The organism is Bradyrhizobium sp. AZCC 1578 (assembly GCF_036924675.1).
In the GTDB taxonomy this organism is placed as follows: domain Bacteria; phylum Pseudomonadota; class Alphaproteobacteria; order Rhizobiales; family Xanthobacteraceae; genus Bradyrhizobium.
Genome location: NZ_JAZHRZ010000001.1, coordinates 4,656,562 through 4,768,751 on the forward strand (window position 1 = coordinate 4,656,562; position 112,190 = coordinate 4,768,751).

The following is a 112,190-nucleotide window of genomic DNA, read 5'->3' on the forward strand; positions in this document are numbered from 1 at the left end:
ATCCTCCGCCGTGTCCGCCGTCGGCTTCGGTATGGGCGCCGGTGCCCTTGGCCGGGGTACCAGGACTTTTTTCAGCCACGGGGGTCTCCTGTTGCTGTCAGCGCGCCGCCCGGAGGCGGCGCGAGTGGGTGCAGCTCAGAGCGGAACGAACAGCAAGAGCAGCGCGATCAGCAGCGAGAAAATGCCGAGCGCTTCGGTCACGGCGAAGCCGAAAATCAGGTTGCCGAACTGGCCCTGGGCCGCCGAAGGATTGCGCACGGCAGCAGCGAGGTAGTTGCCGAAGATGATGCCCACGCCGACGCCCGCGCCGCCCATGCCGATGCATGCGATGCCCGCGCCGATAAGTTTAGCTGCTGCCGGTTCCATTTCTATAGCTCCTTGAGGGGTAAGACAAAGGTGTGGGTGGAAATTCCCCGGACCGCTTAGTGTCCCGGATGAATGGCGTCGTTGAGATAGATGCAGGTCAGGATCGCGAACACGTAGGCCTGGAGGAACGCGACCAGGAGTTCGAGCGCGGTCAGCGCTACCGTGAGCGCCAACGGCAGCATGCCGCCGACCCAGCCGAGCGCGCCGAGCGACACGCCGAGCATCGCGACGAAGCCCGCGAACACCTTCAGCGCGATGTGCCCCGCCAGCATGTTGGCGAACAGACGTACGCTGTGGGAGACCGGCCGCAGGAAGAACGACAGGATTTCGATGAACATGACCAGCGGCAGGATGTAGATCGGCACGCCGGAGGGCACGAAAATCTTGAAGAACTTGAAGCCGTTCTTGTAGAGCCCGTAGATCAGGACGGTGAAGAAAACCAGGAGGGCCAGCGCCGCGGTGACGATGATGTGGCTCGAAACCGTGAACGTATAGGGGATGATGCCGATCAGGTTCGAGATGCAGATGAACATGAACAGCGAGAAGATCAGCGGGAAGAACTTCATGCCTTCCGCGCCGGCTGTGGAGCGGATCGTCGAGGCGACGAACTCGTAGGAGATTTCCGCGATCGACTGCAGCCGCCCGGGAACCAGTTGGCGTCCCGCCATGCCGCCGATCATCAGTAGCGAGATCACCGCTACCGAGAGGAACATGTAGAGCGAGGAGTTGGTAAAGGCGATCGTTTGGTTGCCGATATGGCCGATCGTGAAGAGGGGTTCGATATTGAACTGGTGGATCGGGTCGATTTTCATCCGCGCGGCTCTTTATCCACCGGCCTGGCCGGCAATCGAATTTCAAATGTCGTGACTTCCCGTCGATGCTCAGCGTCTGCGGGAAGCTACGCCTGCAGATCTCACCACGTTGACCACACCGGCGACGAAGCCGAGCAGCAAAAACACGATGAAACCGAACGGCGACGTCGACAACAAACGGTCGAACCCCCAGCCAATCGCCGCCCCGACGACAACGCCCGCAACCAACTCCGAGGAAAGCCGGAAACCCAGCGCCATCGCAGATGCTCTGGCAGCCCTGTCTCCGCTTTCAGTTCCGGGTTGATCAGTCCTGAGTTTCCGGCTGTCACGAATTTCGGACAACCGTTGATCCAGACTTCCGAGCCTTGCGGAAAGCGCAGCTTCGTCGGAAGACGGCTGATCGCGATTCCCACTTGCGTTGTCGTTCTTGTCTTCGGCCATGCCCAAGACTCTAAACGATGCCAACGGTTGATGGAAATTACGCCCGTCACCCTTGAAAGCCGCGCGGACCATACTTACCGCGTCTAATCAAGTCAAGATTACGCCGTAGCCAGCTAGTGCCTTGATTTTTCTGGAATTATTCGAATGTCGCCTGCTGCCCTGTGGACCTGCGATCGCAGTGCAGCAGTATTGCCACAGGGATCGATCTTGCGCGGATTTGGGCGGTCTGCTGGGATGTCTCGAGCGAAGCGAAAATCCCCGTCCCTGGAACCCGCATGCCGCGTCAGGTCGATTACTATTTCTCGATCCAATCGCCGTGGGCCTATATCGGCCATCAGCCCTTTCGTGACCTGGTAAGTACTTACGATCTCAAGGTTAATCACAAGCCGGTGGTGCTGGTCGATCTGTTCTCGGAGACCGGCGGCTTGCCCTTGATGAAGCGCCATCCGGTGCGACAGCGCTATCGGATGGTCGAACTGCAGCGCTGGCGCGACAAGCGCGGACTGAAATTCCACCTGCAGCCGGCGAGCTGGCCATTCAATGCGCGTCTGGCCGATGGCGTCGTGATTGCGGCGCTGGAGGCCGGCCTTGATCCTGACCGATATCTGCGACGGGCCTTTGCCGGCGTCTGGGAAGAGCAGCTCAACCTTGCCGATCCCGCAACGATTGCGAAACTTGCCGATGAATCGGGGCTGCCCGGCAAGCAATTGGTGGAGCGCTCGAGCTCGGAAGAAATTAGCGCAGCCTATGAGCAGAACCGGCAGGACGCGCTCTCGGCCGACGTGTTCGGCTCGCCAGTCTACGTGCTGGATGGCGAGGTGTTTTGGGGGCAGGACCGCATCGAATTGCTCGGAGACGCGTTGAAGTCCGGCCGCGCGCCCTATACCTCAAGGGTATAGGGGCGCGCCTTGAAAGCGCCCGGACGGTCGCGGAAACCGGTGCTGTCCTGAGGCGGGAGCAAGCCCATGAGCAGAGCGAAATCGTCCTCGAAATTGGCCGGCGTCACTGTGCTGGCCGTTTGTCTTGCCGGCGCCGGTCAGGCGCTTGCAGGCCCGATGCCGGAAACCGAGAACGGCCGCTACACGCTGTCGCCGACGGGCGACGGCGTGCTTCGCCTGGATACCCGAACCGGCGCAGTCTCGACCTGCAACAATTCGGGTGCGGGCTGGGCCTGCTATGCCGTACCTGACGAGCGCGCGGCGATGGACGCGGAAATCGGCCGTCAGCAAGCCGACATTGTCCGGCTGCAGGCCGAGAATGAGCGGCTCAAGGCGGACCTCGCCTCGCGCGAACCGACCGTACCGGGCAAGATCGAGGAGCCGTTGCCGAAATCTGACTCGCTGAGGAAGAGCGAGCCGAAGGTTGCCGAGGGCGAGCGCAAGATCGAAATCCCGCTGCCGAGCGACCGCGACATGGATCGCATGATGTCGTTCCTAGAGCGGGCCTGGCAGCGATTGATCGAGATCGCCAACTGGCTGCAGCGGGATTTCAGCGGCAAGATTTGACAGGCTCTCGTCGTCCCTTGCGAGCGCAGGGACCCATACGCCGCAGCCTCTGGAATCGGCACAGACCGAGGTCGATCGCTCGCAACTACGAACGCCTGTGGCTATGGGTCCCTGCGTGCCGCCTTCGCTAAAGCTTCGGCGAGCCCAACGCCAAACCCCGGCGAAGCCTTGGCGAAGACGGGTCGCAGGGACGACATGTTGAGAGAGCGAATTCATGACCGCATCCAAATCCCTTTCCCGCACTGCTCCGTCCACGGTCAGCGCCAACACCATCGTGTCCTCGCAATTGACCGTGCAGACGCGCGGCGCGGGCTTTACCGACCTCACGGCTGAAGTCGCAAAATTCGTCCGTGACGCACATGCGCGCGAAGGCGCGGTGACGCTGTTCATCCGTCACACTTCGGCGTCGCTGACCATCCAGGAAAATGCCGATCCCGCCGTACTGGTCGACCTGGCCACCGCGCTGAACCGGCTTGCGCCCGAAAACGCCGGCTGGCGTCATGACACCGAGGGGCCGGACGACATGCCGGCACACATCAAGACTATGCTGACGGCGACCTCGCTGCACGTGCCGGTTTTGCAGGGCGCACTCGCGCTGGGCACCTGGCAGGCGATCTATCTGGTCGAGCATCGCGCCCGGCCGCACCGGCGCGAGGTCGTGCTGCAGTTTACCGGTGCGACGAGCTAGGAACCGAAGCACCGCAAAGAGACCGCAGCCGGATTGAGATCAGCGATTGGATTGCATATAGGCAAGCCCAGCAGCGCATGCACCGAAGGTAAGCGCCCAGATCAGGCTTGAATCAAGTGACGCGTTCAATCCATACCGCTGCAGCAGGAAAATGAAGGCAGCAGCAGCCGCGGTGTGCATAGCGATATAGCGCCAATGTTTCATTATCCTGCTCTGCCTTTTCGAGAGGCCATATCATCAACATCTAGCCTGATCACGGGTACCAAACAACGGCACTGAACCCAGTGGGTGGTCTCGCTGAGATGTCGTTGGCTTAAAACGTGAAACCGGATCGCGAGCGTCGATCATTTCGATTGGGCATCGCGGCTGCCGCGCCTGCGTGAGATCGGCCCGCAGTTGGTTGTGATCCCAGCTCAAAACTAACCGGCCGCGGAGCGATCCGCGGCCGGCTTGGTTGGGAGTGTCGTATCGCCGCGGCTGTTGCCGTCGGCGAAACCGTTACTTCGTGATGTCGACGTCCTTGGTTTCCGGCAGGAAGAACAGGCCGACAACCGCGGTGATCGAAGCGAAGATGATCGGATACCAGAGACCTGCGTAGATGTCGCCGGTCGAGGCCACGATCGCGAACGAGGTCGCCGGCAGCAAGCCGCCGAACCAGCCGTTGCCGATGTGATAGGGCAGCGACATCGAGGTGTAGCGGATCTTGGTCGGGAACAGTTCGACCAGCATCGCCGCGATCGGCCCGTACACCATGGTGACGAAGAGCACCAGCACGAACAGCAGTCCGATGATGGCGGCGACGTTCGGTTTGAAGATATCGAACGGGTGAGCCATCTTCACGATCTGGGCGTCGCCGGCCTTGGGATAACCTGCGGCCTGCACCGCTGCCAGGACCGCCGGATTGGACGTCTTGGCGTCGGTGTAAGCTACGTCCTTGCCATTGACGACGACCTTCACGCCGGAGCCTGCAGCGCCATAGCTGGTCGAGTATTTGACCGACTGCTGTGCCAGGTAGGCGCGAGCGGTATCGCATGGTGCCGAGAAGACGCGGGTGCCGACCGGGTTAAACAGGTCGCCGCAGCCCTTGGCATCGGCCACCACCTCGACCTTGACCGACTCGATCGCCTTTTCCAGCGCCGGGTTGGCGTTGGTGGTGATCATCCGGAAGATCGGGAAGAAGGTCAGCGCCGCGATCAGGCAACCTGCCAGAATGATCGGCTTACGGCCGATTTTGTCGGACAGCGCTCCGAACACGATGAAGAAGCCGGTGCCGAGCAGCAGAGACCAGGCGATCAGCAGGTTGGCGGTGTAGCCGTCAACCTTGAGGATCGATTGCATGAAGAACAGCGCGTAGAACTGGCCGGTGTACCAGACCACGCCCTGACCCATCACGCCGCCGATCAGGGCGATGAGAACGAGTTTTGCATTGCTCCAGTTGGCGAAGGCCTCGGTCAACGGCGCCTTGGAGCCCTTGCCCTCGTCCTTCATCTTTTGGAACACGGGCGACTCGTTCAAGCGCAGCCGGATCCAGACTGAGATGCCGAGCAGCACCACCGAGACGAGGAACGGAATGCGCCAGCCCCATTTGGCGAACTCGGCTTCGCCGAGCGCGGTGCGGGTGAACAGGATCACCAGCAGTGACAGGAACAGGCCGAGCGTTGCCGTGGTCTGGATGAACGAGGTGTAGTAGCCGCGTTTGCCCATCGGTGAATGTTCGGCCACGTAGGTCGCCGCTCCGCCGTATTCGCCGCCGAGCGCGAGGCCCTGCAGCAGGCGCAAACCGATCAGGATGATCGGTGCCGCAATGCCGATGGTGGCCGCGTTTGGCAGCACGCCGACGATGAAGGTCGACAGGCCCATGATCAGAATGGTGACGAGGAAGGTGTATTTGCGGCCGACGATGTCGCCGACACGGCCGAACACGATGGCGCCGAACGGACGAACGATAAAGCCAGCGGCGAACGCCAGCAGCGCAAAGATGTCGCGCGTGGCCTGGTTGAACATCGGCTGATTTGTCGCGGGATCAATGACGCCGAAGAACTGCGCGCCGATGATGCTGGCAAGCGAACCGAACAGATAAAAGTCGTACCATTCGAAGACGGTGCCGAGCGAAGAGGCTAGAATGACGAAACGTTCGTCTTTCGTCATTCCGGCGGCCTTGCCGGACGTGGCAGTTATTGTAGACATTTCCGATTCGCTCCCCTTTTATGATCGCAAAGATGTGCGTTGCGCTAATCGGCGCGTTATGAATTGGGCTCACTACATGCTTGGAAGGTATGGCCCAATAGTACTTTCGGTGGGACCGGCACCGTTTTCGCGTCGTTTTGGCCGCCGCGATTGCTGATCTGCCGTTTATCTGTGCAGCTTCGGACTAAAGTCCAATGACCGAGAAGACGAGCGCGATGCTCCACATCACGATCGAGATCATTGCGGTCCAGAGCGCGAACAGCAGATACGTCTCGCGCATGACCGTCGAAACTGTCCGCTGCGCGGAGGCTTGCGGCGGACGGCTCTCTTTGGGGAGATAGAGCCACAACTCGGTCCGGCGGTGATCCTTGGTCCGTGCCTCCCAGGCTTTCAAAATCAGAACCAGCGTCATCACGATGCTGAGAAAACCTCCCGCTTGAAAGGCAGAGCGCGGCAGGAAGGACAATCCGATCATGATGCAGAAGATGGCAAGCGAAGCGAAGCCGCAGGCGCGAAGCACTGTTTCGTAGGCGATACGGCGCATCTCTTCCATGATCCGCCACCCCGTCAATCAAGGACATGTGCCGGTTCAAAAGCCGGCCGCAGGGTAGCGGCGGCACGGCCCGTGCTCAACTCTGCGAATGGGCTGTTACAGGCCGATCTTGAGAAAGTTACCGGCCGCGGGCAGCGCCAAAAGGGCGGTTCCCGCAAGCCATATCCAGAGCGATGCGTCGCTTGATTCCGAGCCCCCGGTGATCCGCTCGTAGATCGCCGCCGGAATCCCGCCCAGGATGACGGTGGCGGTCGAAACCATCAGGGATGCGAACATCAGCGTCAGGGACAGGCTGCCAAACAGCAGCGGGCCGGCGAGCAATTGAACGTACAGCAGCGTGAAAATCAGCGCGAGCTGATTGAAGATGCCGTTGATCATGCCGAAGAACGCGATTCCGATGAAATAGAAGTTGCGGTTCATGATGCGGCTCCGCCAAGTCGGGGCGCCAGATTGAACAGCAGCAGGGTGTAGTGAAGGGCGACGCGCAGCCAGAACAGCCAGACGAAGCCGAACAGCCAAATAACAACCGGCGGGGTAACTTTAGGCGTTAAGATCGAGACGGCGGCGACGACGGGATCGGTGATCCGGCAGAAAAATCGCCAGATGTAGTTCGGCGAATCCGCATCCACCATCAGGCCGAGCAGGACGCGGCCGAGCAATGTGTACATCAACACCGCAAGAACAAAGTTAGGCAGATGAAAGTACCAATACGCCGCGAGCGAGCTTGCGATATCCAAGGATGTTTCTCCTCGCAGCCTGATTAGTTGAGACAACCGGCCGAGCATCGCAACCGGCCGCTCTCCGCCAACAATGGCAAGAGTGCGATGTCCGGGCAAGACGGATAAGGTGCCGCCAACAAAGACGGGGCCCCTGAGGGGCCCCGTCCATCGATCTCCAGTCAAAGCACCTAGGTGGTCTTCTCTTCGAGCACCGTCCTGCCGCGCGGCTTGCGGATTTCGTCGACGTAGGCCTGCATTTCGGCCGATGGCTCTCTGCCGAGCTTGCTGACGATGTAGATGACAGCGAAGCCGAGCGGCGTTCCCAACAATCCGCAGGCGATGTTGTTGAGGTCGAACCAGCCGACCTTGTTGGCCATCGGGTGGGCCAGTGTCGGGAAGCTCTCCATAGCATTGGGCAGTGCCATGGCTTTCGCGATGTCGACCAGCGGTGCCCCCGTCAGCGGGTTGGTCAGCGAGGTCATGCCGAAGTACTTCACGCCTGCGCCCGGGAAGTACCGTGTTGTCACGAGGTAGAACAGGCAGAGTCCGAAGCCGGCAATGATGCCGCAGATTGCTCCCGTTGCCGTGGTTCGCTTCCACCAGACGCCCATCACGAGCGCCGGGAAGTTGCCGGCCATTGCAAGCGAGAACGCCCAGCCGACCATGGCCAGGATGTCGCCTGGCTTGGTTGCCGCCGTCGCAGCCGCGACCACGGCGACGCCCACAAGGAGAGCGCGCGCCACCGTGAGACGGCGAATGGTCGGAGCGTTCGGATCGATCATCTTGTAGTAGATGTCGTGCGACAGCGCGTTGGCGATGGCGAGCAGCAGGCCGTCGGCGGTGGAGAGCGCGGCGGCGAGACCGCCCGCTGCCACCAGACCCGAGATCACATAGGGAAGGCCTGCGATCTCTGGTGTGGAAAGCACGATCACGTCCGTATTGATGACGAAGTCCTGCAGCCGGACCACGCCGGGATGATCGGCAATCGCCTTGCACGCGGCAACGATCGCGTCAATGTTGCTTGCATTCTTGCCGCAGATCTGGATCAGCCCGAGTTCACCCCAGCTGAACAACCAGGGGCGAATGGCGGACAGGTCTCGCCCGATGATGTTGGTGTAGACCTCCAGCTTGGAGAACGCCGCGTAGGCCGGCGCCGAGAAGTACAGCAGGAAGATGAACAGCAACGACCAGGCGACCGACTGGCGTGCCTCACGCACCGACGGGGTGGTGAAGTAACGCATCAAGATGTGCGGCAACGACGCCGTGCCGACCATCATGCACATGATGATCGCAAAGAAATTGAGCGGGCTATAGTTGATGAAGGGCTGGATGTGCGGCTTCAGCGCCGCGGCTGTCGTCAGACCCGTCGCCAGCATTTGCTGCTCGCGCGCGGTGATATCCGTGATCGCCTGCCCGTAGGTGAGTTCCGGAATCGGGATCCCGTAATTCTTGGTGGACAGGATAACGATGGGGGTCAGGTAGGCGATGATCAGCACGATGTATTGTGCGATCTGCGTCCAGGTCACCGCCCGCATGCCGCCCAGCATCGCGCAGAGCAGAATGCCGACAAGTCCGGCAAAGACCGCAAGCTCGAACTGCATCCCGAGGAATCGCGAGGCGATAATCCCGGTGCCGTAGATTTGCGCCGTCACGTAGGTAAACGAGCAGGCAACCAGCACGATCACGCCGAGGAAGCGGGCGAAGTTGCCGCCGTACCGGAACGACAGGAAGTCGGGCACGGTATAGGCACCGAATTTGCGCAGATACGGCCCGATCAGGATCGACACCAGCACAAATCCGCCTGTCCAGCCCAGCACCCAAGCGAGGCCGTCGTAACCCAGCAGGAACAGGGTGCCGGCCATGCCGACGAAAGATGCCGCCGACATCCAGTCGGCGCCGGTCGCCATGCCGTTATAGAAAGCCGGAACACGCCGTCCGGCGACGTAATATTCGGAGACTTCGGCGGTTCGCGTCATCACGCCGATGATGGCGTAGACTGCGAGCGTGAAGAAGACAAACAGGTAGCCAAGGATCTTGTTCGGAACGCCAACCTGCTCGAGAATCGCGAGGAAGATGATGAATCCTATGAAGCCGCCGGTATAAGTACCGTACATCCTCCCCAAATTCTTGATGAAGTCCGAGGTGCCGGCAGAAGCTTGTGTAGCCATGATCTCATCCCCTCAATCTTCCTCGGCAAAGCCGAATTCGCGATCGATCTTGTCCTGCTGTTTCGCGAACATGAACAGCATGACAACGAAGGCGATGAGTGACCCCTGCGCCGCCATGTAGAAGCCGAGCGGGAAGCCGAGAATCGGAATGACGATAGTGTTGAGCGGCTTCACGAACATGTGGATCACGAAGCCGAAGAAGAACCAGATGCCGAGATGCGTGAACATCAGGCGCGAGGTCTTCGCCCAGTGTGCTTCTTCTTTTGCTTTCAGATCTGTGGGGTTAGCCATGGGTTGCAAATCCTCCCTCAAGACACCGGTCAGCAAGTGCGCCGGGATTGAATGATCGAGGGGATTGCAATCCCGTCAGCGCGGCACCCCCCTGCGCCGCAGTCCCAACCGCTCTTGTGCCGGTTTGGAACTAACGAAGGCTACATCACGAACAGTCAGTTCTTAATAATACTTTCGGGGGGTAGAATATGTTGCGACTGCTAACAGCGATGCCGCATTGGAATCATTGCGCTTTGCAGGTACCGGAAAGTTGGACAAGCTGATCCAGGCCGCCGCACGGGAAAGGACTGCGATGAAGCTGTTCGAAAAACTGTTTCGACCCCGTCCGCCGATTCGGGACCGCGAGGCGCTCGCGGACTTCATCGACGCCCAATCGGCATACATCGTACAGAAGGGCATCTACGAGTATTCGCGCGCCCGCGCAGGCCATTACGCCAAGGTGCTGTTTGCCGAGGAGGGCTTTGCCAGATCGGTCGAACGGGCACGCTGGGAGGCTTTTCCGCTCGGGCTGGCGATGGTCGGCGAGACCGTAGATGTCGTACTGCGTCCGCACGCCGGGGAACAGCGCCGGGCGGTGCTCGACCAGATCATCGAGGTCGTCCTTTCGGTGTTCGACCGTTATCCGGTGCCGCCCTCGATCGGCGAGGCCGCCTGGCAGGAGGCGCGGCGCGAACTGGCGCATCGGCTCGACCTGGTCGGCGGGCACGCGCCCAAGCGGGTGATGGACATTCCCGAACCGCTGGCCGAGAGCTACTTTGCCATGATGCCGATCCACGAAAAGCTGCGCGGGCGCGATTTCCAGACCACGCGCAACTACCTGCGTGTCAGCCTGTGCAACATCCATGACGAGTTGGTCGATCGGATCGATGCGCCTGCCGTGACCAGCGCACTGCTTGAATAGGGCGTCAGGCACATTGCCAACGCCAGCTTGTCGACCGGCACCAGGGTGCGGCGGTGAGGGGAGGAGGCTGATGGACAGGACGGCTGGCAGTGTCCCGCTGTTGTCACTCGACGCCGTTGTCATCGATGTCGAAACCACCGGGCTCGATCCACGCAAGGCGCGGGTGATCGAGCTTGCTGGCGTGCGGCTCACCGCCGGAAAACTGGTTGCCGACGGTTCGTTCCGTCAACTGGTTCGGCCGGCCGGCGAGACAATCCCAGCCGAGACGACACGCATCCATGGCATCGACGATGCCATGGTGGCCGGCTCGCCGCGTTTTTCGGAGGTTTGGCCGCGCTTCGACGCGTCTATCGGTCGGGCCGTCGTCGTCGGGCACATGATCGGTTTCGATCTCGCGATGCTGAAGCGCGAATGCGAACTGGCGGGGTTGCCATGGTCGCGGCCCCGGACGCTCGATACCAGGTTACTTGCGGAGATCGCCGCGCCGGAACTAGCCGGCTATGAGCTGGAGAAGCTCGCGGCCTGGCTCGGCATCGACATGGTCGACCGGCATTCTGCACTGGGCGATGCGATCACAACGGCGCGGATATTCCTGGCGCTGGTGCCGAAGCTGCGCGAACACGGCATCCGGACCGTTGCCGAAGCCGAACGCGCCTGTCGCGCGCTCACCGCCGTGCTCGACGATCAGGTGCGCAGCGGCTGGATCGAGGCAGTCGACGCAGCGGCCCGCCTCGATTCCGAGCAGACCCTGAAGCGCTTCGATAGCTATGCGTTCCGCCACCGCGTCGGCGGCATCATGCGGACGCCGGCGATCTTCGTCCCTCCGGATGCCACGGTCGGCGAAGCGCTGGCGCAAATGGCGGACGAGAAGATATCGGCCATTTACGTGCGCGGACCGCAGCCGGGCCCGGAAATCAGGGCGGCTGAGGCGGGTATCGTGACGGAGCGCGACGTGCTGCGCGCCGTCTCCCGGCTCGGTGCCCGGGCGCTGCAGCGACCAGTCGCCGAGATCATGAGCACGCCGCTGGCGGCGGTCTCGGCGGATGCGCTTGTCTATCGCGCGATCGCCCGGATGAATCGTCTCAAGACCCGCCATCTCGGTGTTGTCGACGACGCCGGCCACGTGGCCGGTGCATTGTCGACGCGCGATCTGCTGCGCCTGCGCGCGGGCGATGCCATATCGCTCGGCGAGGAGATCGACGATGCTGGCGACGCGCATGCGCTGTCGGCGGCCTGGGCGCAGTTGCCGCGCGTCGCGCGAATGCTTCTGGCGGAAGGATTGTCCGGTCGCGATATCGCCGAAGTGATTTCCCTGGAACTGGGCGCTCTTTCCCGCCAGGCCGCGGTGATCGCCGAGCGGATGATGCGGGAGAGCGGCCGGGGCGGGCCGCCGTGCGAGTATGCGCTGCTGGTGCTCGGATCGGCCGGACGCGGCGAGAGCCTGTTGGCGATGGATCAGGACAACGCCGTGATCTTCGCGCAGGGCGAGCCCGACGGCGAGGAGGATCGCTGGTTTGCCGAACTCGGGACGCATGTCGCCGATATCCTGCACGAGGTCGGCGTGCCCTATTGCAAGGGCGGTGTCATGGCGAAGAACGCGCTTTGGCGCGGCTCGGTGGCAACATGGCGGGATCGCGTCGACAAGTGGATCACACGTTCCGGTCCCGCCGATCTGTTGTCCGTCGATATCTTCTTCGACCTGCGGGCGGTTCACGGCGACGGCAGCCTTGCCGTCTCGGTGCGTCAGGCGGCCTTCGCGGCGGCCGAAGGCCAGGTCGCGTTCATCAAGCTGTTGGTCGAGAACGTCAGCGTTCCGGCGAGCCTGAAATTTTTCGGCGGGATCCGCACGGTCGCCGGCCGTATCGACCTCAAGGCGGCCGGATTGTTTGGTCTCGTTGCATGGGTGCGCGCGATGGCAATCCGCTATCACGTCATGGAACGGTCGACGTCGGCGCGACTGGCCGGCGTGAAGGCGGGGGTTCAGGCGAGCGAGAGCGATCTCGATGCGCTTGGCGAAGCCCAGGGCACCTTTCTCGATCTCATCCTGTCGCAGCAGGTTGAGGACATCGCCCACGGCATCCCGCCTTCCAACGCGGTTGCCGTGAAGCGATTGTCGGGCCGTGACCTCGATCGGTTGCGGGCGGCACTCGATGCTGTCTCCACCATCGATGAGCTCGGCCGCGACCTCCTGTTCAAGGATTGACGCAACACGTCTTTTCGAAAGCGAAGCATTTTTCTCCGAGTTCCCTGTGGGCTCGGCCGGGTTGGCCCCAAATCCCCAATTGTTCATTTTTTTTGCGTTGCACCATTCAAAGGAAACTGGTGCCGATTAACTGCTTTTGCGCGACGCGGGCAAGGTTGCCTTGCAAGTCGCTTCCTGACAGTGGACAATCAAATTGCTGTCAATCAGCAACGACTTGCATGCTTTCCCGACCTCTTGTCGGCGCCCGGAACAGATGATCGCTGCTGCCAATACCCACCTCGTCATCGCCGATGACCATCCGCTCTTTCGCGACGCTCTGCGGCAGGCGGTTGCCAGTGTCGTGGCTTCGGCCGTCGTCAGCGAAGCCGGCACGTTCGACGAACTCACGGCGCTGCTCGAGCGGGATTCCGACGTCGACCTGATTCTGCTCGATCTCACGATGCCGGGGATTTCGGGCTTCTCGGGCCTGATCTACCTGCGGGCGCAATATCCGGCGATCCCGGTGGTGATCGTGTCGGCGAGCGACGATGCGGGCACGATCCGGCGGTCGCTCGATTTCGGTGCCTCCGGCTTCATCCCCAAGCGCTTCGGCGTCGAGACGCTGCGCGACGCCATCATGAAGGTGATGGAGGGCGACGTCTGGGTGCCCCCGGACACCGATCTCTCCTCGGCCACCGACCCCGACATGACGCGGCTGCGCGACCGCCTGGTGACGCTGACCCCGCAGCAGGTGCGGGTGCTGATGATGCTGTCGGAGGGACTGCTCAACAAGCAGATCGCCTATGAGCTCGGCGTCTCCGAAGCGACCATCAAGGCGCATGTCTCGGCGATCCTGCAAAAGCTCGGCGTCGAAAGCCGCACGCAGGCCGTGATCGCGGCGGCGAAAATCTCTGGCGGCCAATGGCGCCAGGGCACGCCGACGGGGTGATTGGGGGGACGTCGTTCCGGGGCGCGAAGCGAGCTATGGGGCGCCCTTGCGCCCCTGAGAATCTCGAGATTGAAACGCGCTGGAGCTCCAAAGTCCACCGTCGTCTCCGCAAGCTCCACCGTCGTCCCCGCGAACGCGGGGACCCATAACCACAAATCTCGATTGTTGAAATGCGCTGGAGCTCCAGCGAGGCATAACCACAGACAATTGTGGTTATGGGTCCCTGCGTTCGCAGGGACGACGTCGTTGAGAAATTCCCGCGCTTATTCCGCCTGTCCGCGGCGCAGGGGATGCGCTGGATGACCGGTTTGCGAAGATGGAGCCATACGCTCCGCAAGCTTCACCGTCGTCTCCGCGAACGCGGGGACCATAACCACAAATCTCGATTGTTCTCAGGTGCGCATTGCGCACCATAGTTGGATGCTGACGCATCGCCTCGGAATGACGGTGTGCACTACTCCGCCGCCACCATCTGCTGCGCGCGCCACTGGCCGAGCAGGGCGCGGAGCGAGGCTGGCTTGACCGGCTTGTTGAGGATCGCGACGTTTTCCTCGCGCGCGGCGGCGCGGACGTTGGGGCTGCGATCGGCCGTGATCAGGATGGCGGGAATGTTGTCGCCGAAGCGGCGACGGATCTCGCGGATCGCGGCAACGCCGTTGCCGCGGTCGAGATGATAGTCGACCAGAAGGCCGGTCACGCTGTGGCCGGACGATTCGATCGCAGCGATCGCGGCTTCCGGGTCAGCTACCGCGATCACCTCGGCGTTCCAGGCCGTCAGCAGCGTCTTCATGCCGTCGAGGATTGCCGGATCGTTCTCGATGCAGACGATCAAGGCGCCACCCATCGGCATCTTGGAAAGCGGCGTCGCGCTGGTGACGGCGTGGGTGTAGTTGACCGCCTTGGCGACCGGCACGGTCACCGAAAACACCGAGCCGCCGCTGACGTTGGCGTCGATCGCGATGCCGTGGTTGAGCACGCGCGCCAGCCGCTCGACGATCGATAGACCAAGGCCGAGGCCGCGGGCGATCCGCGCGCCCTGCTCGAGGCGGTGGAACTCCTTGAAAATCTCGCCGCGCTTCATCACGGGAATGCCGACGCCGGTATCGTAGACGGCGATCTGCAGGGATTGTCCGTGGCGGCGGCAGCCGACCAGCACGCGCCCGCGCGGAGTGTATTTGATCGCGTTGGAGATGAAGTTCTGCAGCAGCCGCCGCAGCAGCGAGCGGTCGGACTGCACCGGCAGCGAGCAGGGGACGAAGGTCAGCTCCAGCCCCTTGGCGCGGGCGATCGGCGCAAACTCGATCTCCAGCGAGCGCATCAGGTCGGCCATCTTGAAGCTTGAGATCGAGGTCGTCATTGCCCCCGCATCGAGCCGCGAGATGTCCAGCAGCGCGCCGAGGATCTCCTCGATCGCCTCCAGCGAGTCGTCGATGTTCTCGACCAGGCGGGAGTCCTCACCGCCGTTCTGCCGCTCGACGAGGCTTGTCACATAGAGCCGCGCCGCGTTGAGCGGCTGCAGGATGTCGTGGCTGGCGGCGGCGAGGAATCGGGTCTTCGAGATGTTGGCATCCTCGGCGGTGCTCTTGGCCTGCGCCAGTTCGGAGTTCAGGCGGGTGAGCTCCTCGGTGCGGTCGCGCACGCGCTTTTCCAGCGTCGCATTGGCGCGCTCCAGCGCCTCGGCGGCCTCGAAGCTCGGGGTCACGTCGGAGAAGGTGATGACGAGGCCGCCGCCCGGCATCCGGTTGGAGCGGACCTCGATCACCATATGGCGATCGGCCAGGCGCTCCAGATAAGGTTTGCCCTCGGTGGTGTAGGCCTCCAGCCGCCGCGTCAATAGCGTATCGGGATCGCCGGCGCCGGACGCGCTGACCGCGCCCATGAATTCGAGGATTTCCTGCAAGGGAATGCCGAGTTGCACGAGGTGCGGCGGCAGCGCGAGAATTTCGCCAAACTGGCGGTTCGAGCAGATCAGTTGCAGATCGGCGTCGAACACCGCGATGCCCTGGCGCACATGGTTGAGCGCGGTCTGCAGGATCTCGCGGTTGAAATGCAGCGCGGCGTGCGAATCGTCGAGCAGCTTCAGCGCGGCCTTGGCGGAGACGGTGCGCTTGCGCAAGAGAAGCGACATCACGAGGCGCGAGGAGGCCGCGCCGATCGAGGAGGCGATCAGGCGCTCGGCGTATTGCAGCAACTCGAAATCGGCAGGTGCCGCCGGATCGAGGTTGCCGGGATGACTGGCCGCAAAGGTCTCGAAGGCCTGGGCCGCGCGCTCGGGGCCGAGATATTGCGCCACCGTGCTCTGGATGTCCTGCACGGTCACGGTGGTGCGCCAGCGCCGGAACGTCGGGGCGATCGGCGCCAGCGTGTTCGGCACGAACAGGTCCGCCTGCAGCCGTTCGATCGAGGACGGCTGGCGCGCGAGCGACATCACAACATAGGTCAGGATGTTGAGCGCGAGCGACCAGAACACGCCATGCATCAGCGGTGGCAGGTCGGTGCCGAGCAGCGCCTGGGGACGCAACGCCACGATGCCGAACGGCCCCTGCTGCAGCAACAGAAGGCCGGCCGTACTGCCCTCCAGGAAACTCGGCAGGAACAGCGTGTAGAGCCACACGGCGATGCCGACCAGCATGCCGCCCATCGCCCCGCGTGCGGTTCCGTGGCGCCACACCAGGCCGCCGAAGAACGCCGGCGCGAGTTGCGCCAGCGCCGCGAACGACAGCAGGCCGATCGCCGCCAGTTGGGTGTTGCCGAGCGCGCGGTAGTAGAAATACGCCATCACCATGATGGCGAAGATCGCGATGCGTCTAATCTTGAGCAGAAAGTCGCCGAAATCCTTGCTGCCGTAGCGCGCCCCGGGACTTCCCTTCAGCACCATCGGCAGCACGATGTCGTTGGAGACCATGATGGAGAGCGCGACGCATTCGACGATCACCATCGCGGTCGCGGCCGACAGGCCGCCGACGAACACGGCGATGCTGAGCAGCGCGGAATTGGCCTCGATCGGCAGCGCCAGCACATACATGTCGCTGTCGACGGCGCCGAACGGGAAGGTGACGAGACCGGCGATCGCGATCGGAATCACGAACAGGTTGATGGCGATCAGATAGAGCGGAAACAGCCAGCGGGCCCGATTGACCTCCTCGAGACTGGAATTCTCGACCACGCTGACGTGGAACTGCCGCGGCAGCAGCATGATCGCGCAAAACGACAACAGCGTCATGGTCAGGAAATTGCCGATCGACGGCACGTAGCTGATGGCGCGCACTGCCTCCGGTGTCTTCATCGCCCGCTCGATCAGTTCGACGGGCGTGAACATCCAGAAGGTGACGAAAGCGCCGGCGGCGATAAAGGCCACCAGCTTGACGATGGACTCGGTGGCGATCGCCAGCATCAGGCCGTGCTGATGCTCGGTGGCGTCGGTCTGGCGGGTGCCGAACAGCACCGCGAATGCCGCCATCGCCAAGGTGACGACCAGTGCGATGTCGCCGATCAGCGGAATAGAGGAGAACAGCTTGTCCTCGCTCAGGATCGTCTCCAGCGATGAGGCCACCGCCTTGAGCTGCAGCGCGATGTAGGGCACCGAGCCCACGATCGCGATGACCGCCACGGTGGCGGCGACCGCCTGGCTCTTGCCGTAGCGCGCCGCGATGAAGTCGGCGATCGAGGTGATGTTCTGCGACTTGGCGAGCTGGATCACGCGACGCAACAGCGGCGTGCAAAGCCCGATCATCAGGATCGGCCCGACATAGATCGCGAGGAAGTCGACGCTGGTGCGGGTGGCGAACCCGACGGAGCCGAAGAAGGTCCAGGAGGTGCAATAGATCGCCATCGATAGCGGATAGATCAGCATGCTGGCGCGGCCGCGCTGGCTCGGCGACAGGCGGTCGCCGTAGCTGGCAACGACGAACAGCAGTCCGATATAGGCGAACGCAGTGGCGATTACGCCCCAGTCGTGCAGCATCGGTCTCGGGTCCTCCCTCTCCCGGCGCTTGGATTGCGGACGTGTACCTTTCACGCCAAACCGGACGCTCGTAAACGCCATGGCCGGAAGAGGTGAATATAGACGCTTTGGGCCGGCAGCGCACGGCGCCACCGGCCCAATTCGAAGGGATTAGGACGGGTAGGGTTACTCGGCCGCCAGCGATTTCTGCCTCACGGGCAGCCCGAGGCGTTCCCAGACCTGCAGCAGCGCTTCCGCGAGCCGATCGATCAGCCCGTCATCGTGGTAGGGCGAGGGCGTGATCCGCAGCCGCTCGGTGCCCTTGGCGACCGTCGGATAGTTGATCGGCTGGATGTAGATGCCGTGCTCTTCCAGGAGGATGTCGGAGGCCTGCTTGCACTTCTCGGGATCGCCGACGAACAGCGGCACGATGTGGGTGTCGCTCGACATCACGGGCAGCCCGGCTGCATTGAGGATCGCCTTGACCCGGGCGGCGCGGTCCTGGTGGCGCTCGCGTTCCCAGTTCGAGGTCTTCAAATGCCGGATCGCAGCTGTTGCGGCCGAGCAGATCGCCGGCGGCAGCGCGGTGGTGAAGATGAAGCCCGGCGCGTAGGAGCGGACCGCGTCGATGATCTCGGCATTGCCGGCAATATAGCCGCCGAGGCAGCCGAACGCCTTGGCGAGCGTGCCTTCGAGCACGTCGATGCGGTGCATGACGCCGTCGCGCTCGGCGATGCCGCCGCCGCGCGGGCCGTACATGCCGACCGCATGAACCTCGTCGACATAGGTCATGGCGCCGTATTTCTCGGCGAGATCGCAGATTTTCGAAAGCGGCGCGACGTCGCCGTCCATCGAATAAAGGCTCTCGCAGGCGATCAGCTTGGGCCGGTCGGGGCCTGCAGCGATCAAAAGTTCCTCGAGATGGGCGAGGTCGTTGTGGCGGAAGATCTGGCGCTCGCAGCCGGCCTGGCGGACGCCCTCGATCATCGAATTGTGGTTCAGCGCGTCAGATAGAATGAGGCAGTTCGGAATGAGCTTTGCGATCGTCGAAATGCCGGTCTGGTTCGACACATAGCCCGAGGTGAACAGCAGCGAGGCCTGCTTGCCATGCAGGTCGGCCAGCTCCTGCTCGAGCTGCACCAGCGGATGATGGGTGCCGGCGATGTTGCGGGTGCCGCCGGCGCCGGTACCGACGCGGGTCGCAGTTTCGACCATGGCGCCGACCACTTTCGGGTGCTGGCCCATACCGAGATAGTCGTTGGAGCACCAGATCACGACATCGCGCTTGCCCTTCGGCGAGTGCCAGACCGCATGCGGGAAACGGCCCGCGATCCGCTCGAGGTCGGCGAAAACGCGGTAGCGCCGCTCGTCATGCAGGCGGTTGAGGGCGGCGTGGAAGAATTTGCTGTAATCCATCACAAGACCTGGAACGGAACCGGCCGTATTGGCGTCGGGCCTTTTTAGAGCCTTTCCAGCTTTGATGTCTATGCGAATTCCCACATTTCGGCGCGCCTCCGGGATGCTACTTAGCCGGAGCAAGTGTTGATCCGGATCAACGCGCTAGGTGGGTAGCGGTCCCGCGTGACTGGACCATTCGGCGTGGCTCAGGTCGCTGCGTCTCAGGTCGTGCGGAACCGCAGCACGCCATCGCTGACTTCGCAGGTCAGGCGGCCCTCGACCAGCATGTAATTGACGTGGGCGACCAGTTCGCCGGCGGCAAAGCCCATCTGGTGCTCGTCCAGCACGTGCTTGTGGAATACGATCGGCACCAGCTCCTTCGAGGTCTGCGGCACTTCGCGGCAGGCTTCCGCGATCAGGCGGCAGCGATCCTCGTGATGATCGGCGAGCTGCTTGATGCGGGTCTTCAGCCCGTAAAACGGCACGCCGTGGCCGGGCAGCACCATCACGTCGTAAGGCAGCGTCGTGGTGAGGCTCGCCAGCGAAGCCAGATATTCCCCGAGCGAATTCTGGTCGGGCTCGACGGCCCAGACGCTGACATTGGGCGAAATCTTGCTCAGCACCTGGTCGGCGGATAGGAATAATTTGTCGGCGGTGCAGTACAGCATCACCTGGTCGAGCGCGTGTCCGCCGCCGGTGATCACCTTGAAGCGGCGGGTGCCGATCACGACCTCGTCGCCACGCGAGATGCGCCGATAGGACGGCGGCAGCACCGAAACCCGCTTCAAATAGTCCTGGCCGCGGCCGAGCAATTTGTCGGTCAGACTCTCGTCCATGCCGTGGCGGCGGAAGAACAACCGCTGCGCGTTGCGCCGCTCCTCGGTGCCGCGATTCTGGTGATAGACCGATTGCAGGTATTCGACCTGCGACATCTGCAGCGGACAGTCGAAGCGCTCGACGATCCACCCGGCAAGACCGACGTGATCGGGATGCGAATGGGTCACGATCAGCCGGGTGATCTTCACATGCCGCAGCGGGCCCTCGAACAGGATGGTCCAGGCCGCGATGGATTCCTCGTTGCCGAAGCCGGAATCGACCATCGCCCAGCCATCGCCATCGGCGAGCAGATAGATGTTCACGTGGTTGAGCCGGAACGGCAGCTTGAGCCGGACCCAGAGCACGCCAGGCACCACCTCGACGACCTGATCGTGGCCCGGGTGGCTTTCGAAGGGGTACCGCAGTGCCTCGGCCGAGGACTGCACCGTGTCGGTTTTCGAATGCATGCTACCGGCTTAGCGGTAGAGGCGGCGCCGCGCTAGCCGAAAAAAGTGCTGGCGGTCATTCCGGGATGGTGCGCAAGCACCAGACCCGGAATCTCGAGATTCCCTGTTCGTCCTTTCGAACGCCCCGGAATGACAGCGTTTGTGGCTACGCCGCCCTGATATTCGACAGGAACGCGTCGATCTCCTCGCGCAGCACGTCGGCCTCGCGGCGCAGCGCGTCGGAGGCGGTCAGCACCTGGCCGGCGGCGGTTCCGGCCTGCGCCGAGGCGCTGGAGACGCCGACGATGTTGCTGGAGACTTCGCTGGTGCCGCCCGCGGCATGCTGGATGTTACGCGCGATCTCGCGCGTCGCCGCACCTTGCTCCTCGACCGCGGCCGCGATCGCGGTGGTCACCTCGTTGATCTCGCTGATCGTGTTGCTGATGTTGCGGATCGCGGAGACCGCGGTCTCCGTCACCGTCTGCATGCTGACGATCTGCTGGCGGATCTCGTCGGTGGCCTTTGCGGTCTGGTTGGCGAGGCTCTTCACCTCGGAGGCGACCACGGCAAAGCCGCGGCCGGCATCGCCGGCGCGTGCCGCTTCGATGGTAGCGTTCAGCGCCAAAAGGTTGGTCTGCGAGGCGATGGTCTGGATCAGGTCGACGACCACGCTGATCCGCGCTGCGTTATCTGCGAGCCCCTGCATGGTGGCGTCGGTCGCACCGGCGTCGTCGACCGCCTTGCGGGCGATCTCCGCCGAGGTGATGACCTGGCGGCCGATCTCCTCGATCGAGGAGGACAATTCCTCGGTGCCCGACGATACGGTCTGCACATTGGCCGAGGTCTGTTCGGCGGCGGTCGCAACCGCGGTCACCAGAGCGCTGGACTGATCGGCGGTCGCCGACATGCTTTGCGCGGTCGATTGCATCGAGCCTGCCGCGGTCTGCAGGCTGTCGAGCGCAGTGCGGACGGTGCTTTCGAACTCGACGATGCGGGCTTCCATGCGGGAGGCGCGCTCCGACTTGGCGATGCGGTCCTTGTCCTGCTCGGCGGAGAGCGTGCGGCTCTGGATCATGCTCTCGCGGAACACGTGCAGCGAGTCGGCCATGGCGCCGATCTCGTCCTGGTGATGGCTCTGAAAGACCTCCGAGTCGAGGTCGCCGCTGGACAGCAATTGCATCGAGCGCTGCAGATTACTGATGCGGCGCAGGATGTTGCGGCCGACATAGAGCCAGACGAACAGGATCGAGCCGACCAGCGTGCCGATGCCGAGGGCGAGCATGACCATGGTCCCGAACGAGATCTCCTGACGCGCCTGCCACGCCGCAGCGTTGGTTTCCTTCTGCACGCCATCGACCAATTGCTGCACGCTGATGCCGAGGCCGACATTGAGCTTGCGGGTTTCCTCCAGAATGGTCTGGCCGAAATCGTCTGCGTCAAGCTCCTGCTGGCGGACCTTGAAGACGCCGGTCTTGCCGTCGGCAAGCGCCAGCAAGTCCAGGGTCGCTTTGCGGACGACATTCATCGCCGTGGTCGTGGGCAACTTCTCGACATTCGACTTCACGCGCGCCTGGGCGGTGCGGAATTCCTTCCCAATGGCCTCCAACGTATCGCCGCTGGTGGCCGACAACGCGGCGATCATGTCGAACGCCATCAGATTGCCGCTCGCGGCGATGTCGGCGAGCTGGTCGGCCGTCCTGTGGGCCTTGATGGCATCGGCCTGCGAGAAGTTGGGAGCGGCGTAGATGCTGTAGAGTTCGGTCTGCGCGTCGATCGCCGCTGGGCCGGCGGCGGCAATGAAGCGCCGTTGAGCCTTGCGCACCGCTTCGTACAGTCTTTCGTGCTGGGCGGCCAGTTCGAGCCGCTCGTGTGCAGCCGCGCCGAGGCTCTTGATCACCTCATCGATGTTCTTCATGTTCTCGTTGAGTGCGGCAACGACCGCCTTGTCGGCGCCGAGTTCGACGATCTCGCCGAGCTTCTGCAGCGCGACCGCCTGGGTTTCCTTCATTTTCCTGGTGCGATCGTTCAGCGCCTGCTCGCTGCGCGCAGCCAGCAGCGCCGGCCCCTGGCTGGCGAGGCTCGCGCTCTGCGCCGAGAGTTGCAGGCTGGCGGCGAGGCGGGGAATATCCCGTCCGCTTAAGTCCACCATGGTCCCGCCAAGCCGCCCGAGCATCAGACCGGCGCCGGCAGAGATGATGATCGCCATGCCGGCGATGACGGCGAAGGCGGCAAACAGACTGCCCCTGACGCCGAAGCGAAAACCCTTGAGCCCTGAATTGAATGACGCCATCTGCCCGCTGCCCGTCCACGCTACCTTGGGATGTTTCGGGCGGCAGTATCGCGATACCCGGTTAACAAGTTTGGAAAAACGGAACCTTTTTCGCCATAATTTTAGCAGTAGGCCTTTGCCCCATTGGATTTTTCCGTGAACCGGAAAACGCAGGCGAATGAACAAAACAAACAAAAAGGCCGGCGTGAAAGCCGGCCTTCTGCAATTCTCAATTGAAATCGCTTAGTAGCGCGCCACCACCGGGCTGGCGAAGTTGAAGCGATAATTGACGCCGAGCTTCAGCGTGTGGTCGTCATTGTGGAAGCTTCCGAACGGCACCAGCGCCGCAGGGGAAACAAACCGGCTGCTGCCGAAGTCGTAATACATGTATTCGCCTTTGACTGCCCAGTTCGGGGCGAACATGTATTCGACGCCGGCGCCGACAGTGTAGCCGTGGCTGTGGTTGCCATCGAGCAGGAAGGGGATCGGCGCGCCGGCGAGCGTCAGCCTCTCGCGGTTGTCGGAATAGGCGTAGCCGCCTTTGACGTAGAGCAGGCCTGCACCCCAGGTGTAGCCGATGCGGGCAGTGACCGAGCCGAGGCCGCGCTGATCATTGGTGTAGACGTAGGCGCCGGGGAAGGTGGCGGTGAGGTTATTCTTGCCGAGCCAGGAATACTGGCCCTCGGTGCCGAGCACCCAGTTCTGCGCGAATTGCCAGTCGAGGCCGGCCTGAACGCCGCCGAGCAGCCGGGCGCTGGAGTCGCTCAGCACCGCGCCGTTGAAGTCGTGGCTGCCGCTGAAGGCGCCGCCGAGATGGCCGCCGATATAGAAGCCGGTCCAGTAGGGAGGCGCCGCATAGACGGGCGGCTGTTTGTAGTAGGGGCGCGCACCGAGATCGGCGCCAAGGGCGGGTGCGGCGGCGGTGAGAGCAGCGAGGGCCACGAGGGCGGCGAGGATCTTCTTCATTGTGTTGGTCTCCGAAAACCGTTCGGCGACACCCTCGTGCGGGGCGTCATCCATCGCCACGCACATAGACAGCTTTTATCTAAAATGCTGTCACTCCCAGGTGACAGCGGGTGGTAACCCAACCCATTGGCAGGCAAACGTTTTTTGTACTTAATGAAGGCCTAATCAAAGGTAAGGAAAGGCTTAATTTTCGCTAGCTCCGCAAGTCTCAGGCAAGCTTTGCTTAACCAATGCGGCGGCGGACGTCGCTGCGCATCTGTTCGCGGAAGGCTTGCCGCCGCGCCGGGCGATCTTTCACCGGCACGTCGTGGCGGTCGAACACGTTGAACATTTCGAGGATCGGGTAGTGGTCGCTGGCCATCGCCAGGATGCGCAACAGCTCCGCCACCGGCCCGGTCGGACCGGTGACCTCCCATTTACGGATGGTGTCGGCGCCGTCCGCGGCCGGCAACCCGCAGAGCTTGGCCATGTCGGCCACCGACAGCGGCTGGCCGATGGCCTCACCGAGATGCTCGCGAAGTTTCTTCAGTTCGGCTCCGGTCACGGGTTCTCCATTACAAATCGACATCTGTGAAGTGCGTCACACACCGCATCGGGCGTGAGGACTATACGCAGCCTATTAGGTTTCCTGATGAGGAGGTAACCATGCGCCGATTACTTGAAAGCCTTACCCCCAAGGCCCGCCGGATTTATTGGAACTGGGTCGGCGGCATGTTCGCCCTCTATGTCGTGCTGATGCTCACGGCTGCAGGCGTCTTCGTCAGTCACGATTCATCGCGCAAGCTGGCGCATGAACCCGCAACGACTGTGGCAACTGACAGCAAGCAGCGGCCCATCACCGAGGTCCCGGCGTCAATCCGGCAAGCCGCGAGGTATTAAAGGCCGGCGCCGGCGTTCAGACGCCGATCGCGTTCCGCGCTACCACGTCGCGATAGAAGGCAACGCTCAGTTTCGGCGTCCGGCGCTGCGTCTCGAAGTCGACGTGGTAGAGCCCGAAGCGCTTCTCGTAGCCATAGATCCATTCGAAATTGTCCATCAGGCTCCAGAGGAAGTAGCCGCGGACCGGCACGCCCTCCGACGTCGCGCGCTGCAATTGCCGCAAGTAATTGCGCAGATACATGACGCGATCGAGGTCGTAGACCTGGCCGTCGGCGCGAAGCTTGTCTTCCGACGAGGTGCCGTTCTCGCTGATATAGATCGTCTCGATGTTCCAGACCTTTGCCGCCAGCCGCGGCGCCCAGTAGATCGTCTCCGGCCCCACGCGCAGCCATTCCGAATTCATGTGCGGGAACGAGGCCGGAAACGGCAGCACGCTCCAGCCCGGCGGCTTGTCGGAAGCGGCGATATAGAACTGCGGCGCGTAGATGTTGAGGCCGACGAAATCGTTCGGCTGCGAAATGATCTTCAACTCTTCAGCGGTGAATTTCGGTGCGTTCTTGCCGGCGAACTGCAGAAAGCCGTCGGTGTATTTGCCTTCCAGGATGACGCCGAGAAAACCTGAGTTCAATTCGCGTGTCGCTATCTCGGCCGCGCGAACGTTTTCCGGCGTGTCGAACGCCGGCACGCAGGCCGCGATGTTTTCGGCCGGCCCCACCTTGGTGCCTTTGCGTCCATGGGCGCGGATCGCCTGCACGGCGAGGCCATGCGCCAGCGCCACATGGTGGCGGACCTGGTTGACCTCGGCGTCCGGCAGTTTGAGCCCGGGGGCATCGATGCCCCAGCCATAGCCGAAATTCACGAACCTTCCGGCTTCGTTGATGGTGAAGATCGACCGGACGCGATCCGTGATCCGCGCCGCCACATGGCCGGCGTAATCGCCGAACGCTTTTGACGTTTCGCTGGATCGCCAACCGCCGACCTTGTCCTCGAGCGCCTGCGGCAGGTCCCAGTGATATAGCGTCCCGTACGGCTCGATGCCGTTCTTGAGGAGTTCGTCGACGAGCCGGTCGTAGAAGTCGAGGCCCTTCGGGTTCGGCTTGCCCGTTCCCTCCGGAAATACCCGCGGCCAGGCGATCGAAAACCGGTAAGCCCTCGCGCCCAATTCCCTGATCAGGCCGATGTCTTCCTTGTAGCGGCGATAGTGTTCGTTGGCGCGGTCGCCGCTGGTGCCGTCCTCGATCTTGCCGGGCGTGTGCGAGAACGTGTCCCAGATCGAGCGGCCGCGGCCGTCTTCGTTCACGGCGCCCTCGATCTGATAGGCCGACGTCGCGGTGCCCCAGACGAAGTCTTTCGGAAAGCTCGCCGGCGCGGGCCGGTCGGATGCCGGTTGCGTGGCGGCATCGGCTGGCGCGGCGGCGATGCCCAGCGCGGACAAGCCTGCAAGCTTTGCAAAATGCCGGCGCGAGAATTTTCCGAGCATCGTGATCTCCGGTCAGCGTTCGTCGATTTGGTAGGCGGATATCCTGTCGATCTCGAATGCGACAATATTGGGAGATTTGCCATCGACGAATCCCACGCCATCGAGAGTCTTCGAGCCCATCGCAAGGTTCACGATCATGTACATGGGTTCGTGGAAGCCGACCGGGACCTTGATCTCGGAGACCGGCTGTCGGTCGATGAAATAGGTTATGCGATCCGGCTGCCACAGCACGCCGTAGTCGTGGAACGCGGTCGGGGCGTCCGGCACAATGAAGTCAAACCCGCAGCGTTCCACGCGCTGCGTCTCCGGTATCCGCCAATGCGTCGTCATCACGATGTCGCCCGGCCGTTGTCCGCGGCCCTCCATGATGTCGACTTCCGGCGGCCAGCCGCCGTCATCGGCGAGCATCCAGAATGCCGGCCACACGCCGGTGCCGACCGGTATCTTGGCGCGCATTTCGAAATATCCGTACTTCTGGGCAAACCGGCTCTGGGTCGTCAGGATGCCCGAGATATATTCATTGTTGAACAGCACGGTCTTCAGCGCTGGCGGGGTCCGGCTGGCGACGATCGAGAGAACGCCGTCCTTGACCTTGAACGGATCGAGGCCAAGCGGCTTTGTTTCGCGCCCGCCATAACGCGGATCGACATAGATCTGCTGTTCGCCATTGTAGCTGGTCTTGCGCCTGAAATCGGAGCCCTCGCCACCCCAGTAACGCGCTTCCGGCCAGGCAGCGCCGCCGGCGTAGTACGGCGCCCATCTTTCATCCAGCAGCGGATGGGTGTCGAAATCGTCGTGGAAAGTCCGGTGCAGCGATACCGATGCGAACGATGCGGGGTTCGGCGCTTCGACGCGGCGGCAGCGCTCGCCGAGCATGGCGGTCGCAACCTGCAGCGTGAGTTTGGCCGTTGCCCCGGCGAGATCAACCTGCGCGAACGCTGGCCCGGCGAACAGGTAGCCGATCAAGACCAAGGCGCACAGCGTTAATCTGTCGGTCTCCGGCTCGCTTCGAAACGACGGGAGATCATTCACTGACGAAGCCCTCGATCTGACGATCCTTCGGAGCCCGACCGACATGCTCACCTGTTTGAGGTACGTAGTTATACGAGGTGGAAGCTTAACGGCAAGGTAGCCAAGTCTGATGTTGATTAAAGTGCCTGAGGTGCCGATGGCGCCAAGTGCGGGGCGCGGGCGTCGGAACCACCGGCAAGATAGTTCATTTTCTTTTCAGTGCTTCAATTTTGAAGGGTAGCCACCGCAATATTACGGCGTACGGAAGTTCTTGGATGCTCGTCTATTTTGTCACAGACGAACCGACGAAGTTACCTGCGATTCGCGCCATGCTCGAACCGCAACATGCCGTGGTCCCCTGGTTGCTCGGTGGCGACGGCACCGGGATCAGGTCGCATGGCGTGCTGATGGTCGACATTGACCTGCGGCAGATGTCTCGCGTCGATAAACTCAAGTTCGTTTTGCACGAACTTGCCGGCATTCCCGAGAAGCTGTTCGTCATTCACAATCTCTCCCGTTCGATGGTTGCGCAGGCCCACGCGCTCGGCGCGACCGCGGTGATCTCACGTCCCAAGGAAGCAATTCTCAAGGTTGCGCAGATCGAAGCGGCGGAAGCGGCCGCGGAAGATAACGCTGCAGATCCGGCACCGGTGATGGACGAAGGTGTGGCAGCCTTCGCCTCGATGTTTTCGAATGTGCGCCATGGCAGGCCATTGAAGCTTGTCGATGCGAAGCGTGCGACGTCGAAGATCATCACCCGCGTCGGGCAGGATGGACTTTCGTCGTGGCTCGACGAAGTGCGTCGCTATCATGAGGGTACGTTTCAGCATTGCCTGCTTGTAACAGGTGTTGCGGTTGCCTTCGGCCTCGATGTCGGATTCTCCGATGCGGACGTATCGCGGCTCGGAATGGCGGCAACCCTCCACGACATCGGGAAGGCGCGCATCCCGCTGTCGATCTTGGACAAGCCGGGACGCCTCGACCCCGAGGAGGAAGAGATCATCAGACGTCATCCCGTGATCGGATATGATCTGTTGAAAGGCGTATCGGGCATCAGTCCGGAAATTCTGGATGGCGTGAAGCACCATCACGAATATCTTGATGGCTCCGGCTATCCGGATGGGCTGAAGGCCTCGCACATTTCCGATCTGGTCCGGTTGCTGACGATCTCGGATATCTTCGCCGCGCTGGTCGAGTCCAGGCCCTACAGGCCGCCAATGCCCCGGCAGGACGCCTATCAGATCCTCTGCGGCATGGAGGGGAAGCTGGAGGGGGCGCTGGTCAGGGCGTTCCGCAAGGTCGCGCTTGCGGCGTGAGCAGCCCCTGCCGCGGAATGATGCCTGTCCGACGGGAACTGTCGCGAGAAACACCGCCAACTGAATTTATTGAGCTTTTTCGCCTCGCCAGCGGTCCTGAGGCTAGTGTCGAGCGGTTCCGCCCGATCGCCCAAGGATTCGCCGTACCTTTACCGGCGCGGCGCCTTAGGGTACTCAGCAAGTATCGCATCCAGGAAGGCAGTCAAAGCCGGCACGATGCACGATGAAAGTGGAGTTAGTGTCGGCGCATCGCAGAAGACATTCCTGCCAAAGACTTTCCAGGAGAGCTGCGTGTTCTTCTGAGGGAAGAAGTCTCTCGTGATGGGCCGTCCGGCGAGCGCCGGTAATCGTCTTCTCAGCGCGCTGCCGCCGGCAGACCTCGCGTTGCTCACGCCGCATCTCCAGAAGGTGTCGCTCGAACAGGACGCGGTGGTGATACGAGCGGGAGATCGACGCCACCACGTTTACTTTCCCCATAGCGGGGCCATCTCCTTCATGCTCGGCCTTCCGAACGGAGAAACGATCGCAACCGCGGTAATCGGGCGCGAGGGAGCGATCGGCGCATTATCAGTGCTGGGACCCTCTTTCTTGTCGTCCGTGACCGCGGTCGTGCGGGTGGGCGGCACCGCATCGCAGATCTCCGTGTCGCGGTTTCATGCAGCCTACATGGAGAGCGGCGCCATCAGACATGTGGTCGAGGCGCACACGAGGTCGATACTCATGCAGTTCCAGCACGTCTCAGCCTGCAACGGACTGCACTCGGTCGAGGCCCGCATGGCCCGCTGGCTGCTTCACCTGCACGATCGAACCGAGGGCAACAACATCCTATCATTAACGCAGGGGACACTTTCGCAGTTGCTCGGGGTGCGACGAACGACCGTGACGCAGGTGATTGCCAAACTCCGCGCCATAGGTGCCATCAAATCCGCTCGGCGGGGCTTGGTTGAAATCGACAGGGCGCGGCTCGAGGAAGCTACCTGTGAATGCTACGACATCATACGTTGTGCAACCGATCGGATCGTCCCGCATGAAGCCGTGGGATCGCACCCGCATTTTGCGTCGACCGACAAACTCTACGGTGCATGATCGTTTTCGAGCTTACATAACTTCCTACAGACGGCCACGACGACGCTCAAGAAATCGCACCGTTTTCGAGGGAAGCGAATGACCGCCACAGCCCGACGCGCCGGGGCCTTGTGGCTGATGGTTCAGAGGAAAAGATGGTGCTGCCAGACAGGATTGAACTGTCGACCTCTCCATTACCAATGGAGTGCTCTACCACTGAGCTACGGCAGCATGCCCGGTATTCAGGGAATCGGCCCTAAAGGCCCCTACAGGCGGCCGGTTCTTGCCACAAGGGCCTCTCTGGTGCAAGCGCGCGGGCAGGCTGGAAAAGCACCAAAATGGGGTAAAAATCGTTGCGATGATCAGGACCAGGGGCAAATGGGCAACTTCGGGCCTTGCTCCGGTTCCCGACCTCGCCTTGCACGGCTGAATCCTGGCTTCCGCTACTTGCCGCGGCGGTTCGGGACCGTGGCAGGCCGGGCGCGGTTGCGGCATGGCTGATCGAAAGCGACTATCTTCGAATGGCGGCGTCGCTGATGCCGTCTTGAGCAAGACATATTCGGCGGACTGACGATGAAGGGTGATCACGGCAAGGGCGCAGGAAAGACCGGCGCGGATGTAAAGGATTCACGATCGCATCGGCTGAAGCTGGCGCTGCGCGAAAATCTCAAGCGGCGGAAGTCGCAGGCGCGCGGGCGCAGTGATCCCGGCGCATCTTCCGAAAGCCCCAATGCGTCCCTAGATGACGCCAGCGGAGAAAAGCCGGGCCAGTAGCGTAGGGAATCCCCGATCGCTCGCCGGGCGGCCTGACAATTCTTTTGCAATTGTTGTTTCTTGGGTGGCGATCATGAGTGCAGACATCACGGCCGGTCCGGCGACCGGCGCGGCTTCCACCGCGTTTCCACGTTACGAGCAGACATTCCCGGCGCTCACCGATCACGAAATCGCCCGCATGCGCCGGTTCGGAGAGCTTCGGACCTATAAGGACGGCGAAACCCTGTTCGAGACCGGCAAGGTCGGCCCCGGCATGTTCGTGGTGCTGTCGGGCACGGTCGCGATTACCCAGCGCGATGGCCTCGGCCATATCACGCCCGTCATCGACCAAGGCCCCGGACAGTTTCTGGCCGAGATCGGACAACTCTCCGGGCGCGTCGCGCTGGTCGACGGCCATGCCGAGGGCGATGTCGAAACGCTGCTGATCCCGCCGGACCAGTTGCGCGCGCTTCTGGTCGCGGAAGCCGAACTCGGCGAGCGCATCATGCGCGCGCTTATCCTGCGCCGGGTCAGCCTGATCCAGGGCGGCGTCGGCGGGCCGGTGCTGATCGGCCCGTCCTCCCTCGGCGACACCGCGCGGTTGCAGAATTTCCTGGCGCGCAACGGCCAGCCGCACCACGTGCTCGATCCCGCAAGCGATAAGGACGCGGCCGATCTCGTCGCGCGCTATGCCACCTCGCGGGCCGATCTGCCGCTGGCGGTTTGTCCTGACGGTACCGTGCTGCGCAATCCGTCGGAGACGGAGCTGGCGCTGGCGGTTGGCATGATCACCAACCATGCGCATGAGAGGCTCTATGATGTCGCGGTGGTCGGCGGCGGTCCCGCCGGTCTCGCCACTGCAGTCTATGCCGCCTCCGAAGGATTGTCGGTGGCGGTATTCGACGCGCGGGCGTTCGGCGGCCAGGCCGGCGCCAGCGCGCGCATCGAAAACTATCTGGGCTTTCCGACCGGTATCTCGGGGCAGGCGCTCGCGGGGCGCGCCTACAATCAGGCGCAGAAATTCGGCGCCGAGATGCTGATCCCGGTTTCGATCCGGTCGCTGGATTGCTCGCAGCGCGACGGCGTGTTCGCGTTGGCCACCGAATGCGGGCAGTCGCTGCGCGCCAAATCCATCGTGGTGGCGAGCGGGGCGCGCTACCGGCGGCCGGAGATCGAAAATCTCGACGCATTCGAAGGCCGCGGCGTCTGGTACTGGGCCTCGCCGATCGAGGCCAAGCTGTGCGTAGGCCAGGACGTCGTGTTGGTCGGCGGCGGCAATTCCGCCGGCCAGGCCGCGGTGTTCCTCTCCGGCCATGCGCGCAAGGTCTACATGATCATCCGCGGCGGTGGGCTGGGCGCCAGCATGTCGCGCTATCTGATCGAGCGGATCGAGGCGGCGCCCAACATCGAACTGGTCTTCAACGCCGAGGTGATTGCGGTCGAAGGCGGCGGCGATGGATCGCTCGAACGCGTGCGCTGGAAGAGCCGGCTGGCGCCCGAACAGCACAGTTTTGATGTGCGCAACCTGTTTCTGTTCGTCGGCGCCGACCCGGCGACCCATTGGCTGGACGGCTGCGGCGTCACGCTCGACCGTGCGGGCTTTGTGGTGACGGGGGCGCAGTCCGAGCAGAATCTCGGCCGCCCGGTGCCGCCCCTGGAAACCTCGGTGCCCGGCGTGTTCGCGGTCGGCGACGTGCGCTCCGGCTCGGTCAAACGCGTCGGCGGCGCGATCGGTGAGGGTGCGCAGGTGGTGGCCGCGCTGCATGGCTATCTCGCCGACGCCATGAAGCCATCGCTATGATACGGCGTGGCTGCCGTCGTTTGTGACGGCAGTGCAAATACTTCGTGCATCATACAACTTTCGTTGATGTACCTTCATTCACGCACATGCCTGCCTTGCCGAAGGCCGCACGCGATGCGTGTGGAAATTCTTCGCGCCGCGTCGTAACGTTTAGAAGATTTCCAACGAAGGGGGCGCGTCATGATTTTAGGTATGAGTTTGGCGACATTCGTTCTCGTGCACGTCATCATCAGCCTGATCGCCATCGTTGCGGGAATTATCGTGATGTTTGGAATGCTCGGCTCGAAGCGGATGCCGGGCCTGACCGCGATCTTTCTTGTGTTCACGATCCTGACCAGCGCGTCAGGATTTCCGATTCCGCCTCTCCTGTCCGAGAAGCTGTTGCCGTCGCATATGATCGGCATTCTCTCGCTGGTGCTGCTGGCGATCGCCTGTTTTGCGCTTTACGGCATGAAGCTTAACGGTGCCTGGCGCTGGATCTACGCGCTGGCCGCGCTGGTCTCGCTCTACCTCAACGTATTCGTGCTGGTGATCCAGTCCTTCCTCAAAGTGCCGGCGCTGCATGCGCTGGCGCCGAGCGTGCCACCGGCCGAGCCGCCGTTCGCCATCGTCCAGGGCATCGTGCTGGTCTTCTTCGTCGTCGTGATCATCGGCGTGCTCAGGCGATACCAGCCGACGCCGACATAGGCTGGCCTCTGGTATCTGCCGAGGTAAATCCGCACATCGCAATCAGCCACATCAGCTTCCGGGGCCACGCAATGACGCGTGCCCCGGGATGACGGCGTAACCAGAGGAGAATTCATAATGCCCACCATCACGACCAAAGACGGCGTCGAGATCTTCTACAAGGATTGGGGCAAGGGTCAGCCCATCGTGTTCAGCCACGGCTGGCCGCTGTCGGCGGACGATTGGGACGCGCAGATGCTGTTCTTCCTGAACAACGGGTTTCGGGTGATCGCCCATGACCGGCGCGGCCACGGCCGCTCCAGCCAGGTGGCCGACGGTCACGACATGGATCACTACGCCGACGACCTTGCGGCGCTGACGGCGCATCTCGATCTCAAAGGCGCCGTTCACGTCGGCCATTCCACCGGTGGCGGCGAGGTGGTGCATTACATCGCCCGCCACGGCGAGAGCCGGGTCGCGAAGGCGGCAATCCTCAGCGCCGTGCCGCCGCTGATGGTGCAGACGCCGGCCAACCCGGGCGGACTGCCCAAGGAAGTGTTTGACGGGTTTCAGGCGCAGCTCGCCGCGAGCCGCACGAACTTCTATCGCGATATCGCGGCCGGTCCGTTCTACGGCTACAACCGGCCGGGCGCCAAGCCGTCGGAAGCCGTCATCGAGAACTGGTGGCGCCAGGGCATGATGGGTGGTGCGAAAGCGCATTACGATGGCATCGTCGCCTTCTCGCAGACCGATTTCACCGAGGACCTCAAGAAGATCAATGTGCCGGTCTTGGTGATGCACGGCGACGACGACCAGATAGTTCCTTACGAAGACTCCGCGCCGCTGTCGGCGAAGCTTCTGAAGAACGGCACGCTGAAGACCTACAAGGGTTTTCCGCACGGCATGCCGACCACGGAAGCCGCGACGATCAACGCCGATTTGCTGGCGTTTATCAGGTCGTGAAGCTTGGTCATTCCGGGATGCGCCTCTTGGCGCAGGCCCGGAATCCATTGGCCGCAAGCGCTAGAGGAGAAATGGGTTCCGGGCTCGCGCTTCGCGTGCCCGGGAATGACGACGGCTGATTTGCCCACCCCATCAAATCGCCGCAAATATCGCTGCTTCTGCTGCGGGACGCACCCGCTCATAAATTGTGCACAGCAGAGGGCATGGCATGGACCGCATTCGTATTGTCGGCGGCAGCAAGCTCAACGGCACCATCGCGATTTCGGGCGCGAAGAACGCGGCCCTGCCGCTGATGATCGCGGCGCTACTGACCGAGGAAACGCTGATCCTCGACAACGTGCCGCGGCTTGCCGACGTCGCGCAGTTGCAGCGCATCCTCGGCAACCATGGCGTCGACATCATGTCGGCGGGCAAGCGGCAGGGCGACGGCCAATATCAGGGCCAGACCCTGCACATCTCCGCCGCCAACATCATCGACACGACAGCGCCTTACGAGCTGGTGTCGCGGATGCGTGCCAGCTTCTGGGTGATCGCGCCGCTATTGGCGCGCATGCATGAAGCGAAAGTCTCGCTGCCGGGCGGCTGCGCCATCGGCACCCGGCCGGTCGATCTCCTGATCATGGCGCTGGAGAAGCTCGGCGCCGAGCTGACAATCGACGGCGGCTATGTGGTGGCGAAAGCGCCCGGCGGCCTGCGCGGGGCTGCGATCGATTTTCCCAAGGTGACGGTGAGCGGCACCCATGTCGCGCTGATGGCGGCAACGCTCGCCAAGGGCACGACCGTCATCAGCAACGCCGCCTGCGAGCCCGAAATCACCGACGTCGCCGACTGCCTGAACAAGATGGGCGCGCGCATCACCGGCGCCGGCACGCCGCGGATCGTGGTCGAGGGCGTCGAGAAGCTGCACGGCGCGCGACACACCGTGCTGCCTGACCGGATCGAGGCCGGCACCTATGCGATGGCGGTCGCCATGACCGGCGGCGACGTACAGCTTTCCGGCGCCCGCCCCGAACTGTTGCAGTCGGCGCTCGACGTGTTGGAGCAGGCCGGCGCCAACATCACGGTCAACAATGACGGCATTCGTGTCACCAGAAACGGTGCCCCGATAAAGCCGGTGACGGTGTCGACCGCGCCGTTCCCGGGTTTTCCGACCGACCTGCAGGCGCAATTGATGGCGCTGATGGCCTGCGCCGGCGGTTCCTCGCAGATCACCGAGACGATCTTCGAGAACCGCTTCATGCATGTGCAGGAACTGGCGCGGTTCGGTGCGCGGATATCGCTGGATGGCGAGACCGCGACCATCGACGGCATCGCAAAGCTGCGCGGCGCGCCTGTCATGGCGACCGATTTGCGGGCGTCAGTTTCGCTGGTTATCGCAGGCCTTGCCGCCGAGGGCGAAACCATGGTCAACCGCATCTATCACCTCGACCGTGGATTCGAGCGGCTGGAGGAAAAACTTTCGGCCTGCGGCGCGTTGATCCAGCGCATCAGCGATTAGGGGGCTATTGAGGATTCTATGCCGGCGGACCCGCTCAAACTGATTGCGCTCGACGCCGACGATCTCGCTGTTATATCGGCCCATGTGCAGGACGCCCGCGTTTTGGCCTCCGATATCGTCTGGCGGCAGGGCGAAAAGCGGCTGGTGGTCGGCATGAGCCGGCTGGACTGGGAGCAGACGCTGTCAGGCGGAACCGAACCGCGCCGCTCGATCGCGGCACTGCGCTTCGACCGTGTGCTGGCCTGCAAGTCGCGCAACATCGATCTGCAGCGGCGTGAAGCGACGCTGGAACTGGTCGGGATCGAATTCCATCCGGGCGAGGCCCCCGGCGGCAGCGCGCTTCTCCTGTTTAGCCATGGCGAGGCGCTGCGGCTGGACCTCGAGTGCCTGGAATGCGAGCTGACCGACCTCGGCACCGACGATCTCGGCACCAGCGACCTCGCCATCGCGCCCTTGGGGCCGGAGGGGTAGCAGTATCCCCCATCCGTCGTCCCCGCGAACGCGGGGACCCATAACCACAAATGCGTGTCGTGAAAGGGGATTGTCGCCCCAGCGTGCCCAAGCCGGACATCGGTGGTTATGGGTCCCTGCGTTCGCAGGGACGACGTGGAGGGTTGACGGCCCTTGGCCGCCGCGCCATTGAGCAGGGGCCTCCGACGTCTCTCAGAAAGCCGCCATGCCCGTTCGCCTGGATACCAGCAGCGCCGATTTCGATCCGAAATTCAAGCAATTCCTCGCCGCCAAGCGCGAGGTGTCGGCCGATGTCGAGCGCGCTACGAGGGCCATCGTCGACGATGTGGCCGCGCGCGGCGACGCCGCCCTGATCGAGGCGACCAGGAAATTCGACCGGCTCGAGCTTGCGGCCTCCGGCCTGCGCGTGACCGCGGCCGAGATCGACGCCGCCGTGAAGGCCTGCGATGCCGCGACCGTCGACGCGCTGAAATTCGCCCGCGACCGGATCGAGGCCTTCCACCAGCGGCAGTTGCCGAGGAACGAGCGTTTCACCGATCCGCTCGGCGTCGAGCTCGGCTGGCGCTGGAGCGCGGTCGATGCGGTCGGCCTCTACGTGCCCGGCGGCACGGCGGCCTATCCGTCTTCGGTTTTGATGAACGCGGTGCCGGCCAAGGTCGCCGGCGTGCCGCGCGTCGTCATGGTGGTGCCGTCGCCGGACGGCAAGCTCAATCCGCTGGTGCTGGCGGCCGCCCATCTCGGCGGCGTCTCCGAAATCTATCGCGTCGGCGGCGCGCAGGCGGTGGCGGCGCTGGCCTATGGCACGGCGACGATTGCGCCGGTGGCCAAGATCGTCGGCCCTGGCAACGCCTATGTCGCCGCCGCCAAGCGGCAGGTGTTCGGCAAGGTCGGCATCGACATGATCGCGGGTCCTTCGGAAGTGCTCGTCATCGCCGACGCGACCTCCAATGCCGGCTGGATCGCCGCCGATCTGCTGGCGCAGGCCGAGCATGACGCCAGCGCGCAGTCGATTCTGATCACCGACAGCGCAGACCTGGCCACCGAGGTCGAGCGCGCGGTGGAGTCGCAACTCGCGACGCTGCCGCGCGCCGAGATCGCGCGGGCCTCGTGGAACGATTTCGGCGCCATCATCATGGTGAAAGAGCTCGACGAAGCGGTCGAGCTGGCGAACGCGATCGCGGCCGAACATCTGGAGATCATGACCGCGGATGCGGAAGCGCTCGCGGCAAAGGTCCGCAACGCCGGCGCGATCTTCCTCGGCGCCCACACACCGGAAGCGATCGGCGACTATGTCGGCGGCTCCAATCACGTGCTGCCGACCGCGCGCTCGGCGCGGTTTTCGTCGGGGCTCGGCGTGCTAGACTTCATGAAGCGCACTTCGATTCTCAAATGCGGGCCGGACCAGTTGCGCGCGCTTGGGCCCGCCGCGATGACCTTGGGCAAGGCCGAGGGTTTGGATGCCCATTCACGCTCCGTCGGATTGCGCCTCAATTTGCCATGAACAAGCCGCCACCAGACGATGACCAGCACAATCGCATCGTCGCGGTGACGCTCGACGAGGAATCGATCGGGCGTTCCGGCCCCGATATCGAGCATGAGCGGGCGATTGCGATCTACGACCTGATCGAGCAGAACCTGTTCGCGCCGGAAGGCGCGGTGCAGGGGCCGTATACGCTGCACATCGCCATTACCGGCAACCGCCTGATGTTCGACATCCGCCACGAGGACGGCACGCCCCTGGTGGCGCATTTGCTGTCGCTGACGCCGTTCCGGCGGATCGTGAAGGACTATTTCATGATCTGCGACAGCTACTATCAGGCGATCCGCACCGCCACGCCTGACAAGATCGAGGCGATCGACATGGGCCGCCGCGGCATCCATGACGAAGGCTCGCGCACGCTGCAGGAGCGGCTGAAAGGCAAGGTCCGCGTCGATTTCGAAACCGCGCGCCGCCTGTTCACGCTGATCTGCGTGCTGCACTGGAAGGGGCAGGACGCATGACGCCGACCCAAAGGACCGCGTTAGCGCAAAGTGCGCAGCGGTTTTCGGATCACGTCATGCGAGAAGCCTGACCGCATGGAGGCGCCGCCCCGCGCGCGCAATCCGCAGGCCGTGCTGTTCGCATGCGGGCTGAACAGCGTGCGCTCGCCGATGGCGGCGAGCCTGCTGCAGCAGATGTTTCCGCAAGGACTCTATGTGAAATCCGCCGGGGTCAAAAAGGGCGAGCTCGATCCGTTCGCGGTCGCCGTGATGGCCGAGCTCGGCCAGGATATTTCCGGCCACAAGCCGACGACGTTCGAGGAACTCGAGGATTGGGAAGGGCTCAATTTCGACCTCATCATCACGCTGTCGCCGGAAGCCCACCACAAGGCGCTGGAGCTGACGCGCACGCATGCCGCCGACGTCGAATACTGGCCGACGCCGGACCCGACCGACGCGGAAGGCAACCGCGAGCAAAAGCTCGCCGCCTATCGCGACGTCTGCGACGGGCTCATGATGCGCATCCGCCGCCGGTTCTCCAAGGCGGGCGCGGCGAGCGGATAGCCGTCCCGGAGGCGAACCGCCGGCCGGCGTTCCCCGGACGCTGCGCGACACGAAGTGTTGGGCTGCTGATCCGGGGTCCATCTCAGCCATAGGTCCCGGCTCTGCCTCGCGTCACTGCGTGCCGCGCCGCGTCCGGGACACGAGACGGCGAGCGGGTAAAGCTCTCGCCGTCGTTCCTGCGAAAGCAGGAACCCATACCCCGCAGCCAAGGGATTTGAGGAAGTGCCAATCGCCACTGTCATTCCCATGATAACCGCCTGTGGTTATGGGTCCCTGCGTTCGCAGGGACGACGGAAGAACCAAAGTCCTTACAACCACTTGTTCCCCGGTTGTGGAATGGAGTGCCTTCCGATAGGTTCCGCGCGCGATCCATCCGAATCCTTATCTCCCCGACACATCCAGCATGCTTGGCCGTCCCAAACTCGTTCTTGCTTCCGGTTCGCCGCGGCGGCTCAGCCTGCTCAACCAGGCTGGCATCGAGCCCGACGCGCTGCGCCCGGCCGATGTCGACGAGACCCCGAAGCGGGGCGAGCTGCCGCGCGCCTGCGCCAATCGGCTGGCGCGAGCCAAGGCCGACGCAGCGCTGAAATCCGTTCACCTCGACGACGAGCTGCGCGGCGCCTTCATCCTGGCCGCCGATACCGTGGTTGCGGTCGGCCGCCGTATTCTGCCGAAGGCCAATCTGGTGGATGAGGCCGCGCAGTGCCTGCGGCTGCTCTCGGGGCGCAATCATCGCGTCTACACCGCGATCTGCCTGGTGACGCCGAAGGAGGCGTTCCGCCAGCGCCTGATCGAAACCCGCGTGCGCTTCAAGCGTTTGAGCGAGGATGACATCCAGGCCTATATCGGCTCCGGCGAATGGCGCGGCAAAGCCGGCGGCTATGCCGTGCAGGGCATCGCCGGCTCCTTCGTGGTCAAGATGGTCGGCTCTTACAGCAACGTCGTTGGCCTCCCTCTCTACGAATCGGTCACGCTGCTCGGCGGGGAGGGCTTTCCGATCCGCTTCGGCTGGCTCAATGCCAGTTGACGGCCCCAAGGACGGCCCGAAGGATACCGGCGCGCCCAAGCCGCCGCCGAAACCTTGCCCGGTCTGCGGCAAGCCGGCCGATCCGGCCACGCTGCCATTCTGTTCCAAACGCTGCCGCGACGTTGACCTGAACCGCTGGTTGTCCGGCCGCTACGTCATCCCCGGCCGCCCTACCGATCCCGAAGACGCCGAATAATGGTGATTCGCCAAATGTTTGGGGATGAGCCCGAAGCGGGGCTCGCCGCGCCGAAGCCGCAGGCGAAGGCGGGCCGCGCCCAGCGAAGCCTTTGGCGAACCTGGGTGGACACGGCCGCCCGACCTCTCTATAAACCGCCCGCTCGGTGCGGCCTTCTAAGCCCTCGGGTATGCCCAGGTAGCTCAGTTGGTAGAGCATGCGACTGAAAATCGCAGTGTCGGTGGTTCGATCCCGCCCCTGGGCACCAAAATTCTCCTAAGGTCTTGTCGATCCTCAGAGTGGTATCCGGGCGAGCTGTTCGCGCGACCCGTTGCGGACGTTCTCAGCGAACGTTTATCACCGGGCATTCGCTCCGATGGGGTCAAGTAACCCGAAGCGGCCTCGTCAGCCGCTCGATGCGGCGGTGAAAACCGCCAGTTGAGCGTCGAAAGCACGCTTATATGCGGGCCGCGCTTCGCCGCGGGCGACATAGTCGGAAAGGTTCGGATATTCATCCAGTATGCCCGAAGATTTCAACCTGAGCAGCACCGACACCATCATCAGATCGCCCGCGCTGAACGCGCTATCGAGCCAGTCGGCGTCGCTCAGGCGAGCGGAAAGTTGTTTCAACCGATCGCGGACGCGGTTCTCGACCAGAGGCAGACGCTCCTTAGACCAGGGCTTGTCGCCCTCCAGCAACCTGGCGGTTACGAGTTCGAGGATCGGCGGTTCCACCGTGTTGACCGCGGCAAACATCCATGTGATCGCGCGCGCCCGCGCATTGGCATCGTCCCGCAGCAGGCCCGCATGGCGCTCGGCGATATGGAACACGATCGACCCTGTCTCGAACAGGGCGAGATCGCCTTCCTCATAGGTCGGAATCTGTCCGAAAGGATGAAGCGCGAGATGCGCGGGTTCCTTCATCGCTTCGAAGGAAACAAGGCGAACGTCGTAAGGCTGGCCCACTTCTTCAAGCGCCCAGCGAACGCGCATGTCACGCGCCAGACCCTTGCCGCGGTCGGGCGACCGTTCAAAGGCCGTGATGGTGGGGATCATTGGCAGGCTCCGGCTGATCGCATGACGCTGTCGAGATTGATGAGCGTGATTACGACGATTTTTCTCATGGTTAGATATTCGGTTCTTGCGGTTTGCATCCAGAGGACGAACGACCGGCGCGGCTCCCGACAACTTGCCTCGCTTTCTTTGTTCATGGGATTTCGCGGCCGCCACCGGCGAAAACCCTTCCGCCAGCGAAGGCGTGAAGCAGATAAGCGAGCCCGGATGAGCCAACGGGTCGCGCGAATGCGCGCCCGATGACAGGCTCCGCGATGTCCGGGAGTTTTCATTGATATCCCCATCCCCGCATGTCGCTTCGCTCATGAGCGCTACTTGCTGATGATTCCAAGGTTGTGCGCGATCGAGATGTGCACGCTGGGTGGCGCCAGAGCACAAGCTCAGCGTCGGCAACCGGACATTGCATCACAATGCCTCGATCGCGCAAAAGGGTCACAATAGCGCCCGGTCGATGGCCTACAGCGGCGAACCTACCTTGGCGCGATCCAGCGATCCCTTGTTCTCGGCCGAAATACCGCGAGAAGGACAACGCGCCGATTCCGCGATAGCGGAGCGACGCGGCGCCTAGTTCATGCCGGCGCGAGCCGGGTGCAACATCTGCCACATGTGCAGGCCGGCGTCGCTGGCCGCCCGACCTGCTGAGCAAAAGAGCAGGAGGCTCTCATGTCCACAGCGTTCCGCGTGGTTCTCGAAGGCTCTCAGGAAGTCCCCCCGAACAACTCGACTGCAAGCGGTCTCGGCACTGTTATCTTTGACAGCACGGAAATTGCCGCGAGCTATACGTTTCAGATCGAGGGCGTCGATTATGGCCCGATTACGGGCGGTCCCGCCCAGACGCCGTCGACCGACGACGACGTCATCTCCACGCATTTTCACAATGAAGTGCGAGGAGCAAACGGGCCCGTTGTCTTCGGGCAGATCAACCCGGCACAGGACGAAGATGATCTCAACATCGCCCTGAATGTGGATGGCTCCTGGACGGTAAGCGGTCGATGGGAGACGACGGACCCCGCCAGCGTTTCAATCACTGACTTCGCCGACGAATTCGGCTCAGCTCCGGTGGGATCGGAGATCCCGATCTATTTCAACGTCCACACGAATCAATTTCAGGGAGGCGAGATCCGGGGTCAGTTGATCGCAATCGCAGACGACAACGACAACGTCGTCGTCGGAACGCCGGGCGACGATTTTCTTCCCGGGCTCGGCGGCAATGACATCATCCGTGGCCTCGCCGGAAACGACAGGCTTGAAGGCGGCGACGGCGACGACATTATCAGGGGCGGCCAGGGAAACGACGATATCAATACAGGCGCTGGCAATGACCTGGTTTTCGGCGGCCGCGGCAACGATACCGTCGGCGGTATGGCCGGAGCGGATACAGTCTTCGGCGGTGCCGGCGATGATTCCATCGTCTGGAACGACCCTACCGGCGACGTCGTGTTTGGGGACGCCGGGAATGATACGCTGCGCGGCGGCGACGTTGCCGCCGACACGATCTTTGGTGGTAACGGTGACGACCTCATCCGGGCGGTCGCCAACCAGCAGTTGGCGGATCACGCGCCCGACCGTCTCTTCGGAGACCGCGGGAATGACACCATCTTCGGCGGCAATGCTGGTGATACGATCGAAGGCGGCGCCGGCGACGACAACCTCGCCGGTTTCGGTGGGGCCGATCAGTTTATCTTTCGCGAGTCTGAAGGAGGCAATGATACCATCACCGACTTCGACGTAACGCAGGACGTCGCAGTGTTGGAAGGCTTTGGAGCCGACTTCGACCCGCTGGACAATCTGAGCGCTGGAGCTTCAGGTACCACCCTTGATCTCGGCGGGGGCGATCAGGTGCTGTTCTTGGGCCTTCTTCCGAACGAGTTGAACGCCGCGAATTTCCTCGTGACCGCTTGAGGTGGCGGGCGGGCCGGATCTACGGCCCGCCCTCAGTTCCCTCTTGGCGATTGCCCGTCGTCTCGCACAATTCCCGATTTCGACGTCGAGCTCAACGAGGGCCAAGAGGGTGTGCCCAGCGTGACGCCCTCTCACTTCTGCTCTTGCGCGCGCATCTCTTCCGCGAATGGCCGCAGCGCTTGGTTCATGTCGTCGAGACGCTTCTGCCATTCTGCGCCGGGCATGAACGCGAGAACGGGGGCGTCGCCGGGTGAGCTCTTGATGTATTCAGGATCGCGCAAGCCGTCCGCAATCGCAGCTTCAAGCTTTCTGGCGACGTCGTCTGGAACGGCCTTCGGTACGGCGAAGCCGCGTTCTGCGGTCATCGTGACCGGGATGCCTGCTTCCTCTGCCGTCGGAACGTCGGGGAGTGACGGAGAACGCTGCTTCGACAGAATTGCAATCGCGCGGAGCTGTCCCTTGTTGGAGCCGTGCAGCTCGGGAATTTCGCTGAGGCTGACCATTCCAACCTGCAAATGGCCGCCCAAAAGATCAGTCCTTTGCGCGGCCGTTCCGCGATAGGAGATTTCGTTGGGCTCGACTCTGGCAGCGTTCGCCAACATGCGAATCGCCAGATGTCCGTTCGTGCCCGCACCATTATGGCCGAACGTTACCGAACCCGGCTTGCTGCGCAGCGCAGCCAGAACGTCCGCAACGCTTGCAAGCTTGCTTTCTGAGGGCACTACGATCACGCTGGGATCGTCGACCACGCGCGCGACCAGACGGATTTCATCCATGCTGTACTGGGTCTTTCGCGTCATCGGAATGAAGTTATAGCCTGGCACATTGACCACGCCCATCGCGTAAGCATCCGGCGCGGCGCGGGCAATCGTGGCAAACGCGATCTCTCCGCCGGCACCAGGCTTGTTCAGCACAACAAACTTGGCCTTGCCGCCCAATCTCTGCTCGACGAACGGCAGCAGCTTGCGCGCCATGACGTCGGTTCCGCCACCGGGAGCAAAACCGATGACAACTTCGATCGGCTTGTCGTCCGGCCATCCCGCCCAAGCTGGCCCGCAAGCTACGACCCCAAATGCTGCTGCAACCAGCGCGACGACCCTAACATGCATGACATTCCACCCTTTTCTTGTTGTTGGAATTGCCCCGCCGCCTTACGCAGCGCGACCGACGATCTACGTGTGTCGCTTGTATCTGTTCGGCTTGGCGACGAACAGCGAACAGCAAGCATAGCCGCATGAGCGAGGCGGCCATCCGGCTTTTGGTTTGTGCCGATCCCTTATCGAGCCTGTCATCACTGCGCGAGCGCAATTGCGCGCGTCGCGGGGCATGCGTTCGCGCGGACCCGTAACCTCATGCGGGCCTACTTGCTGCATGCGTTGGAAGATCGCATTCACAGCCAACCCTGCGGAAGCAAATGTTGTGGTGTTTGGATGCCGGCGCCCGGTCACAAGCTTTTTATTCCTCGTTACCACCTGCACCGCTTCTAAGTTGGAGTTGGGATCTTAGATTCGGATGAAATGATTTTCATCATCTCATGGTGGAACTGCTCTCTAATCAAGGTTTGGAGTGAACATGGGTGAAGTTATTCGATTTGTCCCGAAGTCTGAGCGCGAGCGAGCGCGCTTAATTCGAGAAGCCCGCGCGACATATGACAGCATCTTCCCGCCGGCTGAACCGGTCAGCGAGCAGCAGGGCAAGGCACCGATCGGTCATTCGGTCGCCGGCGTCAATCGTGGCGATAGGGGTCTCCTGTCGTGATCAAGATCATCGCCGTGCTATGCAGTCTCTCCTCTCCGACAAAATGCCACGAGCAGACCGTCACCACATCGGACTTCGTCGCCTTGTCGGTGCGGTCCTGCCTGATGGGCGCGCCGCAGCTCGCCGAGTGGATGAAGCAGCATCCGGCCGAGCGCCTGGCGGCATGGCGCTGCGTGATTGGCAAACAGGATGGCAGGGGAGCTTAGGGAGAAATTACAAATTCCGGTGACAGTGCACCAAACGTTCCCTTTTGATTTAGTGCACTATCCGGACATACACACGCGCTTAGCGCCTCGGCGTCTTAGCCCGCCTGTGCCGAGAGGCCTGGAAGGGCGTAGAGCCAGCCCAGCAGCGTCGCGACCGACAGCAGCGTCGTGATCGAGACCGTGGCTGCGACCAGCGGTTCCTCCACCTTGTACTCGCCTGCCAAGATATACACCGTCTTGGCGGTCGGCACGGCGGCACAGATGACAGCGGCGATCGTGTAGAGCGGATTGAGGCCTGACGCCACACACAGGCCGTAGACGATCAACGGCATGATCATGAGCTTTACGGCCGCGAGCACGAAGGACGCTCTGAGGTTCGAGCGTATTCCTTCAACCGAGAGGCCAAGCCCTATGGCGAAGAGAGCGCATGGCGTGAGCGCGGCCGCGAAGATGTTCATATAGGCCGCGAGCGGGGCCGGAATCGGCAGGCCCGTAATCGCCCACGCCAGACCGATCAGGGTTGATAGCACCATCGGATTGAGCACGATCTGCCTCACCAGGACGACGGAGCGTGCCGCTTTCCCGGGCGCGCCGCGTCTCTCGCTTTCCAGGAGGATGACAGTCACGGGGAACATCACCCCCGCCACGAACACGGTTGCGATGGCGGCGGGCAGAACGGCAGGCTGCCCGTAGATGGAGTGCAGGATCGGCAGCGCCACGAATCCGGTATTGGTCATCGCCGCCGTCATTCCATGGATCGTACTACTGGCGACGTCGCGCCCCCACCCCACGCGAACTGCCAGAAAGACCAGCGCGAAACACAGGATGGAGCCACCGCCAAATGCCAGCAGAAAGCGCCATTCCAGAAGATTACGTACCGACTCCTGCGCGATGGTGACGAACAGCAGCGCCGGCATCGCGACGTTGTAGGCGAAATGCACGAGCCCGTCGGCCAGCGACCGCGATATGTAGCCAAGCCAACCCGCCAGCCAGCCTGTGACGATAATCGCAAACACAGGAAGGACCAGATCGGCGACTTCCATCTTGGTCTCCCCTTGCAGCGCCGCTCTGATCAGGCGCGTTGTGCGCACAGCCTAGCATATTGCGCTGAGCGTGGTTGCTGGTGGCGCACGCTGACCGACCATCGCCGATTCGGTATCTATGACGACGGTTCAGCGTCTTGCACCAACTTTGTGCACGACCGATTCAGTGGGGCTCGTGTCGGCTGTCGGCGCATAGCGGCCATATCTAGCGAGCCATGCACCGCTGGTCCGATGGGAACTCGTCGGAAAAACATCAAGAGAGTATGGGAACGGGAAAGCGAATTACCCTGGGCCAGGGTTATTTCTTCGGCAAGCCCGCCGTTGGGCGAACTCTTGCTGCAAGGCCTTGCCGAGAGCAAGCCGTGGCTTAGCAGGCCTACCGACTTGCCTTGCCGAGCATGAGCTCAACCGTGTGCCTCGCAATCTTCCGAAGCTGGGCCTCATCGCCAAAAGCGCGTTCGAGCACGGCCAATCCGCGCGTCACGGTGACGATGTGCAGAGCCGCGGACTCGGGGTCGCCGTTGAACTCGCCTCGCTTGATGCCCTCTGACAAGGCTTCCTGAACCAGGTCGGTGATGCGCGCCACCAGATCCGCGAAGGTTTTACGCGCGTTTTCATCCAGCCCTTCGCCTTCGACCGACGCCAACTCCATCAGTCCTCGCGTGGTGGGGCATCCGCGGGGCGGCGAGCCAGAACGGAAGTTTTCTATGGTTAGATCGAAAAATGCCGTGAGGCGCTTTCGCAAGGCCCCGGAGCCGAGCGCCTTTTCGACAGTGCCGAGATATTCGCTCGCATAGCGCTCGTAGGCGCAGAGAAACAGCGCTTCCTTGCTGCCAAAGGCATTGTAGAGACTGCCGCGCTGGACGCCGGCGTCACGCGCAATGTCTGACAGCGACGTGCCGCGCACCCCCTTGCGCCAGAATTGATCGAACGCGATGCGCAGGACGTCGTCGTGGTCGAATTCTCGCGGTCTCATGTTTCCCTCCCTGCATCCCATCGGTTCGATGCCGCTACCTGACGAGCGTCAAAAAATATTTGACACGACGTCAAGAACGTGGTTTTGAACGCTATGTTAAAAACGTGTCGGGCTGGATAGCTCATTTCGTGGTGGCCCGCCACTTGCGGGAGCCGCTGCTGTGGTGCGCATCCGCGTGACGCTTTCTGAAAGGATCCGCGATGCCGCTCATTCACATCTCACTGCGCGCGGGAAAGCCGGAAGCCTACCGGCAGGCGATCTTCGACAGCCTTTACCGCGCGATGCGCGAAACGCTCGACGTGCCTGAAGACGACCAGTTCATGACCATCACCGAGCACGACGCGGCGAACTTCCGCTACGGCGATGCCTATGGCGTCGCGCGGAGCGATGATGTCGTGTTCATCCAGATCACCGTGTTCAACACCCGCACTCCGGAACAGAAGAAAGAGCTGTTCCGGCGGACGGCGGAGTTGCTCGCCGAAAGCCCCGGCATCCGGCCGGAGAACGTGTTCGTGAACGTTCTCGAGGCCGCGAAAGAGAATTGGTCGGTCGGACACGGCCTCGCGCAATTCGCGTGATCCGGAACTCAGTTCCATATCTCGCGTTGCGCCGCGGGGCATTCGGAGAAAATGCGAAATGGCGAAGAAAGCGAAGAAGTCGCTGCGCGGACGCAATTAGGATCGTGCGCGCGTGGCCGGCGGGCAGAGTTACGAGGTACGGTACATCGCAAAGAAAACCCGCAAGTCGGCCTCGGCCGTGAAGAAGGCTGTCAAGAAGGTCGGCAGCAGCCGCAAGCGGGTGGTGAAGGCGGACGCACACCCTCTCGCTGTTTGATAGTTGAATCCGAAACCAGGAGCAGCGGACCTAAATCCCGAACACGCCGAAGATCGCGCCGGAGATCGCCGCGATGACGCTGTCAGCGCGTGTCGCCGTCCTGAGCGGCAGCGTCACATTCGCGGACGCTGCACCTCATGCTGGCGCGAGCGCCAGCAGCGCCGGTCACGCCGCCAGCGCATCCGGATTGACCTCACCCTTGGCGATATCGGTGAGTAGCGCATCGATCTCTTTCTCTTCCATCAGGCTCTCGTGCAGCGTTGCCTGGTCGTTGCGCAATTCCAACTGACCGGCCAGCGCGGCGGCCGAGCCGTAGGCGGCGATTTCATAGTGCTCGAGCTTCTGGGCGGATGCGATCAGGCCGGCATCGCGAAGATCATCGCCCTCCAGCATGCCGAGCATCTTCCGGGTCTCACGGATGAGCGCCTCCATGGCCTGGTCGACATGCGCCGTCGGGTCAGCACCATGCTGGCGAAGGATGGCGACAAGGCGGTGCTTCTGCGTGACCGTCTCCGCGTGATGGTCCACCAGCGCGTCCTTGAGTGCCGGGTGGGATGCTGCCGCCGCCATCCGCAGCAGTGCTTCCGCAAGCTGGTCCTCGACGCTCACCAGTTCCTGCAGTTCGGCAATGTACATGTTCTTGAAATTCTTGATCTCCATGGCGAAATCCTTCTCTCAGGATGCGTGTGAGGCGATGTCATTCCAACGAGGCCGCGAGGCATCTGGTTCCGGTCCAAGACCTGATCTCCAAGACCTGATCTCAAGACCCAGGAGGTGCTGCGATGACGGAATGGTACTTTGTCTGGGTGGAAGGCCTGCGAGGGCCTGCGCCGCAGAAATGGTCATCGGACGGGCTTTGGGGGCAGGTCGGGCGTCAGGATGTCATCGTGCGTTTTGCGCTGAGCGACGAGGAAGCGCATCTGCCGCTCGACGAACTGGCGAGGCGGCATCCCATTCCCGACGGGAAATAGTTGGTGGCAGTCACGCGGTGGATCGCCGGAACTTCTCCACCCGGTTCCCTGCGATTTCAAAATGCCTTTCTGCGGAACATTGCGAATTTAATTTCGTTGCTGGCTTGAAGCGGCGCCAAGAGGCACCACTGTCCCGACTTCAATTCGGCGTGCTTGCGGAATTGAAAGCGAAGCTGCGAGCCGGCGCGTGACGCCGGTGGGGACGAGCGATCAGGATCCGACACGCTTGACGTCAATTCCCTCCGCAGAAGAGCCGCGCGCGGTCAAGGCCGTCACGCGGTGCTCACCAACCAGAAGCCAAGTAAGGAGATCGTGCATGAAATTGAACTCGGCACAGGTGGAACGCGCTCTGACGCAATTCGAAGCCCAGGCGCTTCCCGACGATCATCCGGTGGTTCCGCAGCTAGCCAGCATGTTTGGGGATCATACATTCTTCCTCGACAGCGGCGGGCTCAACGTCCTGGAGCCGACCGAGGCTTCCGAGCGGGAAACCACAATCGGCATGATCGTAAACCTTGCTTATTGGAGCGATGAGACGCTGACGAAATTGTCGCCACACGAGCCCGAGCCGACAGGCGTGATCGTCAGTCTCGAATCCAGACACTGACTCTTCGAGTCCGGGACTCGGCGTGTGTTTCAGACGATTCGTCGTGCGCGGTCGCGTGCCGCGCGCGACGGGTGCTGGAGTGCGCCGGTCAGGTTTCGAAATGAACCCCGATCCGCGTCTCTTTTCGCCACACGACGCGGCACGGCACATGGATGTGGTCGGCTTCGATCACCAGCGTGAAGCGTTCGGGAATGCCGACCGGGGAGATCACCTCGAGCGCAGCGCCGGTTTCGGAGAGGTTGCGCACTGTGCAATCGATGACGGCGCCGCCAAACGAAATCTTGCCCGCCTTCAAGAGCCGACGCCGTGGCGCTATCCTGTGCTCGTCCACCACATGGACCTCCCACCTAAACAGGGAAGTTCTCTACGGGCGAGGTTACTATCCCGTTACCGAGCGTTCCAACCCGGATGCAACGCCAAGTCGTGGGCCGCCGCGGAACCGCCGCTTCCGCTCAGCGAGCTTGACCGCCCGTTCGCGCCCGCCGGCCTTCGATCGGGTAGGCCGGGTCATTGAACCCTGGCGTCGAGGGATGGCCACTCACCACCAGCCGGTCGACCAGCGCCTCGTCCTCCGCCGTGAAGCGATAGTCCAACGCCTCGATGTAATCATCCCATTGCTGTTCGGTCCGGGGGCCCCCGATCACCCCGCTCACGAATGACGAATTCAGCACCCATGAAACCGCGAATTGCCCGGCGGTGATGCCGCGCGCTTCGGCGTGCCGCTTGATCTCCTGGGCGAGCTGCAGCGATTCCGGCCGCCATTCGGTCTGCATCATGCGCTTGTCGGCGCGCCCTGCACGCGTGTCCTGGTCGGGCGCCGCATCCGGCCTGTACTTGCCGGTCAGCACCCCGCGCGCCAAGGGGCTATAGGGCACGATGCCGAGGCCGTAATAGCCGCAAGCCGGAAAGTGCTCGACCTCCGGCATCCGGTTCATGGCGTTGTAATAGGGTTGGCTGACGATCGGGCGATCGATGCCGTTGTTGTCGCAGATGTTGCAGATCTCGGCGACGCGCCAGGCGCGGTAGTTGGAGACGCCAAAATAGCGGATCTTGCCCTGGCGCATCAAATCGCCCATCGCGCGCACCGTCTCTTCCAGCGGCGTCGCGTGGTCCTCCTTGTGCAAATAATAGATATCGATGAAATCGGTGCCCAGTCGTTGCAGGCTCTCTTCCGCCGCCTGCATCACCCAGCGCCGCGACAGCCCGCCGTGATTGGGATCTTCGCCGATCTGGTTGGCAAGCTTTGTCGCCAGAATCCAGTTCGTGCGATTGTTTGAAATGGCACGGCCGACCACCTGCTCGGACTGGCCGCCATTATAGGCATCCGCGGTGTCGATGAAGTTGACGCCGGCCTCGCGCGCCTTCGCAATGATGCGCGACGACGTGGCTTCATCGGTCGGGCCGCCGAACATCATGGTGCCCAGGCAGATCGGTGAAATCTTCAGGCCGCTGCGGCCGAGTTGGCGGTATTGCATTGGGATCAACCCTCGCTCTTCAATATCTTGAACACGCCGCTCGCCATAGCGATACAGCGTTTGTCGACTGTCACTTCTGTCGTGATGAAAATAAGGCTGCGGGTGGAGCGCACCACGTGCGGCCTCGACACCAAAACCTCTCCGATCTTGCCGGCTTCGACAAAGTGCGTATCGAGCTGCACGGTCGCCAGCGTCGGCTTGCCCGAGACGAAGCGGGCGGTCATGCCGCAGGTGCGGTCGGCGAAGGTCATGATGACGCCGCCTTGCACCAAGCCGCGGCGGTTGTGGTGCTTGTCCTCGGTGGCAAGCGCGTATTCATGCGTGCCGTCGACGACGCGCTGCCACAGCGGGCCGATCAGGTGCAGGAAGCCGGAGGTTTCGACGATCTTCCAGCCGTCGGATTTGAGCTTGTCCGCGGCCTTGACTGTCATGTCGTGCTTTCCGTTTCCTGCGGGCTGTCTTGCTGTCCGGGGTCATTTCATCTGATGCGCTGGTGTTGTAGTCAAGCGGGATGGCCAGGCCATTTGACGATACCACACGGCGGAATATTGCGGAGCTTTGCGCGGCATTTACGCGGGGGCCCTCGGAGCGCGCAGAGCCTGAGCTGAAGCGCGCCGCAGTCGCCATCGCGCTGACGGAAGCCGAGAGCGGCCCGGGCACCACATTTCTGTTGACCCGCCGCGCCGCAAGCCTCCGCGCCCACGCTGCCCAATGGGCGTTGCCGGGCGGGCGCTGCGACCACGGCGAGACGCCGGCGCAGGCCGCGCTGCGCGAGCTCCACGAAGAACTCGGCGTCGGCCTCGGCGAAAGCGATGTGCTCGGCCTGCTCGACGATTACCCGACGCGCTCAGGCTATCTGATCACGCCGGTGGTGGTCTGGGTCGGTACGAGCGCCGATATCATCCCCAATCCGGCGGAGGTCGCCTCGGTGCATCGCGTTGCGCTCGATGACATCGAGCGAGCCGACGTCTTCAGCTTCACCAGGATTCCCGAAAGCACGCGGCGCGTGATCCGCTTCCGCCATGCCGGCCAGCACATCCACGCGCCAACGGCGGCGCTGATCTATCAATTTGCCGAAGTGCTGGCGGGCCGCGAGACCCGTGTGGCCGAACTGGAGCAGCCGGTGTTCGCCTGGAAATAGAGTCGGCGCTAGCCGCCGAAGCGGCTGCTCATCTCACCATGTGAGAGAGCGGGCTCACGCAGCGCGGGTTGCGGATGTCGGCGGTTTCGGAGACGATAGCTGAGTCAAGAAGAAGAACAGATCCGGGAGTCGCCCCACTATGTCCATCGGGAGAAAGTGGCTTTGCGTCGCAGCCGCCATGCTCGGTTTGAGCGCAGCAACAGACGTTTCGCAAGCTCAAACCTATCCCGCCCGCGCCATCACGCTGGTCATTCCGTTCGCGCCCGGCGGCAGCACCTCGATCGTCGGCCGCGCCATTGCCGACAAAATGAGCGAGATACTCGGCGAGAAGGTGGTGGTCGACAACCGTCCCGGCGCTGGCGGTACGGTCGGCACCAAGGCGGTCGCGAAAAGCGATCCCGATGGCTACACGCTGCTCCTGGGTTACACCGGCACGCTCGCCATAGGCCCCTCGCTCTACAAGAACCCCGGCTACGATCCGCGCAAGGACTTTGCGCCGATCGGCATGATCGGCAACGCGCCGAATTCGCTGGTGGTGCATCCGTCATTCCCGCCAAAGAGTGTCGCCGAGTTGATTGCCCATGCGAAGGCCAATCCTGACAGGGTCAATTTCGGCTCGGCCGGCGCCGGCACCGCGAGCCACATTACCGGCGAATATTTCGCCCGCGCCGCCGGCATCAAGCTGGTGCATATTCCCTACAAGGGCACCGGCCCGGCGTTGACCGATCTCCTCGGCGGCCACATCCCGATGGCGTTTGCGCCGATTCCGGCCTCGCACGCCAACGTCTCCGCCGGCAAATTGCGCGCACTCGCGGTCAGCAGCACCACGCGATCGAGCCTGTTGCCCGACGTGCCGACGCTGATGGAGGCGGGGCTAGCCGGCTTCGACGCTTCGCTCTACTACGGCCTCGTCGCGCCCGCCGGCACACCGCGGCCGATCGTCGACAAGCTCAACAAGGCGCTGCGCGACGCGCTCGCCTCCGACGAGGTGAAGAAGCAGTTGGGCAATGACGGCACCGAAATCACCCCCGGCACGCCGGAAGACTATGCGGCCTTCATCGACAAGGACGAGAAGAAGTGGTCGCAGCTAGTGAAGGCCAGCGGCGTCGAGCAGGAGTGACTTTCTCCCTTCTCCCGTTGTGGGAGAAGGAAAAACAGTCGCTCCCTTTCGGGGCTGACATCGCGGCGGCGCTTGCTACAACCGTGCCATGCGCCTGCCATTGATTCGCATGGGTTCCGGATTAGCTGCGCTCGCGCTGCTGGCGAGTGCGCCGCCTGCCGTGGCGACGGAGCCGCTCCCTCCCTCAACCGCCGACGCCATGGCGCAAGCCGCCTCGCCGGAGGCGATGGCCGAATACCGTCGCAAGCTGAAAGAATATCAGGAAGCCCGCGCCGCGTTCGAAGAGGAGGCGGGCGCCTATTGGACCTCAATCTCCGAGAAGCGAAAGGGCCGTAACGCCAAGCGCCGGGAACGCCAGGCCATCACGCTCAACGATTACGTGCTGACACAGCCGCCGGTCTACACCGGTCCGAAGCGCCCGGTCAGTCCCGAGCCGGAAGAAGAAAAGCCGCCGCGCGAGCGCAAGCCGCTGCCGGTGGTTGCCGATTTTCTTAAAGCGGCTGCCGAGCATTTCCAGTTCACGCCACAACGGCCGGCAACCGAAGTCGAATTCAAGCGCGCCTATGCCCGCTACGCGCTGGCCGCGGGATTGACGCGTGAGCAGGCGGTACGGGTCTACTCGTTCGAGACCGGCGGTAGCGGCAATTACGACATGCAGTCGGGGCTGAACCCCTCGAAACCGGGCTCGCGCGCGATCTCGACCGCGATCGGCTACAATCAGTTGCTCACCACCAACAGCGTCGAGCTTTTGGCCGAACAGGGCCACGAAATCATCAAGGAACTGACGGCAAGGGCCGCGATGCTGTCGGGCGCGCCGCGCAAGGCGATGGACCACAAGCTTGCCGTCTTGAAAAGGATGGTGGCGTTTACGCGCACCGTGCCGGATACCTGGTCCGAACATGAGAAGCTCGCCAATACCCCGCAGGGCTGGGCTGTGCACGCCATGGTGCTCGATGTCGACGTCGGACCGATGCTGCAGACCCACAAGCTGCTGACATCGGTCCATTTCGCGCGCGCCAAGGGCTACAATCGTCCGCTGACGGCGGCCGAGCTCGAAATGATGAACCTGACCGGCGACGGTACCGGCCTCGACATGGTCACCATGCCGCAGACGATGCGCGAGCAGGTGCCGACCTCGAATTTCTTCCAGCGTGGCGGCTACGAGCGCAACCCGGTCGCAATCCGCCATAACACGGTGGCGAAACTATTGGCGATCACCGACGAGCGGATGGATTTCAACTCCAGCAAGCCCGGCGCGAAGGAGTTGGCGACGGCGTTTTAGTTTTACCCTCCCCTGGAGGGCCTCCAGGGGAGGGTAAGTCAGCGCCAGCCTCGTAGCGCCTCACTCCGATCCGAACATGAACTTGCCGTCGCTTTCCAGATAGGGGCCTGAGCGCATGTAGAGCTGCCCGTTCTGGCCAAGAAAGAACAACGTGCCCCTCGGCACTTTCTTGGCGCCCTTCAATAGCAAGCCGGCATTATTGGTGCCCAGCTTGTAGGCGAGTGTCTTGCCGTCCCTGCCGTAGGCGTAACCCATGTCCGACTTCAATTCCCAAGGAGTCGGTGCCGCGCCTTGCGCAAATGCCGATGTCGCCAACCCCGTCAGTACGGCCACCGTCAAAACCGTCTTCGTTGAAATGCACGTCATCATCCATCCTCCCCACAGCCATTCGGCTTCTTGCCCCATGCTTTGAACAAATCACGAACGGCGTCGTGCCGTCAATCTGCACCTTCGACGCATCACACGGCTCTTGAGACTTTGTGATTTCCCGCGTCCGACTTCGCGACTATGTTCGCCTTTCCGGCAACAAGCATGCATTGCGAAAAACGTCATAGGGATGGTCAGGATGAACCACGTCATGAAGATCGGTCTTGGTGTTGCGCTATCGTTCATGACGCCGGCTCAAGCGGCAGAGGCTGACAACTTCAAGCTGTCCAACAACCAGCGGATCGCCTGCAGTCGGGGATTGAGCGCGGGCAAGCTCAACACCGCGACCTGCAAATCCTATGCTTACGTGTTCAACACCAAGACGTCAGAGTATTTCCGCTGCCAGGTCTCGATGGCGCTGACGCGGGACAACAAGGAAGTCATCAACGTGCAGGCCGACGGCGGCTGCACCAAGAAGCCGCGTATCTTCGATGCCGATTCGAGTTATTCGTTCGATGCCACCGAAACCGAGGGGCCGAACACCAATTCGTTCTTCGGCCCCGGCGGCTATGCGGTGTGGGCCAGCGACAACAATAATCTGAAGGTGCGCGGCTGCATCATCATCTCGTCCGGTCTCGGCTCCGACATCGCGAAATGCATCGACATGAAGTTCGAGTGAGCTTCGCTCAGGGAGCCTTCTCGGGGTCGGCTGCAAGCTGAGGGCGCGACCGCGCGAATTTGCGCACGCCGACGGGCTTGCCGAACAGGTGGCCCTGGATCAGATCGAACCCCATGTCGTGCGCGGCAAGGTAATCGGCGCGCGTCTCGATGCCCTGGGCGACGGCGCGAGCGCCGTTGTCTTGGGCCAGTTCGACGATGCGTCGGCATACCGTCTGCTTCAGCCGATCGTCGGCGCAGCCCTTGACGTATTGCTGGTCGACCTTCAGCTCGATGAACGGGAAGCTCCGAAGCTCCAGCAGCGACGGCCATTCCGCGCCGACATTGTCGATGGCGATCGCGATATTGTGCAGGCGCAGCCGTCTTGCGGTGTCCACTGCGAGATCCGGATGGTCGACCACCTCGCTGCTGTTGATCTCGATCAAAAGTCCGCCGAACGCCGGATGGGCGGGCATGGCGCGGCACAGATCGCGCACCGCCGCTGCGTCTTCGAAGAACGATATTGGCAGGTTGATCGAGAGGTCGACCGGGCCCCGGCTCTCCAGCAGATAGCGCCAGTCCTCGATCGCGCGGCCGATCACGAATTCGGAAAGCTTGCGAAAATGCGGATCCTTGTCGTCGGGAATGAAGTAGGCCGGCGGGACCACGCCCCAGGCCGGATGCCGCATCCGGACCAGCGCCTCCGCTCCGCTGGGGACCAGCGTGCGGGTGTTGATCTTCTGCTGATACCACAATTCGAGCCAGCCGGCCTTCAACGCCTCGGCGACGTCGACGGCCGGGCTTGGCGCCGGCTCGGCAGGCAGCAGCGTCGCGAGGCTGGCGCGCAGGCTCGCCGCGCCGAACGGCGTCGGCAGGGAGGGCAGCATGGCAATGCCGTATTCTTCGCCAATTTGCCTGACGGCCTTAACCATGATCGTGTCGGGTTGACCGATCACGAGAACCTTGCCGCAGAAATTTTTCCGGACGATTGCCTCGAGAATTTCGCCGACATTGATCCCGTCGGCGCACACGCTGAGCACGATCAGGTCCGGCTGCTCCGCCTGCAGTACGCCTGCCAAATCGCCGGCCTGGCCGCATTCGCAGGTGACGAACCCGAGATCCTCGAGAGCGTCGGAAAGAAACAATCGCAGGTGCTTTTTGCTGTCGACGACGCACGCTCTGGGCGCCAGCTTCCGATGCCCAAAGTGCGCCGCGCGCGAATACTCGACAACGTTGATTTGCTCCATGCCACCCTCCCACTAGATACCCCAACGCCAGTGGTACATCGGCGTTGCGGTCGCAATCATGGAATTTTGCGGCAGGTCACATGATTACTTCAGTAGGGTTAAAGCAGCGGACACGAATAAAATTTTAGGGAAACTGTTGCCGCGACGCAGCCAACCAGCGCCCGGGCAACTCGACGGGGTCATTTCATCGGCTTCAACGCGCTGATGCCCGGCCTGGGCAACATTTGATCAGCCTCGCGTGTTAACGCCTGTGGTCGCTCGCCGGCGCCGCGAGGTTCGCGGCTCAGCGAACGTCGCCTGAACGCTCCTCGCAGGAGCAGCAATGCCGCAACGCTCACAACCCTTTCATTGGCCAAAAGAATGACCGCGGTCCTCGGCAGACCGCGGTCACTGATGAAGCAAGCCGAGCTGGCTCGAGCGCGCTGCCTTAGCCGCCGATGCCCTTCTCCTTGAAGTACTTCAGCGCGCCAGGATGGAATGGGATCGGCGAGCGGTCCTGCACCTGGTTGTCGAGTGAAAAACTCTCGGCTTCCTTGTGCACGGCAACAATGTCGGCCTTCTTCTCCACCAGCGTCTTGACGATGGTGTAGGCGTCCTCGTTGCTCATCTTGTCGCCGGTGACAATCAGATTCCAGACGTCCGTGATGGAGTTGTCCTTGTCGTAGCCGGGATACGAGCCCGCCTTGATCTTACTTGACGAGTAGAGCTTGCCGTATTTGGCATTCATCTTCTCGGCCAGATCGCCATGGTCGATCAGCTTCATCTTCAGTCCCGGCGTCGCCGCGAGATCGGTGATTGCAGCGGTCGGAATGCCGCCGACCCAGAAGAAGGCGTCGATCTTGCGGTCCTTGACTGCGTTGACGGATTCGGCGACGCCGAGCCGTTCGCGCTTCATGTCCTTGTCCTTGTCGAGGCCGGCCGCCTCGATGACGCGGAATGCCATCACTTCGGTGGCGCTGCCGGGCGAACCCGTCGAAACGCGCTTGCCCTTGAGGTCTGCCATGGTCTGGATGCCGGTGCCTTCCACCGTCACCACATGCATGCGGTTCGGATAGACCACGAGCAGCGCCTGCAGCGGCACCTTACCGCTCTTGAACTTGTCCTGCCCTTGCAAAGCATCGAGCGCGGCATCGGCCATGGTGAAGGCAAGCTCGCTTTTTCCCGCGCCGATCAGCTTGAGATTGTCGACCGAGCCGCCGGTGACCTCGGCCGTGGCCTGCACGTTGGGAAGGTTCTTCGAGAGCACGTTGGCAACCGCACCGCCGAGCGGATAGTAGACGCCGCCGGTGCCGCCGGTGCCGATCGACATGGTTTTCTGCTGCGCATGGGCTGCGCCGGCAAAGGCGAGCCCCAGAGCCATCGCCAGTATCGCTGTGGTCTTTTTCATTTTTGTCTCCTCAATTGCTTCTTCTCTATGTTGTGACCGCAGGCCGCTCTGGCGACCGCGTTCTGGCCTGCCACAGCAATACGCCGAAACCGATGATCAGGCCCGGCACATAGGTGTAGCTGATATCGCGTCCGGTGATCCATTCGACCATTGCCTCAATCAGGCTTGGGAACACCAGCAGCAATCCCGATAGCAGAAGCAGGCCGCGCTCGACCGCTGTATTTTGTCGCAGCGCCCAGTTCTGGGCAAATGCAGCCAGCGCCAGCAGCCCCAAGCTTGTCTTGATCGTGATTTCGAGAATGTCGACCCACGATCCGCCCTTGGGGATCGACATCAGGAGGCCGCCGCCCTGCGGATCGAGCACGAAGACGAACGGCACCAGGAATGCCGGCAGCGTATATTTCCAGGATTGCAGCGTGGTCTTGTAGGGATCGCCGCCGGTGATGGCGGCCGCGGCGAACGGCGACAGCGCGGTCGGCGGCGAGACCTCCGACAGGACGGCATAGTAGAAGATGAACATATGCGCGGCGTAATCAGGCACGCCGAGCTTGACCAGCGCGGGAGCTGCGATGACCGCGCAGATGATGTAGGACGCCGTCACCGGCACGGCGAGGCCGATGATCCAGACGATCAGCGCGGTGTAGATCGCGGTCAGCAACAGGCTACCGCCGGCATAGGCGATGACGATCGACGAGAATTTGAGGCCGAGACCGGTCAGCGTCACGATGCCGACGACGATGCCGGCGCAAGCGCAGGTGGTCGCAGCATTGAGCGCGCCGATCGAGCCGTCGGCCAGTGCCTTCACCAGTTTGCTCGGCACCAGCGCGGTCTCCCGGCGCAGGAAGCTCAGCGCAAAGGTAACGACAATGGCGTAGAAGACTGATAGCGACGGCGAGTAGCCGATGACCATGAAAAAGACGACGGCGAGCAGCGAGATGAAGTGGAAGCCGTACCGCCTGGTCATCTGGCCGAGTGACATCTCGGGCGTGAAGGTCACGTTCTTGGCGTGGAATTTCTTGGCGTCCAGCTCGACCATGAACAAGAGCGACATGTAGTAAAGGCAGGTCGGGATGGTCGCCATCCAGATGACGTCGAGATAGCTGATCTTGAGAAACTCGGCGATCAGGAACGCGGCGGCGCCGAGTACGGGCGGCGACAGGATCGCGCCCAGCCCGCCGGCGGCGAGCAATCCGCCCGCGGCGTTCCTCTCGAAGCCCGCCTTCGCCATCATCGGATAGGCCACCGTGCCGATCATCACGGTCGTGGCGACGCCCGATCCGGAGGGACCGCCGAGCAGGAACGAGGACAGCACCACGGTACGGCCGGCGCTGTTCGGCTTGCCGCCCATCAAGGCCAGCGAAAAATCGATGAAGAATTTGCCGGCGCCGGAATGCTGCAGGAATGCGCCGTAGATCGTGAACAGGATGATCAGCGTCGCCGACACGTCGACTGCGACGCCGAAAATGCCTTCCAACGTAATGAAGAGGTGACCGACCAGGCGGGCCAGGTCGTAGCCGCGATGGGTCCATGGCGCCGGCAAATACGGCCCGAGCATCGCATAGGCGATGAACAGCAGCGACACCACGGGCATGATTGCGCCGGTGGTGCGCCGCGTCGCCTCCAGCAGCATCACGATGAACACGATGCCGACGATCACGTCCCAGCGATCGGGCGTGGTAGCGCGGTCGGTAAAATCCTCGCCACCCCACAGCGCATAGATAACGGTCGCCACCGCGACGATCCCGGGAACGACGTCCCACCAGCGCACACGGTTGCGAAACCGCGTCGCCAGCGGAAACAGCAGGAAGCTCAAGATCAAGGTGAAGGCGACGTGGGTGTAGCGAAGCTCCTGGGTCGGAACGATGGCATAGGCCGCATAGAGGTGAAACAGGCTCATGACCACGGCAATCGTGGTCGAAATCCTTCCTGCCCACCCCATCAGGCGGTTGGTCGCGCCTTCTTCCGCCTCGATGTAGGCTTCCGCCTTGTGCAAGGCTTCGTCCGAAACGGTGACGACCTCGTCATTGGGCGGCGTTGTCTTGTCTACGGCCATGCTTCCCCCGGGGACCGGTTAACTTTCCGGCCCGATTGCCGGCGGGCCTCCTTCGCGGGCCGCATTCAGTCCGGTTTGGGGGGCGGTGGCAAGGGGCTTTTCGGCCTATGTCCAAGTCGCTGCTTTAGCTTTTCGGACAGGTTGACCCAGGGCCGCCGTCCGTCCAATTTCCCGCCCCAAAATTCGAATGCGCCGCGTTCGTGCGCGCTGCAATGCAACGACAAACCAAAGGGAGAAGAAGTCGATGGAACGGCTCAAGGGCAAGGTGGCGATGGTGGTGGGCGCGGGATCGATCGGTCCCGGCTGGGGCAATGGCAAGGCGACCGCCGTCACCTTCGCGCGCGAGGGCGCCAGCGTGTTCTGCGTCGATCGCAATGCGGCTGCCGCAAAAGAAACCGTCAGCATCATCACGGGCGAGGGCGGCAAGGCTGCCGCCTTCACCGCCGACGTCTCGCGCGAGGCTGAGGTCGAGGCGATGGTGGCGGCGTGCCTCAAGACCTATGGCCGCATCGACGTACTCGACAACAATGTCGGCATCGCAGAAATGGGCAGCGTTGTTGAGGTGAACGAGGCAAGCTGGGACCACGTTTTCGCGGTCAATCTCAAGAGTGCCTATTTTGCCATGAAGCACGTTATTCCCGTGATGCAGAAGCAGGGTGGCGGCTCGGTCATCAACATCTCGTCGATCGCATCGATTCGTCATCTCGGCATCTCCTACGTCACCTATGGCGCCTCGAAGGCGGCGATGAACCAGATGACGCGCACCACCGCCGTGCAATTCGCGAAAGACCATGTTCGCGTGAACTGCATCCTGCCGGGCCTGATGAAGACGCCGATGGTCGAGCACTCCGCCGGTCTTGCAGCAAGCTATTCGGCCGGCGACGTCGAAGCGATGTGGCGGGCGCGCGATGCGCAGGTGCCGATGCGGCACATGGGCGACGCCTGGGACGTTGCCAATGCCGCGCTGTTTCTCGCTTCCGACGAATCCCGTTACGTCACTGGGATCGAGCTCGTGGTCGACGGCGGGATCACCTGCAAGTCGGGCGCGTGACGCGCTATTGCCCCGTTATGCTTGTGCGCTCAATTCGGCGCGGTCGAGCTCTTCTTCCACCTGGTGGAAGGCGTCGTCGCCGATCTCCTCGAAATGACGCATCCTCAACAGCGCCTCTCGTGCCGCGCCGATGGCGCGGCGGCGCAGCGGATCGGCCGGCAGCTCGCTGGTCGCGATGCCAACGTCGGGTTCGGTTTCGGCACGTAGCAGCACGGCGCGGTATTCGAGCCGCAGGATCTCGGCCTCTTCGGACGGATCGGACTCGATCGCCTCGAGCGCGGCGCGATAGGCGATGCAGCGGGCACTAGCGGCCTCGCGCGCAACTGGATCGTCCTCCTCGAATTTCAGCGCGAGGATCAGCGGCCGCAGCGTCAGGCCCTGGATCACGAGCGACCCCAGCACGACGGCAAAGGCCGTCAGCAAGATGAGATCGCGATACGGGAAACTCTCGGGTAGCGCGAAGGCGGCCGCCAGTGTAACGATGCCGCGCATCCCGCACCAGGACACGATGATGCCGCGTTCCACCGTCGGTACCGCGGGAGACACATGCGGAGGAAGCAGGCCGTGCGCGTTCAACGCGCGCAGCAAGGCGCCATACGGCATTACCCAGGCGATGCGTGCGAGGATCACGACGGCGAGGATTGCGGCGGCGAAGCTGCAATATTTAAACCGCACCTCGTCGTCGAGTGCGGACCAGATCGGATTGAGCTGCATGCCGATCAGCATGAATGCCAGCACGTTGAGCACGAACACGACCGTTTCCCACACCGCATAGGAGGCCACGCGCAGCCGCGCCGGGGTACGCTCGGGCGCGGTGCGGGCGATCGTGATCGCATAGGCCACTATGGTGAGAATGCCGGACAGCCCGATATGCTCGGCGACGATCCACACCATAAAGGTGCCGGCGAATTGCGTGATGATGGCGCTCGGCGCCTCAGTGATGCGGCGCGTGATCTGCGTCCAGACCCGCGCGAACAGGAAGCCGGCAATGAGGCTTCCGAACAGCGCCAGCGCAACGGATGGCACGAACTCGTGCACCTTCATGTGCTCGGCGGCAACCAGGCCGATCGCGACGCGGTAGATTAGGAGTGCGCTGGCATCGTTGAGCAGGCTTTCGCCCTCGAGGATCTTCTGGATGCGGTAAGGCAGTTTGACCTGGCGCAGGATTGCGGTGGCCGCCGCGGCGTCGGGCGGTGCCACGATGGCGCCGAGCGCGATCGCGACCGCCCATGGCATGTCCGGGCGAAGCCAGTGCGCGACGACAGCCACGGCGGCGGTCGTAACCCCGACCGCGACCAGCACCAGTGTCGAGACCGGTAGCCAGTTGTTTCGGAGGTCGCGCAGCGAGGTGTCGAAAGCCGCATCCAGCAACACCGGCGCCACGAACAGCGCCAGCGCCAGATCCGGCTCCAGTGTCCATTGCGGCCCCGAAGGCACGAATGCCAGCAGCATGCCGCCGAGCGCAAGAAATGTCGGGTAGGGTACCTTGAGCCGCCGCGCCAGCGCGGACAGCAGCACCGCGCCAAGCAGCAGCCCGATGATCCATTCAAATGCTTGCAATTCGGGATTCCCTGCCGGCCGAGATCGATGTCGCCATCAATCTAGCACCAAAACCGGCAGGTTTTCCCGGCTGAAGCTTGTCCTTATTCGGAAGATCAGCTCAGCCTGGCAAGGTGTACTCGACGCTACTGCGCCATTGCCAGGATGCTGCCCGCGAAGGAATGCCAGAGCGGCGTGACGCTGATCGGCCAATTCAGGAGTTTCACGGCGATCAGCGCAATGCCGCCGTAGACATAGACCGGATGCGGCCGGCCACGCGTGCGCCAGTCGAAAACGATGGCGGCCACCAGCAGGAGATAGGCGACGATGGCCGGCGGGATGGTCACGGGGACCGGCGGCGGGCCGAGCGGACCGGGAGGCGCGAGGAAGGTGAGAAACCAGCGGGCGACCGCGGCGTCGAGTAGCGAAATGCTGGCCAGCAGCATCAGACGCTTATGGGTTTCGGGCCGCCGGATCGCGGCAATCGCCAGCGTGAACACCACGGCAAAGAACAGAATTCCGCTGAGCGGGACAATCGCGAACGCGATTCCTTCGTCTGTCAATCCCGCCGCAGCGGAGCGCTTCATCGCGTTGACCGCGACCAGGAAGCCGAAAATCGTCATCGCGGTCGCCAGCGAGACGCCGACCATGCCGATGGCGCGGTGCCGGGCGACTTTGCCGGATGCGGCAAGCCAGCTCTGGAATGCGAAATAGAGCGACCAGGCGAAAAATAACAGGCCGTGAAAGTGCACGGCGGGCGAGGCCGAGAACGATCGCTTCGCCATTGGCAGCCAGTAGGTCGGCGCGAAGCCGAGAAAGGCGACTGCCATGCAGGCCAGCGCCATGTAGAAGTAGAAATAGCCTGATTGGGATTGCGCGATGGCGCGCGGCGGATTGAAGTCGATCAATGTGGTCATGGTTGTTGAGTCCGCGAAAACTGCAATAGGTTCACAGCAGATTTTCTCACGGATTGTATTCTTCCGTCTGTGAAGAGAATTACGTTTCCCGCAGGTCACGTTTCGGCCAAAATCTGTTCTTGTGCGAACGGGAAATTTGCAGGCTGCTTGTCGAAAATGCAGGTCGCTTGCTAGGATCGCGTCGCAATAGACAGCGCTTTCCGGATCAATTGATGCGAGGCTATCTTCACATCCGCAGCCTGGTCGTGGCTTCCCTGCTGTCGCTGACGTATGCGCATGGTGCATCGGCGACCGGGACCGAGCCGGGCGAGGATATACGCATTGATCCTGCGGCCTGTCTTGCCGCTGGCCCTGCGCATGATCACGACAGGACGGTGCATCTCTGCAGTGCGCTGATCGACAACGCAAAGACCGAGAAGGCCGACCGCATCAAGGCACTGATTGCCCGTGCGACCGCCTATGAGCGCAAGGACATGATCGACCGTGCCATCGCCGACTATGATGGCGTGTTGCGGCTCGATCCGGCGCACGCCGATGTTTACAACGCGCGTGGCGAACTCTGGCGCAAGAAGGGTGATCTACCCAAGGCGGTGGCCGATTTTGCCGCGGCGATCAAGCTGAATCCGGACCACGTCGTCGCAAGAGCCAACCACCGGGCGCTGGCGCAGGAGGCGGAGCGACAGGGCGCCCTGAAAGCGGTCGCCGGCAAACCGAGCTTCAACTGCGCCACCGCGCGGCGCCAGGTGGAGAAGGCGATCTGCGCCAATCCCGAACTCGCCGATCTCGACCGCGAGGTTCAAGCGTCGTATGTCAGGGCGGCCGCTGGGAAGATGACCCCACAGCAGGCGCGCAAGCTGCGGCGCGAGCAGGAGCAATACATCGTCCGCCGGAACGCGGAGTACGGCCAGCCCGGCTACGACCTGAACAAGGCCATGCGCGAGCGCCTGCAGCAGATCAACGGGATCGCCGGATACTAGGCCGTTTTGGGCCTGATGAGGGGATATGCCAGCGCAGCGCGATGGCTGTCGGTGAGAAGCTCACTACCATCGCCCGGCAGTAGAGTTTAGTCGAACGGCCAAGCCATTCCCGGCTTGATCTCCTGCCGCTTCCCGTGACAATGCCTGAAATAAATACTTGCCCAGCCGTCATGGCCGGGCTTGTCCCGGCCATCCACGCCTTGCCAATTTCGAGGTGAAGCAAGGACGTGGATGCCCGGGACAAGCCGGGCATGACGACACAGGCGGGCTAGCGGGGAGTGCGCCATGAACATCCAAGACAACAGCCGCTATCACGAGGTCCATGCCCGCTCGTTGGCGGACCCGGAAGCATTTTGGGCCGAGGCGGCGCGCGAGATCGACTGGATCGAGCCGGCCAAGAAGGTCTTCGACCCCTCGATGGGCGCCTATGGCGGCTGGTTCGCCGGCGCCGTGGTCAATACCTGCTACAACGCACTCGACCGCCATGTCGCGGGCGGACGCGCCGACCAGGTCGCGCTGATCCACGATTCCCCGCTCACCAACACCATTTCGAAATTCACCTATGCCGAGATGCTGAGGGAGGTGCAGACGCTCGCCGCAGTGATGGCCGATTTCGGCGTCGTCAAGGGCGACCGCGTCATCCTGTATATGCCGCTGATGCCGGAAGCGGTGTTTGCGATGCTGGCCTGCGCGCGGATCGGCGCGGTGCACAGTGTCGTGTTCGGCGGCTTTGCCGCCAAAGAGCTCGCGACGCGGATCGATGACGCCAAGCCGAAGCTGATCTTCTCGGCGAGCTGCGGGGTCGAGCCCGGCCGCATCGTGCAATACAAGCCGCTGCTCGACGAGGCGATCAAACTCTCCAGTGTCAAACCGCAGTCCTGCGTCATCCTGCAGCGGCCGCAGCATCTTTGCGAACTCACGGCCGGCCGCGATCACGACTGGGCGGCGCTCCGCCGCGCGGCTCTCGACGCCGGCAAGGCCGCGCCGTGCACGCCGGTGCTCGCCACCGATCCGCTCTATATTCTCTACACGTCAGGCACCACGGGAATTCCGAAGGGCGTCGTGCGCGACAATGGCGGGCATCTGGTCGCGCTGAAATGGTCGATGTTCAATCTCTACGGCGTCAAGCCTGGTGAGGTCTGGTGGTGCGGCTCCGACATCGGCTGGGTGGTCGGTCACAGCTACATCGTCTATGGCCCGCTGATTCATGGCGCGACCTCGATCATGTATGAGGGCAAGCCGATCGGAACGCCCGACGCCGGCGCGTTCTGGCGTGTCATTTCCGAGCACAAGGCGGTTGCGCTGTTCACCGCGCCGACCGCCTTCCGCGCCATCCGCAAGGAAGACCCGGACGGCGCGTTCATCCGCAAATACGATCTGTCGACATTCCGCACGCTGTTTCTCGCCGGCGAGCGCGCCGATCCGCCGACGGTGGAATGGGCGGAGGCGCAGTTGAAGGTGCCGGTCATCGATCATTGGTGGCAGACCGAGACCGGCTGGTGCATCGCCGGCAATCCGGTGGGCCTTGGCATGTTGCCGGTCAAGCACGGCTCGCCGACGGTGCCGATGCCGGGCTATCAGGTCGACGTGGTCGACGAGGCCTCCAAGCAGGTCGCAGCAGGCACCATGGGTTCGATCGTGATCAAGCTGCCGATGCCGCCCGGCTGCCTGCCGACGCTGTGGCAGCAGGATGAGCGCTTCAGGGAAGCCTACCTCACCGAATTCCCCGGCTACTACAAGACCTCGGATGCCGGCTACAAGGACGAGGACGGCTATGTCTGGGTGATGGGCCGTACCGACGACATTATCAATGTCGCCGGCCACCGCCTTTCCACCGGCGGTATGGAGGAAATTCTGGCCTCTCACGCTGATGTCGCCGAATGCGCCGTGCTCGGCATCAAGGACGCGATCAAGGGCGAGGTACCTTGCGGCTTCCTGGTGCTGAAGGCCGGCGTGACGCGAGCTCCGGCCGAGATCGAAAAGGAGATCGTGGCGCTGGTGCGCGAAAAACTTGGTCCCGTCGCAGCCTTCAAGCTGGCGATCACGGTGGGGCGCCTGCCGAAGACGCGATCGGGAAAAATCCTGCGCGGCACCATCAAGAAGATCGCCGACGGCGAAAGCTGGACCATGCCGGCCACCATCGAGGACCCCAAGGTGCTCGACGAAATCGGCGAGGCGCTGAAGGGCAGGGTGTAGGGTTCCAACCCACCCGCGCCGTCATGCCCAGGCTTGACCCGGGCATCCATCATCGTCAAAGCAGGCTGCCATTATTTCGATGGATTGCCGGCTCATCCCGACCGAGTCGGGGACGCGCGCCCGGCAATGATGAAACCTGGAAGGGACAGAGCATGCGACGGAACCTGCCACTCGCATTCCTCCTCATCGCACCACTGCTCGCGGGTTGCCTCGAACGCGGCCAGCCGACCATGGTCGACACCAGCGCCGATGATGACGCGTTCTGTCGCTCCAACAATGTCGCGCCGGGCTCGAACGACTACGTCATCTGCCGCAAGAACCGCGACGTCCAGCGCGCCAATGCCAACGCGCGTACCGACCGCGCCCAGCGCAATCTCGCCGAGCAGATGCTGAACAATCCGACGAGGCCGTAACGGAGGCCACCATGAACGAAGACACCTTCAACGCAAGCCTGCGCAAATTTCTCAAGCAAGTCGGCGTCACCTCGCAGCGTGAGGTCGAAAAGGCCGTGCGCGATGCCATCGAGTCGGGAAAGCTGAAGGGCCATGAAAAGCTGTCGGCGAAGATGGTTCTCACGATCAGCGGCATCGGCCTGTCGCATGAGATTGACGACGAGATCGAGCTGGGCTGAGCGGTTACTTCGGGACCCTGCCGTTGCAGGCGAAGCCCCTGTTGGGGCAACGCACGGCCGTTGCGCAAAAAAGATACCTTGCAGTAACGGCTTGTCCTGCCACCGCCGCGCACGTTTCGAATCGGTGCTATAAGTCGCGCATGGAACAACTTGCAATCAAGCTGCTGGGGTTTGCCGCCGCGACGTGCACAACCCTTGCTTATGCCCCGCAATTCATCAAGGTCTGGAGAACCCGCTCCACGGAGGACATTTCACTGGGCATGTTCCTCGTCATGCTGCTCGGGCTCGTGCTTTGGCTGCTGTACGGCCTGTTTTCCGGTGATGTCCCGCTCATCATCGCCAACGCCATAACGATCGTCCTGGCCGGCGGGATCCTGTTCATGAAGCTGAAATACGGCTGAGCCCCCAAACAAGAAACGCGGCAGGTTGCCCCGCCGCGTTCAACATCAGCCGTAGCCGATAATCCTACTCTTCCTCGTCCTGCTTCTTGCCGCCGATATTCTTGAGCTTGGCGAACACGGCATCGACGTTGAGGTCGTCCTCCGACTTCTCGCTCGGCTCGAATTCCGGCTCCTTCTTCGTGGTCTCGGAGGCCGGCAGCAGGGTGGCGCCGCCGTAGGCTGCGGGCACCGGCTTTTCCTTCGCTGCGCGCTGCACCTCGAAATCGAGTTCGATCTGCGAGCACAGGCCGAGCGTCACCGGATCCATCGGGGTGAGCGTCGAGGCATTCCAGTGGGTGCGGTCGCGGACTGAGGCGATGGTGGTCTTGGTGGTGCCAACCAGGCGCATGATTTGCGCGTCCTTCAGCTCGGGATGGTTGCGGACCAGCCACAGGATCGCGCTCGGCCGCTCGTGGCGGCGCGACACCGGGGTATAGCGCGGGCCCTTCTTCTTGGCTGCTGGCGGCAGCACCACCTTGCTCTCGCCGAGCTTGAGGCGGTAATTCGGGTCCTTTTCGCCCCTTTCAATCTCGTCGCGGGTTAATTGGCCGGTCGAAATCGGGTCCATGCCCTTGATGCCCTGGGCCGCATCGCCATCGGCGATGGCGCGGACCTCAAGGGGGTGCATTTTGGTGAAATCGGCCACCTGGTCGAAGGTCAGCGCCGTATTGTCGACCAGCCACACGGCCGTCGCCTTGGGCATCAGCGGTGCATTGCTCATGGCAAATCTCCTTTGTGCCTCGCCCACCTCTTTTTAGGAGGCGAAGCCTGTGGTCATCGTTGATGACGGGAATTGAGGGCTATATACGCCTTCCAACCCCTTTGGCGCAATGGTCTGCTAAAGTGCCTTGACACAGCCCGAAACCAGTCCCAAGTCCTTATCCGAATTGGCCGTTCCCTGCCCGCCGGCAAGGGGTGATTCGGTCCTGAGATAGCCCCCATGCCAGCCAAACCAGACCTCAGAATCGTGCTTTGTTCTCCCCGCGGCTTCTGCGCCGGGGTGGTGCGGGCCATCGATACCGTGGAGCGGGCGCTCGCCATTTATGGCGCCCCCGTCTATGTCCGCCACGAGATCGTGCATAACCGCTACGTGGTCGACAGCCTGAAGACCAAGGGCGCGATTTTCGTCGAGGAACTCGCCGAAATCCCCGATAATACCAACGCCCCGGTGGTGTTTTCGGCCCACGGGGTTCCCAAGTCTGTTCCGGCGGACGCCCGCGCCCGCAATTTCTTCTCGCTGGACGCAACCTGCCCGCTGGTTACCAAGGTGCACCGCGAGGCCGCGATCCACTTCAAGCGCGGCCGTGAAATCCTGCTGATCGGGCATTCGCATCACCCCGAGGTGGTCGGCACGCTCGGGCAGTTGCCGACGGGCGCGGTGACGCTGATCGAGACCGCGGAGGATGCCAAGACGTTCGCGCCGAAGGATCCGAACAACCTCGCTTTCGTGACCCAGACGACGTTGTCGATCGACGACACCGCCGAGATCGTCGCGCTGCTCAAGGAGCGCTTCCCGAACATCAACGGCCCGCACAAGGAAGACATCTGCTACGCCACCACCAACCGCCAGCTCGCGGTGAAGAAGGTGGCGCCGGTGGTCGATGCCCTTATCGTGGTCGGCGCGCCGAACTCGTCGAACTCGCAGCGCCTGCGCGAGGTCGCCGAGCGCGAGGGCTGCCCGGTCTCGGTGCTGGCGCAGCGCGCCTCGGATCTCGACTGGTCGCGCTTCGAGGGCATCAAGAGCCTCGGCATCACGGCGGGCGCGTCCGCGCCGGAAGTGATCGTCGAGGAAATCATGGGCGCCTTCGCCGAGCGGTTCGAATTGCATGTGGAGACGGTGTCGGCCGCGGAGGAGAATGAGTTCTTCCCGCTGCCGCGTTCGCTGCGGCCCGAAGCTGCCGCCGAGTAGTCGCGATGGCGGTTTACACCGACGTCGCCGCCGAAGACCTCGCGGAGTTCCTGAAGGGCTACGACATCGGCGAGTTGCTCTCCTACAAGGGCATCGCGGAGGGTGTCGAGAACTCCAACTTCCTGCTGCATACCAGCAAGGGCGCCTTCATCCTCACGCTCTATGAAAAGCGCGTGGCGGTGGACGACCTGCCGTACTTCCTGTCGCTGATGGCGCATCTGGCCGAGCGCGGCGTGCGCTGTCCGCAGCCCGCCAGAAACCGCAAGGGCGAGGTCTACAGCGAACTGGCCGGGCGTCCCGCGGCGATCATCAACTTCCTCGAAGGCATGTGGCCGCGCCGGCCCAACGCCGCGCATTGCACCGGCGTCGGCGAGGCGCTGGCAAAGATGCATGTGGCGGGCCGCGACTTCCCGATGTTCCGCAAGAACTCGCTGTCGGTGGAGGGCTGGCGGCCGCTGTTCGATCTCGCCGCACCGCGCGCCGACAGCGTCGCGCCTGGTTTGCAGGACTTCATCGCGCGCGAGCTCGATCACCTCGAGGCGCGCTGGCCGAAAGATCTGCCGCTCGGCGTCATCCACGCCGACCTGTTTCCCGACAATGTCTTCTTCCTCGGCGACAAACTGTCCGGCCTGATCGACTTCCCGTTTTCCTGCAACGACATCCTGGCCTACGACGTCGCGATCTGCCTGAATGCGTGGTGTTTTGAGCCGGATCATTCGTTCAACGTCACCAAAGCGCGCGCGCTGCTCAACGCCTATGGCCGCGAGCGGCAATTGTCTGAAGCCGAGCAGGAAGCGCTGCCGCTGCTGGCGCGCGGCTCGGCGCTGCGCTTCCTGCTGACGCGGCTGGTCGATTTTCTCAACGTGCCGCGGGGCGCGCTGGTGAAACCGAAGGACCCGCTCGAATACGTCCGCAAGCTGCGCTTCCACCAGAGCGTTTCCAGCGTGCGCGATTACGGTCTGACCCAGCCCGGATTTGTCGCTTGAGCGAATTGCCTCACGTGACGGTTTTCACCGACGGCGCCTGCTCGGGCAACCCCGGCCCCGGCGGATGGGGCGCGATTCTGAGGTTCGGCGATAAAGAGAAAGAACTGAAGGGCGGCGAGCCGCACACCACCAACAACCGCATGGAGCTGATGGCTGCGATCTCGGCGCTGGAAGCACTGAAGAAGCCGTGCGTAGTCGATCTCACCACCGATAGCCAGTATGTCCGCCAGGGCATCAGCGGCTGGATCCATGGCTGGAAGCGGAACGGCTGGCGCACCGCGGACAAGAAGCCGGTCAAGAACGTCGACCTCTGGCAGCGCCTCGACATGGCGCTAAAGCCGCACGAGGTGCGCTGGCACTGGATCAGGGGCCACGCCGGCCACGCCGAAAACGAGCGCGCCGATCAATTGGCGCGCGAGGGCGTGGCGATGGCGAGGCTGCAGGAGAGAGTGGGGAAGTAGGGCGCCTCTCTTCCCCTCTCCCCTTGTGGGAGAGGGTGGATCAATCGCACAAAGCGCGATTGAGACGGGTGAGGGTTCTCTCCGCGGGTATGCATCCCTAGTCTGAAACGTCTGCGTGTGCGGAGAGAACCCCTCATCCGGCGCTTCGCGCCACCTTCTCCCACAAGGGGAGAAGGGAACGGGGCGTCCATCCATCGTCATTGCGAGGAGCGAAGCGACGAAGCAATCCATGCTTTGCTTCAGCGCGCGGAGAGATGGATTGCTTCGCTTCGCTCGCAATGACGGAGGAAGTTACAACTGCTCCAGCAGCGTATCGCCGCCGGAAACTTCGACCTTGCCCGGCGCGGGCTCGAGGTTGAGCTTCTTCACCACGCCGTCTTCCACCAGCATCGAATAGCGCTTGGAACGGATGCCGAGGCCATTGCCGGAGGCATCGAGCTCCATGCCGATCGCCTTTGTGAAGTCGGCATTGCCGTCGGCGAGGAATACGGCTTCGTCGCGCTGGTCGGTGTCGCGCTTCCACGCATTCATGACGAAGGCGTCGTTGACGGAGACGATGGCGATGGTGTTCACGCCCTTGTCCTTGATGGCATAGGCGTTGAGGAAGATGCTCGGCAGGTGCATCTTGTGGCAGGTGCCGGTATAGGCGCCGGGCACCGCGAACAGCGCCACCTTCTTGCCCTTGAAAATGTCATCGGTGGTCTTGACCTGCGGGCCTTCCGCCGTCATCACGCGAAACTTGGCTTCCGGCAGCTTGTCGCCAACTTGGATCGTCATCGTCAATTCTCCCTCAATGTGCGGTGTGTGCCTTATAGCGTTTTCGAGCGAAGTGGGTACCGGTTCGCGTGAAGAAAACGCGTTAAAATAACAATCTGGAGCGAACGCTCCAGACCGGGCAGGTGAACGGCACAATATTCAGGGAAGGAGAAACGGCAACAGTCGAGACCGTTCACGCTTGCGTCATCACGGTGAAAAGCCGCCTTCATCGAGGAATGCCTGCTCCTCCGGCGTGGTGGGGCGGCCCAGAAGGTGGTTGCGGTGGGGAAAGCGACCGAAGCGCCGGATGATATCGGCGTGGTGCTCGGCCCATTTCAGGCTCTCGGTATGGCCGGCCGCGCGTGACAGCTCGATGCAGCGCAACTGGTCGCCCAGGTGCTCCGAATGCATGAACGGCAGATAGAGGAATTCGCGCAAAGCGGGATCGATCCGCGCGTCGACGCCGTGATCGACGGCGCGGTGCGCCACCTCACGGGCGAGGCGGTCGCTGGCATAGGTCCTGATGTCGCCGCGGAACATGTTGCGGGGAAACTGGTCGAGCACGATGACGAGCGCCAGCGCGCCGTCATCGCTCGTTTCCCACGACGATAGCTCGCCGGCCGCCGCTCTCTGCCAAAGGCTGAGAAAGCGCCGGCACACCTCCGCATCGAAAACGTCGTCGCGCGTGTACCAGCGATCAGGGCCGGCGTCGCGCCAGAAGGCCAGAATGTCGGCTGGCGCGACGTTAGTCTCCGTCATGTCGAGAGGTCCGCCTGCGCCTTACGCCGCGGCCTTCTTCTCGTCGCGCAGTTCGCGGCGCAGGATCTTGCCGACATTGGTCTTGGGCAAATCGGTCCTGAACTCGATCTGCTTGGGGACCTTGTAGGCGGTGAGCTGCGTGGCGCAGTACTTGATGACGTCATCGGCCGTGAGGTTTGGGTCTTTCTTGACGATGAAGGCCTTGACCGCCTCGCCCGACTTCGAATCCGCCACACCGATCACGGCGCATTCGAGCACGCCTGGATGCCCTGCGATCACTTCCTCGATCTCGTTCGGATAGACGTTGAAGCCCGAGACCAGGATCATGTCCTTCTTGCGGTCGACGATCTTGGTGTAGCCGCGTTCGTCCATGACGCCGATGTCGCCGGTGCGGAAGAAGCCGTCCGCGGTCATCACGTTCGCGGTCTCTTCCGGCCGATTCCAGTAGCCGGCCATCACCTGCGGTCCCTTGGCGCAGATCTCGCCGGGCTCGCCGAGCGGCACTTCCTTGCCGTCGTCGTCGCGGATCGAGATGTAGGTCGAGGGCACGGGAATACCAATTGAGCCGGAGAACTGATCGGCGTCGGCGGGGTTGCAGGTCAGCGTCGGCGAGGTCTCGGACAGGCCGTAGCCTTCCGACAGCGCGCAGCCGGTGACCTTCAGCCACTTCTCGGCGACCGCCTTTTGCGTCGCCATGCCGCCGCCGAACGAGGTCTTCAGCTTGGAGAAGTCGACCTTGTCGAACCCGGGCGCGTTGAGCAGGGCGTTGTAGAGCGTGTTGACCGCCGGGAAGCTGTTGACCTGGTACTTCATCAATTCCTTGATGAAGCCCGGTATATCGCGCGGATTCGGAATCAACAGGTTGACGCCGCCGGCCCGCACCGCCAGCAGGAAGCACGCGGTCAGCGCGAAGATATGATAGAGCGGCAGCGCGCAGACGACGAAGAGTTGGTCGACATGCGGCGACTTCTTCAGCGCCGGCTGCAACCAGGCGTCGTTCTGCAGCACGTTGGCGAGGATGTTCTTGTGCTGCAGCGTCGCGCCCTTGGAGACGCCGGTGGTGCCGCCGGTATATTGCAGGAAAGCGACGTCATCACGCGTCAGTTGTGGCTTGCTGAGCTTCATGCTGCGGCCGGCAGAGAGCGCATCGTTGAACGAGACGGAGCCTGGAAGCGACCACGCCGGCACCATCTTCTTCACCTTGCGCACGACGAGATTGACGATTACGCCCTTGAAGCCGAGCAGGTCGCCCATGCTGCCGACGATCACGTGCTTCACGGATGTCTTCGCGATCACCTGCTGCACCGTGGTGGCGAAATTCTCCAGCACGATGATCGCTTCGGCGCCGGAATCCTTGAGCTGATGCTCGAGCTCGCGCGGGGTGTAGAGCGGATTGACATTCACCACGGCATATCCCGCGCGCAGCACGGCGGCGGTCGAAACCGGATATTGCAGCACGTTCGGCATCATCAGCGCGACGCGGGCGCCCTTTTGCAGGCCCTTGCTCTGCAGATAGGCGCCGAGCGCCTGGGACATCTCGTCGAGGTCGCGGTAGCTGATCGACTTGTCCATGCAGATGAACGCCTTGCGATCGGCGAACTTCTTGAAGCTTTCTTCCAACAGCTCGACCAGCGATGAGTACTGGGTGACGTCGATATCGGCTGGCACGCCGGCCGGATATTGCTTGAGCCAGATCCGCTCCATGGTATCTCCCCTCTGCTTGTTTCCCTGTTTCTCGGCCGGGCATGCCTTGTTTTTGGCAGTATTGTGAATGCCGCCGCCGATGGCAAGCGGCTGCGCGCTCTCGACGCATTTCGGCGATCTGGAATCGTTCGGCCGAACGGCAGGAAAGCTGCCTAATTACGTGGCTCCGCGGCCCGTTAACCAGCCGGCTTGTTTTCGCCTTTGGGTTTAGCGGCGGCGTTTGGCTTGGCCGGCTTCGGCGCGGGCTTGTCTCCGACGGCCGCGGGCTTGGCGGCTGCGGGTTGGACGGCTGGCTTTCTTTCAGCCGAAGCAGCCGGCTTTTTCTCAGCCGAGGCGGCCGGCTTGGCGGCAGCATCCGGTTTGGCGTTTGCGTGCCTGACGGCAGCAGGCTTGGCTGCCGGCTTTGCGTTGGCTTCAGCCTTGGGCGCTGCCGCGGCGTCGGGCTTCTTCGCGGCAATCTTCGACTTCTTGCCGCGCTTTGCGGACGCCTGCTTTTCAGCCTCCGCCGCAACGGCGGCGATCAATGCGGGGCCGGTCTTGGTTGGACCGGTATAGACCGGAACAGGCTCGGACGGCTCCGCCGCAGCCGCCAGCAGATCCGCAGGTTTGACCGGGTGGTTCTGCAGCCCCGCCGTGAAGAAGTTCACCGCGGTCTCGCCAGTCGAAGTGTTGCCGTTGCTGGCGACGATGTCCGGGTCCTCATCGGTAGCCGGCCGCTTGCGCTTGCCGTTGCACATCTCGTCGCGCAGGTTCGGCGGCGTCGCATCGACCGGAACCAGTTTGTCGACGGTGCCAAGCGCGGGCGTCAGCCAGCTCAGTCCGTTGCCGAAGCCGCGCTCCAGCAATTGCGCCGCGCGCACTGCGCGCGCTTGGCCTGAGGATGCCCCGAGCACGACGGCGATCAGCCGCTTGCCGTTGCGCGTCGCGGACGCAACCAGATTGTAGCCGGAAGCGCAGATGAAGCCGGTCTTGAAACCGTCGGCGCCGGGATAGCGCCCGATCAGCTTGTTGAAATTCTGCGTCACCCTGCGGCCGTAGCGGATCGAGGGGATCTGCATGAAGTATTCGTACTCGGGCAGGTCGCGAATGACGGCGCGTGCCAGCATCGCGAGATCGCGCGCCGACGTGATCTGTCCGTCCGCGGGCAGGCCGTTGGGATTGACATAGCTCGTCTGCGTCATGCCGAGCCGCAAGGCGGTCTGGTTCATCATCGCCGAGAAACCGTCGACCGAGCCGCCGACGCCTTCGGCGAGCACCACGGCCATGTCGTTGGCCGACTTCACCATCATCATCTTGAGCGCGTTATCGACGGTGACCTGGGTGCCCGGAGGAAAGCCCATCTTGGACGGCGACTGCGAGGCGGCGACCGGCGACACCGTCAAGAGCGTGTCGAGCGACAGTCGTCCTTCCTTGACCGCCTTCAGCGTGACGTAAGCCGTCATGATCTTGGTCACCGAGGCGGGATACCAGGGCATGGTGGCATTGTCGGCCTGCAGCACCTTGCCGGTATCGGCTTCGACCACCAACAGCGCTTCGGCGTGCACGGCGCGCGGCGTTATGACGGCAAGCGCCGTCGCCAGCAAAATCAGGTTCAATGAGGAAGCGCGAAGCAACGGGCGAAGAAGATGCACTTTTCCGTTCCGGTCCTTTGAGACCCGCCTTCGAAAAGGAGAGGTCCTTAAATCAAATGTTCGGGTTTCAAGCGTGTCCGGCGCCGTCGCATTGCGGCAGGTCGCAAACCTATACCGGCTTGGCGATTCAGAACAGAGGCCCGGCGATTTAATCGTGGACGAAGTTGGCGCAATTTCGGCGATAGTTGAACCGTAACAGATGCTTGCCGGCCTATTTAACCTCGATGCCGGCCCGGGCATTCTCCTGCACCATGAACTGGGCCTTGGCGAGTTCCGCGAAGCGACCGCCCATGGCCACCAGTTCATCGAAAGTTCCACTTTCGATCACCCGCCCGTTGTCGAACATCAGAATGCGGGTCGCGTTGCGAATGGTCGAAAGCCGGTGCGCGATCACAAAGGTGGTGCGGCCCTTCATCACCTCGTCGAGCGCCGCGTTGACCTTGGCCTCGGTGACGGTGTCGAGCGCGCTGGTCGCCTCGTCGAGGATCAGGATCGGCGGGTCTTTCAGCAGCGCACGGGCGATCGACAGGCGCTGCCGCTCGCCGCCGGATAGCATCCGGCCGCGCTCGCCGGCATGGGTCTCGAATTTCTTCTCGCTGCGCTCGATGAACTCCAGCGCCTGGGCGCGGCTTGCGGCGACGCGCATTTCCTCATCGGTCGCGTCCGGCTTGCCGACGCGCAGATTGTCCGCGATCGAGCGGTTGAACAGCAGCGCCTCCTGGAACACCACGCCGATGTTCCGCCGCAGCGCCGTCAGCTTCAACGCGCGAATGTCCATGCCGTCGATCTTGATGATGCCGGACTGCGGATCGAAGGCGCGGTGCAACAGCGCAATCGCCGTCGACTTGCCGGCGCCGGTCGGGCCGACGAGGGCGATGGTCTGCCCGGGCAGAGCGGTAAACGAAACGTCTTCGACCGCGGGCCGTTTGCCGTCATAGGAAAACGATACGTCGTGGAATTCGACGAGCCCGGAAAGCCGGCCGGTATCGACCGCTCCGGGCCGGTCGCGCACCGCGGGTACAGCGTCCAGCACGTCGAAGAATTCCTGCAGCCTTGGGGCCTCCATGAACACGCTGTTGATAAAGCTCACCACCTGTTCCAGCTTCTGGATCAGCATGGTTGCGAAGCTCACGAACATCACGATCTCGCCGACCGTCGTCTGCCCCTGCGCGTGCAGGTAGATGCCGACGGTAAAGATCGCGAGCACGGTGATGGTGGTGGAAGCGCGGGTGATGACGGTGACCAGCGCCCACCAGCCGAGCACCGGCATCTGCGCGGCGAGCAGCTTGTCGGCGACGAAACGCAGGCCCTGAACTTCGGCATCGATCCGTACGAAGCTCTGCACCAGCGCGACGTTGCCAAGTGCATCAGACGCGCGCGCCGAGAGATCGCTGTACTGCGCCTCGACGTCGCTCTGCATGCCGTAGGTCTTGCGGACGACAAACGTGGTCAGCGCCGTGAACACCACGCACAGGACGAACAACAGGATCGCCAGCCGCCAGTTGATGTAAAGCGCGAGCGGCAGCAGCACGACCAGCGAGAGAATCGCCGCAAAATGCTCGCGGAAGAAGGCAAGCCAGAGCCGCCACAGCGCGTCGGTGCCGTTCAGCATCACCTTCATCAGCCGCCCGGAATGGGTGCCGGTATGGAAGGTCAGCGGCAGTTGCATGATGTGCTCGAAGTAATCGGTCAGCACCACCTGGCGCTGGCGGTGTGCCAGCTTGTCGGCGTGGAGCGCGACGAGCGCGCTGCACGCGATGGTGAACAGGCCGAATACAACCCAGGCGGCCAGCAGCGGCCAGGCCGAGTTCGAGGCCAGCGGCCCGCTCTGCGGCTTGCCCGAGAGCACGTCGACGATCTTGCCGAACAGCACCGGCTCGGCGAATTGCGCCCCGGCCAGCAGGAGATTGGCGACGGCGAGAATCCAGCCCAGCCGCGCCTCCTTGCCAAGCAGCTCAAGGACACGGGTGTAAAGGCGCAGCATGGACATCAGATGAGGACTCGCAAGGCGATTCAATCGCCCATTGTAAACAGGGATCGCTCGGGACGACTAGTGAGGCAGGCGCATTCGTCAGGAGTGAGGTAGGCGACTTCGGCAGGCAGTTGAGCAAGCGGCACCCCTCTCCCTAACCCTCCCCCGCAAGGGGGGAGGGAACCCATCCGCCGGTGCTTCCCTTACGTGTTTGCAACTTCAGCACAGCAACGCGAAGTGAGGTGAGCACGCTGATCAGGCTCCCTCCCCCTTGCGGGGGAGGGCTGGGGAGAGGGGTAAGCCGCGGGCACTGGCGGAAGAAGAAGCCGCCACTCAATTAATCAGCCGGCTGTTGAGCGGGGGCAGGAACTGGTCGTCGAAAATGTCGGAGGCCTGCGGCCGTTTCTGAAACTTGAAGTCGTCCGCGACCTGATCTATCGAGCGTTCGAAGCGGGCCGGATCGATAGCGCCGATGCCGTTGCGTTTCACTTCGCTGGTCAGGACGTAGTCGCGCAGGATGCTTTGCAGCCGCTCGAGTTCGAGGTCCTTCGAGCCGCCGTCCATGCGATTTGCGACCTCGGTCGCGGCGCGTTCGGGGTCCTTGACCGTGAGATGCAACCCGCCGATGACGGCCCGCACGAATCCTTTCACCGCCTCGGGCTTGGCGGCCGCCAGCGCCGGATTGGCGATAATGGCGAAACCGTAGGCTTCACAGCCATAGTCGGCGAATTTCAGCACCGCCAGATCGTCGGCAGGCACGCCGCGATCCCTGAGATTGATCGCCGACAGATAGGAGAAGCCGGTCACGGCATCGATCTGGCCCGCCGACAGCATCGGCTCGCGCACCGCGGCACTGATGCTGCTCTGCTTCACGCTCTTGATCTTGATGCTGTTCTGGTGCGCTACCGCCGGCCACAGCCGGCCCGACAGGTCGCCTTCGGCGACGCCGAGAGTCTTGCCCTCAATGTCGGTCAGCGCGCGGATGCCGCGGCTCTTGCGGGCGATGATGGCATAGGGCGCCTTGTTGAACAGCACGAACACGGCCTTGATCCGCGGGCCACCTTGCTTGTCCTTGTCGCGAAACCGCATCAATGCGTTGACGTCGACGACGGCAAAATCGCTGGTGCCGGCCGCGACGCGCGCAATCGCGTCCGGCGATCCGCTGGCGATGTTGATCGTGACCGCAAGCGCCTCAGCGCTGAACAGGCCGCCGGCAGCCGCCATCACGAACGGCGCCGCCGCGGCATCGATCGGACGATCCAGCGAAAACTGGATTGCGAGCGGAGGCCGAGGTTCGTCGGCGGCGAGGGCGCTATTCGCTGAGAAGCCCGCAATGGCGCACAGCCCGGCAAGGAAAGCCAAGAGAACGCCCAGGCGAGAGCGGATGGCGTTGGTCCTGATCGCACGCATCGAGATGACATCAGCAAGAGGTGGGACAAGTTGCCGCGCCGGTGATGTCGGTTTCGTGACATCGCCAACGGCAGACTTGGCCTTTAGGCGAGCTATTGTGCAGCATCTAACCTGAATGGTCGATGACTGCCACGATTTTGCCAGGGATCGTTCAGCCGCCGTTCGGATTCGGGAACCTAGTATCCGTTCGGTGGTTAGCTATCGAAGGCCTGTCAGGCCAGCTCCCACGGAGGATGTCGAGATGTTTGCGCAAAAGGGTGTGTTTTCATCGATCGGCCGCGCCGGCGCGGTGGCGACGGCTGTGGCCGTTGCACTGACGGCAGTCGCGCCGACGACCACGGCATTCGCGGGCTCCGCACCGTCGAGCAAGGGCGTGACGGCCTCGACCGGGACCAGCGACGCGACCGATATCAGCGCCCGCCGCAGGTACTATCGCGGTGGCGGTGGCGCGGCGGCAGCGGCGGCCTTTGCCGGCATCGTCGGTACGGGACTTGCGATTGCGGCCACCCAGAACCGCCGCGATTACTACTATGATCGCGGCTATGGCTATTATGGTGGCGGCCCGGTCTATTACGGTAGCCCGTATTATTACCGGCCTCGCGCCTACTATTACGGCGGCGGCCCCTACTATGGCGGCTGGTAAACGCGACCGCTAAAATGGCATCCGTTCAATATGAATCCACCGGCCACCCCCGGCCGGTGGATTTTTTTATGGTTGCAGAGGTGGCCGTTAACACGCCGGCCATGGCTTTGCATTAGGCTCGAAGAATGAGTGATTCGCTCGAACGGCTTTATCAGGCTGTCCTCGCGGCCAGGGATCTCGATCCGGCAACGTCGCGCACGGCCCGGCTGTTTCAGCGCGGCCCCTCCAAGATGGCCAAGAAGCTCGCCGAGGAAGCCATCGAAGTCGTGATCGATGCCGTCAGCGGCAAGGCCGACGCGGTGGTCCGCGAGAGTGCCGACCTGCTCTATAACCTGACCGTGCTGTGGGCATCGGCCGGCGTGAAGCCGGAGGACGTCTGGCGCGAAATGGAGCGGCGCGAGGACCTGCTGGGCATTGCCGAAAAGCTGCCAAAGCCCGTCAAGTCGCCGAAAACGGCGCCAACCAAGCCGCTGCCCAAGGCAGCGGCAGGCCCCGCAGTCCGGCGGCGAATTGTCGCGCTGGAAGGCCGTTCTGTACGCAAGCGGTAGTAAATCCCCTCAAAATCCGTCGTTTTCCGGCATGGACAAATCCGCTCCATGATGGTTCATGCGCCCATGCTCAAACGGACCTACGATTGGTGTATCAACGCCGCCGACAAGCCCTATGCGCTTTGGATCATGGCGGCTGTGTCGTTCGCGGAAAGCTCGTTCTTCCCGATCCCGCCCGACATCATGCTGCTGCCGATGTCGCTGGCGCAGCCGAAGAAGGCGTGGTGGTTTGCGACCGTCTGTACCATCGCATCCGTTGCCGGCGGCGTGGTCGGTTACGCCATCGGTGCGTTGCTCTATGACTCGGTCGGGCACTGGCTGATCACGGTCTACGGTCTCAGCGACAAGGTCGAAACCTTCCGCGCCTCCTATGCCGAATGGGGCGCGGTGATCATCCTGCTGAAGGGGCTGACGCCGATCCCCTACAAGCTCGTCACGATCACCTCGGGGTTTGCCGGCTACAACATCTGGCTGTTCATCCTGTGCTCGATCGTGGCGCGCGGCGGACGGTTCTTCGTGGTCGCGGTCCTGCTCAACCGCTATGGCGACGCGATCCGGGCCGAGCTGGAAAAGCGCCTCGGCACCTGGGTGGCCATCGGTGCCATCGTCCTGGTGTTCGGCTTTTACGCCGCGTTCAAGCTGGTCTAGGCTTTGCCGGCATCCCGGCTTCAAGCTACGTTTCGTTCCATGCCCGATCGAATCGGCCGTTTGATCAAGCTATTCGGGACGCAACGCGCGACCGTTGGGCTCGTTGCATCCGTGCTTGCGATCGCTCCTGATGCCGGCTGGTCGCAAGGCGCGCCGCAGCCCTCGCTCGGCCTGCAGTCGCCGGCCCCGCAGCCGGTGCCGGCTCAGCCTGAGCGGCAGCAGAGTGAGCCGCAGCAAGCGCCGCGCCAGGAAAATCCCGGCCTGATCAACGAAATCGAAAAGCTGTTCGAGAAATCCAAATCGCTGCTGCCGCCGCTGAAGAGCCCAAGCGAGACCATCGACGATCTCAACGCCGGCGCCAAGGGTGCCGGCGACAGCCTGTCGAACATCGCCAGGCCATCAGTCATGGTGAGTGGGCGTGCGGCGTGTCTGGTGGCGGCCAACGGTGCGCCGGACTGCAAGGCCGGCGCCGACCGGCTGTGCCAGAGCAAGGGCTACAAGGAAGGCAAGAGCCTCGATACCGACGCGGCCGAAAAATGCTCGCCGAAAGTGTTCCTGCCCGGCTACAAGCGGCAGTCTGGCGACTGCAAGACGGAAAATTACGTGACGAGGGCGCTCTGCCAGTAGAGGTCGTTCCGTCATCTCGCAGCGCCAAAACGCAATACTTGACACTGGAAAGATTGCCTTGTTGGTTGGTATGACGCCTGGCATCTCTAGAGCCAAATCGCTTGCCTGAATAACCAGAGGATCGCTTCGAATGTCCATGCCCGCGCTGTTCAAGGGCCGCCTGTCGATACCCGTGATCGGGTCGCCGCTGTTCATCATTTCCGTGCCCGATCTCGTGATCGCCCAGTGCAAGGCCGGCGTGGTCGGATCGTTTCCGGCGCTGAATGCGCGGCCGGCTTCGCTGCTCGACGAATGGCTGGCGCGGATCACCGAAGAGCTCGCAGCCTACGACAAGGCGCATCCGGAGCGGCCGTCGGCGCCGTTTGCGGTGAACCAGATCGTTCACAAATCCAACAACCGGCTCGATCACGATCTTGCGGCCTGCGAGAAGTACAAGGTGCCGATGCTGATCACCTCGCTCGGCGCGCGCGAGGATCTCAACCAGGCGGCGCACAATTGGGGCGGCATCGTCTTCCACGACGTGATCAACCAGAAATTCGCGCACAAGGCGATCGAGAAGGGCGCCGACGGCCTGATCCTAGTGGCGGCCGGCGCCGGCGGCCATGCCGGCACGATCTCGCCGCTCGCCTTCGTCGAGGAAACGCGCGCCTGGTTCGACGGACCGATCGCGCTGTCGGGCGCGATCGCCAACGGCCGCGCCATCCGTGCGGCGCGCATCCTCGGTGCCGACTTCGCCTATATCGGCTCCGCCTTCATCGCGACCCAGGAAGCCAACGCGGTCGAAGCCTACAAGGAGATGATCACGTCGTCGTCGGCGGAAGACATCGTCTATTCGAACCTGTTCACCGGCGTGCACGGCAATTACCTCAAGCCGTCGATCGTCAAGGCCGGGCTCAATCCCGACGACCTGCCGACCTCCGATCCCTCGAAGATGAGTTTTGGCACCGACGCCTCCGGCGAGCGCGCCAAGCCGAAGGCATGGAAGGAGATCTGGGGCAGCGGCCAAGGTATTGGCGGCATCGGCAAGGTGGTGCCGGCCGCCGAGTTGATCGCGCGGTTCAAGAAGGAATATGACGAGGCGGTCGACCCCGCATTGTAAGGCGTCGTGCGGAGCGCGCCCCGTCGTGGATGCGACGGAGGATCGGTGATGGCCGGACAGGATCTGAGCGCCCATGTTGCGCTGGTAACGGGCGCGTCCCGCGGCATTGGCGCGGCGATTGCGCGGATGCTTGCGGAAGCTGGCGCCGCGGTTGCGGTCAATTACCGCGAGCGCGCCGCCGACGCCGACGCGGTTGTCGCTGACATCAAGGCTGCCGGCGGCCGCGCCATCGCGGTCGCCGCCGACGTCTCGCAGGCCGCATCCGTTGCCGGCCTGGTCGAACAGGTCGCCGCCGCACTCGGCCCGATCGACATTCTCGTCAACAATGCCGGCTTAGCTATCGTGCGCGGCGTCGACGATCTCACCGAGGACGATTTCGACCGGACCATTACCGTAAACCTGAAATCGGCGTTCCTGTGCACGCAGGCCGTGCTGCCGGCGATGCGGGCGCGCAAATGGGGCCGCATCGTCAACATCTCGTCCGGCGCGGCGCGCGGCGCCGGCGCGATCGGCGTGCACTACAATGCCTCCAAGGCCGGCATGGAAGGACTGACGCGCGGTTACGCGGCGCGGCTCGTCAAGGAAGGCATCACCGTCAACGCGGTGGCGCCGTCGCTGATCGAGACCGACATGATGGGCGGCCGGACGGATCTGGCGCGCAACATCCCGCTCGGCCGGATGGGCCGGGCCGAGGAAGTCGCGCAAGCCGTCGCGATGGTGCTCGGCAACAGCTACATGACCGGGCAGACCATCGTCCTCAATGGCGGCATGGCGTTCATTTGATGCGCCGCCTTGCTCGCCGTCTCCCGCGAATGGCGCACGGTGCTCTGCCTGCCGCGGGCTCGACTCGTTCCGCCGAAGCAGGCAAGAAGCTCGTCCCTTGATCGACAGGATCTCTCATTCAATGGACGGCATTTTTCGCGTTGACGGCAACGACGTCGTCACCAGCCCGTTTGCCGCGGGACCATGGGACCCAAGCATGCAGCACGGCTCGCCGCCGGCGGCGCTGGTGGTGTGGGCGGCGGAGCGGATTCCGACGCCGGTCACGATGCGGGTTGCACGCGTCACCGTGGACCTGATGCGTCCCGTGCCGGTGGGGCCGCTGACCATCGAGAGCGAAGTCTTGCGCGAGGGGCGCAAGATTCAGCTCTGCGCAGTCAGGCTACTGGCTAAAGGGGTCGTCGTGGTCGGCGCGACCGTGCTGAAGATCAAGGTGCAGGCCCAGGAATTGCCGCTAGAGGCCGCGATCCTGCCGGTCGAGCTGCCGGGGCCGGATCGATCGCGCGTCGAGCCCGCGGATTTTTCCTCCAGCCCGTTCGTATCAGGCATGTCGCTGCGCGCCGCGCGCGGCCGCTTCGGCGAGCCCGGTCCCGGTGCGATCTGGTACCGCGTCGACCGGCCGATCGTGGAAGGCGCAGCCGTTTCGCAGGCAATGCGGGCGATGGCGGCGGCGGATTTCTGCAACGGCACCTCGGCCGTGCTGGATTTCCGCGCGTGGACCTTTCTCAATGCCGACCTGACCGTGAATTTTGCCCGTGAGCCTGTCGGCGATTGGATCCTGCTCGATGCCGAGTCCTGGATCGGTCCAGATGGCGCGGGGCTGGCAATGGCGCGGCTCGCCGACGAGCGCGGTTATTTCGGCCGCGCCATCCAGAGCCTTGTCATCGAGAAGCGCTGACTGCGTGGGGTCGGTACGTAAAGGGACCACAATCACCGAGATTGCGGCCCCTTCAATCATTCGAGATCGATCGGCTGGTAACGCCCGCTCTCGTCGAGTGCCGTGCCCCACACCTTGTTCGAGGCTTGGTGCTCGGAGCGGCCGAAGCTGAGCTGGGTCCCGAGACCGAGGTCGAGATTGCGCATCGTCTCCAGCGTGTCGATCAGCTTCTCCGTATCGATCTGCGGGCCGGTCCGCTTGATGCCCGCGATCAGCACGTTGGCGGCGACATAGCCCTCGAACGAAACGTAGTCGGGCGCTTCGCCTGGGAAATACTTGGCGAGCGCATTCTTGTATTCGAGCACGGCGGACGAATAGCCCGAGACCGCCGGAACCACCTGCGTCACGATCACGCCGTTGGTGTAACGCGGTCCCAAGAGTTTCAGTTCTTCGGCAAGCGCGGTGGAGCCGACGAACGAGACGTTGGAGTAGATCAACCCGGGATAGAGGTCGCGCGTCTTCTCGATGAACCGCGCCGCGGCCCGGTAGGTGGCGACCATGACGACGGCCTTGATCGGCGGTTTCGCGAGCTTCAACTGGTTGATCGCGTCGTCGACGTCGACGGTGTTTCGCGCATAATTGAGCCGGAGGATGGCGCCGTCGTTCACGCCCATGGAGCGAAACGCCTTGGCGACCCCGGCAAATCCGGCGTCGCCGTACGAATCCTGCTGCGCAAACACCGCGATCTGCCGAGGCTGCAGCCGGCGTATCTTGACGAGGTAGCGGACGACTGCGTCGGTTTCCTGAACATAGCTGGCGCGGTAGTTGAACACGTAGCGATCCGGCGGATCGTTGCGCAGGATGTTGGCGCCGGTGAAGGCTCCGAAGAACAGCATCCGGCGCTCGAGCGCATAGGGAATCGCCACCGCCGCGGTTGGCGTGCCGACATTGCCGACGATGCCGAACACCTGGTCCTTTTCATAGAGCTGCTTCATCGCGTCCGCGGTGCGTGAAGGCTCGTAGCCGTCGTCGGCGGCGTGCAGTTTGAGCATCCGCCCGTCGACGCCGCCGGCATCGTTGATCCGGTTGAAGGCGGTCTCGATTCCGAGCTTCATCTGGCGTCCCAGCTCACGCGCGGAGCCGGAGAAGGGCGCGGCGATGCCGAAGCGGATTTCCTTTTCGCCGATGCCGCGTGGCAGCGGCCCGGTCGGGACTGGGGCCGTCGGCGCGGTCGCCGCGTTCGCGGCCGTTGCCGCAGCAGCAGGGGACGGACCGATGACGCTGGAAAGACTAGGGCCCGAGATCGAGCGTTCGAGATCGGCAAGTTGACGATCGGCCCGGATGCAATCGATTTTGCCCGAGCTAACGGCGGCGCGGCCGTCGGCCACGCTGCGATCGAATGTCAGGGTGAGATCAGAACGCTCGGCCTCGTTCGACGAGGCTTCCCGGATCACCTGTGAAAACTTGTCGACGATGGTCTGGATGCGGGGACGCGCAATGTCGCGGCAGGCCTGGGCCGAGCCGATCACGGGGCCGACGCGGCCGGCAAGGTCGCGCACGATCGCAATGTCGCCGGCAGCCTGGGCGCTGCCTGCGATTCCGAAGAGCACGGCCCCAACCAGCAAGGCGATGCGGTGCGAGGTCATGGCAAACTCCTTGAGAGTCGGTTCTCAGGCATTGTCATTCTTCCATCTGGATCATGGGTTGGCGCGTTGCGGCGACGCCGGATCCGGCTTCTCGCGCCACTGCATGAATTGCTTGAGCAACTGCGACTGCTCGGGCGCAGGCGAGGCGCTCGGTGGCGTGGAGGCGAGAACGGCCTGGAATTCGCTGATTGCAGGCTTTGGCGAAGCCTCTCCGGATTGGAACAGGGCAGCCTTGATCGACTGCACGATTCCGGAGGACGCCGACAGCTCACCGTCGCTCTGCCGCGACCCCGGCACGACGACGACGAAGAACAGCGCCACGAGAGCGGAGGCGCCGATGGCGGCACCAAAGCGCGCTGCGACGCTCCACAACGCCTTCTTCGATTCCAGTTGGGGTTCGCGCATGATCTCGGGATCGAGGGGATGGCGCAGCGCATCGGATACGGCGCTCTCGAGCTGGGAGTCGAACGACGCCGGAGAGAACGGTGTCGATGCGGGGCTGGCGTCGCGCATGGAAGCCGACCGCTCACGTAGCGAGCGCGGCGCGTAGTACAGGGGATCGCGGGGATTGATGTGGTCCTGCTCACTCACACTACTCATACGCTTACTCCTCATGTCGCTTGGCGGATTGACCGGCGGACTGCTCGGCGGCGGAACGGTAGGTGACGTACCGATCAGGAGTTCCAGGTCGCGGAAGAGGCGCGCGGGATCGTCGACGTCCGCTTTCTGTCCGCTGTCGAGCTTGCTCGGAAGATTTGAATCAAGATGTGAGGCGCCGTCCCTGCGTCCGGCGACACCTGCCTGCGAGATCGAATCTCGCGACCACACAACGCTCACGGCTTCCACTGCCTCGTCCCCTGCCGGCAAATGTTCCGTCTGTCCGACGGATTGAGCTGCCAGACCGCAGAGATCCGCCAGCACACATAAGTTTGTTGGAGCCGAGCGAGGACTAATTTAGGTCGGAAACGTGACGAAAGTAAGTTGAGCTCGCGTTAACTACAACTCACGTGACCTCTGTTTTCAAAGGGTTTGGCATGCGTTCCGCACGATAAGCAGCATGAATCGGCCACAAATGCGCCGGATTCGCCGCTCGTTGCGCTGTTTTCTGCGCGTAGCGCGGGTTTTCACATTAATTACTCGTTAACCAAGTTCGTCGATTGTTAACCATTCAATAAGAAAGGCGAGTCGAACATCATGGACGTCCGAGCGGATCCCACGCGTCAACTGGTCCGGCTGCGCGGCCGGTCCTATGTCGCGTTCGTATTCAGCCCTGTCGTGCCGATCGTGGAATGGCTCGCCGAGATCGACGCCACGCTGGCGCGCTCGCCCGGATACTTCGTCGGCAAGCCGATCGTGCTCGATCTCTCAGCCGTCGACCTCTCAAGCTCCGCCATCGCCCATCTCGTCGGCAGTCTCAACGAGCGCAACATCCGCGTCCTCGGCATCGAGGGTGTGGAGGAAGATCGTCTCGCGGCGAACATGCCGCCCTTGCTGACCGGCGGCCGTGCCTGCGTGATCACGCGAAACGAGCCGACGCAGAAGTCGGAGCCCGAGCCGAAGAAGCCGACCTCGCTGCTGCTGGAGAACCCGGTACGTTCGGGCCAGTCCATCGTCTTCATGGAAGGCGATGTCACGGTTTTGGGCTCGGTCGGGTCGGGCGCGGAGATCGTCGCCGGCGGATCGATTCACATCTACGGCACGCTGCGCGGCCGTGCGATGGCTGGCGTCAACGGCAATTCGGCCGCACGGATCTATTGCCAGAGAATCGAGGCCGAGCTGCTGGCGATCGATGGCTACTACCAGACCGCAGAAGAAATCGACGTCGCGCTCCGCAACCGCCCGGCGCAAGCCTGGCTGGAGGGCGACACCATGAAAATTACCCCGCTGAATTAACCGGCTAAGGAGATCAAGTATGGCCAAGGTCCTGGTCGTTACCTCGGGCAAGGGAGGCGTTGGAAAAACCACCTCGACGGCCGCGCTCGGTGCGGCGCTTGCGCAAGGCGGGCAAAGCGTCGTGGTGGTCGATTTCGATGTCGGCCTGCGCAACCTCGATCTGGTGATGGGCGCCGAACGCCGCGTGGTGTTCGACCTCATCAACGTGGTGCAGGGTGTCGCCAAGCTGCCGCAGGCCCTGATCCGCGACAAGCGGCTGGAAAATCTCTGGCTGCTGCCGGCCTCACAGACCCGCGACAAGGATGCGCTGACCGACGAGGGCGTCGGCCGCGTTATCGCCGAGCTCAGGAGCCGGTTCGACTGGATTCTGTGCGACAGCCCGGCCGGCATCGAGCGCGGCGCGACGCTCGCCATGCGCTACGCCGACGAAGCCGTCATCGTCACCAATCCCGAAGTGTCCTCGGTGCGCGACTCCGACCGCATCATCGGCATGCTCGATTCGAAGACGGTGAGGGCGGAGCGCGGCGAGCGGGTGGAAAAGCATGTGCTGATCACCCGCTACGATCCGGCGCGTGCGGCGCGCGGCGAGATGCTCAACATCGACGACATCCTGGAAATCCTCGCGACGCCTCTGCTCGGCATCATTCCCGAGAGCCAGGATGTCCTGAAGGCGTCGAACGTCGGCACGCCGGTGACGCTCAACAATGCCGAGAGCGCGCCGGCCCGCGCCTATATCGATGCCGCACGCCGCCTGATGGGCGAGGAAGTCGCCATGACCGTGCCGGCCGAGCGCAAGGGCTTCATGAACCGCTTGCTGGGACGGAGAGCTGCATGAGCATGAATCTGCTGCGGCTGTTTAGCGGCCGCAATGCATCCGCCCCCGTTGCGCGGGAGCGGCTGCAGATCTTGCTAGCGCATGAGCGCGGGCTACTCGGTCAGTCCGACTTGCTGGCCACGCTGCGGGAGGAAATCCTCGCGGTGGTGTCGAAGCACGTGGTGCTCGATCCCGACAAGGTGATGGTTAAGCTGGAGCGCGGCAAGACGGTGTCGACACTCGAAGTCGATATCGAAGTGCCCAATAATTTCGACAAGAAGGCTCCTACCGAAAAGCGCATGGCCGGCTGAAAGGCGCGCTGCCGACCGAGCTAATTAATCGCTACCCCACCATCCGCTCGCGGCCGGTCCAGAAGCCTGCCTTCAGCACCTTCTTGTCGACCTTGCCGACGCCGGTCATCGGCAACTCGCTAACGAACTTGATATGCTTGGGCGCGTGCGCCGAGCCTTTCTTCGCCTTCACGAGGTTGATCAGCTCGTCCGGATTCGGTCGCGCGCCTTCGCGGGCGACGATCACGGCGGTGACGGCCTCGCCCCATTTGTCGTCGGGCACGCCGACCACGGCGACCATGGCGACGTCGGCATGTTGCGACAAGACATCCTCGACCTCGCGCGGAAAGATGTTGAAGCCGCCGGAGACGATCATGTCCTTCTTGCGGTCGAGGATGAACATGTAGCCGCGTTCGTCCGATCGCGCGATGTCGCCGGTGTGCAGCCAGCCGTTCTTCAGCGTCTCCGCAGTCGCGTCGGGCCGTTTCCAGTATTCGGCCATCACATGCGTGCCGCGCACGCAGATCTCGCCGGCCTCGCCGGTTGCGACTTCCTGGTCGTCATTGTCGAGGATCTTCACTTGGCAAGCGGCAATCGGGAATCCGCAGGACAGGAACAGCTCCGGCGTCCTGGGATCGTGGTCGGCCTTGCGCAGCACGGATACCGGATAACATTCGGTCTGGCCGTAGAGCTGCGAGAACACCGGCCCGATTCGCTCGATGCCCTCGACCAGCCGGCTCGGCGACATCGCAGATGCGCCGTACAGCAAGAGTTCGAGCGAGGAGAGGTCGGTCTTGTCGAGGGAGGGATGATCCAGCATGACGTAGATCATCGTCGGCACGAACAGGGTGAAATTGATCTTCTCGCGCTCGATGGTCTTGAACACGGCTTCGGGATCAAAGCCTTTCAGCATATGCACGGTGCCGCCGCGCATCAGCGTCGGCAGCACTTTTGTCCCCGCGACATGGCTGATCGGCGCAACCGTCAGGTAGCGCGGGGTATCAGGAATTTCAAAGTCAGCGAGGATCGCGCTGGCAAACCCGCCATATTCGCGGTGATAGCGGAGCGCGCCCTTGGATTTGCCCGTGGTGCCGCCGGTGTAATTGAGCGTGGCGATGTCGTCGGGTCCGGCAAAGCTGCGCGCCGTGGCGCTGCCGGCGGCTTCAATCGCCTGCAGGAGATCGTCGCCGTAACTGGCGGGACCGAGCGTGAGCACAGTCTTCAGACCGGTCGCTTTGGCCGCGAGTTCGCCGCCGCGGTCGCGGAAGGTAATCGCGTCGACCACCAGCATCTGCGCCTCGGAATCCTCGAGCTGAAACAGTTGGTCGTCCAGCGAACCCAGTGGATGCAGCCAGGTAATCGCCAACCGCGAGAGCTGCGCGGCGACACCGGCGCACCAGGTGTCGGCGCGGTTGGCGGTGAGAAACGCGACGCGGCTGCCGGGTTGGAAGCCGAACTGCATGAAGACGCTCTGCATGCGCCCGATCATGTCGGTCGCGCCGCGATAGGTGAGCGATCCGCCCGGCCAGGCGAACGCCGTGCGCTCCGGGTAGCGCGCCAGCGCCAGCAACGTCTGCTCGCATGCCGCCGGAAACGCGTAGAGCGGATTGCCCATCTTCTTCCTCCCGCTGTTTTGTAATTGGCCTTCGTCCGTGCCAATGTCGGGTAACGCTAGCACAACAAGAAGCCTGCTCAAGCCGGGAAGAACGCCTTGCCACCTGTCGACTTGCTCTCGCGCTTTCGCGACCGCCTCAGCCTGCCGCTGATTGCGGCGCCGATGTTTCTCGTCTCCGGCGTCGAGTTGGTGGTAGCCGCCTGCCGCAACGGCGTGATCGGTTCGTTTCCGACCGTAAATTGCCGCAGCCCCGAACAACTCGATCAATGGCTGACGGACATCGATGACCGGCTGAAGGAGCACTCGGATGCAAGCGGCAAGCCCGCAGCGCCTGTATGCGCCAATCTGATCGTGCATCGCTCCAATGCGCGGCTGGAGCAGGATCTGCAGGTGCTGCTGCATCATCGGCCGGAAATGGTTATCACCTCCGTCGGCTCGCCGGCGCCGGTATTGAAGCCGTTGCGCGATGCCGGCGCGCTGGTGTTTGCCGACGTCGCATCCATCCGCCATGCCGAGCGCGCGGCGGCTGCCGGTGCCGATGGGCTGGTGCTGCTAACGGCAGGCGCGGGCGGTCAGACCGGCTGGCTCAATCCCTTCGTGTTCGTGCGCGCGGTGCGCGCCTTCTTCGACGGACCGCTGGTGCTGGCGGGCGGCATCGCGGATGGTCACGCCCTGCGCGCGGCCGAGGCGCTGGGCTGCGATCTCGCCTATATGGGTACCAAATTCATCGCCACGCGGGAGAGCATGGCGGACGCGCGCTACAAGGAGATGCTGGTCGCCAGCAGCGCCGACGACATCCTGCTGACCAAGGCATTCACGGGCCTGCAGACCAACATGCTGCGCCCCTCGATCGAGGCCGCCGGTCTCGATCCGGACGATCTTCCCGAGCGGGGCGCGATCGATATCGCCAAGGATATCGACATCGGCGCGCGCGAGAACCGCCCGAAACGCTGGAAGGATATTTGGAGTGCGGGACATGCCGTTTCGGGCGTGACGGAGGTTCTTTCGGTCGACGAGATGGTTGCGCGCACAGCGGCGGAATATCGGGACGCTGCCACGCGCCTGCGATTTAGCTAGCGCGCAAAAGGTTCCCGGCGATCCAGCCACTGCATTTTTGTGATGCAGCAATGCCAGGGCGCGCCCAACGGCAAATGCCAAGAGAAAGCCGCCGCGCTGGCAAACTTCCGACACAGGATGACGGCGAAAACAGGCAATCCGACATGACGCACGCGCGAAGGCGAGACCGATTCCAGGTTTCGCCGCCGGGCGCATTTTATTCAGCGAGGCCTTCGTGTCGCACAAGCTCTTCCCCGCGATCCTGCTCATCTGCGCGCTGTTTAACTTCCCGGTTTTCGCGCAGCCCGGCGCTGCGCCTGCCGCCCCTAGCGATAAAGCTGACGTCCTGACGCCCGATCAGGCGAAGCGGGCGCTCGAGACGCTTTCCGATGACAAGAAGCGCGCGCAAGTCATCGAGACGTTACGTGCGATCGCCAGTGCCTCGCCGCCACCGCAAGGCGCGGCTCCCGCGCCCGAACAGCAATCCGCGATGCCGCTCACCGCCGACAGCCTCGGCGCACAGCTCCTGCTGACGGTATCCGAGCGGGTCGGCGAGATCTCGCGCGAGGTCGCCGATGTGGCGCGGACGCTGACGGACTTTCGGGCGTTCTATTACTGGTTCGTGCGGACCGCCAACGATCCGTCCGCCTATCACCAGTTGTTCGACATCGCGTGGAAACTGGCGCTGGTGTTTCTTTGCGCCCTCGCTGCCGAGTGGCTGGTTTTCCGGCTGATCAAGCGCCCGGTGGCGCTGTTGGAAGCGCGCCTGCCGCAAGCGGCGCGCGCGCCGGTGGCGACTTTGGCGGTGGCCGATCCGCCATCCTCCGTGGCTGACGTCACGGCCGCGCCCGAGCTGCATCGGCGCCGCCTCAGTCTGGCGCGCACCTGGCAGTCGTTGGTCAGGTTGCCCTTCGTGCTGGGACGGCTCGCGCTCGAATTGCTCCCGGTGCTTGTCTTTACTGGTACCGCCACGACGTTGCTGGGAACCGGGATCGGCGATCTCGCAACCGCCCGGCTCGTGATCCTCGCGGTCGTCAACGCCTATGCGCTGACTCGCGGGCTGATCTGCGTGGTACGGGCTCTGGCCGGACCTTTCGGCCTGTTTCGCGTTCGCGCCGAGACCGCAGCCTATATCGAGATATGGGCGCGGCGCATCGTCACCGTTGGCGTTTCGGGCATTGCCTTCGCCAATGTGGCGTTGCTGCTGGGCTTGCATCGCGGCGGCTACATGGCGTTGCTGCGCCTGGTGATGCTGGTCGTCCATCTCTTCATCGTCGTCATTATCCTGCAGTGCCGCCGCCAGGTTGCGGATGCTATTCGCGCGCCGGCCGGCCGCGACGGCACAGCCGCCAGGGTGCGCAACCGCGTCGCCGGCCTGTGGCACTATCTTGCGATCGCGCTCGACCTCGCCTTATGGGCAGTGTGGGCGCTCAACATCCGCAACGGCTACGCGCTGCTCCTGCAATATTTCGTCGGCACCGTCGCGGTTGCGCTGATCGTGCGTCTTTCCACCATGCTGGTGCTGAGCTTGATCGATCGTGGCTTCCGCATCAGCCCAGAACTCCTGCGCCGCTTTCCGGGCTTGGAGAACCGCGCCAACCGCTATCTGCCGCTGTTGCGCAACGTCATCTCGGCCGCGATCGCCTTCATCGGCTTTGTCGCGCTGCTGGAAGTCTGGGGCATCGACGCCATCGTCTGGTTCTACGGCGGCCAGATCGGCAGCCGGCTCGTGTCGGCGGTGGTTACCGTCGGCATTGCAGCACTGGCTGCTGCGGCGATCTGGGAAATCAGCAACGCGTTGCTGGACCGCAAGGTTACCGCACTGTCGCGCGACGGTCACTACGCCCGCGCGGCGCGGCTGCGCACGTTTCAGCCGATGCTGCGAACGGCACTGTTGTGCCTTATCGTCGTCGTCGTTGGCCTCACGGCGCTCAGCGAGATCGGCGTCAATGTCGCACCGCTGCTCGCCGGCGCCGGTATCGTCGGTATCGCCATCGGCTTCGGCTCGCAGAAACTGGTGCAGGACCTCATTACCGGGCTGTTTCTCCTGATCGAGAACACGGTGCAAGTCGGCGACACCGTCACGCTGTCTGGCCTGTCAGGGGTCGTGGAGAATGTCTCGATCCGCACCCTTCGCCTGCGCGCCGGCGACGGCTCCGTGCACATCGTGCCGTTCAGTGCGGTGACGACGATCACCAATTCAAGCCGCGGCGCCGGCAACGCCGCCGTGAGCGTCAACGTGGCCTACAAGGAAGACACCGACCGCGCCGGCCAGATCCTGAAGGACATCGTCGCCGAAATGCGGCGCGAGCCCGAATTCCAGCACCTGATCCGCGGCGATCTCGAACTGTGGGGGGTCGACAAGGTAGACGGCTCGATGGCTTCGATCGTCGGCCAGATCCGCTGCAGCGATGCCGGCCGCTGGCCGGTGCAGCGGGAATTCAACCGCCGCATGAAGCGGCGATTCCAGGAGTGCGGCGTGGAAATCGCGCCCGCTAGCCAAACCATTCTGATGCAGGTTCCGGCGCCCGCCGGTGCCGCCGCGAATGCGAAGCCCAGGCGGGCGGCGGGCTAGTTCGTCACGCAACGCTATCCGCGTGTCTCAACGCAGGATTCGACCAAGGATGCGCGCCGCCTGATCGATCTCTTTTTCATTCCATGCCGCAAAGCCGAGAAACAGGCCCTGCTCATTGGTCTTGTGATACAGCATGCTCGATAACGGCCGGCTGGCGACGCCGGCGTCGAGCAGGCGCGCCGACAATCGCCGGTCGTTTGCCGGTCCGCTGCACCTTGCCAGCAGTTGCATGCCGCCGGCTGGGGCTTCGATCGCGAGACGGTCGCCGGCTTCAGTGGCAAGCGCCTGCAGCATGCGGTCGCGCCGGCCCTTGTAGAGGCGCGTCATCCTTCTAATGTGGCCGAGATAGGCGCCGGATGCGATGAACTCGGCCAGCGCGTCCTGCATGGTGATCGACGTCAGCATTCCCATGTGGCGCTGCGCCAGTTCGAATTGATCAATCAGGGCTTCCGGGACGACGAGGTAACCGAAGCGAATGTCCGCATACGTCGCTTTCGAAAAGGTGCCGAGATAGAACACGCGCGGCGACGTTGCGAGCCCCTGCAGGGCGGCCACCGGGCGGGCCTCATAGTGAAATTCGCCGTCGTAGTCGTCCTCGATGATGCAGGCGCCCGTGGCTTCCGCGAAACGCAGCAGTTCGAGACGGCGGCCGATCGGCATCAGCCGCCCGGTCGGATATTGATGCGACGGCGTGACGAAGATCAGCCGCGGCGCCTCCTTGCGGGATGAGACGGCCATGCCTTGCGCGTCGAGCGGTATGGCGGAAACGATGGCGCCGGCGGCATGCAATGCGACGTTGGCGCCGCCATAGCCCGGGCTTTCGATCCAGGCGTGATCGCCGCGCTCGAGCAGCGCATCTGCGACCAGCGTCAGGCCGGATTGCGCCGTCGGCACGATTAATATCTGGTCGGCCTTGGCTTTGATTCCGCGATGAACCACGAGATGCCCGAGCAGCGCTTCCTGTAGCGGTCGATGGTTGATGGGCCGGTCACGGCGTAGCGGTGCGTTTCGCGCCGCGCGCCGCAGGTAGCGGCTCCACACATCGTGCGGAAACTCGCGCTCGTCCGCCAGCCCGGGCTGAAACGGCCGCGGCCGTCCCTCATGAACAGGCGGCCAGTCCGCCCGCTGCAGGCCGCGCGCCCAGGACGACAGGCCTATCCGCTCGCTTCCGGCCCGGCTGCTTCGCGGCGACATTTTGCGGCGATCGAGCGATAGGCCTTCGGCGACCACCGGACGGCGTCCGGCGGAGAGCGAGAGATAGCCTTCCGCGGCCAATTGCTCGATCGCAAACGAGACGGTGTTGCGTGAGAGGGCGAGCGATTCCGCCAGTTGCCGGCTCGAGGGCAGGCGCTGGCCGGGCGCGAGGCGTCCTTCCGTGATGAGGTGCCGCAACTGGTCGGTGAGCTGGCGCGTCAAGGTCGCGCCGCTGTCGCGCGCCAGATGCAGCATTCCGGGAATCAGGTCGTCCACAACTGGCTCCAGTAAATCGTAAAAACTGGTTCTTTCGTTAGAGCCAGTTAAAGGGCTAGGCAATGCCGAGCGGCTCGTGACGGGGCGTGTTCGAGATGGCCAGTGGACTTTCAACCCGCAGCGCGGCGGCGCTGCTTGCCGGTGTCGTGTTCGCGTGGGGGACCAACTGGCCGGTGACGAAGATGATCGTGCACGACGTGTCCCCGCTATGGGCGACGGCGCTGCGCTGCATGATCGCCGCCGCGACGCTGGCGCCGATGTTGTGGGCGCAGGGGACGTTCATCGTGCCGAAGCGCGGCGACCTGCCGGTCGTGTTCTGCACCTCGATCCTGCACCTGGTGGCGTTTTCCGCGCTGGTGGCGGCCGGGCTGCAATTCGTGCCGGCCGGCAGGGCGATCGTGCTTGGCTATACGACGCCGCTATGGGTCGCGATCGGAGCAGCCATGTTTCTGTCGGAGCATATCACGCGCCGGCGCGCGATCGGTATCGGCTGCGGCCTGGCCGGCCTCGCGGTCATCTTCAATCCGCAGACGCTGAACTGGGCTGACCGCAACGCGCTTTTCGGCAGCGGCCTGATTCTGATTGCCGCGTTCTGCTGGGCCGGCAACATCGTCTATGTCAGGGCCCACAAATGGATCTCGACACCCTTTCAACTCGTGTTCTGGCAGGTGCTGCTGGCGGCGGCGCTGCTGTCGCTCATCGCGTGGCTCGTGGAAGGCCCGCCGCATATCGCGTGGACATGGCGTCTTTCCGCGTTGATGCTCCATAGCGGAATTGTCTGCACGGCATTCGCCAACTGGGCGATGACCGTGGTGAACCGCAGCCTGCCGGCGGTCACCACATCGCTGTGTCTGCTGGCGACGCCGCTGCTCGGCATCGTCAGCGCGACCGTGATGCTAAACGAGCCGCTGGAGCCGTCGCTGTTTCTTGCGATGGCGCTGATCATCGGCGGCATCGCGCTTGGCACCATCGCCGGCGGGTCACTCCGGGCGAATGCGACCTAATTCGCCACGAAATACCAATTCTCGTCGTAGCGCTCGAGCCGGCTCGGCGGCTTGTCGGCGAATTCGAAGAAGTTTTTGGGATCGCCGCCCGGCGGCACGTGCAGGAAGCCGGTGAAATGGTGCTTCAGGCCGCGTGAGGTCAAAAACAGCACATAGGTGCCTTCTTCCGTCTCGTCGACGACGATGTCGTTGCCGACGGAAGCATTTGGCTCGCGGTCGCCGAGCGCCACTAGGTTCTTGTTGTAGGAGACGTTGGGGTTCAGCTCGCCGGCTTCGACCCGCGCCACGATCCGTTCGCGGTCGGCCCGGTGCCAGCGGAAATTCTGCTGGAGGGCGACCTGGTGCAGCGGGGCGTAGGCGAGAATGGCAAGCGTGAGCGCGGAGATCAGGAAGGGAAGGGCGAACTTCGCGCCACCGGTTCGGATCCTGGGGAGCAGCGAAGCCGACCACACGAGGCAGCCGAAGAACACCAGCGCGACCAGCGGCACGACGGCCAGCAGGACGAAGCCGGAGGGCCAGTCCGCTATCGACAGTTCGAACGTCGCGATCGACAGCGTGAAGGCTGAAATCGCGATCGCCGCCACCAGCGCGGCGCGAACCGATGGCCCGGTAGCGACCGACGTCATCTGGGATGTCGCTTCAGCCATGCCGGGCTGTTCCGCTGCGCCGTTTACTCGGCTCCCGGCGGTTGCCATTCCGAAGGCTTAACGCGCCGTTAACCATATCGGCCCCAACAATAGCCCCAGACGATGGTCCGCCGCCACGGTCGGACGGCAAATCGAAAGGGGTATGGAATGGATTTCGATCGGTATTTCGCCAAAACCCCGGCAACGCTCGAGGAGATCCGGCGCCGGGTGATGTTTGCGCTCGATCGGCATCCGCTGTGCCGCGGTATCGAATTCGACGTCGTCAGCATGCCGCGCAACCGCAAGAGCAACTGGACCGTCACCCTGCAACAGGTCGCCCCCGACGCCCTGTGGGAAGCCTCCGATATCGTTGCCGATATCCAGGAGGCCTATGAACTGGCCGCAGCGGCCTGATTCCGGGCCCTTTTGGGACTTTTTCCCCATCTTTTCGACCGCGTCAGCGCGGCGATTGGCATCGTATAGCCTCAATTATCATCCAGTTTTCGGCAAAAGGGCCAAACGTCGGCGGGAATGGAGACCTTTTTGACCAAGACTATGACGATTGTCGCGCTGATCTGTTTTCTCGTGGCCGGCGCCGCCGTCACCGCCATTGTCGGCCGCGACAGCCTACCTGCCGCCCGGTTCGAACTGGCGTCGGCTTCCTCCGTCCAGGCGCCGGTCTCGAACAAGGAAGGCAAAAAGGATCGCCTGGCGGTCCTGAGCTACGCCACCGCCGCGGTTGACCCCCAGCCCAGGGATCCCGCGCTGAACGAATCGCTGCGCCGGGCCTATGCCTCGACTTCGCCCGTCGATATGGCCATGCCGAAGGAAATCGCGGCGCCCGCCGCCCCGCCCACGACGTCCACCGCTGAGCCGAGCACGGCACCGGTGCCGGCGCCTGCGCCCGTCAAGCCCAAGGCCGCAGCAAAGCCCCAGCCGCAGAAGAGCTACACACTGTTGAGCGATGGCCAGATCGCCGGCATCAAGGACCGCCTGAAACTGACGGCGTCGCAGGAGTACTACTGGCCGCCGGTGGAGACTGCGCTGCGTGCCGTCGCCCGCAAGATTCATGCGGGCCGCCAGGCCAACCCGAATGCGACGGGCGTGCCGATCGATCCAGAGTCCGCGGAAGTCCAGCAATTGAAATCGGCGGCGATGCCGCTGCTGTTCCAGTTGCGTGAGGACCAGAAGAGCGAAGTGCGCTCGCTTGCCCGCATCATCGGGCTGGAAAAAGTCGCCGCGATGATCTGAGCGGCGATCTGCGCCGCTGGTTCCGACCCTTACACAGAACTCCTACACATAACGCCGTACCGGAACATCACCCTACCCCACGCGTTGCCCGCGTGGATGAGGGAGTTTGCCGATGCGCACATCAACCGCCTTTTTTGCGGGTGCAGGAACCGTGATTGTCGCGGTCGCCGCCGGTGTTGGCGGTGGATATCTGGCTGCCAACATCGTCAGTCCGCCGACACATGTGATCTCGAAACTGGAACGCCGGATGTCAGCGGAGCCGATATCCGTCTCGACGGAGCCATCGGAGCCGGTGCCCCATGTCGCGGCGACGGCGGCCGCGGCCAATTCCGCGCCCGCCCAGGAGCCGCCGCAAACGCAACCCCAACAGACGCAGCCACAGCCGCCAACGCAACCACACCCGCAAGCGGCGGCGGCAGCGCCGGCTGCTAATAATGCTTCCGCCGAAGAGAAGACGGCCAACAACGCAGCGGCCGCTCAACCTGCACCGCCACCGCCGAAACCCTCGAAGCCCGCCGAACAGGCCAGCGAAAAGACCGCTGCGGAGAAGGCTGCTGCGCCCCAGGAGGCGTTTGCCAAGGCGCGTGATGCCGATCTCAAACGGGCTGCCGCCGAACAGCGGCGCGTCGAGCGGCGCCAGCGCTGGGCCGACAAGCGCCGCTTCCAGCAGCCCCGCGAGCAGGACCTCGAGGCGGTCGAGACGCAGGTTCGGGAAGCAACCGAGCCGCGGCGCATCATCATCCGCGAAGAAGCGTTCGCTGGCGAGCCCGCACGAATCGAAATGCCCCGGATCAGGTTGTTCGATCAGGATTGATCGATCCGGAAGAGTCGCGGCGCATCCTTCTTGAATCGCTGTCGTGTTCCGGACGCGGTGCAGCGCGTAGCGCTGCACCGCAGAGCCGGGACCCAATGCGGCGACATATGACCCCGGATCAGCAGCGCACCACGCCGCTAGCGGCGCGCTGCGCAGCATCCGGGGAACGCTGGACCGATCGCGCCGCTTCAATGAAATGAAACATTACGTCTCAGCTAGCCGCCACACGTCTTAGCCGCCGCGCGATTCCACCACCTTGCGGCAGCCATCCGACAGCTTCGTCTTGTTCGCTTTTAGGCAGGCATTCATCTGCGGCGGCTTGCCGATATGCTCGGCGCAGAATTTTCCGGCATCCGAACGGCAGGCCATCTGCTCCTGGGGAGTGGGGCCGGATTGCGCCAGAGCCAGCGAGCCGGCGCCGAGCGACAGGATCAGCGCAGTGGCCGCGGCCACGACATGAATGGATTTCATCATGGATCACCTTTTGACGAGAATGGAAGATTGAAAGCGCGCGAAAACTCGTCGAGGTTGCGCCCGCGGTCCATGCCATGTTCATGGCGTCGGCAGCGGGCCGCAAAATCACCCCGCGCGCGCGCCCACACCATTTTCATGGGATGTTGCCGGGCATCTCGATGGACCATGTACATCTCGCGTCGGCTGCGGTGACCGATCGGTACATCGCAAAGAGCTGCACGCCCAATTCGGGAGAGATGACAGATGTTGAAGAAGACAGGTTGGCTGAGCGCAGGTCTGACGCTCGCGGCGTTTTCGGCCGTGGCTTCCTTTGCAGTCGGCGGCGTAGGCTCTGCCCAAGCGGCAGTGGTTTATTGCAAGACGGTTGGCGTGCCGAAGGGCTGCGTCGCGCGCCCGACGCCGGTCGCGGCGGCTGCGGTCGTGACGCCGGTCGTGGGCGTCGGCGCTGTCGGCGTCGGAGCTCGGGGCGTCGGCGTTCGGGCCGGTACGCCGATGAACCGCGGTGGCCCGGTCAACCGCGTCGGCCGCCGCTGAGGCAAAGCGTTTTCAAGCGAAGCATGTCCTCGGACTTGATCCGGGATGAACACCGGTTCGCGTAAAGAAAACGCGTAAGCTAAAAGTGTGCATGCTAACCGGCAGCGCCGTCGCTGTCGGGGAAGCGGTGGGGCAAGGTCAGCCTCACGCGCGTGCCTTTGTGGGTCCCTTGGGCGCTGGAGCTCAGTTCCAGCTCGGCGCCGCAGCGCGCGGCACGGCTTCGCATGTTGCGCAGGCCGCGCGCCGCTTTCGCCGCTCCGGCGGCTCCGCCGTCAGGCGCGATCTCAAACCCCCTGCCGTCATCCTCGACGATGATGCAGCCGCGCTCGAGGCCGTCGGAGCCCGCGAGCGTCTCGATCCTCACCGTAATGCGCCGCGCCCCGGCGTGCTTGGCCGCATTGGTCACCGCTTCATCCAACAGCCGCACGATCTGGATGACGTGCCATGGCCGCAGCTCGGGATGAACCGGCAGGCCCTGCGCGGTGACCGCGCGCCAGTCCAGCGCGATGTCATGCGGACGAAGCTGCGCCATGGCGCGTTCGCGCCATGAGCCCAGCGCCAACATCAGATCGCCGCCGATGTCGTCCATGGAGTCGATGACGAGGCGCAAATCCTTCAGCGCGGCGCGCGCCGCATCGCCTATCCCCGCGCTGCCATTGCCACGCTCGCTGAGCGCCACGATGCTGACGAGCTGGCCGCCGAGCCCGTCATGCAGGTCGCGCATCAGGCGCGTGCGTTCCCGCGCCAGCGCCGCGGCGCGGGCGCGCTCCTCCTCGCGGGCGAAACTGGCCTTCAGCTTCTCCTCCGCCTCGCGCACCTGGGTGACGAGGCGGCCGGCAAAGCCGTCGACCTGGTTCAGCGCCCGGGCGAACCGCCAGGTGAGCCCCGCGCCGATCGCGACCAGCATCGCCGAATAGGACAGCCGCGCGGTGAAGATGCGGTTGGGCATCATCTGAAACACCGAGAGCAGGTCAACGATCCAGCAGCTCAGCATGATCGTGACCGCGCAGCCGAGCAGGAAGCTCGCCACGTTCTGCCGTTGCAGCGCCGATCGCGCGGTAACGACGGCCATGATGAGAAGGGAGATGCCGACCATCGGTACGGCGAGAATCAGGAAAAGGGCGCGCACCAGCGCCTGATTTCCGAACAGGCCGGCCAGCGCCAATGCGATGCCCGGAATGAAGATGACCCAGGCGTAGCGCTGCCACTTCCAGCCCGAGAGCAGCAGCGCAAAGACCAGCACCAGTGCGCTTTCGATCGGCGCGGAGGAAATCAGGATCACATTGAACCTGGAAAACGGCGTCTCGCCCATCGGGGTTTGCAGGAACGCCTGGCCGACACCCACGGCCATCGCCGCCGCCAGAACGCCGTAGGCCGGCTCGTGGCGACGCATCACCCACATGATGCCGAGGATCACCGCCAGAATCGCCTGCCAGGATGAGAACACCACCGGCAACGTCACGAACACCAGCGTTCTGAGATTATAGGTCGGGCGCAACTCTTCGTCGGGGCCGACCCAGATGCGATCGAGGAAGCCGGTGATCGGGCCCCAGATGAACAGCCGGATCGAGATGGCGTTGTCGCCATCGCGCAGCACCGATGCGGGGATCACCGCAATCGCCGGCGTGTTGCGGTCGGGGCGGTTGGCGGCGGGATCGCGCCGGCTGTCGAGGATCACGACATCGTTGACGGTAACCTCGACGCCGTTGGTGAAGCGCGGCAGGAACACCGACCACGCCCGCGAGGCCTCGCCGGCCGGGCGGACGAAGCGTCCCCTGAAGCGGGGCGGATCGTTCATCGCATTCCGCAACGGTGAGAAGTAAGGCAACGTCACCGCCCGCTCGGCGCCAGCTTCGGTGAGCTGAAAGGCCGTCACCTGATACTGCGCGGGAGGTCCGGGCAGCGATTGCAGAAGCACCGCGACGCCGACGACGGCGATCACCGCCTGCAGCAGCAGATACTGGATGAGACGGGACGGCCGCAGCCGACGCCGCGCGCGGCCGGGCAGCTCCGGTTGGACGTCGTCGCCGTGATCGTTCACAACTTGATCAAGCCCTGCTGGACCGCCTCGAACACCGCCTCGCCCCGGGTATGAACTTCGAGCTTGCGATAGATGCTCTTGATATGCCCGGGCACGGTTTGGCGCGACAGGCCGAGATGGCTGGCGATCTCGGCATAGCTAAAGCCCTTGGCGATGCCCCAGAGAATGTCGATTTCGCGCGGCGTCAGTTTGGTGGTGTTGAGTACTGGGCCGGGCGGCGGCTCCGGCGTGCTCTGGGTTCGGCGCACGATGAAACGCGCGATCGAGGCCGAGATCGGCGAATGGCCGGCGACGAGGTCGCGCACGGTGGCGGCGATGTCGGTCGGGAAGGCGTCCTTGAGCAGATAGCCTGTCGCGCCGACGGTGATCGCCGAAATCACGCTTTCCTCGTCGCCGAGGATCGAGATCACCATGATCTCGGTATCGGGAAAGCGCCGACGGGTCTCGCGGATCAGGTCGACGCCATGGCCATCCGGCAACTGAAGATCGGTCAGCAGCACCTTTGGTGCGCCTTGCGCGAGACAGGCGCGGGCTTCCGCGAGCGTGCCCGCGGCCCTGACCTGGTATCCGGCTTTGGCCAGCGCGTCCTGTAGCCGCCAAAGCGTCGGCGCGTCGTCCTCGACCAGCACGACCGTGATGGCTTCCGCCTTGGGCCCATCGCTCAATGAATTCATCTGAAAACTCCGGCTGCCTGTCCCTGCAGCCCGCGCAAGTGTAACCCCGTGACAGTTTTTTGCGACACCCATGTTCATGGGGCGGGATTTTTACGAGATTCGAGGGAGGCGAAAGGAGCGGAAAAAGCCTATACGATTGCCTCTCAACGAGGCCACCGAAATGCCGAATCCTCCTAAAAATGTACCGCCGACGAAAGTCGCCTCCGAACCCGGTCGCCTTGCGGTCATGCCCGAGGACATCACGGCCGCGGGCGCGTCCATTGCCGGGTCGGTCCTCGTTACCGAATGCGATCAAAGCCGGACGCTGAGCGAAATCTGCGGCTGCAACCTCTGGCTCAAATTCGAGAACCTGCAGTTCACTTCGACCTTCAAGGAGCGCGGCGCGCTCAACCGGCTGCTGGCGCTGTCGCCGGAGGAGCGGCGGCGCGGCGTGATCGCGATGTCGGCCGGCAACCACGCGCAGGGCGTGGCCTATCACGCAAATAGGCTTGGCATACCCGCAGCCATCGTGATGCCGGTCGGCACCCCGATGGTGAAGATCGAGAATACGCGGCGTCACGGCGCGAATACGATCATCTCCGGCAAGACGCTGGAGGAGGCAGGCGAATTCGCGCGCACGCATGGCGAGGCGCACGGCATGATCATGATCCATCCTTACGACGATCCCTTGATCATCGCGGGGCAGGGCACCATCGCGGTCGAAATGCTGCGGGCGGCGCCGCAGCTCGATACGCTGGTGGTGCCGATCGGCGGCGGCGGGCTGATCTCCGGCATGGCGGTTGCGGCCAAATCGCTGAAGCCGGATCTGCAGATCGTCGGCGTGCAGGCGCAGCTCTATCCCTCGATGTACAACGCTATCAAGGGCGATCGTCTGCCGATGCGCGGCGATACGCTTGCCGAAGGCATTGCGGTGAAGGTGCCAGGCCGGATCACCACCGAGATCATCCGCCATCTCGTCGACGACATCGTGCTCGTAACCGAGGACCAGATCGAGCGGGCGGTGGCGATGCTGATCGCGATCGAAAAGACCGTGGTCGAGGGCGCCGGCGCTGCGGGCCTCGCCGCGGTGCTGGCCGCGCCGGAGCGCTTTGCCGGCCGCAACGTCGGCCTTGTGCTAACCGGCGGCAACATCGATACCCGGCTGATCGCCTCCGTGCTGACCCGCGAACTCGCGCGCGAGGGGCGGCTGACCCAGATCGCAATCGACATCGTCGACCGGCCCGGCCAACTCGCCGCCGTCTCGGCGCTGCTCGCCGAAGCCGGCGCCAACATCATCGAAGTCTCGCACCAGCGAACGTTCTCCGATCTCCCCGCCAAGGGCACGCTGCTCGAAGTCGTCATCGAAACGCGGGATCGCGTGCATCTGGACGAGGTGATGAAGCGGCTTGGGGAGGCGGGGTTTGTCGCGTGGCTGCCGGGGCGAAGGTAAGCATGGCGTTTTCGAGCAAAGCATGTCGCCCGAGAGGAGCCACAAGCAGGAGCCGCAATGACCCGATCAGTTCACGTTCCTTCCGAACTCTTTGACAGCCGGCGCTACGGTTTTGCGCAGATAGCAGTCATCCCGACACCTGTCGGCAACGCTATACACGTATCTGGTCAAGTTGCTTGGGATGCAGATCGAAACATCGTCGGTGCTGGCGATGTCGGTCGCCAACTCCAGAAGAGCCTTGAAAACCTTGCTGTCGCACTGGCATCGGCCGGCGCGAGACTCGATCAGGTCGGCGCGTTACGCCTCTACATCAAGCAAAGCCACATGCATGAAAGCGACGCAATCAGTGGCGCTCTCAAAGCGACTTTCGGCGACAATCCACCGTGTGCAACTTGGATTGGGGTGGCGAGCCTCGCCAACGATGAATTCCTCGTCGAGGTAGAACCTTCCGTGGTTTTCCTTGCACGAGAGTAGATGGCAAAACGGCCCTTCCAAGCCAAAAGCAGCGAGGGACTCGTTCGCGCCCCTCAATTCACCAGCCGCACCGCACCGGCCTCGCTGACGTCATAGCCGCCGAGCTCGCCCGCGCGATCGCGGAAGCTCGGCCCGCGCATGAACTCGAACAGCGCCTGCGGCCCCTTCATAAAGTAATCGCGCTGCCGCATCACGAGATCAAAACGCTCCCAGGTGACGGGGAGGAAATCGAGCCCTGCCGATTTCGCCACGCTTCGCGTCGCGATGCCGCAATCGATGCGGCCGGCGCGGATGGCTTGCGCGATATCGGGTCCGGTGGGGAAGGCGGGTTTTGCCAGTTTCAGATCGTCGAGCGTGATGCCCGCGCGCGCCAGCAGCGCGAGCAGCAGCAATTGCGCACCGGCGCCAGCCGGGCGTTGCGCCATCCGCGCGCGCGATGTTGCGATCGAGGCCATGTCGCTCAAGTCCAGCGGATTGCCGGACGCGACCAGAATGCCCTGCTCGCGCCGCGCAAAGCCGAGCAGGACTGCATCATGCAGGCCCGGCGCGTCGGCGACCGCCTCGACATTGGCTCTCTCGTCATCGCCGTCGAGCCGGTGCAGATGGATCGCCGCGACCATCACCTCGCCACGCGTCAGCCGACGCAGGCCTTCCTCGCTGCCTTCGGCCAGGCTGGCGAGGCCGGAATTGCTCTCACGTAAGCCCCATTCCAGCAGCGGATCGTGGCTGCCGCCGACGATCGGCGGCGCCGCCACCTGCGCCAGCGCGGCGGGCGAGATCAGGCCGGCGGACACCCAGCGATCCAGCGCCGTGCGCGGAAACAGCCAGCGGCCGGTCACCTTGCTGCAGGGCACCGCGCGGTTCGCCACCAGCTCGTAGAGCTTGCGCTCGGAGAGCCGCAGATAATCCGCCGCTTCGTCTGTCGTGAGGAGCTCCGGCATCGGCACCAATATGCATTCGAGTGCAAATATTACAGAAATTGACCATATCGTCGCTATCTGCGCAAGATGCCCGGCGCTAGTGGAATTACAAATGCCAGACGGTCCGTCCGCCCTTCAACTTGTCCTCAGCGGCGATCCCGCGCTGTTCGCGATCGTGCGGCTGTCGCTTTACGTTAGCCTATCAGCGGTGGCGCTGGCCGCGCTGATCGGCATTCCCATGGGGGCCTGGATCGCGCTGACGAGATTTCCCGGCCGCCAGGGCGTCATCGTCCTGCTCAACGCCTTGATGGGCCTGCCGCCGGTCGTTGTCGGCCTCGCGGTGTATCTCGCGCTGTCGCGCTCCGGGCCGCTCGGCGCGTTCGGCCTGTTGTTCACCCCGAGCGCGATGATCGTCGCGCAGACCGTGCTGGTCACGCCGATCATCGCTGCGCTGACGCGCCAGACCATCGAGGATCTCTGGCTCGAATACCGCGACGAACTCACCGCGATGAACCTCGGGCCCCTCGGCCGTGTCATGGCGCTGATCTGGGACGCGCGCTTCAGCCTGGTCACCGCGCTGCTCGCCGGCTTCGGCCGCGCGGCGGCGGAGGTCGGCGCCATCATCATCGTCGGCGGCAACATCGAAGGCTTCACCCGCACGATGACGACGGCGATTGCGCTGGAGACTTCCAAGGGCGACCTGCCGCTCGCGGTCGGCCTCGGCCTCGTGCTGATTTCGATCGTGATCGCGGTCAACGCGCTGGCGTGGAGCGTGCGCCGCGCCGGCGAGCGACTGGCGGGATGACCATGCGCGCGCCTTCGAGCGAACTGCCGATCAAATTTGATGGCGTCACGGTAGCGGCCGGCGGGGTCACGATCCTCGACGACATCGCGCTCACGCTGGCGCCGGGCCTGCCCACGGTATTGATCGGCCCCAACGGCTCGGGCAAATCGACGCTCTTGCGCCTGGCGATGGGGCTGCTGGCACCGTCGCGCGGCCGCATCACCTGGGGCGGGCTCGAACATGTCTCCCCGCTGAAGCGTGCGATCGTGTTTCAGCGCCCGGCGATGCTCCGGCGCAGCGCCGCCGCCAATCTCCGTTTTGCGCTGCGCGCCGCCGGCATTCCGCGCGCGGAGCATGCGCGACGCGTCGCCGAGTTGCTCGAACTGGTCGGCTTGCACGCGCTCGCCGACCGCGCGGCGCGAAGGCTCTCCGGCGGCGAGCAGCAGCGGCTGGCGCTGGCGCGGGCGCTGGCGCGCGATCCCGCGGTGTTGTTCCTGGACGAGCCGACCGCGAGCCTCGATCCCATCGCCACCAAGGCGGTGGAAGACATCATCCGCACTGTGAGCGAGCGCAACATCAAGGTCGTGATGGCGACCCACGATCTCGGCGAAGCGCGCAGGCTCGCCGGCGAGGTCGTCATGCTTCACCGCGGCCGTACTGTCGAAACCGGTGCAGCCGCATCGTTCTTCGACGCGCCGCAAACCGCCGAAGCGAGGGCGTTCCTCGCCGGCGAACTGTTGATTTAGCGCATGATCCGGAAAAGTGGTTACAGGTCTTCCGAAAAGATCATGCGCAAACCAAAGAAGGGAAAACAAATGAGCATGCTCACGCGCCGCCTGTTGATTGCGGCGACCGCCAGCCTGGTTTTCGCGAGCCACGCCGTCGCGCAGGATAAATCGATCGTGGTGGCCTCGACCACCTCGACGCAGGATTCCGGCCTGTTCGGCTATATCCTGCCGATGTTCAAGGCCAGGACCGGCATCGACGTAAAAGTGGTGGCGCAGGGCACGGGACAAGCGCTCGATACCGGCCGCCGCGGCGATGCCGACGTCGTGTTCGTCCACGCCAAACCTGCGGAAGAAAAATTCGTGTCCGAAGGGTTTGGCGTCAGGCGCCATCCCGTGATGTACAACGACTTCATCCTGATCGGGCCGAAGAGCGACCCGGCCGGCATCAAGGGCTCGAAGGACATCGTTGCGGCGCTCTCCGCGATCAAGGCGAAGGGGGCCGATTTCATCTCGCGCGGCGACAAGTCAGGCACGCATCAGGCGGAGCTCAATCTCTGGAAGATCGCCGGCATCGACATCGCAAAGGACAAGGGTCCCTGGTACAAGGAGATCGGGCAGGGCATGGGCGCTGCGCTCAACACCGCGTCGGCCTCGAACGCCTATGTGCTCGCCGATCGCGGCACCTGGCTGTCGTTCAAGAATCGCGGCGACCTCGTGATTTCAGTCGAAGGCGACAAGCGCCTGTTCAACCAGTACGGCGTCATGCTGGTGAATCCGGAGAAACATCCGAGCGTCAAGAAGGATCTCGGCCAACAATTCATCGATTGGCTGATATCATCAGAGGGCCAGAGGGCGATCGCCGATTACAAGATCAACAGCGAGCAGTTGTTCTATCCCAACGCCAGCGATTCCGGCGCGTGATACGCGGCTACGATCAGTCGTCGAAGGAACCACCACCGTTCATATTCATGAATATTTGTTCAACGATCTGTCGCAGTCTTAATGTCGCAGACGGAACGTGATCGCGGCGCGGTGATTAGACTCGGTAGAGTGGACACAATCACTGGAGTTCGATGATGAAGAAACTAGCCATCGTATTTGCCGTTGGTGCTGCTGCGCTGATCGGCGGTTCCGCCGCCAACGCCGCCGACAATGCGGTAAAGGCGAAACCTGCGACGGATACTGTGCAGTCTTCCACTGACTTCAGCGCCCATCGCCGCCACTGGCGTCATCGGCACTGGGGCTACCACCGGCACTATCGCCCGTACTACGATAGCTACGGCTACTACGCGCCGCGCCGGTACGGGTACTACGGTCCCCGCTATTACGGCGGCGGTCCCGGCGTAACCTTCAGCTTCGGCACCGGCCGCTGGTAAGACAGGCCGGCGAGAAAAAAGCCCGCAGCGATGCGGGCTTTTTTTGCGTGCCAATTGGCGGGTCGATCCGAGTCTACAATTCCCGCGATGCTTTCGATGACTTCGTCCGACTGCCGCTGCCGGCGGCCGACGCAAAGCGGGTGGCGGATTGCTTGCCGGGCTTCCGTGTCGCAGCCTTTGCTGCCAGCCGGGTTACCCGGGCATGTGCATTCCGGAACGCCGTACGTACGGTCCTTGCGGTTCGGCTTGCAACAACTCGCCGCTTCTTGAGAGCCGCGTGGCTCTCTTCGGCAATATCAACCTTTCGCACCATTCCGCTGATCGAAGGCGCCAGATCGACCGGAATTTCGGCGATCTGGTCTTCCTTCGACAGGCCACCGACGCCTTCACATGGCGCCTTATCCGGCAGGTCCGTCGGCATGTGGACAGTGTTGTTTGCGTCCGTCCAGGCCTCCGCCTTGTTGCCGGTGATGATCTTGACGTAAGCGCGCGTTTCCTTCGGCAAGGCGCCGCGCCGCGATAGCCACTTCTCGATCCTGCCGCCGCCCGCATTGTAGGCTGCCGCCGCAAGCCCGAGATTTCCGAACTGATTATAAAGCTTGCGAAGAAATCTTGCCGACGCAGGAATCGCCTGCAGCGGATCGAATGGGTCTTTCAAGCCCATTTCGACCGCCGTTCGCGGCATGAATTGGGCAATGCCCTGCGCGCCTGCCGAACTGACCTCCGCCACTTTAAACCTGCTTTCCTGCCAGAGCAGGCGCACGAGAAAGCCGATCGGAATATCGTGTTCCTCAGCGGCACTTCTGACCGCTTCACAGATCGGGTTCGGTGGCGCGGCCTCCTCCTTTATCGAGGCGACCGCATGAGCCGCGGCATCTGCTGTCGTTGCCGACTCGTACGGCGCGGTGACGACGTTTGTTGCGTCCGGTTCTTGCGAATGCTCAACCGACGCAGTCACAGTTCCAGTGTGAGATGTCGTGGCAGGTTCCGATTGCGCTTCGGCAATAACGAAAGATAGTTCCGTCCACGCTGACCTGATTTCGGAACTTTCAAAATCCGCCGCGACCACGAACACAGCAATCACGGCGGCGAAAAGATATCGCATCAACTTCCATCCATTTGTGTGAAGGCCGGTCGGATAGAAGTTGGATGTGGAGATTTCGCGGATGAACTACGGCAGAGCAGTGTTCTTCTCGTCCGTAATTCTACCGAATGGAACTTTCAAAAAATGCGCGTTCCCGGGCCGGTCGCCTACATCGCTCTTTATGCCGCGTTGTACGCAGCGTTCGGCGTGGCATCGCCGTTCTGGCCGAAGTTTTTTGAAACCAGAGCGCTCACGTTCGAGCAGATCGGCTTGATACTGGCGGCTGCGTTGCTGGCGCGTCTTGTCGCCGGTCCACTCGTCGGGATGTTTGCAGATTTCCTGCAATCGTTGCGCCTCGTGCTCGCATTCTGCGCCGCCCTGGCAGCAGCAACGGCCGTGGCGTTGCTGTGGGCCGACGGCTTTTGGCTGTTGCTGCTTCTGGCGCTGGTTCAAGCCGTGGCACTGGCGCCTACGACGTCGATGGCCGACGCCTTGTCGGTCAACGCGGCCAGGCCGCAGATCGCGGGGCGGCCGTTCGAATATGGCTGGATCCGCGGTTCGGCATCGGCGGCTTTCGTCTGCGGCACGCTGATCATCGGCCAACTCATCACGTCCACTGACCTGACGCGTGTGGTCGGGCTGAACGCAGCCCTGCTTGTCGCTGCCGCTGGGGCAACCGCGCTGGTACCCAGGGTTTCGTCTTCATCGGTGCCGCATACCGGCGCATCGCAGCTTGCGGGCGAGGTTCGTGGACTGCTTGGGATCGAGCGATTTCGAATCCTGATCCTCGTCTCGGCTCTGATCTATGGCAGCCACGCCATGCATGACGCCTTTGCGGTGATCCGGTGGAGCAATGCCGGAATAGACACCTCCGTCATAAGCGTCTTGTGGTCGGAGGCCGTCGCCGCAGAAGTGATCGTGTTCTTTCTGATCGGACCGGCCTTGCTCAACCGGCTCGGCGCGCGTGGTGCGGCGGCATTGGCGGCAGCAGCCGGCATCATCCGCTGGTCGGTTGCGGGGACGACGCCTTCCGTCGTGGCGCTCGCGATGGTGCAGCCGCTGCACGGATTGACGTTCGCGCTGCTGCATCTTTCTTGCATGCGGTTGATGGCAGCTCTTGTCCCCGCCAGAATGGCCGCAACGGCTCAAGCAATCTACGCGTTTGGTGCGGGCGTGGTGACGGCCGCACTGACGCTGCTTTCAGGGCTTTTCTATGCCAGGTATGGCGGAGGGGCGTTCGTTGCGATGGCGGTGCTCTGCGGCCTCGCGTTGCCGCTCGCCTGGTTTGGCTTTACCGATGCTCAGGATATCTCTGCCCGCGCACGCTGAGTTGCGTTAGAATCCGCGTCGCGAAAAGCAGGTCGATCTCTCTGGAAGGTTTGTCAATTGGTCTCGGAAAGCGATCTAGACGCTACTCTCGATGCCGTCAGGGCCGGTGCCGCCGGGCCGGCTGAGGGCATTTTTGGCCCGGCGTCGATGACGTGGCGGATCGACAGGGAAGCCGTGATCTTTCTGGGAGCCGGGCGCGCCTTGCTGCTTCAACTGGCGCATCCCTGGGTCGCGACCGCCGTTGCCGAGCACTCGCGCACCTTTGCTGATCCAGTCGGCCGCTTTCATCGAACCTTTGAGCTGATGTTCACAATGGTGTTCGGTTCGCTCGATGGCGCGACTGCCGCGGCCCGGCGCCTGCATCGACGGCACGCGATGATCTCAGGCGTGTTGCCCGAGGCGAGCGGCCGCTTCGCCCAAGGCTCATCCTACAATGCCAACGACATCGCCGCGTTGCGCTGGGTTCACGCCACCCTTGTCGAAACCGCTGCCATCGCGCACGACCTTATCTTGCCTCCGCTCTCGCCCGAACAGCGCGAGCAATATTGGGCCGAAAGCCGGCTGTTCGGCGCATTGTTCGGGCTGAGACCTGCGGACCTGCCGGCGGATTGGTCATCCTTCGCCGACTACAACGCCGCGATGGCTCGATCGGATACTTTGTCCGTGAGCACCGCGGCGCGTGACGTGGCCCACCACATCTTGACCGGCGCACGTCCGTGGTTGCGGCCGCCGCGATGGTACGTGGCCCTGAGCGCACAGATGTTGCCCGAGCGGCTGCGCACAGGTTTCGGCTTCGATCTCGACGAGCGCGATCAGAGGGCCGCCGATCGCGCGCTCAAGTGGATACGCCGCCTGTATCCGCACCTGCCGACCCGCCTCCGCTACGTCGGCCCCTATCACGAAGCGCAGGCGCGGCTGCAGGGGAAGCCGCGGCTCGAGCTGGCTACCCGGTGGCTCAATCGGGCGTGGACCGGACGACCGCGGCTGGATGATCGTCGGGAGAGGTGAGGCCGATGGGCATCGGCGTGTCATTTGCGGTAAGAGATCTGCCCGCCGCGATTCCTGAAACGAAACCTGCAGAACCGGATTTTGACATTGATGGACGAGGACGACGACCCGATTGACGAGATTTCGCGGATCGAAGCGCGGCTCGAGGAGCTGGCCGAGGTCGCCGAGCGGTGCCGCAAGATCACGCTGGTCTCGAAGTCGGTGATCGCGCTCGGTGCCGGATTGATGCTCGTCACGATGCTTGGCCTGCTCGGGTCCAATCAGGTCGCCGCCCTCGGCTCGATTGCCGCGGTGCTGGGCGGCATCGTATCGCTCGGCTCCAACGCCAGCACGTTGCGGCAGACCATGGCCGCCATCAGCGAGGCCGAGGCG

Annotated in this window: 116 protein-coding genes and 2 tRNA genes (2 of these 118 only partly in view); 67 read left to right on the top strand and 51 right to left on the bottom strand. The window is 63.3% G+C overall.

Going from position 1 to position 112,190, the window contains the following annotated elements:
- From V1290_RS22250 to V1290_RS22265, 4 genes are all read right to left on the bottom strand, one after another.
- Positions 1–79: the start of a F0F1 ATP synthase subunit B family protein gene (locus V1290_RS22250; protein ID WP_334366381.1), read on the bottom strand. It extends 485 nt beyond the left edge of the window; only the first 79 of its 564 coding nucleotides appear in the window; the start codon lies at positions 77–79; its stop codon lies off the left edge, out of view.
- Between the two features lie 56 nt (positions 80–135).
- Positions 136–366 (bottom strand): F0F1 ATP synthase subunit C, encoded by a 231-nt coding sequence (locus tag V1290_RS22255; RefSeq protein ID WP_016847054.1) that lies wholly within the window; start codon positions 364–366, stop codon positions 136–138.
- Between the two features lie 56 nt (positions 367–422).
- Entirely contained in the window at positions 423–1,178 is a 756-nt protein-coding gene (locus V1290_RS22260; RefSeq protein WP_334366382.1) for a F0F1 ATP synthase subunit A, read from the bottom strand.
- 69 nt (positions 1,179–1,247) lie between these two features.
- Entirely contained in the window at positions 1,248–1,619 is a 372-nt protein-coding gene (locus tag V1290_RS22265; RefSeq protein WP_028348040.1) for an AtpZ/AtpI family protein, read from the bottom strand.
- A gap of 275 nt (positions 1,620–1,894) precedes the next feature.
- Here V1290_RS22265 and V1290_RS22270 point away from each other — a divergent pair, with 275 nt between their 5' ends.
- The 3 genes from V1290_RS22270 (at position 1,895) to V1290_RS22280 (ending at position 3,812) form a co-directional block, all read left to right on the top strand.
- Positions 1,895–2,518, top strand: coding sequence for a 2-hydroxychromene-2-carboxylate isomerase (locus V1290_RS22270; RefSeq protein ID WP_334366383.1), 624 nt, complete (start codon positions 1,895–1,897; stop codon positions 2,516–2,518).
- A 66-nt stretch (positions 2,519–2,584) separates the two neighbouring features.
- Positions 2,585–3,124, top strand: coding sequence for a hypothetical protein (locus V1290_RS22275; protein WP_442895006.1), 540 nt, complete (start codon positions 2,585–2,587; stop codon positions 3,122–3,124).
- Between the two features lie 214 nt (positions 3,125–3,338).
- Complete coding sequence (locus V1290_RS22280) at positions 3,339–3,812, top strand: secondary thiamine-phosphate synthase enzyme YjbQ (RefSeq protein WP_334366384.1); 474 nt, start codon at positions 3,339–3,341, stop codon at positions 3,810–3,812.
- Between the two features lie 39 nt (positions 3,813–3,851).
- Here the strand turns inward: V1290_RS22280 and V1290_RS22285 are convergent, their stop codons facing one another.
- From V1290_RS22285 to V1290_RS22315, 7 genes are all read right to left on the bottom strand, one after another.
- A complete protein-coding gene (locus V1290_RS22285) occupies positions 3,852–4,016 on the bottom strand; it encodes a hypothetical protein (protein WP_156908634.1) in 165 nt (54 codons plus the stop codon).
- A 294-nt stretch (positions 4,017–4,310) separates the two neighbouring features.
- On the bottom strand, positions 4,311–5,960 hold the full coding sequence (locus V1290_RS22290) for an MFS transporter (protein WP_442893799.1): 1,650 nt from the start codon (positions 5,958–5,960) through the stop codon (positions 4,311–4,313).
- A 223-nt stretch (positions 5,961–6,183) separates the two neighbouring features.
- Positions 6,184–6,552, bottom strand: coding sequence for a hypothetical protein (locus tag V1290_RS22295; protein WP_334366386.1), 369 nt, complete (start codon positions 6,550–6,552; stop codon positions 6,184–6,186).
- A 96-nt stretch (positions 6,553–6,648) separates the two neighbouring features.
- Complete coding sequence (locus V1290_RS22300) at positions 6,649–6,972, bottom strand: hypothetical protein (RefSeq protein WP_334366387.1); 324 nt, start codon at positions 6,970–6,972, stop codon at positions 6,649–6,651.
- Positions 6,969–7,289, bottom strand: coding sequence for a hypothetical protein (locus V1290_RS22305; RefSeq protein ID WP_334366388.1), 321 nt, complete (start codon positions 7,287–7,289; stop codon positions 6,969–6,971). Before V1290_RS22305 ends, V1290_RS22300 begins: the two co-directional genes overlap by 4 nt.
- A gap of 170 nt (positions 7,290–7,459) precedes the next feature.
- Entirely contained in the window at positions 7,460–9,439 is a 1,980-nt protein-coding gene (locus tag V1290_RS22310; protein ID WP_334366389.1) for a sodium:solute symporter family protein, read from the bottom strand.
- Positions 9,440–9,451: 12 nt separating this feature from the next.
- Positions 9,452–9,730, bottom strand: coding sequence for a DUF4212 domain-containing protein (locus V1290_RS22315; protein ID WP_334366390.1), 279 nt, complete (start codon positions 9,728–9,730; stop codon positions 9,452–9,454).
- A gap of 292 nt (positions 9,731–10,022) precedes the next feature.
- On the opposite strand from V1290_RS22315, the gene V1290_RS22320 reads away from it, so the two are divergent.
- From V1290_RS22320 to V1290_RS22330, 3 genes are all read left to right on the top strand, one after another.
- Complete coding sequence (locus V1290_RS22320; protein WP_334366391.1) at positions 10,023–10,631, top strand: hypothetical protein; 609 nt, start codon at positions 10,023–10,025, stop codon at positions 10,629–10,631.
- A 70-nt stretch (positions 10,632–10,701) separates the two neighbouring features.
- Positions 10,702–12,834, top strand: a complete 2,133-nt coding sequence (locus V1290_RS22325) for a DUF294 nucleotidyltransferase-like domain-containing protein (protein WP_334366392.1) — start codon at positions 10,702–10,704, stop codon at positions 12,832–12,834.
- Between the two features lie 256 nt (positions 12,835–13,090).
- Complete coding sequence (locus V1290_RS22330) at positions 13,091–13,762, top strand: response regulator transcription factor (protein WP_334369130.1); 672 nt, start codon at positions 13,091–13,093, stop codon at positions 13,760–13,762.
- Between the two features lie 454 nt (positions 13,763–14,216).
- On the opposite strand, the gene V1290_RS22335 is transcribed toward V1290_RS22330, so the two are convergent.
- From V1290_RS22335 to V1290_RS22360, 6 genes are all read right to left on the bottom strand, one after another.
- Positions 14,217–17,726, bottom strand: coding sequence for a hybrid sensor histidine kinase/response regulator (locus V1290_RS22335; protein WP_334366393.1), 3,510 nt, complete (start codon positions 17,724–17,726; stop codon positions 14,217–14,219).
- A gap of 165 nt (positions 17,727–17,891) precedes the next feature.
- The gene (gene hemA / locus V1290_RS22340) at positions 17,892–19,121 is read right to left on the bottom strand and encodes a 5-aminolevulinate synthase (protein WP_028348055.1); all 1,230 of its coding nucleotides are present in this window, start codon (positions 19,119–19,121) and stop codon (positions 17,892–17,894) included.
- 203 nt (positions 19,122–19,324) lie between these two features.
- Positions 19,325–20,386 (bottom strand): MBL fold metallo-hydrolase, encoded by a 1,062-nt coding sequence (locus V1290_RS22345; RefSeq protein ID WP_334366394.1) that lies wholly within the window; start codon positions 20,384–20,386, stop codon positions 19,325–19,327.
- Between the two features lie 145 nt (positions 20,387–20,531).
- The gene (locus V1290_RS22350; protein WP_334366395.1) at positions 20,532–22,655 is read right to left on the bottom strand and encodes a methyl-accepting chemotaxis protein; all 2,124 of its coding nucleotides are present in this window, start codon (positions 22,653–22,655) and stop codon (positions 20,532–20,534) included.
- A gap of 222 nt (positions 22,656–22,877) precedes the next feature.
- Complete coding sequence (locus tag V1290_RS22355) at positions 22,878–23,600, bottom strand: outer membrane protein (RefSeq protein WP_334366396.1); 723 nt, start codon at positions 23,598–23,600, stop codon at positions 22,878–22,880.
- 223 nt (positions 23,601–23,823) lie between these two features.
- On the bottom strand, positions 23,824–24,144 hold the full coding sequence (locus V1290_RS22360; protein ID WP_028348061.1) for a helix-turn-helix domain-containing protein: 321 nt from the start codon (positions 24,142–24,144) through the stop codon (positions 23,824–23,826).
- A 101-nt stretch (positions 24,145–24,245) separates the two neighbouring features.
- On the opposite strand from V1290_RS22360, the gene V1290_RS22365 reads away from it, so the two are divergent.
- Positions 24,246–24,479 carry a hypothetical protein gene (locus V1290_RS22365; protein ID WP_334366397.1) on the top strand — a complete coding sequence of 78 codons (234 nt, stop codon included), beginning with the start codon at positions 24,246–24,248 and terminating at the stop codon, positions 24,477–24,479.
- Positions 24,480–24,495: 16 nt separating this feature from the next.
- On the opposite strand, the gene V1290_RS22370 is transcribed toward V1290_RS22365, so the two are convergent.
- On the bottom strand, positions 24,496–25,959 hold the full coding sequence (locus V1290_RS22370; protein WP_334366398.1) for a GH1 family beta-glucosidase: 1,464 nt from the start codon (positions 25,957–25,959) through the stop codon (positions 24,496–24,498).
- A gap of 12 nt (positions 25,960–25,971) precedes the next feature.
- Positions 25,972–26,991, bottom strand: coding sequence for a glycoside hydrolase family 16 protein (locus tag V1290_RS22375; protein ID WP_334366399.1), 1,020 nt, complete (start codon positions 26,989–26,991; stop codon positions 25,972–25,974).
- A gap of 254 nt (positions 26,992–27,245) precedes the next feature.
- On the opposite strand from V1290_RS22375, the gene V1290_RS22380 reads away from it, so the two are divergent.
- Positions 27,246–28,286, top strand: a complete 1,041-nt coding sequence (locus V1290_RS22380) for an HD-GYP domain-containing protein (RefSeq protein ID WP_334366400.1) — start codon at positions 27,246–27,248, stop codon at positions 28,284–28,286.
- Between the two features lie 321 nt (positions 28,287–28,607).
- Positions 28,608–29,372 carry a Crp/Fnr family transcriptional regulator gene (locus V1290_RS22385; RefSeq protein ID WP_334369131.1) on the top strand — a complete coding sequence of 255 codons (765 nt, stop codon included), beginning with the start codon at positions 28,608–28,610 and terminating at the stop codon, positions 29,370–29,372.
- A gap of 135 nt (positions 29,373–29,507) precedes the next feature.
- On the opposite strand, the gene V1290_RS22390 is transcribed toward V1290_RS22385, so the two are convergent.
- Positions 29,508–29,582, bottom strand: a tRNA-Thr gene (locus V1290_RS22390).
- A 342-nt stretch (positions 29,583–29,924) separates the two neighbouring features.
- On the opposite strand from V1290_RS22390, the gene V1290_RS22395 reads away from it, so the two are divergent.
- The 12 genes from V1290_RS22395 to V1290_RS22450 all read left to right on the top strand — a co-directional run bounded on the left by V1290_RS22395 (position 29,925) and on the right by V1290_RS22450 (position 39,517).
- On the top strand, positions 29,925–30,125 hold the full coding sequence (locus V1290_RS22395) for a hypothetical protein (RefSeq protein WP_334366401.1): 201 nt from the start codon (positions 29,925–29,927) through the stop codon (positions 30,123–30,125).
- A gap of 73 nt (positions 30,126–30,198) precedes the next feature.
- Positions 30,199–31,905, top strand: coding sequence for an FAD-dependent oxidoreductase (locus V1290_RS22400; protein ID WP_334366402.1), 1,707 nt, complete (start codon positions 30,199–30,201; stop codon positions 31,903–31,905).
- Between the two features lie 180 nt (positions 31,906–32,085).
- Entirely contained in the window at positions 32,086–32,592 is a 507-nt protein-coding gene (locus tag V1290_RS22405; RefSeq protein ID WP_334366403.1) for a hypothetical protein, read from the top strand.
- 117 nt (positions 32,593–32,709) lie between these two features.
- Entirely contained in the window at positions 32,710–33,534 is an 825-nt protein-coding gene (locus tag V1290_RS22410) for an alpha/beta fold hydrolase (protein WP_334366404.1), read from the top strand.
- Positions 33,535–33,742: 208 nt separating this feature from the next.
- A complete protein-coding gene (murA, locus tag V1290_RS22415) occupies positions 33,743–35,032 on the top strand; it encodes a UDP-N-acetylglucosamine 1-carboxyvinyltransferase (protein WP_334366405.1) in 1,290 nt (429 codons plus the stop codon).
- 18 nt (positions 35,033–35,050) lie between these two features.
- Positions 35,051–35,503, top strand: a complete 453-nt coding sequence (locus tag V1290_RS22420) for a DUF2948 family protein (RefSeq protein WP_334366406.1) — start codon at positions 35,051–35,053, stop codon at positions 35,501–35,503.
- Positions 35,504–35,708: 205 nt separating this feature from the next.
- A complete protein-coding gene (hisD, locus tag V1290_RS22425) occupies positions 35,709–37,004 on the top strand; it encodes a histidinol dehydrogenase (protein WP_334366407.1) in 1,296 nt (431 codons plus the stop codon).
- The gene (locus V1290_RS22430) at positions 37,001–37,504 is read left to right on the top strand and encodes a UPF0262 family protein (protein WP_334366408.1); all 504 of its coding nucleotides are present in this window, start codon (positions 37,001–37,003) and stop codon (positions 37,502–37,504) included. The genes hisD and V1290_RS22430 overlap by 4 nt, the downstream gene beginning before the upstream one ends.
- A gap of 75 nt (positions 37,505–37,579) precedes the next feature.
- Positions 37,580–38,047 carry an arsenate-mycothiol transferase ArsC gene (locus V1290_RS22435; RefSeq protein WP_334366409.1) on the top strand — a complete coding sequence of 156 codons (468 nt, stop codon included), beginning with the start codon at positions 37,580–37,582 and terminating at the stop codon, positions 38,045–38,047.
- A 403-nt stretch (positions 38,048–38,450) separates the two neighbouring features.
- Complete coding sequence (locus V1290_RS22440) at positions 38,451–39,074, top strand: Maf-like protein (RefSeq protein WP_057845441.1); 624 nt, start codon at positions 38,451–38,453, stop codon at positions 39,072–39,074.
- On the top strand, positions 39,064–39,270 hold the full coding sequence (gene yacG, locus V1290_RS22445) for a DNA gyrase inhibitor YacG (RefSeq protein WP_334366410.1): 207 nt from the start codon (positions 39,064–39,066) through the stop codon (positions 39,268–39,270). Before V1290_RS22440 ends, yacG begins: the two co-directional genes overlap by 11 nt.
- 171 nt (positions 39,271–39,441) lie before the next feature.
- Positions 39,442–39,517, top strand: a tRNA-Phe gene (locus V1290_RS22450).
- A 137-nt stretch (positions 39,518–39,654) separates the two neighbouring features.
- On the opposite strand, the gene V1290_RS22455 is transcribed toward V1290_RS22450, so the two are convergent.
- On the bottom strand, positions 39,655–40,305 hold the full coding sequence (locus V1290_RS22455) for a glutathione S-transferase family protein (RefSeq protein ID WP_334369132.1): 651 nt from the start codon (positions 40,303–40,305) through the stop codon (positions 39,655–39,657).
- A gap of 681 nt (positions 40,306–40,986) precedes the next feature.
- Here V1290_RS22455 and V1290_RS22460 point away from each other — a divergent pair.
- Positions 40,987–42,225, top strand: coding sequence for a CHRD domain-containing protein (locus tag V1290_RS22460; RefSeq protein ID WP_334366411.1), 1,239 nt, complete (start codon positions 40,987–40,989; stop codon positions 42,223–42,225).
- Positions 42,226–42,356: 131 nt separating this feature from the next.
- On the opposite strand, the gene V1290_RS22465 is transcribed toward V1290_RS22460, so the two are convergent.
- Positions 42,357–43,334, bottom strand: coding sequence for a tripartite tricarboxylate transporter substrate binding protein (locus tag V1290_RS22465; RefSeq protein WP_334366412.1), 978 nt, complete (start codon positions 43,332–43,334; stop codon positions 42,357–42,359).
- A gap of 463 nt (positions 43,335–43,797) precedes the next feature.
- Between V1290_RS22465 and V1290_RS22470 the strand changes: the two genes are divergently transcribed.
- Positions 43,798–43,983, top strand: a complete 186-nt coding sequence (locus V1290_RS22470) for a hypothetical protein (RefSeq protein WP_334366413.1) — start codon at positions 43,798–43,800, stop codon at positions 43,981–43,983.
- Complete coding sequence (locus V1290_RS22475) at positions 43,980–44,189, top strand: hypothetical protein (protein WP_334366414.1); 210 nt, start codon at positions 43,980–43,982, stop codon at positions 44,187–44,189. The genes V1290_RS22470 and V1290_RS22475 overlap by 4 nt, the downstream gene beginning before the upstream one ends.
- Positions 44,190–44,284: 95 nt before the next feature.
- Here the strand turns inward: V1290_RS22475 and V1290_RS22480 are convergent, their stop codons facing one another.
- The gene (locus tag V1290_RS22480) at positions 44,285–45,232 is read right to left on the bottom strand and encodes an AEC family transporter (protein ID WP_334366415.1); all 948 of its coding nucleotides are present in this window, start codon (positions 45,230–45,232) and stop codon (positions 44,285–44,287) included.
- Positions 45,233–45,608: 376 nt separating this feature from the next.
- Positions 45,609–46,208, bottom strand: a complete 600-nt coding sequence (locus tag V1290_RS22485) for a TetR/AcrR family transcriptional regulator (protein WP_334366416.1) — start codon at positions 46,206–46,208, stop codon at positions 45,609–45,611.
- Between the two features lie 200 nt (positions 46,209–46,408).
- On the opposite strand from V1290_RS22485, the gene V1290_RS22490 reads away from it, so the two are divergent.
- Both V1290_RS22490 and V1290_RS22495 read left to right on the top strand, forming a co-directional pair.
- Positions 46,409–46,786: a tautomerase family protein gene (locus V1290_RS22490; RefSeq protein ID WP_334366417.1), complete on the top strand. Its 378-nt coding sequence runs from the start codon at positions 46,409–46,411 to the stop codon at positions 46,784–46,786.
- 112 nt (positions 46,787–46,898) lie between these two features.
- On the top strand, positions 46,899–47,042 hold the full coding sequence (locus V1290_RS22495) for a DUF3606 domain-containing protein (protein WP_442895007.1): 144 nt from the start codon (positions 46,899–46,901) through the stop codon (positions 47,040–47,042).
- 165 nt (positions 47,043–47,207) lie between these two features.
- On the opposite strand, the gene V1290_RS22500 is transcribed toward V1290_RS22495, so the two are convergent.
- Positions 47,208–47,702, bottom strand: coding sequence for a YciE/YciF ferroxidase family protein (locus tag V1290_RS22500; protein WP_334366418.1), 495 nt, complete (start codon positions 47,700–47,702; stop codon positions 47,208–47,210).
- A 122-nt stretch (positions 47,703–47,824) separates the two neighbouring features.
- On the opposite strand from V1290_RS22500, the gene V1290_RS22505 reads away from it, so the two are divergent.
- Positions 47,825–48,013 (top strand): hypothetical protein, encoded by a 189-nt coding sequence (locus tag V1290_RS22505; protein WP_028348083.1) that lies wholly within the window; start codon positions 47,825–47,827, stop codon positions 48,011–48,013.
- A 316-nt stretch (positions 48,014–48,329) separates the two neighbouring features.
- The gene (locus V1290_RS22510) at positions 48,330–48,620 is read left to right on the top strand and encodes a hypothetical protein (RefSeq protein WP_028348084.1); all 291 of its coding nucleotides are present in this window, start codon (positions 48,330–48,332) and stop codon (positions 48,618–48,620) included.
- 88 nt (positions 48,621–48,708) lie between these two features.
- Here V1290_RS22510 and V1290_RS22515 read toward each other — a convergent pair whose 3' ends face one another.
- From V1290_RS22515 to V1290_RS22525, 3 genes are all read right to left on the bottom strand, one after another.
- The gene (locus V1290_RS22515) at positions 48,709–48,951 is read right to left on the bottom strand and encodes a PilZ domain-containing protein (RefSeq protein WP_334369133.1); all 243 of its coding nucleotides are present in this window, start codon (positions 48,949–48,951) and stop codon (positions 48,709–48,711) included.
- Between the two features lie 121 nt (positions 48,952–49,072).
- Positions 49,073–50,095, bottom strand: a complete 1,023-nt coding sequence (locus tag V1290_RS22520; protein WP_334366419.1) for an aldo/keto reductase — start codon at positions 50,093–50,095, stop codon at positions 49,073–49,075.
- 5 nt (positions 50,096–50,100) lie between these two features.
- Positions 50,101–50,526 carry a PaaI family thioesterase gene (locus tag V1290_RS22525; RefSeq protein WP_334366420.1) on the bottom strand — a complete coding sequence of 142 codons (426 nt, stop codon included), beginning with the start codon at positions 50,524–50,526 and terminating at the stop codon, positions 50,101–50,103.
- 80 nt (positions 50,527–50,606) lie between these two features.
- Here V1290_RS22525 and V1290_RS22530 point away from each other — a divergent pair, with 80 nt between their 5' ends.
- The 3 genes from V1290_RS22530 to V1290_RS22540 all read left to right on the top strand — a co-directional run bounded on the left by V1290_RS22530 (position 50,607) and on the right by V1290_RS22540 (position 53,638).
- Entirely contained in the window at positions 50,607–51,236 is a 630-nt protein-coding gene (locus tag V1290_RS22530; protein ID WP_334366421.1) for an NUDIX hydrolase, read from the top strand.
- A 139-nt stretch (positions 51,237–51,375) separates the two neighbouring features.
- The gene (locus V1290_RS22535) at positions 51,376–52,356 is read left to right on the top strand and encodes a Bug family tripartite tricarboxylate transporter substrate binding protein (RefSeq protein ID WP_334366422.1); all 981 of its coding nucleotides are present in this window, start codon (positions 51,376–51,378) and stop codon (positions 52,354–52,356) included.
- A gap of 88 nt (positions 52,357–52,444) precedes the next feature.
- On the top strand, positions 52,445–53,638 hold the full coding sequence (locus V1290_RS22540) for a hypothetical protein (protein ID WP_334366423.1): 1,194 nt from the start codon (positions 52,445–52,447) through the stop codon (positions 53,636–53,638).
- 60 nt (positions 53,639–53,698) lie between these two features.
- Here V1290_RS22540 and V1290_RS22545 read toward each other — a convergent pair whose 3' ends face one another.
- Entirely contained in the window at positions 53,699–54,004 is a 306-nt protein-coding gene (locus V1290_RS22545; protein WP_334366424.1) for a hypothetical protein, read from the bottom strand.
- Between the two features lie 199 nt (positions 54,005–54,203).
- Between V1290_RS22545 and V1290_RS22550 the strand changes: the two genes are divergently transcribed.
- Positions 54,204–54,683, top strand: coding sequence for a hypothetical protein (locus V1290_RS22550; protein ID WP_334366425.1), 480 nt, complete (start codon positions 54,204–54,206; stop codon positions 54,681–54,683).
- Positions 54,684–54,690: 7 nt separating this feature from the next.
- On the opposite strand, the gene V1290_RS22555 is transcribed toward V1290_RS22550, so the two are convergent.
- The 3 genes from V1290_RS22555 to V1290_RS22565 form a co-directional block, all read right to left on the bottom strand.
- A complete protein-coding gene (locus V1290_RS22555) occupies positions 54,691–55,908 on the bottom strand; it encodes an EAL domain-containing response regulator (protein ID WP_334366427.1) in 1,218 nt (405 codons plus the stop codon).
- A gap of 427 nt (positions 55,909–56,335) precedes the next feature.
- Positions 56,336–57,295 (bottom strand): TAXI family TRAP transporter solute-binding subunit, encoded by a 960-nt coding sequence (locus V1290_RS22560; RefSeq protein ID WP_334366428.1) that lies wholly within the window; start codon positions 57,293–57,295, stop codon positions 56,336–56,338.
- A 25-nt stretch (positions 57,296–57,320) separates the two neighbouring features.
- Complete coding sequence (locus tag V1290_RS22565) at positions 57,321–59,348, bottom strand: TRAP transporter permease (protein WP_334366429.1); 2,028 nt, start codon at positions 59,346–59,348, stop codon at positions 57,321–57,323.
- A gap of 244 nt (positions 59,349–59,592) precedes the next feature.
- Between V1290_RS22565 and V1290_RS22570 the strand changes: the two genes are divergently transcribed.
- Positions 59,593–60,399, top strand: coding sequence for an SDR family NAD(P)-dependent oxidoreductase (locus V1290_RS22570; RefSeq protein ID WP_334366430.1), 807 nt, complete (start codon positions 59,593–59,595; stop codon positions 60,397–60,399).
- 15 nt (positions 60,400–60,414) lie between these two features.
- Here the strand turns inward: V1290_RS22570 and V1290_RS22575 are convergent, their stop codons facing one another.
- Positions 60,415–61,959 (bottom strand): cation:proton antiporter, encoded by a 1,545-nt coding sequence (locus V1290_RS22575; protein WP_334366431.1) that lies wholly within the window; start codon positions 61,957–61,959, stop codon positions 60,415–60,417.
- A 125-nt stretch (positions 61,960–62,084) separates the two neighbouring features.
- Positions 62,085–62,855, bottom strand: a complete 771-nt coding sequence (locus tag V1290_RS22580) for a hypothetical protein (protein ID WP_334366432.1) — start codon at positions 62,853–62,855, stop codon at positions 62,085–62,087.
- A 212-nt stretch (positions 62,856–63,067) separates the two neighbouring features.
- Between V1290_RS22580 and V1290_RS22585 the strand changes: the two genes are divergently transcribed.
- From V1290_RS22585 to V1290_RS22605, 5 genes are all read left to right on the top strand, one after another.
- Positions 63,068–63,832 (top strand): tetratricopeptide repeat protein, encoded by a 765-nt coding sequence (locus tag V1290_RS22585; RefSeq protein WP_334366433.1) that lies wholly within the window; start codon positions 63,068–63,070, stop codon positions 63,830–63,832.
- 285 nt (positions 63,833–64,117) lie between these two features.
- Positions 64,118–66,028 (top strand): propionyl-CoA synthetase, encoded by a 1,911-nt coding sequence (locus tag V1290_RS22590; protein ID WP_334366434.1) that lies wholly within the window; start codon positions 64,118–64,120, stop codon positions 66,026–66,028.
- Between the two features lie 152 nt (positions 66,029–66,180).
- Positions 66,181–66,441, top strand: a complete 261-nt coding sequence (locus V1290_RS22595) for a hypothetical protein (RefSeq protein WP_028348101.1) — start codon at positions 66,181–66,183, stop codon at positions 66,439–66,441.
- 11 nt (positions 66,442–66,452) lie between these two features.
- Positions 66,453–66,659 carry a DUF6494 family protein gene (locus tag V1290_RS22600; RefSeq protein WP_334366435.1) on the top strand — a complete coding sequence of 69 codons (207 nt, stop codon included), beginning with the start codon at positions 66,453–66,455 and terminating at the stop codon, positions 66,657–66,659.
- Positions 66,660–66,799: 140 nt separating this feature from the next.
- Positions 66,800–67,060, top strand: coding sequence for a SemiSWEET transporter (locus V1290_RS22605; protein ID WP_028348103.1), 261 nt, complete (start codon positions 66,800–66,802; stop codon positions 67,058–67,060).
- Between the two features lie 64 nt (positions 67,061–67,124).
- On the opposite strand, the gene V1290_RS22610 is transcribed toward V1290_RS22605, so the two are convergent.
- Positions 67,125–67,820, bottom strand: a complete 696-nt coding sequence (locus V1290_RS22610; RefSeq protein WP_057844387.1) for a DUF1013 domain-containing protein — start codon at positions 67,818–67,820, stop codon at positions 67,125–67,127.
- Between the two features lie 219 nt (positions 67,821–68,039).
- On the opposite strand from V1290_RS22610, the gene ispH reads away from it, so the two are divergent.
- The 3 genes from ispH to rnhA are packed head-to-tail and all read left to right on the top strand — an operon-like array spanning position 68,040 to position 70,455.
- The gene (ispH, locus tag V1290_RS22615; protein ID WP_028348105.1) at positions 68,040–69,008 is read left to right on the top strand and encodes a 4-hydroxy-3-methylbut-2-enyl diphosphate reductase; all 969 of its coding nucleotides are present in this window, start codon (positions 68,040–68,042) and stop codon (positions 69,006–69,008) included.
- A gap of 5 nt (positions 69,009–69,013) precedes the next feature.
- Positions 69,014–69,994 (top strand): homoserine kinase, encoded by a 981-nt coding sequence (locus V1290_RS22620; RefSeq protein ID WP_334366436.1) that lies wholly within the window; start codon positions 69,014–69,016, stop codon positions 69,992–69,994.
- Positions 69,991–70,455 (top strand): ribonuclease HI, encoded by a 465-nt coding sequence (gene rnhA, locus V1290_RS22625; RefSeq protein WP_057844385.1) that lies wholly within the window; start codon positions 69,991–69,993, stop codon positions 70,453–70,455. The genes V1290_RS22620 and rnhA overlap by 4 nt, the downstream gene beginning before the upstream one ends.
- A 291-nt stretch (positions 70,456–70,746) precedes the next feature.
- Here rnhA and V1290_RS22630 read toward each other — a convergent pair whose 3' ends face one another.
- From V1290_RS22630 to V1290_RS22655, 6 genes are all read right to left on the bottom strand, one after another.
- Positions 70,747–71,232, bottom strand: a complete 486-nt coding sequence (locus V1290_RS22630) for a peroxiredoxin (RefSeq protein ID WP_334366437.1) — start codon at positions 71,230–71,232, stop codon at positions 70,747–70,749.
- Between the two features lie 186 nt (positions 71,233–71,418).
- Positions 71,419–71,970 (bottom strand): DUF924 family protein, encoded by a 552-nt coding sequence (locus tag V1290_RS22635; RefSeq protein WP_334366438.1) that lies wholly within the window; start codon positions 71,968–71,970, stop codon positions 71,419–71,421.
- A 21-nt stretch (positions 71,971–71,991) separates the two neighbouring features.
- Positions 71,992–73,674, bottom strand: a complete 1,683-nt coding sequence (locus V1290_RS22640; RefSeq protein ID WP_334366439.1) for a long-chain fatty acid--CoA ligase — start codon at positions 73,672–73,674, stop codon at positions 71,992–71,994.
- 176 nt (positions 73,675–73,850) lie between these two features.
- Positions 73,851–75,305, bottom strand: coding sequence for a D-alanyl-D-alanine carboxypeptidase family protein (locus V1290_RS22645; RefSeq protein WP_334366440.1), 1,455 nt, complete (start codon positions 75,303–75,305; stop codon positions 73,851–73,853).
- Positions 75,306–75,516: 211 nt separating this feature from the next.
- Positions 75,517–77,295: a glucan ABC transporter ATP-binding protein/ permease gene (locus tag V1290_RS22650; protein WP_334366441.1), complete on the bottom strand. Its 1,779-nt coding sequence runs from the start codon at positions 77,293–77,295 to the stop codon at positions 75,517–75,519.
- A gap of 315 nt (positions 77,296–77,610) precedes the next feature.
- The gene (locus V1290_RS22655; RefSeq protein WP_334366442.1) at positions 77,611–78,687 is read right to left on the bottom strand and encodes an ABC transporter substrate-binding protein; all 1,077 of its coding nucleotides are present in this window, start codon (positions 78,685–78,687) and stop codon (positions 77,611–77,613) included.
- Between the two features lie 241 nt (positions 78,688–78,928).
- On the opposite strand from V1290_RS22655, the gene V1290_RS22660 reads away from it, so the two are divergent.
- The 7 genes from V1290_RS22660 (at position 78,929) to V1290_RS22690 (ending at position 83,930) form a co-directional block, all read left to right on the top strand.
- On the top strand, positions 78,929–79,330 hold the full coding sequence (locus tag V1290_RS22660; protein ID WP_334366443.1) for a hypothetical protein: 402 nt from the start codon (positions 78,929–78,931) through the stop codon (positions 79,328–79,330).
- Between the two features lie 125 nt (positions 79,331–79,455).
- The gene (gene hisE / locus V1290_RS22665) at positions 79,456–79,878 is read left to right on the top strand and encodes a phosphoribosyl-ATP diphosphatase (RefSeq protein ID WP_334366444.1); all 423 of its coding nucleotides are present in this window, start codon (positions 79,456–79,458) and stop codon (positions 79,876–79,878) included.
- Between the two features lie 66 nt (positions 79,879–79,944).
- Positions 79,945–80,526, top strand: a complete 582-nt coding sequence (locus V1290_RS22670; protein WP_334366445.1) for a YqaA family protein — start codon at positions 79,945–79,947, stop codon at positions 80,524–80,526.
- 39 nt (positions 80,527–80,565) lie between these two features.
- Positions 80,566–81,153, top strand: coding sequence for a hypothetical protein (locus V1290_RS22675; protein ID WP_334366446.1), 588 nt, complete (start codon positions 80,566–80,568; stop codon positions 81,151–81,153).
- Positions 81,154–81,283: 130 nt separating this feature from the next.
- The gene (locus tag V1290_RS22680) at positions 81,284–82,252 is read left to right on the top strand and encodes an NAD(P)H-dependent flavin oxidoreductase (protein WP_247508814.1); all 969 of its coding nucleotides are present in this window, start codon (positions 81,284–81,286) and stop codon (positions 82,250–82,252) included.
- Positions 82,253–82,300: 48 nt separating this feature from the next.
- Positions 82,301–83,035, top strand: a complete 735-nt coding sequence (locus tag V1290_RS22685; protein WP_334366447.1) for an SDR family NAD(P)-dependent oxidoreductase — start codon at positions 82,301–82,303, stop codon at positions 83,033–83,035.
- A gap of 121 nt (positions 83,036–83,156) precedes the next feature.
- The gene (locus V1290_RS22690) at positions 83,157–83,930 is read left to right on the top strand and encodes a thioesterase family protein (protein ID WP_334366448.1); all 774 of its coding nucleotides are present in this window, start codon (positions 83,157–83,159) and stop codon (positions 83,928–83,930) included.
- Between the two features lie 56 nt (positions 83,931–83,986).
- Here the strand turns inward: V1290_RS22690 and V1290_RS22695 are convergent, their stop codons facing one another.
- A complete protein-coding gene (locus V1290_RS22695; RefSeq protein WP_334366449.1) occupies positions 83,987–85,555 on the bottom strand; it encodes an ABC transporter substrate-binding protein in 1,569 nt (522 codons plus the stop codon).
- A 51-nt stretch (positions 85,556–85,606) separates the two neighbouring features.
- The gene (locus V1290_RS22700; RefSeq protein WP_334366450.1) at positions 85,607–86,155 is read right to left on the bottom strand and encodes a hypothetical protein; all 549 of its coding nucleotides are present in this window, start codon (positions 86,153–86,155) and stop codon (positions 85,607–85,609) included.
- Positions 86,156–86,749: 594 nt separating this feature from the next.
- Here V1290_RS22700 and minC point away from each other — a divergent pair.
- The 3 genes from minC to minE are packed head-to-tail and all read left to right on the top strand — an operon-like array spanning position 86,750 to position 88,573.
- The gene (gene minC / locus V1290_RS22705) at positions 86,750–87,448 is read left to right on the top strand and encodes a septum site-determining protein MinC (RefSeq protein WP_334366451.1); all 699 of its coding nucleotides are present in this window, start codon (positions 86,750–86,752) and stop codon (positions 87,446–87,448) included.
- A gap of 19 nt (positions 87,449–87,467) precedes the next feature.
- Entirely contained in the window at positions 87,468–88,283 is an 816-nt protein-coding gene (gene minD / locus V1290_RS22710; RefSeq protein ID WP_171711705.1) for a septum site-determining protein MinD, read from the top strand.
- A complete protein-coding gene (gene minE, locus V1290_RS22715) occupies positions 88,280–88,573 on the top strand; it encodes a cell division topological specificity factor MinE (protein ID WP_156433752.1) in 294 nt (97 codons plus the stop codon). The genes minD and minE overlap by 4 nt, the downstream gene beginning before the upstream one ends.
- Before the next feature lie 31 nt (positions 88,574–88,604).
- Here the strand turns inward: minE and V1290_RS22720 are convergent, their stop codons facing one another.
- On the bottom strand, positions 88,605–90,167 hold the full coding sequence (locus V1290_RS22720; RefSeq protein ID WP_334366452.1) for an AMP-binding protein: 1,563 nt from the start codon (positions 90,165–90,167) through the stop codon (positions 88,605–88,607).
- 96 nt (positions 90,168–90,263) lie between these two features.
- On the opposite strand from V1290_RS22720, the gene V1290_RS22725 reads away from it, so the two are divergent.
- Together V1290_RS22725 and V1290_RS22730 are read left to right on the top strand one after the other, a co-directional pair.
- The gene (locus V1290_RS22725) at positions 90,264–91,244 is read left to right on the top strand and encodes an NAD(P)H-dependent flavin oxidoreductase (protein WP_334366453.1); all 981 of its coding nucleotides are present in this window, start codon (positions 90,264–90,266) and stop codon (positions 91,242–91,244) included.
- A 214-nt stretch (positions 91,245–91,458) separates the two neighbouring features.
- Entirely contained in the window at positions 91,459–93,798 is a 2,340-nt protein-coding gene (locus V1290_RS22730) for a mechanosensitive ion channel domain-containing protein (RefSeq protein WP_334366454.1), read from the top strand.
- Between the two features lie 27 nt (positions 93,799–93,825).
- On the opposite strand, the gene pdxR is transcribed toward V1290_RS22730, so the two are convergent.
- Entirely contained in the window at positions 93,826–95,268 is a 1,443-nt protein-coding gene (pdxR, locus tag V1290_RS22735) for a MocR-like pyridoxine biosynthesis transcription factor PdxR (RefSeq protein ID WP_334366455.1), read from the bottom strand.
- Between the two features lie 95 nt (positions 95,269–95,363).
- Between pdxR and V1290_RS22740 the strand changes: the two genes are divergently transcribed.
- Positions 95,364–96,272: a DMT family transporter gene (locus V1290_RS22740; RefSeq protein ID WP_334366456.1), complete on the top strand. Its 909-nt coding sequence runs from the start codon at positions 95,364–95,366 to the stop codon at positions 96,270–96,272.
- Here the strand turns inward: V1290_RS22740 and V1290_RS22745 are convergent.
- A complete protein-coding gene (locus V1290_RS22745; protein WP_334366457.1) occupies positions 96,269–96,919 on the bottom strand; it encodes a hypothetical protein in 651 nt (216 codons plus the stop codon). The two genes, V1290_RS22740 and V1290_RS22745, sit on opposite strands and share 4 nt — an antisense overlap.
- 147 nt (positions 96,920–97,066) lie before the next feature.
- Between V1290_RS22745 and V1290_RS22750 the strand changes: the two genes are divergently transcribed.
- The 3 genes from V1290_RS22750 (at position 97,067) to V1290_RS22760 (ending at position 98,963) form a co-directional block, all read left to right on the top strand.
- Positions 97,067–97,312, top strand: a complete 246-nt coding sequence (locus tag V1290_RS22750) for a hypothetical protein (protein ID WP_334366458.1) — start codon at positions 97,067–97,069, stop codon at positions 97,310–97,312.
- A gap of 129 nt (positions 97,313–97,441) precedes the next feature.
- Entirely contained in the window at positions 97,442–98,149 is a 708-nt protein-coding gene (locus V1290_RS22755; RefSeq protein WP_334366459.1) for a hypothetical protein, read from the top strand.
- 112 nt (positions 98,150–98,261) lie between these two features.
- Positions 98,262–98,963 (top strand): hypothetical protein, encoded by a 702-nt coding sequence (locus tag V1290_RS22760; RefSeq protein ID WP_334366460.1) that lies wholly within the window; start codon positions 98,262–98,264, stop codon positions 98,961–98,963.
- Between the two features lie 231 nt (positions 98,964–99,194).
- Here the strand turns inward: V1290_RS22760 and V1290_RS22765 are convergent, their stop codons facing one another.
- A complete protein-coding gene (locus V1290_RS22765; RefSeq protein ID WP_334366461.1) occupies positions 99,195–99,434 on the bottom strand; it encodes a cysteine rich repeat-containing protein in 240 nt (79 codons plus the stop codon).
- 246 nt (positions 99,435–99,680) lie between these two features.
- On the opposite strand from V1290_RS22765, the gene V1290_RS22770 reads away from it, so the two are divergent.
- Positions 99,681–99,971, top strand: coding sequence for a hypothetical protein (locus V1290_RS22770; RefSeq protein ID WP_334366462.1), 291 nt, complete (start codon positions 99,681–99,683; stop codon positions 99,969–99,971).
- A gap of 94 nt (positions 99,972–100,065) precedes the next feature.
- On the opposite strand, the gene V1290_RS22775 is transcribed toward V1290_RS22770, so the two are convergent.
- Both V1290_RS22775 and V1290_RS22780 read right to left on the bottom strand, forming a co-directional pair.
- The gene (locus V1290_RS22775) at positions 100,066–102,012 is read right to left on the bottom strand and encodes a sensor histidine kinase (RefSeq protein ID WP_334366463.1); all 1,947 of its coding nucleotides are present in this window, start codon (positions 102,010–102,012) and stop codon (positions 100,066–100,068) included.
- Positions 102,009–102,686, bottom strand: a complete 678-nt coding sequence (locus tag V1290_RS22780) for a response regulator (RefSeq protein WP_213285676.1) — start codon at positions 102,684–102,686, stop codon at positions 102,009–102,011. The genes V1290_RS22775 and V1290_RS22780 overlap by 4 nt, the downstream gene beginning before the upstream one ends.
- Before the next feature lie 226 nt (positions 102,687–102,912).
- On the opposite strand from V1290_RS22780, the gene V1290_RS22785 reads away from it, so the two are divergent.
- On the top strand, positions 102,913–104,115 hold the full coding sequence (locus tag V1290_RS22785; RefSeq protein ID WP_334369136.1) for a threonine ammonia-lyase: 1,203 nt from the start codon (positions 102,913–102,915) through the stop codon (positions 104,113–104,115).
- Between the two features lie 57 nt (positions 104,116–104,172).
- Positions 104,173–104,589: a RidA family protein gene (locus V1290_RS22790; protein ID WP_334366464.1), complete on the top strand. Its 417-nt coding sequence runs from the start codon at positions 104,173–104,175 to the stop codon at positions 104,587–104,589.
- Positions 104,590–104,642: 53 nt separating this feature from the next.
- Here the strand turns inward: V1290_RS22790 and V1290_RS22795 are convergent, their stop codons facing one another.
- Positions 104,643–105,530 carry a helix-turn-helix transcriptional regulator gene (locus V1290_RS22795; protein WP_334366465.1) on the bottom strand — a complete coding sequence of 296 codons (888 nt, stop codon included), beginning with the start codon at positions 105,528–105,530 and terminating at the stop codon, positions 104,643–104,645.
- A 91-nt stretch (positions 105,531–105,621) separates the two neighbouring features.
- Between V1290_RS22795 and V1290_RS22800 the strand changes: the two genes are divergently transcribed.
- The 4 genes from V1290_RS22800 (at position 105,622) to V1290_RS22815 (ending at position 108,397) form a co-directional block, all read left to right on the top strand.
- Positions 105,622–106,314: an ABC transporter permease gene (locus V1290_RS22800; protein ID WP_334366466.1), complete on the top strand. Its 693-nt coding sequence runs from the start codon at positions 105,622–105,624 to the stop codon at positions 106,312–106,314.
- Between the two features lie 2 nt (positions 106,315–106,316).
- Positions 106,317–107,039: an energy-coupling factor ABC transporter ATP-binding protein gene (locus tag V1290_RS22805; protein WP_334366467.1), complete on the top strand. Its 723-nt coding sequence runs from the start codon at positions 106,317–106,319 to the stop codon at positions 107,037–107,039.
- A gap of 75 nt (positions 107,040–107,114) precedes the next feature.
- Positions 107,115–107,942 (top strand): extracellular solute-binding protein, encoded by an 828-nt coding sequence (locus V1290_RS22810; RefSeq protein WP_334369137.1) that lies wholly within the window; start codon positions 107,115–107,117, stop codon positions 107,940–107,942.
- Between the two features lie 155 nt (positions 107,943–108,097).
- Entirely contained in the window at positions 108,098–108,397 is a 300-nt protein-coding gene (locus tag V1290_RS22815) for a hypothetical protein (RefSeq protein ID WP_334366468.1), read from the top strand.
- A 73-nt stretch (positions 108,398–108,470) separates the two neighbouring features.
- Here V1290_RS22815 and V1290_RS22820 read toward each other — a convergent pair whose 3' ends face one another.
- On the bottom strand, positions 108,471–109,502 hold the full coding sequence (locus V1290_RS22820; RefSeq protein ID WP_334366469.1) for a lytic transglycosylase domain-containing protein: 1,032 nt from the start codon (positions 109,500–109,502) through the stop codon (positions 108,471–108,473).
- Positions 109,503–109,625: 123 nt separating this feature from the next.
- On the opposite strand from V1290_RS22820, the gene V1290_RS22825 reads away from it, so the two are divergent.
- From V1290_RS22825 to V1290_RS22835, 3 genes are all read left to right on the top strand, one after another.
- Complete coding sequence (locus tag V1290_RS22825; protein WP_334366470.1) at positions 109,626–110,810, top strand: MFS transporter; 1,185 nt, start codon at positions 109,626–109,628, stop codon at positions 110,808–110,810.
- Positions 110,811–110,867: 57 nt separating this feature from the next.
- The gene (locus V1290_RS22830; protein WP_334366471.1) at positions 110,868–111,818 is read left to right on the top strand and encodes an oxygenase MpaB family protein; all 951 of its coding nucleotides are present in this window, start codon (positions 110,868–110,870) and stop codon (positions 111,816–111,818) included.
- A gap of 90 nt (positions 111,819–111,908) precedes the next feature.
- A protein-coding gene (locus V1290_RS22835) for a hypothetical protein (RefSeq protein WP_334366472.1) crosses the window boundary here: on the top strand, positions 111,909–112,190 show its 5' portion. Its footprint extends 75 nt past the window's final position; the window shows 282 of its 357 coding nt (coding positions 1–282); it begins with the start codon at positions 111,909–111,911; its stop codon lies off the right edge, out of view.

Coding starts and splice junctions, on each gene's coding strand:
- V1290_RS22255 (WP_016847054.1), bottom strand. CDS start 366: ATGGAACCGGCAGCAGCTAAACTTATCGGCGCGGGCATCGCATGCATC.
- V1290_RS22260 (WP_334366382.1), bottom strand. CDS start 1,178: ATGAAAATCGACCCGATCCACCAGTTCAATATCGAACCCCTCTTCACG.
- V1290_RS22265 (WP_028348040.1), bottom strand. CDS start 1,619: ATGGCCGAAGACAAGAACGACAACGCAAGTGGGAATCGCGATCAGCCG.
- V1290_RS22270 (WP_334366383.1), top strand. CDS start 1,895: ATGCCGCGTCAGGTCGATTACTATTTCTCGATCCAATCGCCGTGGGCC.
- V1290_RS22275 (WP_442895006.1), top strand. CDS start 2,585: ATGAGCAGAGCGAAATCGTCCTCGAAATTGGCCGGCGTCACTGTGCTG.
- V1290_RS22280 (WP_334366384.1), top strand. CDS start 3,339: ATGACCGCATCCAAATCCCTTTCCCGCACTGCTCCGTCCACGGTCAGC.
- V1290_RS22285 (WP_156908634.1), bottom strand. CDS start 4,016: ATGAAACATTGGCGCTATATCGCTATGCACACCGCGGCTGCTGCTGCC.
- V1290_RS22290 (WP_442893799.1), bottom strand. CDS start 5,960: ATGACGAAAGACGAACGTTTCGTCATTCTAGCCTCTTCGCTCGGCACC.
- V1290_RS22295 (WP_334366386.1), bottom strand. CDS start 6,552: ATGGAAGAGATGCGCCGTATCGCCTACGAAACAGTGCTTCGCGCCTGC.
- V1290_RS22300 (WP_334366387.1), bottom strand. CDS start 6,972: ATGAACCGCAACTTCTATTTCATCGGAATCGCGTTCTTCGGCATGATC.
- V1290_RS22310 (WP_334366389.1), bottom strand. CDS start 9,439: ATGGCTACACAAGCTTCTGCCGGCACCTCGGACTTCATCAAGAATTTG.
- V1290_RS22315 (WP_334366390.1), bottom strand. CDS start 9,730: ATGGCTAACCCCACAGATCTGAAAGCAAAAGAAGAAGCACACTGGGCG.
- V1290_RS22320 (WP_334366391.1), top strand. CDS start 10,023: ATGAAGCTGTTCGAAAAACTGTTTCGACCCCGTCCGCCGATTCGGGAC.
- V1290_RS22325 (WP_334366392.1), top strand. CDS start 10,702: ATGGACAGGACGGCTGGCAGTGTCCCGCTGTTGTCACTCGACGCCGTT.
- V1290_RS22335 (WP_334366393.1), bottom strand. CDS start 17,726: ATGCTGCACGACTGGGGCGTAATCGCCACTGCGTTCGCCTATATCGGA.
- hemA (WP_028348055.1), bottom strand. CDS start 19,121: ATGGATTACAGCAAATTCTTCCACGCCGCCCTCAACCGCCTGCATGAC.
- V1290_RS22345 (WP_334366394.1), bottom strand. CDS start 20,386: ATGCATTCGAAAACCGACACGGTGCAGTCCTCGGCCGAGGCACTGCGG.
- V1290_RS22350 (WP_334366395.1), bottom strand. CDS start 22,655: ATGGCGTCATTCAATTCAGGGCTCAAGGGTTTTCGCTTCGGCGTCAGG.
- V1290_RS22355 (WP_334366396.1), bottom strand. CDS start 23,600: ATGAAGAAGATCCTCGCCGCCCTCGTGGCCCTCGCTGCTCTCACCGCC.
- V1290_RS22365 (WP_334366397.1), top strand. CDS start 24,246: ATGCGCCGATTACTTGAAAGCCTTACCCCCAAGGCCCGCCGGATTTAT.
- V1290_RS22370 (WP_334366398.1), bottom strand. CDS start 25,959: ATGCTCGGAAAATTCTCGCGCCGGCATTTTGCAAAGCTTGCAGGCTTG.
- V1290_RS22380 (WP_334366400.1), top strand. CDS start 27,246: ATGCTCGTCTATTTTGTCACAGACGAACCGACGAAGTTACCTGCGATT.
- V1290_RS22385 (WP_334369131.1), top strand. CDS start 28,608: ATGGGCCGTCCGGCGAGCGCCGGTAATCGTCTTCTCAGCGCGCTGCCG.
- V1290_RS22395 (WP_334366401.1), top strand. CDS start 29,925: ATGAAGGGTGATCACGGCAAGGGCGCAGGAAAGACCGGCGCGGATGTA.
- V1290_RS22400 (WP_334366402.1), top strand. CDS start 30,199: ATGAGTGCAGACATCACGGCCGGTCCGGCGACCGGCGCGGCTTCCACC.
- V1290_RS22405 (WP_334366403.1), top strand. CDS start 32,086: ATGATTTTAGGTATGAGTTTGGCGACATTCGTTCTCGTGCACGTCATC.
- V1290_RS22410 (WP_334366404.1), top strand. CDS start 32,710: ATGCCCACCATCACGACCAAAGACGGCGTCGAGATCTTCTACAAGGAT.
- murA (WP_334366405.1), top strand. CDS start 33,743: ATGGACCGCATTCGTATTGTCGGCGGCAGCAAGCTCAACGGCACCATC.
- V1290_RS22420 (WP_334366406.1), top strand. CDS start 35,051: ATGCCGGCGGACCCGCTCAAACTGATTGCGCTCGACGCCGACGATCTC.
- hisD (WP_334366407.1), top strand. CDS start 35,709: ATGCCCGTTCGCCTGGATACCAGCAGCGCCGATTTCGATCCGAAATTC.
- V1290_RS22430 (WP_334366408.1), top strand. CDS start 37,001: ATGAACAAGCCGCCACCAGACGATGACCAGCACAATCGCATCGTCGCG.
- V1290_RS22435 (WP_334366409.1), top strand. CDS start 37,580: ATGGAGGCGCCGCCCCGCGCGCGCAATCCGCAGGCCGTGCTGTTCGCA.
- V1290_RS22440 (WP_057845441.1), top strand. CDS start 38,451: ATGCTTGGCCGTCCCAAACTCGTTCTTGCTTCCGGTTCGCCGCGGCGG.
- yacG (WP_334366410.1), top strand. CDS start 39,064: ATGCCAGTTGACGGCCCCAAGGACGGCCCGAAGGATACCGGCGCGCCC.
- V1290_RS22455 (WP_334369132.1), bottom strand. CDS start 40,305: ATGATCCCCACCATCACGGCCTTTGAACGGTCGCCCGACCGCGGCAAG.
- V1290_RS22460 (WP_334366411.1), top strand. CDS start 40,987: ATGTCCACAGCGTTCCGCGTGGTTCTCGAAGGCTCTCAGGAAGTCCCC.
- V1290_RS22465 (WP_334366412.1), bottom strand. CDS start 43,334: ATGCATGTTAGGGTCGTCGCGCTGGTTGCAGCAGCATTTGGGGTCGTA.
- V1290_RS22470 (WP_334366413.1), top strand. CDS start 43,798: ATGGGTGAAGTTATTCGATTTGTCCCGAAGTCTGAGCGCGAGCGAGCG.
- V1290_RS22480 (WP_334366415.1), bottom strand. CDS start 45,232: ATGGAAGTCGCCGATCTGGTCCTTCCTGTGTTTGCGATTATCGTCACA.
- V1290_RS22485 (WP_334366416.1), bottom strand. CDS start 46,208: ATGAGACCGCGAGAATTCGACCACGACGACGTCCTGCGCATCGCGTTC.
- V1290_RS22490 (WP_334366417.1), top strand. CDS start 46,409: ATGCCGCTCATTCACATCTCACTGCGCGCGGGAAAGCCGGAAGCCTAC.
- V1290_RS22500 (WP_334366418.1), bottom strand. CDS start 47,702: ATGGAGATCAAGAATTTCAAGAACATGTACATTGCCGAACTGCAGGAA.
- V1290_RS22505 (WP_028348083.1), top strand. CDS start 47,825: ATGACGGAATGGTACTTTGTCTGGGTGGAAGGCCTGCGAGGGCCTGCG.
- V1290_RS22510 (WP_028348084.1), top strand. CDS start 48,330: ATGAAATTGAACTCGGCACAGGTGGAACGCGCTCTGACGCAATTCGAA.
- V1290_RS22520 (WP_334366419.1), bottom strand. CDS start 50,095: ATGCAATACCGCCAACTCGGCCGCAGCGGCCTGAAGATTTCACCGATC.
- V1290_RS22525 (WP_334366420.1), bottom strand. CDS start 50,526: ATGACAGTCAAGGCCGCGGACAAGCTCAAATCCGACGGCTGGAAGATC.
- V1290_RS22530 (WP_334366421.1), top strand. CDS start 50,607: ATGGCCAGGCCATTTGACGATACCACACGGCGGAATATTGCGGAGCTT.
- V1290_RS22535 (WP_334366422.1), top strand. CDS start 51,376: ATGTCCATCGGGAGAAAGTGGCTTTGCGTCGCAGCCGCCATGCTCGGT.
- V1290_RS22540 (WP_334366423.1), top strand. CDS start 52,445: ATGCGCCTGCCATTGATTCGCATGGGTTCCGGATTAGCTGCGCTCGCG.
- V1290_RS22545 (WP_334366424.1), bottom strand. CDS start 54,004: ATGACGTGCATTTCAACGAAGACGGTTTTGACGGTGGCCGTACTGACG.
- V1290_RS22550 (WP_334366425.1), top strand. CDS start 54,204: ATGAACCACGTCATGAAGATCGGTCTTGGTGTTGCGCTATCGTTCATG.
- V1290_RS22555 (WP_334366427.1), bottom strand. CDS start 55,908: ATGGAGCAAATCAACGTTGTCGAGTATTCGCGCGCGGCGCACTTTGGG.
- V1290_RS22560 (WP_334366428.1), bottom strand. CDS start 57,295: ATGAAAAAGACCACAGCGATACTGGCGATGGCTCTGGGGCTCGCCTTT.
- V1290_RS22565 (WP_334366429.1), bottom strand. CDS start 59,348: ATGGCCGTAGACAAGACAACGCCGCCCAATGACGAGGTCGTCACCGTT.
- V1290_RS22570 (WP_334366430.1), top strand. CDS start 59,593: ATGGAACGGCTCAAGGGCAAGGTGGCGATGGTGGTGGGCGCGGGATCG.
- V1290_RS22580 (WP_334366432.1), bottom strand. CDS start 62,855: ATGACCACATTGATCGACTTCAATCCGCCGCGCGCCATCGCGCAATCC.
- V1290_RS22585 (WP_334366433.1), top strand. CDS start 63,068: ATGCGAGGCTATCTTCACATCCGCAGCCTGGTCGTGGCTTCCCTGCTG.
- V1290_RS22590 (WP_334366434.1), top strand. CDS start 64,118: ATGAACATCCAAGACAACAGCCGCTATCACGAGGTCCATGCCCGCTCG.
- V1290_RS22595 (WP_028348101.1), top strand. CDS start 66,181: ATGCGACGGAACCTGCCACTCGCATTCCTCCTCATCGCACCACTGCTC.
- V1290_RS22600 (WP_334366435.1), top strand. CDS start 66,453: ATGAACGAAGACACCTTCAACGCAAGCCTGCGCAAATTTCTCAAGCAA.
- V1290_RS22605 (WP_028348103.1), top strand. CDS start 66,800: ATGGAACAACTTGCAATCAAGCTGCTGGGGTTTGCCGCCGCGACGTGC.
- V1290_RS22610 (WP_057844387.1), bottom strand. CDS start 67,820: ATGAGCAATGCACCGCTGATGCCCAAGGCGACGGCCGTGTGGCTGGTC.
- ispH (WP_028348105.1), top strand. CDS start 68,040: ATGCCAGCCAAACCAGACCTCAGAATCGTGCTTTGTTCTCCCCGCGGC.
- V1290_RS22620 (WP_334366436.1), top strand. CDS start 69,014: ATGGCGGTTTACACCGACGTCGCCGCCGAAGACCTCGCGGAGTTCCTG.
- V1290_RS22630 (WP_334366437.1), bottom strand. CDS start 71,232: ATGACGATCCAAGTTGGCGACAAGCTGCCGGAAGCCAAGTTTCGCGTG.
- V1290_RS22635 (WP_334366438.1), bottom strand. CDS start 71,970: ATGACGGAGACTAACGTCGCGCCAGCCGACATTCTGGCCTTCTGGCGC.
- V1290_RS22640 (WP_334366439.1), bottom strand. CDS start 73,674: ATGGAGCGGATCTGGCTCAAGCAATATCCGGCCGGCGTGCCAGCCGAT.
- V1290_RS22650 (WP_334366441.1), bottom strand. CDS start 77,295: ATGTCCATGCTGCGCCTTTACACCCGTGTCCTTGAGCTGCTTGGCAAG.
- V1290_RS22655 (WP_334366442.1), bottom strand. CDS start 78,687: ATGCGTGCGATCAGGACCAACGCCATCCGCTCTCGCCTGGGCGTTCTC.
- V1290_RS22660 (WP_334366443.1), top strand. CDS start 78,929: ATGTTTGCGCAAAAGGGTGTGTTTTCATCGATCGGCCGCGCCGGCGCG.
- hisE (WP_334366444.1), top strand. CDS start 79,456: ATGAGTGATTCGCTCGAACGGCTTTATCAGGCTGTCCTCGCGGCCAGG.
- V1290_RS22670 (WP_334366445.1), top strand. CDS start 79,945: ATGCTCAAACGGACCTACGATTGGTGTATCAACGCCGCCGACAAGCCC.
- V1290_RS22675 (WP_334366446.1), top strand. CDS start 80,566: ATGCCCGATCGAATCGGCCGTTTGATCAAGCTATTCGGGACGCAACGC.
- V1290_RS22680 (WP_247508814.1), top strand. CDS start 81,284: ATGTCCATGCCCGCGCTGTTCAAGGGCCGCCTGTCGATACCCGTGATC.
- V1290_RS22685 (WP_334366447.1), top strand. CDS start 82,301: ATGGCCGGACAGGATCTGAGCGCCCATGTTGCGCTGGTAACGGGCGCG.
- V1290_RS22690 (WP_334366448.1), top strand. CDS start 83,157: ATGGACGGCATTTTTCGCGTTGACGGCAACGACGTCGTCACCAGCCCG.
- V1290_RS22695 (WP_334366449.1), bottom strand. CDS start 85,555: ATGACCTCGCACCGCATCGCCTTGCTGGTTGGGGCCGTGCTCTTCGGA.
- V1290_RS22700 (WP_334366450.1), bottom strand. CDS start 86,155: ATGAGTAGTGTGAGTGAGCAGGACCACATCAATCCCCGCGATCCCCTG.
- minC (WP_334366451.1), top strand. CDS start 86,750: ATGGACGTCCGAGCGGATCCCACGCGTCAACTGGTCCGGCTGCGCGGC.
- minD (WP_171711705.1), top strand. CDS start 87,468: ATGGCCAAGGTCCTGGTCGTTACCTCGGGCAAGGGAGGCGTTGGAAAA.
- minE (WP_156433752.1), top strand. CDS start 88,280: ATGAGCATGAATCTGCTGCGGCTGTTTAGCGGCCGCAATGCATCCGCC.
- V1290_RS22720 (WP_334366452.1), bottom strand. CDS start 90,167: ATGGGCAATCCGCTCTACGCGTTTCCGGCGGCATGCGAGCAGACGTTG.
- V1290_RS22740 (WP_334366456.1), top strand. CDS start 95,364: ATGGCCAGTGGACTTTCAACCCGCAGCGCGGCGGCGCTGCTTGCCGGT.
- V1290_RS22745 (WP_334366457.1), bottom strand. CDS start 96,919: ATGGCTGAAGCGACATCCCAGATGACGTCGGTCGCTACCGGGCCATCG.
- V1290_RS22750 (WP_334366458.1), top strand. CDS start 97,067: ATGGATTTCGATCGGTATTTCGCCAAAACCCCGGCAACGCTCGAGGAG.
- V1290_RS22760 (WP_334366460.1), top strand. CDS start 98,262: ATGCGCACATCAACCGCCTTTTTTGCGGGTGCAGGAACCGTGATTGTC.
- V1290_RS22765 (WP_334366461.1), bottom strand. CDS start 99,434: ATGAAATCCATTCATGTCGTGGCCGCGGCCACTGCGCTGATCCTGTCG.
- V1290_RS22770 (WP_334366462.1), top strand. CDS start 99,681: ATGTTGAAGAAGACAGGTTGGCTGAGCGCAGGTCTGACGCTCGCGGCG.
- V1290_RS22780 (WP_213285676.1), bottom strand. CDS start 102,686: ATGAATTCATTGAGCGATGGGCCCAAGGCGGAAGCCATCACGGTCGTG.
- V1290_RS22785 (WP_334369136.1), top strand. CDS start 102,913: ATGCCCGAGGACATCACGGCCGCGGGCGCGTCCATTGCCGGGTCGGTC.
- V1290_RS22790 (WP_334366464.1), top strand. CDS start 104,173: ATGACCCGATCAGTTCACGTTCCTTCCGAACTCTTTGACAGCCGGCGC.
- V1290_RS22795 (WP_334366465.1), bottom strand. CDS start 105,530: ATGCCGGAGCTCCTCACGACAGACGAAGCGGCGGATTATCTGCGGCTC.
- V1290_RS22800 (WP_334366466.1), top strand. CDS start 105,622: ATGCCAGACGGTCCGTCCGCCCTTCAACTTGTCCTCAGCGGCGATCCC.
- V1290_RS22805 (WP_334366467.1), top strand. CDS start 106,317: ATGCGCGCGCCTTCGAGCGAACTGCCGATCAAATTTGATGGCGTCACG.
- V1290_RS22810 (WP_334369137.1), top strand. CDS start 107,115: ATGCTCACGCGCCGCCTGTTGATTGCGGCGACCGCCAGCCTGGTTTTC.
- V1290_RS22815 (WP_334366468.1), top strand. CDS start 108,098: ATGAAGAAACTAGCCATCGTATTTGCCGTTGGTGCTGCTGCGCTGATC.
- V1290_RS22820 (WP_334366469.1), bottom strand. CDS start 109,502: ATGCGATATCTTTTCGCCGCCGTGATTGCTGTGTTCGTGGTCGCGGCG.
- V1290_RS22825 (WP_334366470.1), top strand. CDS start 109,626: ATGCGCGTTCCCGGGCCGGTCGCCTACATCGCTCTTTATGCCGCGTTG.